The organism is Embleya sp. NPDC008237 (assembly GCF_042956465.1).
Taxonomy (GTDB): Bacteria; Actinomycetota; Actinomycetes; order Streptomycetales; family Streptomycetaceae; genus Embleya.
This window is the reverse complement of record NZ_JBIBGL010000001.1, coordinates 470,560-585,902: the sequence shown is the minus strand read 5'-3', so window position 1 is coordinate 585,902 and position 115,343 is coordinate 470,560. Positions and strand designations below refer to the sequence as shown.

The 115,343-nt window shown below is 72.1% G+C and carries 92 protein-coding genes (2 of these 92 only partly in view); 45 read left to right on the top strand and 47 right to left on the bottom strand.

Annotated features, from left to right (window positions below; genetic code table 11):
* Positions 1–452: the 5' portion of a TetR/AcrR family transcriptional regulator gene (locus ACFZBU_RS02390; RefSeq protein WP_391581570.1), read on the bottom strand. The gene continues 211 nt to the left of window position 1, outside the view; the window shows 452 of its 663 coding nt (coding positions 1–452); the start codon lies at positions 450–452; its stop codon lies off the left edge, out of view.
* Between the two features lie 149 nt (positions 453–601).
* Between ACFZBU_RS02390 and ACFZBU_RS02385 the strand changes: the two genes are divergently transcribed.
* From ACFZBU_RS02385 to ACFZBU_RS02365, 5 genes are all read left to right on the top strand, one after another.
* Complete coding sequence (locus ACFZBU_RS02385; protein WP_391581569.1) at positions 602–862, top strand: hypothetical protein; 261 nt, start codon at positions 602–604, stop codon at positions 860–862.
* Between the two features lie 125 nt (positions 863–987).
* Positions 988–1,881: an SDR family NAD(P)-dependent oxidoreductase gene (locus tag ACFZBU_RS02380; RefSeq protein ID WP_391581568.1), complete on the top strand. Its 894-nt coding sequence runs from the start codon at positions 988–990 to the stop codon at positions 1,879–1,881.
* Positions 1,882–1,968: 87 nt separating this feature from the next.
* Positions 1,969–2,949 carry an EamA family transporter RarD gene (rarD, locus tag ACFZBU_RS02375; protein WP_391581567.1) on the top strand — a complete coding sequence of 327 codons (981 nt, stop codon included), beginning with the start codon at positions 1,969–1,971 and terminating at the stop codon, positions 2,947–2,949.
* Positions 2,946–3,596, top strand: a complete 651-nt coding sequence (gene merB / locus ACFZBU_RS02370; RefSeq protein WP_391581566.1) for an organomercurial lyase — start codon at positions 2,946–2,948, stop codon at positions 3,594–3,596. The genes rarD and merB overlap by 4 nt, the downstream gene beginning before the upstream one ends.
* A 331-nt stretch (positions 3,597–3,927) precedes the next feature.
* On the top strand, positions 3,928–4,572 hold the full coding sequence (locus ACFZBU_RS02365; RefSeq protein WP_391581565.1) for a LysE family translocator: 645 nt from the start codon (positions 3,928–3,930) through the stop codon (positions 4,570–4,572).
* 34 nt (positions 4,573–4,606) lie between these two features.
* Here the strand turns inward: ACFZBU_RS02365 and ACFZBU_RS02360 are convergent, their stop codons facing one another.
* Positions 4,607–6,283: a long-chain-fatty-acid--CoA ligase gene (locus tag ACFZBU_RS02360; protein ID WP_391581564.1), complete on the bottom strand. Its 1,677-nt coding sequence runs from the start codon at positions 6,281–6,283 to the stop codon at positions 4,607–4,609.
* A 181-nt stretch (positions 6,284–6,464) separates the two neighbouring features.
* On the opposite strand from ACFZBU_RS02360, the gene ACFZBU_RS02355 reads away from it, so the two are divergent.
* Positions 6,465–7,760 carry an NYN domain-containing protein gene (locus ACFZBU_RS02355; protein ID WP_391581563.1) on the top strand — a complete coding sequence of 432 codons (1,296 nt, stop codon included), beginning with the start codon at positions 6,465–6,467 and terminating at the stop codon, positions 7,758–7,760.
* Positions 7,761–7,774: 14 nt separating this feature from the next.
* Entirely contained in the window at positions 7,775–7,918 is a 144-nt protein-coding gene (locus ACFZBU_RS02350; protein ID WP_391581562.1) for a hypothetical protein, read from the top strand.
* A 232-nt stretch (positions 7,919–8,150) separates the two neighbouring features.
* Here ACFZBU_RS02350 and ACFZBU_RS02345 read toward each other — a convergent pair whose 3' ends face one another.
* On the bottom strand, positions 8,151–9,353 hold the full coding sequence (locus tag ACFZBU_RS02345; protein WP_391581561.1) for a lipid-transfer protein: 1,203 nt from the start codon (positions 9,351–9,353) through the stop codon (positions 8,151–8,153).
* Positions 9,354–9,507: 154 nt separating this feature from the next.
* On the bottom strand, positions 9,508–11,712 hold the full coding sequence (locus ACFZBU_RS02340; protein WP_391581560.1) for an acyl-CoA dehydrogenase: 2,205 nt from the start codon (positions 11,710–11,712) through the stop codon (positions 9,508–9,510).
* A 281-nt stretch (positions 11,713–11,993) separates the two neighbouring features.
* On the opposite strand from ACFZBU_RS02340, the gene ACFZBU_RS02335 reads away from it, so the two are divergent.
* The 7 genes from ACFZBU_RS02335 (at position 11,994) to ACFZBU_RS02305 (ending at position 19,878) form a co-directional block, all read left to right on the top strand.
* Entirely contained in the window at positions 11,994–12,632 is a 639-nt protein-coding gene (locus tag ACFZBU_RS02335; protein WP_391581559.1) for a class I SAM-dependent methyltransferase, read from the top strand.
* A 198-nt stretch (positions 12,633–12,830) separates the two neighbouring features.
* The gene (locus tag ACFZBU_RS02330; protein WP_391581558.1) at positions 12,831–14,087 is read left to right on the top strand and encodes a hypothetical protein; all 1,257 of its coding nucleotides are present in this window, start codon (positions 12,831–12,833) and stop codon (positions 14,085–14,087) included.
* Positions 14,077–15,189 (top strand): N-acetylmuramoyl-L-alanine amidase, encoded by a 1,113-nt coding sequence (locus ACFZBU_RS02325; protein WP_391581557.1) that lies wholly within the window; start codon positions 14,077–14,079, stop codon positions 15,187–15,189. Before ACFZBU_RS02330 ends, ACFZBU_RS02325 begins: the two co-directional genes overlap by 11 nt.
* 243 nt (positions 15,190–15,432) lie before the next feature.
* Complete coding sequence (locus ACFZBU_RS02320) at positions 15,433–16,431, top strand: hypothetical protein (RefSeq protein WP_391581556.1); 999 nt, start codon at positions 15,433–15,435, stop codon at positions 16,429–16,431.
* Between the two features lie 111 nt (positions 16,432–16,542).
* On the top strand, positions 16,543–17,556 hold the full coding sequence (locus tag ACFZBU_RS02315; RefSeq protein WP_391581555.1) for a hypothetical protein: 1,014 nt from the start codon (positions 16,543–16,545) through the stop codon (positions 17,554–17,556).
* 180 nt (positions 17,557–17,736) lie between these two features.
* Positions 17,737–18,651 carry a hypothetical protein gene (locus ACFZBU_RS02310; RefSeq protein WP_391581554.1) on the top strand — a complete coding sequence of 305 codons (915 nt, stop codon included), beginning with the start codon at positions 17,737–17,739 and terminating at the stop codon, positions 18,649–18,651.
* Between the two features lie 213 nt (positions 18,652–18,864).
* Entirely contained in the window at positions 18,865–19,878 is a 1,014-nt protein-coding gene (locus ACFZBU_RS02305; RefSeq protein WP_391581553.1) for an LLM class F420-dependent oxidoreductase, read from the top strand.
* Between the two features lie 93 nt (positions 19,879–19,971).
* Here the strand turns inward: ACFZBU_RS02305 and ACFZBU_RS02300 are convergent, their stop codons facing one another.
* From ACFZBU_RS02300 to ACFZBU_RS02285, 4 genes are all read right to left on the bottom strand, one after another.
* Positions 19,972–21,825 (bottom strand): serine/threonine protein kinase, encoded by a 1,854-nt coding sequence (locus tag ACFZBU_RS02300; RefSeq protein ID WP_391581552.1) that lies wholly within the window; start codon positions 21,823–21,825, stop codon positions 19,972–19,974.
* A gap of 621 nt (positions 21,826–22,446) precedes the next feature.
* Positions 22,447–23,580 (bottom strand): prenyltransferase, encoded by a 1,134-nt coding sequence (locus ACFZBU_RS02295; protein WP_391581551.1) that lies wholly within the window; start codon positions 23,578–23,580, stop codon positions 22,447–22,449.
* Positions 23,577–24,353 carry a class I SAM-dependent methyltransferase gene (locus ACFZBU_RS02290; RefSeq protein ID WP_391581550.1) on the bottom strand — a complete coding sequence of 259 codons (777 nt, stop codon included), beginning with the start codon at positions 24,351–24,353 and terminating at the stop codon, positions 23,577–23,579. Before ACFZBU_RS02290 ends, ACFZBU_RS02295 begins: the two co-directional genes overlap by 4 nt.
* A gap of 65 nt (positions 24,354–24,418) precedes the next feature.
* A complete protein-coding gene (locus ACFZBU_RS02285; RefSeq protein ID WP_391581549.1) occupies positions 24,419–25,834 on the bottom strand; it encodes a glycosyltransferase family 4 protein in 1,416 nt (471 codons plus the stop codon).
* A gap of 197 nt (positions 25,835–26,031) precedes the next feature.
* Between ACFZBU_RS02285 and ACFZBU_RS02280 the strand changes: the two genes are divergently transcribed.
* Positions 26,032–26,637 (top strand): TetR family transcriptional regulator, encoded by a 606-nt coding sequence (locus tag ACFZBU_RS02280; protein WP_391581548.1) that lies wholly within the window; start codon positions 26,032–26,034, stop codon positions 26,635–26,637.
* A 108-nt stretch (positions 26,638–26,745) separates the two neighbouring features.
* On the opposite strand, the gene ACFZBU_RS02275 is transcribed toward ACFZBU_RS02280, so the two are convergent.
* Positions 26,746–26,976, bottom strand: coding sequence for a ferredoxin (locus ACFZBU_RS02275; RefSeq protein WP_391581547.1), 231 nt, complete (start codon positions 26,974–26,976; stop codon positions 26,746–26,748).
* A 79-nt stretch (positions 26,977–27,055) separates the two neighbouring features.
* Positions 27,056–28,519: an aldehyde dehydrogenase gene (locus tag ACFZBU_RS02270; protein WP_391581546.1), complete on the bottom strand. Its 1,464-nt coding sequence runs from the start codon at positions 28,517–28,519 to the stop codon at positions 27,056–27,058.
* 322 nt (positions 28,520–28,841) lie between these two features.
* Here ACFZBU_RS02270 and ACFZBU_RS02265 point away from each other — a divergent pair, with 322 nt between their 5' ends.
* Both ACFZBU_RS02265 and ACFZBU_RS02260 read left to right on the top strand, forming a co-directional pair.
* Positions 28,842–29,885 carry an MBL fold metallo-hydrolase gene (locus tag ACFZBU_RS02265; protein WP_391581545.1) on the top strand — a complete coding sequence of 348 codons (1,044 nt, stop codon included), beginning with the start codon at positions 28,842–28,844 and terminating at the stop codon, positions 29,883–29,885.
* 115 nt (positions 29,886–30,000) lie between these two features.
* A complete protein-coding gene (locus tag ACFZBU_RS02260; protein WP_391581544.1) occupies positions 30,001–31,317 on the top strand; it encodes a prenyltransferase/squalene oxidase repeat-containing protein in 1,317 nt (438 codons plus the stop codon).
* An 84-nt stretch (positions 31,318–31,401) separates the two neighbouring features.
* Here ACFZBU_RS02260 and ACFZBU_RS02255 read toward each other — a convergent pair whose 3' ends face one another.
* Together ACFZBU_RS02255 and adh are read right to left on the bottom strand one after the other, a co-directional pair.
* Positions 31,402–31,839, bottom strand: a complete 438-nt coding sequence (locus ACFZBU_RS02255; protein WP_391581543.1) for a DUF779 domain-containing protein — start codon at positions 31,837–31,839, stop codon at positions 31,402–31,404.
* Entirely contained in the window at positions 31,839–33,356 is a 1,518-nt protein-coding gene (gene adh / locus ACFZBU_RS02250) for an aldehyde dehydrogenase (RefSeq protein ID WP_391581542.1), read from the bottom strand. Before adh ends, ACFZBU_RS02255 begins: the two co-directional genes overlap by 1 nt.
* 425 nt (positions 33,357–33,781) lie before the next feature.
* Between adh and ACFZBU_RS02245 the strand changes: the two genes are divergently transcribed.
* The 3 genes from ACFZBU_RS02245 to ACFZBU_RS02235 all read left to right on the top strand — a co-directional run bounded on the left by ACFZBU_RS02245 (position 33,782) and on the right by ACFZBU_RS02235 (position 36,720).
* Entirely contained in the window at positions 33,782–36,073 is a 2,292-nt protein-coding gene (locus tag ACFZBU_RS02245) for a collagenase (RefSeq protein ID WP_391581541.1), read from the top strand.
* An 89-nt stretch (positions 36,074–36,162) separates the two neighbouring features.
* Complete coding sequence (locus ACFZBU_RS02240) at positions 36,163–36,483, top strand: antibiotic biosynthesis monooxygenase family protein (protein ID WP_391581540.1); 321 nt, start codon at positions 36,163–36,165, stop codon at positions 36,481–36,483.
* Positions 36,484–36,504: 21 nt separating this feature from the next.
* Positions 36,505–36,720, top strand: coding sequence for a zinc ribbon domain-containing protein (locus ACFZBU_RS02235; RefSeq protein WP_391581539.1), 216 nt, complete (start codon positions 36,505–36,507; stop codon positions 36,718–36,720).
* A gap of 50 nt (positions 36,721–36,770) precedes the next feature.
* Here ACFZBU_RS02235 and ACFZBU_RS02230 read toward each other — a convergent pair whose 3' ends face one another.
* Complete coding sequence (locus ACFZBU_RS02230; RefSeq protein ID WP_391581538.1) at positions 36,771–37,427, bottom strand: restriction endonuclease; 657 nt, start codon at positions 37,425–37,427, stop codon at positions 36,771–36,773.
* A 216-nt stretch (positions 37,428–37,643) separates the two neighbouring features.
* Positions 37,644–38,465 carry an SDR family NAD(P)-dependent oxidoreductase gene (locus ACFZBU_RS02225; RefSeq protein ID WP_391581537.1) on the bottom strand — a complete coding sequence of 274 codons (822 nt, stop codon included), beginning with the start codon at positions 38,463–38,465 and terminating at the stop codon, positions 37,644–37,646.
* 220 nt (positions 38,466–38,685) lie between these two features.
* Here ACFZBU_RS02225 and ACFZBU_RS02220 point away from each other — a divergent pair, with 220 nt between their 5' ends.
* The 4 genes from ACFZBU_RS02220 (at position 38,686) to ACFZBU_RS02205 (ending at position 41,432) form a co-directional block, all read left to right on the top strand.
* Positions 38,686–38,991, top strand: a complete 306-nt coding sequence (locus tag ACFZBU_RS02220) for a GNAT family N-acetyltransferase (RefSeq protein ID WP_391581536.1) — start codon at positions 38,686–38,688, stop codon at positions 38,989–38,991.
* A gap of 95 nt (positions 38,992–39,086) precedes the next feature.
* Positions 39,087–39,620 (top strand): hypothetical protein, encoded by a 534-nt coding sequence (locus ACFZBU_RS02215; protein ID WP_391581535.1) that lies wholly within the window; start codon positions 39,087–39,089, stop codon positions 39,618–39,620.
* Between the two features lie 11 nt (positions 39,621–39,631).
* Positions 39,632–40,444: a serine hydrolase domain-containing protein gene (locus tag ACFZBU_RS02210; RefSeq protein WP_391581533.1), complete on the top strand. Its 813-nt coding sequence runs from the start codon at positions 39,632–39,634 to the stop codon at positions 40,442–40,444.
* A 124-nt stretch (positions 40,445–40,568) separates the two neighbouring features.
* Positions 40,569–41,432 (top strand): hypothetical protein, encoded by an 864-nt coding sequence (locus ACFZBU_RS02205; protein ID WP_391581531.1) that lies wholly within the window; start codon positions 40,569–40,571, stop codon positions 41,430–41,432.
* A 108-nt stretch (positions 41,433–41,540) separates the two neighbouring features.
* On the opposite strand, the gene ACFZBU_RS02200 is transcribed toward ACFZBU_RS02205, so the two are convergent.
* Entirely contained in the window at positions 41,541–41,801 is a 261-nt protein-coding gene (locus tag ACFZBU_RS02200) for a hypothetical protein (protein WP_020554669.1), read from the bottom strand.
* A gap of 252 nt (positions 41,802–42,053) precedes the next feature.
* On the opposite strand from ACFZBU_RS02200, the gene trxA reads away from it, so the two are divergent.
* Positions 42,054–42,425 (top strand): thioredoxin, encoded by a 372-nt coding sequence (trxA, locus tag ACFZBU_RS02195; protein WP_360310316.1) that lies wholly within the window; start codon positions 42,054–42,056, stop codon positions 42,423–42,425.
* Between the two features lie 527 nt (positions 42,426–42,952).
* Here trxA and ACFZBU_RS02190 read toward each other — a convergent pair.
* From ACFZBU_RS02190 to ACFZBU_RS02180, 3 genes are all read right to left on the bottom strand, one after another.
* Positions 42,953–44,122, bottom strand: a complete 1,170-nt coding sequence (locus ACFZBU_RS02190) for a PrsW family intramembrane metalloprotease (RefSeq protein WP_391581530.1) — start codon at positions 44,120–44,122, stop codon at positions 42,953–42,955.
* Positions 44,119–44,709 (bottom strand): hypothetical protein, encoded by a 591-nt coding sequence (locus tag ACFZBU_RS02185; RefSeq protein ID WP_391581529.1) that lies wholly within the window; start codon positions 44,707–44,709, stop codon positions 44,119–44,121. The genes ACFZBU_RS02190 and ACFZBU_RS02185 overlap by 4 nt, the downstream gene beginning before the upstream one ends.
* A gap of 127 nt (positions 44,710–44,836) precedes the next feature.
* The gene (locus ACFZBU_RS02180; protein ID WP_391581528.1) at positions 44,837–45,292 is read right to left on the bottom strand and encodes a tellurite resistance TerB family protein; all 456 of its coding nucleotides are present in this window, start codon (positions 45,290–45,292) and stop codon (positions 44,837–44,839) included.
* Between the two features lie 383 nt (positions 45,293–45,675).
* Here ACFZBU_RS02180 and ACFZBU_RS02175 point away from each other — a divergent pair, with 383 nt between their 5' ends.
* Together ACFZBU_RS02175 and ACFZBU_RS02170 are read left to right on the top strand one after the other, a co-directional pair.
* Entirely contained in the window at positions 45,676–46,218 is a 543-nt protein-coding gene (locus ACFZBU_RS02175) for an RNA polymerase sigma factor (protein ID WP_391581527.1), read from the top strand.
* On the top strand, positions 46,215–47,060 hold the full coding sequence (locus ACFZBU_RS02170) for a hypothetical protein (protein ID WP_391581525.1): 846 nt from the start codon (positions 46,215–46,217) through the stop codon (positions 47,058–47,060). The genes ACFZBU_RS02175 and ACFZBU_RS02170 overlap by 4 nt, the downstream gene beginning before the upstream one ends.
* 63 nt (positions 47,061–47,123) lie before the next feature.
* Here ACFZBU_RS02170 and ACFZBU_RS02165 read toward each other — a convergent pair whose 3' ends face one another.
* From ACFZBU_RS02165 to ACFZBU_RS02155, 3 genes are all read right to left on the bottom strand, one after another.
* Positions 47,124–48,365 carry an Ig-like domain-containing protein gene (locus ACFZBU_RS02165; protein ID WP_391581524.1) on the bottom strand — a complete coding sequence of 414 codons (1,242 nt, stop codon included), beginning with the start codon at positions 48,363–48,365 and terminating at the stop codon, positions 47,124–47,126.
* A 216-nt stretch (positions 48,366–48,581) separates the two neighbouring features.
* Complete coding sequence (locus ACFZBU_RS02160) at positions 48,582–50,150, bottom strand: DEAD/DEAH box helicase (RefSeq protein ID WP_391581523.1); 1,569 nt, start codon at positions 50,148–50,150, stop codon at positions 48,582–48,584.
* Positions 50,151–50,529: 379 nt separating this feature from the next.
* Entirely contained in the window at positions 50,530–50,733 is a 204-nt protein-coding gene (locus ACFZBU_RS02155; RefSeq protein ID WP_020554660.1) for a cold-shock protein, read from the bottom strand.
* 295 nt (positions 50,734–51,028) lie between these two features.
* Here ACFZBU_RS02155 and ACFZBU_RS02150 point away from each other — a divergent pair, with 295 nt between their 5' ends.
* Positions 51,029–51,505 carry a hypothetical protein gene (locus ACFZBU_RS02150; RefSeq protein WP_391581522.1) on the top strand — a complete coding sequence of 159 codons (477 nt, stop codon included), beginning with the start codon at positions 51,029–51,031 and terminating at the stop codon, positions 51,503–51,505.
* On the opposite strand, the gene ACFZBU_RS02145 is transcribed toward ACFZBU_RS02150, so the two are convergent.
* Positions 51,496–52,260 (bottom strand): rhomboid-like protein, encoded by a 765-nt coding sequence (locus ACFZBU_RS02145; RefSeq protein WP_391581521.1) that lies wholly within the window; start codon positions 52,258–52,260, stop codon positions 51,496–51,498. The two genes, ACFZBU_RS02150 and ACFZBU_RS02145, sit on opposite strands and share 10 nt — an antisense overlap.
* 218 nt (positions 52,261–52,478) lie before the next feature.
* On the opposite strand from ACFZBU_RS02145, the gene ACFZBU_RS02140 reads away from it, so the two are divergent.
* Positions 52,479–53,462 (top strand): DMT family transporter, encoded by a 984-nt coding sequence (locus ACFZBU_RS02140; RefSeq protein ID WP_391581520.1) that lies wholly within the window; start codon positions 52,479–52,481, stop codon positions 53,460–53,462.
* Entirely contained in the window at positions 53,459–55,135 is a 1,677-nt protein-coding gene (locus ACFZBU_RS02135; protein ID WP_391581519.1) for a tetratricopeptide repeat protein, read from the top strand. Before ACFZBU_RS02140 ends, ACFZBU_RS02135 begins: the two co-directional genes overlap by 4 nt.
* Before the next feature lie 157 nt (positions 55,136–55,292).
* Here ACFZBU_RS02135 and ACFZBU_RS02130 read toward each other — a convergent pair whose 3' ends face one another.
* Positions 55,293–55,802, bottom strand: a complete 510-nt coding sequence (locus tag ACFZBU_RS02130) for a hypothetical protein (protein ID WP_391581518.1) — start codon at positions 55,800–55,802, stop codon at positions 55,293–55,295.
* Positions 55,803–56,013: 211 nt separating this feature from the next.
* On the opposite strand from ACFZBU_RS02130, the gene ACFZBU_RS02125 reads away from it, so the two are divergent.
* Positions 56,014–57,240 (top strand): hypothetical protein, encoded by a 1,227-nt coding sequence (locus ACFZBU_RS02125; RefSeq protein ID WP_391581517.1) that lies wholly within the window; start codon positions 56,014–56,016, stop codon positions 57,238–57,240.
* Positions 57,241–57,315: 75 nt separating this feature from the next.
* Here ACFZBU_RS02125 and ACFZBU_RS02120 read toward each other — a convergent pair whose 3' ends face one another.
* The 4 genes from ACFZBU_RS02120 to ACFZBU_RS02105 all read right to left on the bottom strand — a co-directional run bounded on the left by ACFZBU_RS02120 (position 57,316) and on the right by ACFZBU_RS02105 (position 61,553).
* Positions 57,316–58,134, bottom strand: coding sequence for an AraC family transcriptional regulator (locus ACFZBU_RS02120; RefSeq protein ID WP_391581516.1), 819 nt, complete (start codon positions 58,132–58,134; stop codon positions 57,316–57,318).
* A gap of 46 nt (positions 58,135–58,180) precedes the next feature.
* On the bottom strand, positions 58,181–59,095 hold the full coding sequence (locus tag ACFZBU_RS02115; RefSeq protein WP_391581515.1) for a carbohydrate ABC transporter permease: 915 nt from the start codon (positions 59,093–59,095) through the stop codon (positions 58,181–58,183).
* Entirely contained in the window at positions 59,092–59,958 is an 867-nt protein-coding gene (locus ACFZBU_RS02110; RefSeq protein ID WP_391581785.1) for a carbohydrate ABC transporter permease, read from the bottom strand. The genes ACFZBU_RS02115 and ACFZBU_RS02110 overlap by 4 nt, the downstream gene beginning before the upstream one ends.
* 209 nt (positions 59,959–60,167) lie before the next feature.
* Complete coding sequence (locus tag ACFZBU_RS02105) at positions 60,168–61,553, bottom strand: ABC transporter substrate-binding protein (protein ID WP_391581514.1); 1,386 nt, start codon at positions 61,551–61,553, stop codon at positions 60,168–60,170.
* A 350-nt stretch (positions 61,554–61,903) separates the two neighbouring features.
* On the opposite strand from ACFZBU_RS02105, the gene ACFZBU_RS02100 reads away from it, so the two are divergent.
* Positions 61,904–63,691 (top strand): beta-galactosidase, encoded by a 1,788-nt coding sequence (locus ACFZBU_RS02100; RefSeq protein WP_391581513.1) that lies wholly within the window; start codon positions 61,904–61,906, stop codon positions 63,689–63,691.
* Positions 63,692–63,953: 262 nt separating this feature from the next.
* Here ACFZBU_RS02100 and ACFZBU_RS02095 read toward each other — a convergent pair whose 3' ends face one another.
* Positions 63,954–64,841, bottom strand: a complete 888-nt coding sequence (locus ACFZBU_RS02095; RefSeq protein ID WP_391581512.1) for a LysR family transcriptional regulator — start codon at positions 64,839–64,841, stop codon at positions 63,954–63,956.
* Positions 64,842–65,306: 465 nt separating this feature from the next.
* On the opposite strand from ACFZBU_RS02095, the gene ACFZBU_RS02090 reads away from it, so the two are divergent.
* The 7 genes from ACFZBU_RS02090 to ACFZBU_RS02060 are packed head-to-tail and all read left to right on the top strand — an operon-like array spanning position 65,307 to position 82,436.
* Positions 65,307–72,506: an SDR family NAD(P)-dependent oxidoreductase gene (locus tag ACFZBU_RS02090; protein ID WP_391581511.1), complete on the top strand. Its 7,200-nt coding sequence runs from the start codon at positions 65,307–65,309 to the stop codon at positions 72,504–72,506.
* Complete coding sequence (locus ACFZBU_RS02085; protein ID WP_391581510.1) at positions 72,503–77,347, top strand: beta-ketoacyl synthase N-terminal-like domain-containing protein; 4,845 nt, start codon at positions 72,503–72,505, stop codon at positions 77,345–77,347. The genes ACFZBU_RS02090 and ACFZBU_RS02085 overlap by 4 nt, the downstream gene beginning before the upstream one ends.
* Positions 77,344–77,655 carry an acyl carrier protein gene (locus ACFZBU_RS02080; protein ID WP_391581509.1) on the top strand — a complete coding sequence of 104 codons (312 nt, stop codon included), beginning with the start codon at positions 77,344–77,346 and terminating at the stop codon, positions 77,653–77,655. The genes ACFZBU_RS02085 and ACFZBU_RS02080 overlap by 4 nt, the downstream gene beginning before the upstream one ends.
* A complete protein-coding gene (locus tag ACFZBU_RS02075; RefSeq protein WP_391581508.1) occupies positions 77,652–78,497 on the top strand; it encodes an alpha/beta fold hydrolase in 846 nt (281 codons plus the stop codon). The genes ACFZBU_RS02080 and ACFZBU_RS02075 overlap by 4 nt, the downstream gene beginning before the upstream one ends.
* A 5-nt stretch (positions 78,498–78,502) precedes the next feature.
* Entirely contained in the window at positions 78,503–79,657 is a 1,155-nt protein-coding gene (locus ACFZBU_RS02070; protein WP_391581507.1) for a glycosyltransferase, read from the top strand.
* On the top strand, positions 79,651–81,525 hold the full coding sequence (locus ACFZBU_RS02065) for a methyltransferase domain-containing protein (protein WP_391581506.1): 1,875 nt from the start codon (positions 79,651–79,653) through the stop codon (positions 81,523–81,525). The genes ACFZBU_RS02070 and ACFZBU_RS02065 overlap by 7 nt, the downstream gene beginning before the upstream one ends.
* Complete coding sequence (locus ACFZBU_RS02060) at positions 81,522–82,436, top strand: hypothetical protein (RefSeq protein WP_391581505.1); 915 nt, start codon at positions 81,522–81,524, stop codon at positions 82,434–82,436. The genes ACFZBU_RS02065 and ACFZBU_RS02060 overlap by 4 nt, the downstream gene beginning before the upstream one ends.
* Before the next feature lie 47 nt (positions 82,437–82,483).
* On the opposite strand, the gene ACFZBU_RS02055 is transcribed toward ACFZBU_RS02060, so the two are convergent.
* The gene (locus tag ACFZBU_RS02055) at positions 82,484–83,368 is read right to left on the bottom strand and encodes a LysR family transcriptional regulator (RefSeq protein ID WP_391581504.1); all 885 of its coding nucleotides are present in this window, start codon (positions 83,366–83,368) and stop codon (positions 82,484–82,486) included.
* A 1,025-nt stretch (positions 83,369–84,393) separates the two neighbouring features.
* Between ACFZBU_RS02055 and ACFZBU_RS02050 the strand changes: the two genes are divergently transcribed.
* The 3 genes from ACFZBU_RS02050 (at position 84,394) to ACFZBU_RS02040 (ending at position 88,332) form a co-directional block, all read left to right on the top strand.
* On the top strand, positions 84,394–85,887 hold the full coding sequence (locus ACFZBU_RS02050; protein ID WP_391581502.1) for an alkaline phosphatase family protein: 1,494 nt from the start codon (positions 84,394–84,396) through the stop codon (positions 85,885–85,887).
* Positions 85,888–86,005: 118 nt separating this feature from the next.
* Positions 86,006–87,340, top strand: a complete 1,335-nt coding sequence (locus ACFZBU_RS02045) for an MFS transporter (protein ID WP_391581501.1) — start codon at positions 86,006–86,008, stop codon at positions 87,338–87,340.
* Positions 87,337–88,332: a TolB family protein gene (locus ACFZBU_RS02040; protein WP_391581500.1), complete on the top strand. Its 996-nt coding sequence runs from the start codon at positions 87,337–87,339 to the stop codon at positions 88,330–88,332. The genes ACFZBU_RS02045 and ACFZBU_RS02040 overlap by 4 nt, the downstream gene beginning before the upstream one ends.
* A gap of 222 nt (positions 88,333–88,554) precedes the next feature.
* On the opposite strand, the gene ACFZBU_RS02035 is transcribed toward ACFZBU_RS02040, so the two are convergent.
* A complete protein-coding gene (locus ACFZBU_RS02035; RefSeq protein WP_391581499.1) occupies positions 88,555–89,325 on the bottom strand; it encodes an SDR family NAD(P)-dependent oxidoreductase in 771 nt (256 codons plus the stop codon).
* Between the two features lie 248 nt (positions 89,326–89,573).
* Positions 89,574–91,091, bottom strand: a complete 1,518-nt coding sequence (locus tag ACFZBU_RS02030) for a carboxylesterase/lipase family protein (protein ID WP_391581498.1) — start codon at positions 91,089–91,091, stop codon at positions 89,574–89,576.
* Positions 91,092–91,373: 282 nt separating this feature from the next.
* Here ACFZBU_RS02030 and ACFZBU_RS02025 point away from each other — a divergent pair, with 282 nt between their 5' ends.
* Complete coding sequence (locus ACFZBU_RS02025; RefSeq protein ID WP_391581496.1) at positions 91,374–92,720, top strand: salicylate synthase; 1,347 nt, start codon at positions 91,374–91,376, stop codon at positions 92,718–92,720.
* Positions 92,721–92,795: 75 nt separating this feature from the next.
* On the opposite strand, the gene ACFZBU_RS02020 is transcribed toward ACFZBU_RS02025, so the two are convergent.
* The 10 genes from ACFZBU_RS02020 to ACFZBU_RS01975 all read right to left on the bottom strand — a co-directional run bounded on the left by ACFZBU_RS02020 (position 92,796) and on the right by ACFZBU_RS01975 (position 102,794).
* Positions 92,796–93,857, bottom strand: a complete 1,062-nt coding sequence (locus tag ACFZBU_RS02020; RefSeq protein WP_391581495.1) for a methyltransferase — start codon at positions 93,855–93,857, stop codon at positions 92,796–92,798.
* 52 nt (positions 93,858–93,909) lie between these two features.
* Positions 93,910–94,770, bottom strand: coding sequence for a tryptophan 2,3-dioxygenase (locus ACFZBU_RS02015; protein WP_391581494.1), 861 nt, complete (start codon positions 94,768–94,770; stop codon positions 93,910–93,912).
* On the bottom strand, positions 94,767–96,323 hold the full coding sequence (locus tag ACFZBU_RS02010; protein WP_391581493.1) for an amidohydrolase family protein: 1,557 nt from the start codon (positions 96,321–96,323) through the stop codon (positions 94,767–94,769). Before ACFZBU_RS02010 ends, ACFZBU_RS02015 begins: the two co-directional genes overlap by 4 nt.
* Positions 96,320–96,628 (bottom strand): phosphopantetheine-binding protein, encoded by a 309-nt coding sequence (locus ACFZBU_RS02005; protein WP_391581492.1) that lies wholly within the window; start codon positions 96,626–96,628, stop codon positions 96,320–96,322. Before ACFZBU_RS02005 ends, ACFZBU_RS02010 begins: the two co-directional genes overlap by 4 nt.
* Positions 96,629–96,712: 84 nt before the next feature.
* Entirely contained in the window at positions 96,713–98,299 is a 1,587-nt protein-coding gene (locus tag ACFZBU_RS02000) for a (2,3-dihydroxybenzoyl)adenylate synthase (RefSeq protein ID WP_391581491.1), read from the bottom strand.
* Entirely contained in the window at positions 98,299–99,336 is a 1,038-nt protein-coding gene (locus tag ACFZBU_RS01995; RefSeq protein WP_391581490.1) for a ketoacyl-ACP synthase III family protein, read from the bottom strand. Before ACFZBU_RS01995 ends, ACFZBU_RS02000 begins: the two co-directional genes overlap by 1 nt.
* A gap of 22 nt (positions 99,337–99,358) precedes the next feature.
* Entirely contained in the window at positions 99,359–100,024 is a 666-nt protein-coding gene (locus ACFZBU_RS01990) for a DUF6875 domain-containing protein (RefSeq protein WP_391581489.1), read from the bottom strand.
* On the bottom strand, positions 100,021–100,614 hold the full coding sequence (locus ACFZBU_RS01985; protein ID WP_391581488.1) for a hypothetical protein: 594 nt from the start codon (positions 100,612–100,614) through the stop codon (positions 100,021–100,023). Before ACFZBU_RS01985 ends, ACFZBU_RS01990 begins: the two co-directional genes overlap by 4 nt.
* A gap of 1 nt (position 100,615) precedes the next feature.
* Entirely contained in the window at positions 100,616–101,677 is a 1,062-nt protein-coding gene (aroF, locus tag ACFZBU_RS01980) for a 3-deoxy-7-phosphoheptulonate synthase (protein WP_391581487.1), read from the bottom strand.
* Positions 101,678–101,906: 229 nt separating this feature from the next.
* Positions 101,907–102,794, bottom strand: a complete 888-nt coding sequence (locus ACFZBU_RS01975; RefSeq protein WP_391581486.1) for an SAM-dependent methyltransferase — start codon at positions 102,792–102,794, stop codon at positions 101,907–101,909.
* Positions 102,795–102,955: 161 nt separating this feature from the next.
* On the opposite strand from ACFZBU_RS01975, the gene ACFZBU_RS01970 reads away from it, so the two are divergent.
* A complete protein-coding gene (locus ACFZBU_RS01970) occupies positions 102,956–103,966 on the top strand; it encodes an Lrp/AsnC family transcriptional regulator (protein WP_391581485.1) in 1,011 nt (336 codons plus the stop codon).
* A 327-nt stretch (positions 103,967–104,293) separates the two neighbouring features.
* Entirely contained in the window at positions 104,294–105,832 is a 1,539-nt protein-coding gene (locus ACFZBU_RS01965) for an MFS transporter (RefSeq protein ID WP_391581484.1), read from the top strand.
* A 138-nt stretch (positions 105,833–105,970) separates the two neighbouring features.
* Here the strand turns inward: ACFZBU_RS01965 and ACFZBU_RS01960 are convergent, their stop codons facing one another.
* The 6 genes from ACFZBU_RS01960 to ACFZBU_RS01935 all read right to left on the bottom strand — a co-directional run.
* A complete protein-coding gene (locus ACFZBU_RS01960; protein WP_391581483.1) occupies positions 105,971–106,834 on the bottom strand; it encodes an alpha/beta hydrolase in 864 nt (287 codons plus the stop codon).
* Between the two features lie 141 nt (positions 106,835–106,975).
* Positions 106,976–110,362: a BTAD domain-containing putative transcriptional regulator gene (locus ACFZBU_RS01955; RefSeq protein ID WP_391581482.1), complete on the bottom strand. Its 3,387-nt coding sequence runs from the start codon at positions 110,360–110,362 to the stop codon at positions 106,976–106,978.
* Between the two features lie 84 nt (positions 110,363–110,446).
* Entirely contained in the window at positions 110,447–111,979 is a 1,533-nt protein-coding gene (locus tag ACFZBU_RS01950) for a tryptophan halogenase family protein (protein WP_391581481.1), read from the bottom strand.
* A complete protein-coding gene (locus ACFZBU_RS01945) occupies positions 111,897–113,480 on the bottom strand; it encodes a cation:proton antiporter (protein WP_391581480.1) in 1,584 nt (527 codons plus the stop codon). The genes ACFZBU_RS01950 and ACFZBU_RS01945 overlap by 83 nt, the downstream gene beginning before the upstream one ends.
* A 94-nt stretch (positions 113,481–113,574) precedes the next feature.
* Positions 113,575–114,126, bottom strand: coding sequence for a flavin reductase family protein (locus ACFZBU_RS01940; protein ID WP_391581479.1), 552 nt, complete (start codon positions 114,124–114,126; stop codon positions 113,575–113,577).
* A 31-nt stretch (positions 114,127–114,157) separates the two neighbouring features.
* Positions 114,158–115,343, bottom strand: partial view of a tryptophan halogenase family protein gene (locus ACFZBU_RS01935; RefSeq protein ID WP_391581784.1) — the 3' portion only. It continues 350 nt past the right edge of the window; 1,186 of the gene's 1,536 nt are visible here — the last part of the coding sequence; its start codon lies beyond the right edge, outside the window; it ends in the stop codon at positions 114,158–114,160.

The window sequence follows — 115,343 nt, the reverse complement described above, 5'->3', positions numbered from 1 at the left end:
TCGTGGTAGAGCCTGGCGAGCTTGGGGTCGTTGATGATCTCGGCGTTGAGTGCGCGGATCGGACCCTCGAACGCGGGGTCGGCGAACTCGGCGACGGTCTCGCGCATCAGGAAGCGCAGATCCGTCTCGACGTCGCCCGTGTCGGGGAGCACGATGCCCTCCCCCGGGTCGCTCAGCGCCAGGAACGCCTCGAAGACGACCTCACCCTTGGAGCCCCACCACCGGTAGATGGTCTGCTTGCCGACACCCGCGCGCGCCGCGATGGCCTCGATCGTGAGCTTCGCGAAGCCCAACTCGGCAACCAACTCGCGGGCGGCGGTGAGAATCGCGCGGCGGGACTGCTCGCTGCGTCGGGACGGATTCGGCTTGGCGGCGGCACGGCCGGTGGCGGCCTCGGCGCCCGGACCCGAGCGGCGCGGCTCGGCACCGCCGTCCGTGTTGTCGATGGTCATGGTCACATCCTAGCCGACCCGCGAGACGAACCGTCTCGTATTGACATCGGCATCCGGGAGGTGCATGCTGGATCTCGAAGCGAGACGAACCGTCTCGTCTCGCGGATGTCACCGTTTCTTGCCCCCCGACTTCCGAGGAGTTGTCGCTCATGTTCCGCACCCCGGCCGCAGCCGCACCGATCACCGACCGCATCACCGACACGTTCTCCGTCCTCGACACCCGCCCCGCGACGCAAACCGGCCTGCGGATCACCGCCGACGCCGCCGACGCTGCGGCTGCCATCCGGCGCGCCGCTTCGCCCCCCGAGCCGCCCCGGCCACGTCACCGCCGCGAGGCGCGAATCGCCACCCCTCGCCCCGCGCGGACCGATCACCGCGCGGCGACCTCGTCCGGCTATCGGCCGAGGTAGGCCCCCTCCCCAAGCGCCCCTCCCGAGAACGCCGCGAACCGCCCCACCCAGACCTGCCCCGAACCCTCCGCACCCCGAATCAGCCGACCTCTTCCGGCACCGCCGAAACAAAGGAGCCCACTCCCATGACCACCGCCACCGCTGCCGCTGCCGCTGCCGCCGACACCGCGACCGAAACGACCACCGCCCGCAACCCCACCGACCGCAACCCCCGCGTCTGGTTCATCACCGGTGCCTCGCGAGGCTTGGGGCGAGCCTTCACCGAGGCCGCACTCGCGGCGGGTGATCGGGTCGTCGGCGCCGCGCGGGATGTCGGGCCGCTCGCCGCCCTCGCCGCCGAGCACGGCGGCCGCTTCGTCCCCCTGCCCCTCGACGTCACCGATCGCGACGCGGTGTTCCGCTCCGTGGCCCGCGCCGTCACCGCCTTCGGCCGGCTCGACATCGTCGTCAACAACGCGGGCGCCAGTCTGATCGGCATGATCGAGGAGGCGACCGAGGAACAGGCCCGAGCGCACTTCGACGTCAACTTCTTCGGCGCACTGTGGGTGACCCAGGCCGTGCTCCCCTACCTGCGCGAGCAGGGCTCGGGGCACATCCTCCAGATCGGTTCGATGGGCTCCGCCGTCGGCTTCGCGTCCACGGGTCTGTACAGCGCGACCAAGGCCGCCCTCGACAGCGTGACCGGTGCCCTGGCGATGGAGGTGGCCGCCTTCGGGGTGCACGTGACCCTGGTCCAGCCCGGTGGCTACGAGACGGCGCTGTTCACCCGCGGCCTGACCATGACCACCGAGAACGAGGTGTACGCCCCGCTGCGCGCCGAACTGGCCGAGATGTGGGGCGAGTCGAAGGACGCCGACCCGGCCAAGGCGGCGGCCGTGCTGCTCGAGGTCGTCGATCTGCCCGACCCACCCCGCCGGATCATCCTGGGCGGCCTGGCCTTCGACATGGTCGCCGAACTCGACCGGGCACGCCGGGAGGAGTACACCCGATGGGAGGCCTTGAGCCGCGAGGGCGACTGAGGACCGGGCACATGCCGCGACGCAACGGATCCACCCGTCCGAAATTGGCTCCTGACGGCAGGCCACTTCGCCAGTACCGTCGGCGGCATGGGTTCAGAACGACGCGGTTTGCTCCTGGGTACGGCGGCCTATGTCATGTGGGGTCTCTTCCCGCTCTACTGGCCGCACGTCAAGCCGGCCGGCGCCGTCGAGATCCTCGCCCACCGGATGACCTGGTCACTGCTGTGCATGGTCGTCCTGCTCGCCGCGCTCCGGCAGTGGTCCTGGATCCGCGAGATCGTGCGCACGCCCGCCAGGTTGGCCACGGTCACGCTGGCCGCGGTGATGATCTCGATCAACTGGGGCGCCTACATCTACGGCGTGAACCACGACCAGGTCGTGGAGACCTCGTTGGGCTACTTCATCACGCCGTTGGTGCTCATCGGCATCGGTGTCGTGGTGCTCGGGGAGCGGTTGCGGGCGGTCCAGTGGACCGCCGTGGGGATGGGCGTCACGGCGGTGGTGGTGCTGATCGTCGCCTACGGCCGAGTCCCGTGGATCGCGCTGACCCTGGCCTCGTCGTTCGCGACGTACGGTTACATCAAGAAGCGGATGAACCTGCCCGCCACCCACTCGATGACGATCGAGACGGCCGTGATGTTCCTGCCCGCTCTGGGCTACCTGACCTGGTTGGCCTGGTCCGGCGAGGGCACGTTCGGGCACGAGGGCACGCCGCAGGCGCTGATGCTGATGACGGCGGGCCTGATCACGGTGGTCCCCATGCTGTGCTTCGCGGTGGCCGCGAACACGGTGCCGCTGAGCACGATCGGCATGCTTCAATACCTGGCCCCGATCATCCAGTTCGGGATCGGCGTCGCGGTCTATCACGAGCCGATGCCGGCCGCGCGGTGGGCGGGCTTCGCCCTGGTGTGGGCGGCGCTCGCGGTGCTCACCTACGACGCGATCCGCCAGTCCCGGCGCAATCGGGCCGCCGCGATACCGGCCGCGCGGGTGCCCGGGGCCGCGGTCACCGAGCCGGACTGCGAGATTCCCGGCACGGTCGTGCCCGAGCGGGAGGTGACCTCGTGAGCGTCGAACAGTTGCGCCTGGCGATCTACCGCGGCTTCGCCGAGACCGGGCGGGCGCTCTCCGACCCGGAGTTGGCCGCGACCCTGGGGGTCTCGGAGGCGACGGTGCGGGCGGGCTTGTGGGCCCTGCACGAGCGGCGGCACATCGTGCTGCGCGACGGCGCGATCGTGATGGCACACCCGTTCAGCGCGGTTCCACTGGGCTTCTCGGTGATGGGCCCACGCACGCTGTGGTGGGGCGGCTGCGCGTGGGACTCCTTCGCGATACCGCACCTGGTGGGCGAGGAGGTCCTGGTCGCGACCCGCTGCCCGGGCTGCGAGCAGCCCCTCGCCTGGAACGTGGGCACCGAACAACCGCCCAAGGGCGACGAGGTGGCGCACTTCCTGGTCCCGATCACCACACTGTGGGACGACGTGGTGCACGCGTGCGGGAATCAGCGGCTGTTCTGCGACGAGGGCTGTGTGGACGGCTGGCTCGCCCGCACGGGCCAGACCCGCGGTTGCGTCCTGGACCTCACGAAGTTGTGGCGCCTGGCCGAACACTGGTACGAGGGCCGCCTGAACCGCGGCTACGAACGTCGCGACCCGGCCTCGGCGGCGGCCTACTTCGCAGCGGTGGGCCTCGAAGGCCGCTTCTGGGGCCTGTAGAACACGCACGGTCGACGCCCCACCCCCACCACAGCACCACGCCAACGCCGCGCACCCCCACCGCACCCCACCCACCCGAGCCGATCGGCACCGTGTCGGGGCCGAGCGGGACGACACCGAGCGACATGGGTTCGGGGTCGGGTGAGACAGGGTGGAGCGGCCGCGACTTCGCCCAACTCCCCGGCCTGGAACCCATCGTGACGACGTGTCAGCACATCGCCGGGCGGTCGGCGGCCGGCGCGCGGTAGCCCGCGCGCCGAAACGCCCTCCCCCGCGGGCGCCCAAACGCCCGCCGTCCGGGTCCTTGCGGGGGGCCGGCAGCATGGCCCGTATGGACGCGCTGACCCACCTCGCCTCGTTCGCCCTGGTCGCCGGGCTGCTGACGATAATGCCCGGCCCGGATACCGCGATCGTGCTGCGGGCGGCGCTCGCGCGCGGGCCTCGGCACGGGTTCGCCACCGCGTTCGGCATAGGCTCCGGGACCCTGGTCTGGGGTGCCGCCGCGGCGGCCGGCGTCTCGGCCGTGCTGACCACTTCCCGGGTCGCCTATACGAGCCTGCGGATCGTCGGCGCCTGCTACCTGCTCTGGCTCGCCTACGGACTCCTGCGTGCCGCGTGGGTGAACCGGTACACCGACGTCGAGACCGCCCCGGTGGCCGGCGCGAAGGCCGCTCCGGGGTTGTGGTCCGCGTGGGGGCGCGGCGTGCTCACGTCGCTGACCAACCCCAAGGTGGGCGTCTTCTACATGGCGATGATCCCGCAGTTCATGCCCTCCGGCGCACCGCACCTCGCCTTCGGGATACTGCTCGCGCTGGTCCACGACATCGAGGGCATGGTGTGGTTCACGGCGATCATCCTCGGCGCGAACAGCCTGCGCGCGAAGCTCCGCCGCCCCCGCTTCCGCCGCACCCTCGACGCCACGACCGGCACCGTCATCGGCGCCTTCGGCATCGGCCTCGCCGCAACCGACGGCTGAGGCCGCACCGGGATCGACCCCGACCGCCCCCGACTCACCGGTCCAGCAGCGCCAGCACGTGTGCCCGGCCGCGGTCGGCGAAGGCCTTCTCCAGGGTTCTGCGGTCGGCCTCGGTGAACCGTCGGTACGGGCCGTCCTTGCCGTCGCGCCACCACAGTTCGTCGGTGCCGGTGTACCAGGCCTGGCGGACCAGGACTCGGGTCAGGATCTTGTTCGTGCTGGTCTGCGGGAGCGCCGCGGCGATCCGGATGTAGCGCGGGTGCCAGGCCCGGGACAGGTCCGACTGCGCCGCCAACCAGGCGGCGAACGCGGCCGGTTCGAAGCTCCCGCCCTCGCGCAGGACGAGGGCCGCCATCGCCTGGTCGCCCGCCGCCTCGTCGGGCACGCCGTACACCGCGGCCACCGCGACGTCCGGGTGTCGGGACAGGATCCGGGTGACCGGCGCCGCGCCGAAGTTCTCCCCGGCCACGCGCAGCCATTCGCCGCTGCGGCCGGCGAAGAAGACCAGGCCGTCCTCGGTGCGGTAGGCCAGGTCGCCGCTCCAATACCAGCCCTCGCGCATGCGCTGCGCGGTCGCCGCCGCGTTGTTGTAGTAACCCTCGAAGGCGCCCGCGCCGCCGATGTTGACCAGCTCGCCGACCGCGTCCTCGAGGTTGGTCATCCGGCCCTCGGCGTCGAAGGCCGCCGGCGGGCACTCCTCGCGGGTGTCCTGGTTCAGGATCCGGATGTCGCCGTTGGGCCGGCCCAACGCGCCCGGCGGCATGTCCGGGACCGGCACGAAGGACAGGCCGCCCTCGGTCGAGCCGAATCCGTCCCGCACCGTGCAGCCGAACCGCCGGGCGAAGCGCTCGACGTCCTGCGGCCCGCCCTCGTTGCCGAACACCCGGGTGAGCGGGTTGTCCGCGTCGTCGGGGCGCTCGGGTGTGGCCAGGATGTACGACAGCGGCTTGCCCACGTAGTTCGCGTAGGTGACCCCGAACCGCCGCACGTCGGGCAGGAAGCCGGACGCGGAGAACCGCGGTCGCAACACCAGTTCGGCCCCCGCGGCGACCGCCGGCGCCCAGCACGTGATGATCGCGTTGGAGTGGAAGAGCGGCATCGCGCAGTAGGCGACGTCCGCACCGGTGAGCCGTTCCATCGCCACCACGCTGGCCCCCTGCGAGGCGACCTTGCCCTGCGAGCAGATCACCGCCTTGGGGTGTCCGGTGGTCCCGGAGGTGAGGATCAGCATGAAGGTGTCGTCGGCGCTCGGCCGGTCGGCCGGCAGCTCGGCTCCCGCGTACGGCTCCAGTGCCGCCGCCCAGGACGCGTCGTCCACGCACAACAGCCGGTCCGCCGGGAAGTCCGGCGCCGCGGTGCGCAGCTGCTCCAGGTGCGCCGCGTCGGTGATCACGAGCGAGCAGTCCGTGTGATCGATGTCGCGGGCCAGTTCGGTGCCGACCCGGGTCGGGTTGAGCCCGACGATCACCGCACCGGACAGCGCCGCGGCGCCCAGGAGCAGCGGAAACTCCGGGACGTTCTCCAGCATCACCCCGATGTGCCACGGCCTGCCCTCGACCCGCAGGGCGCGCAGCAGGGCCGCCCGCCGCGCCGACTCGGCGACCACCTCGGCCCAGGACCAGGCCCGGTCCTCGTGGCGGAGCCCGGGTGCGGCATCCGCGGCCCGCTCTCGCAGCAGTACGTCCAGGGTGGCGCTCCAACGTCCCGACACGGCACGACTCCTGACGGACAGACACACCTACATGGCACGATCAAGCTTTCGCTTCGCAACCTAACCCGGGTGCGCGCGGATCGGAAGACGGCCAAGATCACAAGCGGACCGTGAGTGGCCTCGCTTGCCCACACGTGACGCGTCGGACAGATTGAAGCCGTACGCATCGGGGGAGGCAGGCATGGACATGAGTATGGATTCGGGCATACCAGGCAGAATTCGCAGCGCGCTTTTTCTTGATTTTGACAACATTTACAGCGGGCTGCGCGAGACGGATCGGGCTTCGGCGGAAATTTTCGCCCGGAAGCCGTCCCAGTGGTTGGAGTGGTTGGAGAACGAGGCGATCGAGCGTGGCCTGCGCCGATCGCTGCTCGTACGCAACTGTTACCTCAACCCGGTCATGCACGACCGTTACCGGGCCTTCTTCACGCGGTCGGCCTTTCGCGTGATCGACTGCCCGCCGCTGACGGGCCGGGGCAAGAACAGTGCGGACATCCACATGGTGATGGACGTACTGGACACGCTCCAGCACTCGACCCGGTTCGACGAGGTCATCATCATGAGCGCGGACGCGGATTTCACGCCCGTGCTGCTGCGTCTGCGCAGCCACGACCGGCGCACCATGGTGATCGCCAGCGGTCCGGCCGCCCAGGCGTACGTCGCCGCGGGCGACGTGGTGATCAGCGACCAGGAGTTCATCGAACGGGCGCTGCGCGACGAGATCGACGTCGCGCCGGCCGACGAGGGCGTGCGCGAGCAGGTGATGGCGCACGTGCGCGCGCAACTCGGCGGATCCGACGAGCCGATCGTGCTCGCGACGCTGGCCCACTCGGTGCTCCAGCAGGTCGGCCGGGAGCAGGTCACCCGCACCCGCTGGGGCGGCGCGACCACCTTCTCGTCCCTGCTCGAACTGATGCTGGAGCAGGGCGCCGACGAGAAGCTGCTGATCAGCCGGGTCCCGCCGGGTTACATCTACGACCGCACCCGACATCAGCCGCCCTCGGCCCGACCCAACGGCCAGGGTCGGATGGACCACGTGCGCGAACCGGTCCGCGACCTGATCGACCGGGTGGCCACGGTCACCGGAGCGCCTCGGCTCTCCCCCGAGGAGTACCAGGTGCTCTTCGAGGAACTGCACGCCGAGGTCAGCGAGAACGGCTTCCAGGGCAACCAGACCTCGGGCGCGGTCCGCGACCGGTGCGCCGAACGTATGCAGACGATCGCCCGCAAGGCCATCGCGTTCGTGACCACCGGGCTGGTCTACTCCGGCTACTGGTCCTCCACCGCCCACCCGGTCGCCTCCGCCGACGACCTCGCCGACGCCTTCCTCCGCAACGTCGAAACGCTGTGCGCCAACGCCCGCCTGTACCTCAACGACACCGAACGCACCCTCCTGGCCGAATGGCTGCACGGCACGCCCGCCCCGAACCGGACCACCTCCGACCTCACCGTCGTCCCGGGCCCCAACGGCGCATGACGAGACCGTGACGGGTGCGACCCACGCGCCGTACCCGTCACGAGGACGGCACCGCCGCCCGCGGCTCGGTGCAGCACGGCGAGCTCACCTCGATCACGATCGCATCGCACGCCGGCCGCTCCGCCGTACCGGTCCGCGAGTACAGCCGCAGTGCGTAGCGGCCTTCGGATCGCTCGCGATCAGGACCGCGAACTGCCCCGGCTCGCCCGCCCCGTCGAACGAGATCTCGAACCCACGCCCGCGCATGCCACCGCGCACCCTCTCGTACGCGTCCGGATGCAGGGCGCCCGCCGGCGGCACCGCGAAAACACCCCCGGCCCCGCATGAGCCCGCGTACTCATCGTGCGCCGGGCGGCCCTGGGTGACCGCCCGGTGCACGTCCGACCGGGCCTAGAACTGGCCGCGGCGGTACAGGCCGACCACGGCTGCGCCGCCGAGGCCGATGTTGTGGGTCAGGCCGACCTTGGCGTCGGCGACCTGGCGGGCGTCGGCCAGACCGCGCAGTTGCCAGCTGATCTCCGCGGCCTGGGCCAGGCCGGTGGCGCCGAGCGGGTGGCCCTTGGAGATCAGGCCGCCGGAGGGGTTGACCACCCAGCGACCGCCGTAGGTGGTGGCGCCCTCGGCGACCAGCTTGCCGCCCTCGCCCTCGCCGCACATGCCCAGCGCCTCGTAGGTGAGGATCTCGTTGATCGAGAAGCAGTCGTGCAGCTCGATCACGTCGACGTCCTCGATGCCCAGGCCGGACTCCTCGAAGACCTGCCGACCGGCGGCGGCCGACATCGGCTTGCCGACCACGTCGATGCACGTCTTCGAGGCGAAGCTCTCCTCGGTGTCGGTGGTCATCGACTGCGCCACGATCTCGATCGCCTGATCCTGGAGGCCGTGTTCGCGCACGAAGCGCTCGCTGACCACGAGCGCCGCGGCGGCGCCGTCCGAGGTGGGCGAGCACTGGAGCCGGGTGAGCGGCGCGTGGATCTCCTTGGCGCCGAGCACCTCTTCGAGCGAGTACTCGACCTGGAACTGTGCGTACGGGTTGTTCACCGAGTGCCGGTGGTTCTTCACGCCCACGTGTGCGATCTGCTCGGCGGTGGTGCCGTAGCGGGCCATGTGCTCGCGGGCCGCGTTGCCGAAGATCTGCGCGGTCGGCGGCGCGGTCATCGAGAACCCGTGCGCGTCGCCCATGATCTTGTAGTGCGCGGCGACCGGCGACGTGGAGAAGTCGCCCTCGCCGCCCCCGCCCAGCGAACCGCGCTTCATCTTCTCGAAGCCGATCGCGAGCACGCAGTCGTTCAGCCCGCCCGCGACGAACTGGCGGGCCATCATCAGCGCGGACGAGCCGGTCGCGCAGTTGTTGTTGACGTTGTAGACCGGGATCCCGGTCAGGCCCAGCTCGTACACCGCGCGCTGGCCGGCGGTGGACGCCTGGAAGCAGTAGCCGACCGGCGCCTGCTCGACCAGGTCGTAGCCGACGCCCGCGTCCGCCAGGGCCTTGTCGCCGGCCTCCTTGACCATGTCCCAGTACTGCCAGTCGCGGCTCTCCGGCTTCTCGAACTTGGTCATGCCCACGCCGACGATGAACGCCTTTTGTGCCATGTCGCGAACTCCCACTGAACAGATGAGGAAAGGAACCGAACGAACCAAGGAACCGAACGAACGGATTGAAACGAACGAAACGAGCGAACCGAACGAACCGAACCGAGCGAACGAAGGAAACGAACGAAGGAAACGAACCGAGCGAGGGAACGGACTACTTCTCCGTGGGCTGCGGGTCCCGCGGCAGCCCGAGGATGCGTTCGCCGACCACGTTGAGCTGGACCTGCGTGGTGCCGCCGGCGATGGTCAGGCAGCGGCTCATCAGGAACCCGAACGCGGCCTTTTGCCCCACCCCCTCGTCCACCGCGCCCAGCGGGCCGAGCAGTTCGAGGGACAGTTCGGACTCGCGCTGCTGATGCGGAGTGCCGACCAGCTTGCGCACCGAGGCACCGGCGCCGGGCTCCAGACCGGACAACCGGGCCAGCGTGGTGCGCAGTTCGATCAGGGCGAGCGAGGACGCTTCGGCCACCAGCGCGCCCAGCCGCTCGCGGAAGCCGCCGTCCACGAACTCGCCCGCCGGGCCGTTCACCGCCGCGACCAGGTTCGCGATGCCGGCGCCGAACGAGCTGCCCGCGCCCATGTGCACGCGCTCGTTGCCGAGCGTGTTGCGGGCCACCTGCCAGCCCTCGTCGACCTTGCCGACCACCATCTCGTCCGGCACGAAGAGGTCTTCGAGGAAGATCTCGTTGAACATCGCCAGGCCGCTGATCTCCTTGAGCGGCCGGATGTCCAGGCCCGCGGCGGCCATGTCCACGATGAAGTAGGTCAGCCCCTCGTGCTTGGGCTTGTCCGGCGAGGTGCGCGCAAGCAGGATGCCCCACTGCGACTCGCGGGCCCGCGAGGTCCACACCTTCTGGCCGTTGATCAGCCAGCCGCCCTCGGTCTTGGTCGCGCGGGTACTGATCGCCGCCAGGTCCGAGCCCGCGCCCGGCTCGGAGAACAGCTGGCACCACTGGATCTCGCCGCGCAGCGTCGGCGGCGCGAACCGCTCCTGCTGGGCCGCGGTGCCGTACGCGATCAGCGACGGGATCACCCAGTTGCCCATGGTGATGTCCGGCAGCCGCACGCCGAGCGACTTCATCTCCTGCTGGATCACCAGCTGCTCGACCGGCCCGGCGCCGATGCCGTACGGCTTGGGCAGGTACGGCGCGGCATAGCCCAGCGGGGCCAGCCGGGCCCGCTGCTCGGCGCCGGACTCGCCGGCCACCTCGGTCAGGATCGCCCGCGCGGTGTCGCGCAGGTTCTCCGCCTCCGGGGGCAGGTCCAGGACCAGCTCGCGGCGCGCCCCGGCGCTCGCCAGCTCGGTCACCCGCAACCGCCAGAACGCGGCGGGCCCGGCGTACTGCCGCAGGGTCAGCCCCCGGCGCAGGTAGATGTGCGCGTCGTGCTCCCAGGTGAAGCCGATCCCGCCGAGGATCTGCACGCAGTCCTTGGTGGTGGTGAAGGCCGCCTCGATCGCGTAGGTCGCCGCGATCGCCGCGGTCAGCGACCGGGTCGGCGCGTCCGAGCCCGCGTCGATCGCGCGCGCCGCGTCCCAGGTGACCGCGCGCGACTGCTCGACCCGCACCAGCATGTCCGCACACAGGTGCTTGATCGCCTGGAACTGACCGATCGGCCGGCCGAACTGCTCGCGCACCTTGGCGTATTCGGTCGCCGTGGTGAGCGCCCAGGCGGCCACTCCGCACGCCTCGGCGGACAGCAGTACGGCCGCGAGGTCGCGCGCCAGGTCCTCGTCCACGCCGCCGAGCACGCGCCCGGCCGGGACCACGGTGTCCACCGTGACCTCGGCGCTGCGCCGGGTCGGGTCCACGCTCTTGAGCGCCCGGACGCTCACCTGCGCGGCGTCCACGACCACGTACGCGGGCGTGCCGTCGGCCCGGCGTGCGGCCAGCACCAGCACGTCGGCGAGCGCGCCGCCCAGGATCGGCGTGGCCACCCCGCTCACCCGCAGGCCGCCCGCCTCCTCGGCCGCCACCACGGTGCCCGGGTTCGGCGCGACGGCGCCGATCAGGGTGCCGTCCGCCAGGCCCGGCAGCAGTTCCTTGGCCGCGTCGCCCCCGTCGGCCTGGATCAGTGCCGAGGCCAGCACGGTGGGCAGGAACGGGCCGGGCAGCATGCCCTGACCGGCCTGCTCCAGCGCCACGGCACTTTCCACCAGGCCGTAGCCCGCACCGCCGAACTCCTCCGCGACGTGCATGCCGAGCAGGCCCTGTTCGGCCAGGCCGGCCCAGTGGCCGGGCCGTTCCTCGGCCTCCGCCTCCAGCACCCGGCGCACCTCTCCGATGGGTGCGACACGTTGCACCCATCCGCGTACCGATTCCGCCAGGGAGCGGTGCTCCTCCGTGATGCCGATGGCCATATCGCGCCTTCCATGACTTCCGTGACTCGGTCCAGTACTTGCGATAGTAGAACCCGTTTCAATTAATCGGGAGACCGAAGTCGGTTCCGGGGCCCCGATGTGGCCCCCGACACGGTGCCGCGAAGCCGGCTGCGGCAGCATGGCGGCCCACGGTCGCACCGACCCGGTGCGACCGGCCCGGTCCGGCGGATGCTTGGTGGCCCCACGAGGACCGGATGCCGGTGGCCCACGAGCATTCGCCGAACGGACCGAGCGCGGCCTCGATCAAGGAGAACCCCAGGATGAGCACCATCGACCCCGCCGTGCGGGCCGCGTTCGAGGCCGCCACCGGATTCATGCCCGCGAACGAGGGCGACGCGCTGTACGCGGCGGCGACCGAGGCCGCCGAGGTCGGCCCGCTGGTCGAACTCGGCACCTACTGCGGGCGCTCGACGATCCTGCTCGCCGCGGCCGCCCGCGACGCGGGCACCGTGGTGGTCACCCTCGACCACCACCGGGGCTCCGAGGAGCAGCAGCCCGGCTGGGAGTACCACGATCCGACCCTGGTCGACCCCGAGGTCGGCGTGATGGACACGCTGCCGCGCTTTCGGCGCACGCTGTACCGCAGCGGCCTGGAGCCGTACGTGGTGGCCCTTGTCGGGCACAGCCGGGTGATCGCGCCGCTGTGGAACACGCCTGTGGGCCTGGTGTTCATCGACGGCGGGCACACCGACGAGCACGCCCAGGGCGACTACGAGGGCTGGGCACCGTACGTGGCGGTCGGTGGACTGCTGTTGATCCACGACGTGTTCCCGGATCCGGCCGACGGCGGCCAGGCGCCGTACCGGGTCTACCTGCGCGCGCTGGCGTCGGGCGCCTTCGAGGAACTGCCCGGCGACGGGTCGCTGCGGGTGCTGCGGCGGATCGCGCCGGGCATCTGAGCGGTGCGGCGGCCGAGCGGCGCCCGGGTCCGGGCCGAGCGGCCCGGCGGTCGCGCCGCCGTGTCCGTCACGCGGTGGCACATCCGGTCAAGAGTGATTCGAGCCTGATTCGATTCCCGAAAGCAATCGGATCCGGTCCCGCGCGGGTCCCATTTGCTGGGACAATGCCGATCCGGGGAAGGACGCGGGGGGATCTTGATGTCCGATCGACACGAGCACAACGACCGGCCCGGTGAACCCGCGGCGGACGGTGAACGGTTCGAGACCGTCTGGGACAGGGCGGCCAACGGCGGCGTGGGCGGCTGGGTGCGCCGCCGGGTCACCGCGGCGCCGACCGCGGTGAATCCGGACGTACCGCCGCGCCCGCACCACCAGCCGACCGCCCACCTTCCGGCCGCCGGCCCGCCGCGGCCGCCCGGGCAGCCCCGGCCGCCCGAGGACCAGGACACGGTGGACAATCCGGCCGCCCGCGGCGCGCCGGCCGGCCCGCCGCCACCGGCGTGGCCGGTTCCCGCTCCGCCGCCGACGCCCCGCCCGGACGTGCCGCCGAACGCATCGACGCCGCCCGCCGACTGGTTCCAGCACGAGCGCGGGCCCTCGCCGCTGCCCTCGGGCGGCACCTTCGCCGACGCGGCGCACACGCCCGTGCACGGTTACGGCATGCCGCCGGCACGCGACGTGCCCGCCGCGCCGGATTGGTACCGCGGCGCCACCCCGCCGCCGCCCGGACCGCTGTCGCCGGCCCCGCCCGGTCCCTCGTTCGAGCGCACGCTGCTGTTCATCGTGGTCGCCGTGGTGTTCGTCGCCGCGCTGGGCACGCTGTTCGCGTTGCGACCGTGGGAGGACGACAAGAAGACGCCGGCCGCGCACGGTTCGGAGAGCGCCGGGCAGTCCTCGACCGGCACGCCCGCGCCCTCCGGGACCGGCCCGGGCGAGCAGTCGGGCCTGCCCCCGGCCACGCCCCCGTCGCAGGGCTCGGCGGTGACCACCCCGCCGCCGACCACCGCCGCGCCGGACGCCCGCGCGCAGGCCGCCGCGCTGGACTCGCTGCTCTCGCGCAGCGGTTCGTCCCGGCAGTCGGTGATCGACGCGGTGAACAACGTCGGCTCCTGCTCGGCGCTGGCCGCGTCCCGTTCCGCGCTGCTCGACGCCGCCGCGCAACGCGATCAACTGGTCACCCAACTGGACGCGATGCGCTTCGACGGCGTTCCCGAACTGCAATCCGCCGCACCGACGTTGCGCACCGCGTGGACCGCGTCGGCCCGCGCCGACCGGGCCTTCGCCGCGTGGGCGCAGTCGGCCGCCGACTCGGGCTGTCCGGGCACCCGGTCGTTGTACGACGACGGCGCCACGATCAGCGCCGAGGCGTCCAGCGCGAAGAAGTCGTTCGTCGACACCTGGAACACCGTCGCGTCGCGCTACGGCCTCACGTCCAGGAGTGAACTTGACCTCTGACCGCCGCGACGACCGCGGCCGTCCCGACGACTCCGGCGACGCGTACTCCCGCTCCGGAGCCGGCTTCTTCGGCCACTCCGCCTCGCACGAGGAGCGGTTGGAGGCCGCGCGCGAGCGATTGCGCCGGCGCCGCCGGGTCACCCTGACCGTGCTCGCCCTCGCGCTCGCCGCAGCCGGGATCACCACGATCGCGGTGGCCTGGCCGAACGGACACGACACCGGCCGCACGGCCGCGGCGCATCCGCCGGCGAGCCCGACGACCACCGCCGCGCCGGAGGCCACACCCGATCCCGCGGCGGCCGGCGGCGTGCCGGCCCCGGCGTCGAGCACCCCACCGGATGGACAACAGCCGTCCACCGCACCGTCGATCGCCGCACCCGTCACCTCGCCCGGCCCGCCCGCGCCGCGCGCCGGGACCACCGGGCTTCCGCTGTCCGGTCGGGTGGTGATGATCGATCCGGGCCACAATCCGGGCAACGGCGGCCACTCTCGCGAGATCAACAAGCAGGTGTACGCGGGCGGGCTGACCAAGGAGTGCGACACCACCGGGACCGAGACCGACAAGGGCTACACCGAGGCCGAGTTCACCCTCGACGTGGCGCACCGGGCCAAACGCCTCCTGGAGGCCCAGGGCGCGACGGTGCTCTACACATGGGAGACCGAGGCGTGGGGTCCGTGCGTGAACGAGCGGGCGGCCCGCGGCAACACGGCCCGGGCGGACGCCATCGTGTCCATCCACGCGGACGGCGGACCGGCGAGCGGGCGCGGATTCCACGTCATCCTGCCCGCGTCGGTCAAGGACGCGAACATCGACACCACCCCGATCCTGGCCCCCTCGCGCGCGCTGGGCAGCACCCTGGCCGCCGCCTTCCGGGCGGCCACCGGCGCGAGCCCCGCAACCTACCTCGGCACCCAGGACGGCCTGGTCACCCGCACCGACCTCGGCGGGTTGAACCTGTCCACCCGACCCAAGGTGTTCATCGAATGCGGCAACATGCGCAACGCCACGGACGCCGCGCAGTTCACCGACCCGAACTGGCGCGAACGCGCCGCGTCCGGGATCGCGACGGGGATCACGGCCTATCTCCTGAAGGGGACGTGAGCCGCGGGTCGGCTGTCCCCTAGGGTCTTTCCGACCGTCCTCGTCGCGCACGCGCCGGTGACGGTCCCCGGTTCGCGGCGTCCACGCGCGCCATGCACCACCGGACGGTTCCCGGTCGGGCCACCGACCGCCGTGAGCCGCACGATCGGGCCCGGCGCGAGCCGTCCACGCACCGCACGTCGTCCGGCGCGCCCCGCGCCGTCGTCGACGTCACGTCCCCTCCGTACCTGTTAAGGAGAAACGTTGAACCGGAAAGGGATCACGAGGGGCGACGCGATCGTCATTCTCGCGATCGTCCTGATCTTCATCTTCTCGTTCTTCGATTACTACGAAGTCAGCGAATCGCTGCGCGGCAGCAGCGACGACGACAGCCTGTTCGACAGCGGCGGGCGCAGTCGAAGCCAGGGCTGGAACGCCTGGACGGTCAACTTCTATCCGCTGATGCCGGCCGTGGTGCTGGTGCCGCTGCTGGCCGCGCTGCTCCTGGTGATCGGCCGCTTCGTGGCCCAGCCGGACAGGCAGGCGCTCGGTCTGGCCCCGCGCCAGTGGGCGATCGCGTTCGGCGTCACCGGCGCGATCAGCGGCTTCTTCGCCCCGTTCGGGGCGGGCGGCGTGATCGGCGACATCGTCAAGGGTTCGGACTCGATCGACGCCGGACCCACCATCTTCGCCTGGCTGATGATGGTGGCCGGGCTCGTCGCGGCGCTCTTCCTGATCATCGGGGATCGCATCCCCAGCCTGGCCGCGCCGCTGTTCAGCCCGGTCCCGCAGCAGCCGTGGGGCTACCCGCCGCCGGGCGGCACCGGGGGTTACCCGGCCCCGGTCGACCCGAACACCGGCTACCCGCCGCCGAACGCCACCGGCGCCTACCCGCCGCCCGCCTACCCGGTTCCGGGCACGGGCACTGGCACGGGCGCGCCGATGGCCGGGGTGCCGGCCCACATGCCGCCCCCGGACGTCACCGGCGCGGGCACCGGCACCGGCACCGGCGGCGCATCGGTCGCCGGCGCGCAGCCGGCCGCGCCGGTTCGGGACGCGCAGGAGTTCGCGCAGTTCTGGTTCGCCGTTCCGGAGGCCCGGCCGCTGGCACCCGCCGAGGGCCTGTCCAAGGAGCCGGTGGCCACGCTGCAGACCGGCCAGTGGTACCTCGCGGTCGCCCCGCACCCGGGCGGCGTCCTGGTCGAGGCGGACGGCGTTCGAGGGGTCCTGAGCGACGTCTCCGGGATCCAGCGCGGAGAATGACGGTACGTCAGGCTCCGGTGCCGGTGCGGGCGACCGCACCGGCACCGGGCCGGGCCCAGCAGACGCACGGCAATTCCGAGCAGTACGAAAGCCCCGTCAGGGAGGAGCACGATGCCACGCAAAGGCGTCACCCGAGGTGATCTGATCGTCGCGGCGGCGGCGATCGGAGTTCTGGTCTTCTCGTTTCTCCCCTGGTACACGGTGACCGCCAAGGGCAAACAGATCACCGAGGGAAGCAAGGACTATTCGGCGTGGATCGGCGACTTCTCGCCGCTGGCCCCCGCCGTCGTCCTGCTGTCCTCGATCTCGCTGGTGCTGCTGCTGATCGGCCGGTTCACCTTCCGGCCCGGCTCGCCGCAGCCGACCGAGATCCAGTTCTGCGGACTCGCCTTTCGGCAGTGGGGCGTCGCGCTGGGCATCGCGGCGGCGTGGAGCGCGGTGTGGGCCCTGTTCGGCGCGGACGGCGGCTACGAGAAGTTGGCGCGCTTCGCGGAGAACTACGCCCGCACCAACGGCGACACGCAGGCGACCGTGGAGGCCGGACACGGCTGGGGCGCATGGGGGTTGGCGGGCTTCGCCGTGCTCCAGGCGCTGCTGCTGTTGACGGTCGACCGGATCGGCGGGCTGAACGCCCCGCTGGTGCGCCCGCGCGAGAACAATTGGCAGGGCTACCCCGGCGGTGGCTTCCCCGGCGCTCCCGGCGGGTACCCGCCCGGCCCTCCCGGCACCGGTGGTTTCCCGATCCCGCCGCCCGTCGCGCCGCCGGTCTACGGGCCGTCGGGCAACACTCCCCCGCCGCAGACGCCGCCGATGCAGCCGCCCGCGGTACAGCCGCCGGTGCTGCTGTTCAAGCAGGACGACGCCCCGGAACCGGCCGCACCCGTCGGGGAGCAGGCACCCGCCGCGCCGGAGTCCGGCGATCCGGGCACGTTCGAGCAGTACTGGCTGGCCGTGCCCGAACCGAGGCCGCTGCACCCGCTGGACCACGCCGGTGACGCGGTGGCCACCCTGCACCCCGGTGTGTGGTATCTCGCAGTGGGCGTGCGAGACGGCGGCATCGTCATCGATATCGACGGTCTACAGGGCGTGTTGACCGATCTGACGGGTATTCAGCGGGGCGAATAGACATCTTCGAAAAAATGCCCCCATACGGCGCGTCGCGTGGGGTCGGGGTACAGATCGTTCCCCCGTCTGGCACAGTGTCCCCGGACCAATGCACCGGGGACGCGCGGGGGCGACGTCGGTGGCACGACTTGGGTCGCCCCCGTACGCTGTCGGCGCCCATCCCCCTCGGGAGGAGTATTAGTGGACGTCAGAAAGCTTTCGCGTGGCGACGCGGTCATCGGGGTCGCCGCCGTGCTCATCTTCATCTTCTCGTTCTTCGACTACATCGGCGTCAAGGGCGATGTGCCTCGGGGCTTCGACGGCAGCTGGAGCGCGTGGTCGGGCACCATGGCACCGGTCATCTTCGCGGTCGTGCTGACCCCGATCATCGCCGCCGCGCTGTTCATCCTCGGCGGGCTGCTGCCGCAACTGCGCGACCGGCAGATCCTCGGTCTGACCGCTCGCCAGTGGGCGCTGCCGCTCGCGGTGGTCTCGCCGATCAACGCCCTGTGGTCGATCGGCCGCGCCTCCGACGGCCTGGAGATGAAGGCCGGCGGCATCCTCATCGTCCTGCTGGTCCTCGTGCTCAGCGGTGCCCTGATCGCCACCTCGCTGGTGCCCGCCCTCCAGGCGCCGCTGCTCGGCGCCGGTGGTCCGAGCGCGGCCCCGCAGGGGCAGTACGGCGGCCCGCAGGGTCAGCAGCAGTTCGGCGGCGCGCCCTACGGCGGCCCGCAGGGTCCGCAGGCCGGCCAGGGTCCGCAGTCGTACGGCGGCGCCCCGCAGCCGGGCGGCTTCGGCGGCCCGGCTCCGCAGGGTCCGCAGGGTCCGCAGGGTGGCTTCGGCGGTCCCGGCCCGCAGGGTCCGCAGGGTCCCGGCGGCATGCAGCAGCCCGCCCCGGGCGGTGCGCCCGGTGGCGCCCGCGCGCCGTTCCAGCCCTTCTGGTTCTCGGTGCCGGACTCGCGCCCGATGCTGGACGAGCACACCAACCAGGAGAAGGGCGTCCTGAACACGGGCGTCTGGTACCTGGCGGTGGCCGAGCACCCCAACGGCCTGCTGGTCGAGGTCGACAACGTGCGCGGCGTGCTTCAGAACACGATCGGTATCCAGCGCTCGTGACACCGGTGCTCCCGAGGAACCGGTAGTACCGAGACACCGCGACTCGGCAACACGACAGGGCGTCGTCCACCCGGACGGCGCCCTTTCGCGTGCCCGGAAAGCGGTTCGAGCCGGCGCCACGGCCGGGTCCCGGGGGAGTCGGCCTCCCAAGAAAGTAAAACGTGTTCTAGTCTGCGGAGGCGATTCGCCGTGCTACTCCGTGGAGGTAACGCCATGAGGCTGGGTCTGACGTTCGGGTACTGGGGCCGAGGCCCGTCCGCCGACTTCGTCGAGTTGGCGCAAAAGGCCGAGCAGCTCGGGTTCGACGCGGTGTGGACCGCCGAGTCCTGGGGGTCGGACGCCTTCACGCCGCTGACCTGGATCGCCGCCCACACCTCGCGGATCAAGCTGGGCACCGCGGTGACCCAGATGACCGCGCGCACACCCACCGCGACCGCGATGCACGCGCTGACCCTGGACCACCTCTCCGCGGGCCGGATGATCCTGGGCCTGGGGCTCTCCGGCCCGCAGGTGGTCGAGGGCTGGTACGGGCGGCCGTTCCCGAAGAGCCCGCTGACCTTCACCCGCGAATACGTGGACGTCATCCGCCAGGTGTTGCGCCGCGAGGGACCGGTGGTCGCCGAGGGCCGATACGCCCGACACCCGTACACGGGCGAGGACGGCAGCGGACTGGGCAAGCCGCTCAAGTCGATCACCCACCCGCTGCGCGCCGACCTGCCGATCTTCCTCGGCGCGGAGGGGCCCAAGAACGTACACCTGACCACGCGGATCGCGGACGGATGGTTGCCGCTGCACTGGGCCCCGACCCGGCCCGAGGTGTACGCGGACGCGCTGCGCGACAAGCCGGCCGGCTTCCGGATCGCGCCGATGGTGCAGGTGGCCCTCGGCGACGACGTGGAGCAGGCGATGTACCCGATCAAGGCGGCGATGGGCTTCTACGTCGGCGGGATGGGCGCGAAGAACAAGAACTTCCACGCGGACCTGATGCGCCGGTTCGGCTACGCGGACGAGGCAAACCGGATCCAGGAGTTGTTCATGGCCGGCAAGCGGGACGAGGCGATCGCCGCCGTCCCGAGCGCCTTCGTCGACGAGATCGCCCTGGTCGGGCCGGCCGCGCGCATCCGCGAGCGGTTCGCCGTCTGGGCCGCCGACCCGCACGTCACCGACATGATCGTCACCACCCGCAACCACGCCGCCCTCGAACTGCTCGCCGAACTCGCGAGTTGACGTCGACCGGCGACCCGGCCGGCACCGACCGGGTCGCCGGCCGGGCGCCGGCCCCGCCGGTTCGTCGTGGCGGGTCCGGCCGCGCGGGCGGTGCTACGGCAGCGGGGCCATGCACAGTTCCTGATTGCGGGAGGGCAGCGGGTAGTAGACCGGGGACCGGCCGGGGCAACTGGTGGCGTTCGCGGCGGCCAACGGGTGCACCTCGTCGATCCGCAGGCGGGCCGGGCGATCCTGCGGCAGCGGGCCCTCGCACGGCACCAGCGAGGCCAGGAAGGCCCATTGCCGGCCGTCGCGCGTCTCCGCGGGCACACACTCGCCCGGCCGGAAGATCCGTTCCAGACACAGCGCGGCCACGCCGGGGGTCGCCGGCCAGCGACTGCGCCCGTCGGTGTTCATGCAGTCCGTCGTACCGCCTCCGGCCGAGGTGCGCGCCAACACCCGCTGCCGGGCCGCCGGATCCTCACAGGGCAGCGTGCGGAGCGCGGCGGGCCGCCACCCGGGCGTGCCGTCGCTCGCGAAGTCCACGCAGCCGCCCACCTGTGTGCTCGCCACGAAGGCCGCGGTCGGGTCGGCGGGCGAGCCGGACGCACGGGTGTCGTCGGCCGCGCCCGCCTTGCCCCGATCCCGGTCCCCGCGCCCGCGTTCGTAGGCGACGCCCCCGAACAGGCCGCCCACCAGAGCGATCACCACGAGCGCGGCGACCAGCAGCCAACCGGCCCCGCCGGCCTCGTGCGGCTCGCGCGGGACGGGGAGGTCGTACCTGTCCGGCCGATCGTCGCTGTCGTCGATGCGCGGCACCATCGCCTCGACGATCCGGGCCAGTTGCATCGTCTCGGCGGCGGCCGACGGCTCCGCGGCGGCGGAGCCGGCCGCGTCGGTCCGGTTCGGCCCGGGCTTCGCCGGCTCGGCCGGGTGCGCCTCGGCCCTCGCAGGTCCGGCCGGGTCCGGCCGGCGGGTCGCATCCGCCGCCGGCTCGATCGCCGCCGCGGGTCCGGTCGGCTTCACCGGGCCGACCTTGTCACCGAGCGAACCACCGTGCGCGGAGCCGCCCTTCGCGGAGCCGCCGCCGGCCGGATCGCCGAATCGATCGGCGAGCGGCACGGTGGGCGGGTCACCGACCAGGCGCCCACGCCGGTGGTACGCGTCGATCAGCTCCATCGCGGGCGCCGGCAGCCAGGCGGCGGCGCCGTACGCCCCTCGGCGATCGGCCGAGTCCGCGGCCACCTCGTCGAGCAGCGCACGCGGCGTCGGCCGATCCTCCGGTTCCCGAGTCAGACAGGAGCGGATCAGCTCGATCAACTCGTCCGGCACATCCGTCAGTTCCGGCTCACCCGCGGCCACGCTGCGCCGGGTCTCCGCCTCGCCCGTACCGGAGTGCGGCGGCCGTCCGGTCGCCGCGAAGCACAGCAGCGCGCCGAGCGCGTAGACATCGGACGCCGGCCCCGGCTCCTCGCCGCGGGCCTGCTCCGGGGCGAGGTATCCGGGCGCGGCGAGCGGGTTGCCCGCGCCCTCGATCCCGAATCCGGTCACCCGCGGGCCGTCCGAGGCCACCACGATCTGGGCCGGGCGCAGATCGCCGTGCACGAGCGAGGCCTGATGAATCGTCACCAGCCCCTCGGCGATCCCGCCGGCGAGCCACCGCACCGCATCCGGGGGCAGCGGACCGCACGAGATCACCAGGTCCGCGAGCGACGGCGCGGGCACATACACCGAGGCCACCCACGGATTGCGGGTCGCGCCACCGGCGGAGATCACCTCGACCACGCCCGGCCCGCGCACCTTCTGCGCGCGCTTGATGCCGCGCTGCTCGCCGTACAACATCCGCACGGCCATCGGCCGCCCGGCACCGGTGCGCGCGAGATACACCCAACCGGGGCTGCCGGCGCCCAGCAATCCCACCACCGTATAGGGACCTATCCGATCCCCCGGCTCCAACCCAGCCGCCATGCCCACCCTCGTCACGCGAGTCGCCCAGCCCCCACGCGAACCCTATTGCCGCCACAACCACCACCGACAACCGAGTACACGACCCCCGATCACCAGCCCAACCGACCCCACCCACACCTACCCGACAATCCCGAATCAACCCCCTACCCCACCCACACCAAGCCCCTCACCCCACCCAGAGCGAATTCCCAACCCACCAGGCCGACTCCCCCGGCCCGCCCAGCCAAACTCCCCGGCCCGCCAGACAAACTCCCCAGCCCACCCGACCCAAGTTCTTCAGCCCGCCCAGGCCAAATCCTTCAACCCGCCCAGGCCAACTCCCCCAGCCCGTCCGGCGCTTGAGAACAAGCAGGAAATCCGACCCAACACACCCAAGGCACTCGAAACCTCAGCCCGTCCGGCGCTTGAGGACACCCGGCGAGGCCGCCCCCAGCCGGGCCCGGCCCAAGGCAACACCGCAACGCCCCCACCCGGGCAACCCAATTCAGCCCGTCCGGCGCTTGAGGACAACCCTCTCAGCCCACCCGGCACGTGAGACCCGCGCTTGAGGACAGCCCGCCCAGCCCGTCCCCCGATTGAGGACAACCCCTACAGCTCGTCCGGCGACTGAGGACCCCAGGCTCAAACCCCGTCCACACACAGCTCCGAACCACACCGCACCTGCGCCGGATCCAGCCCGACCGGCAACCCGTCACCCTCGAACGCCGAGACCGCACCGCCGAACACCGCCGTCGTGGCCGGCTCCCCACCCAGCACGGCGGTGGCCAGGATCATCGCGCCCGCCGTCCACGCGGTTCGCTCCACCGGCCAGATCGCATCGTCCTCGAACACGTACCCGGTCCAGTACAGACCGTCCTCGTGCCGCAGCCGCTGGATCCACGAGACGATCTCGACCGCCCGGTCGCTCTGCCCCAACGCCCACAACGCGATGGCCAGTTCGCAGCTCTCCGCACCGGTCACCCAGGGCCGGTCCGAGACGCACCGCACGCCCAGGTCCGGCACCACGAAGGTGTCCCAGCCGTCCTTGATCCGCTCGTCCGCCGCCGGCCCCCGCAGCGCGGTGCCCAGGACCGGGTAGTACCAGTCCATCGAGTAGCGGTTCTTGTCCAGGAACCGCTCGGGGTGCGACAACACCGCATGGCCCAACCGGCCCGCGGCCAACTCCCAGTCCGGCTGCGGCTCGCCGAGGTGCTCGGCGATCGCCAGCGCACAGCGCAGCGCCTGGTACATGCTCGCCGACCCGGTGAGCAGCGCGTCCGGCACCGCCACCCCACGCTCGTCGCGCTTCCAGCGGATCTCCCCGCCGGGCGCCTGCAGGTCCAGGATGAAGCCCATCGCCGCGCGCAGCTGCGGCCACATCCGGACCAGGAACTCCTCGTCCCCGGTGAGCAGATGGTGGTGCCACAGGCCGACCGCGAGGTAGGCCGTGAAGTTGGCCTCCTTGTTGCGGTCGGTCACCGCACCGTCCACGTAGGCGGCGTACCACGAGCCGTCCGGCTCCTGGCGACTCGCCAGCCAGCGATACGCCCGCTCGGCCTCGTCGTGCCGGCCGGCCACGTCGAGCGCCATCGCGGCCTCGGTGTGGTCCCACGGGTCCAGGTGTCCGCCGACGAACCACGGGATCGACCCGTCCGGCCGCTGCACGGCGGCGATCCCGTCGATCGTCTCGGCCACCTGATCGAGCGTCAACACGCCTTCCAGGGCCAGCAGTTCGAGCGCGGGCTCGGAGCCGCGCCGGCGGCCCGCGAGGCTCATGCGCTCGCCCCGGCGAGGTCCGTGTCCGCGCCGTCGGCACCGGCCGCGGTCTCCCCGGTCGGCCGGGGCTTGGTCGCGTAGACCACCAGGCTCTTCCCGATCAGCGGGTCCAGCGCCTTCTCGGCGAGGCGGGTGGCCAGCGGGCGCTTCATGATGTCCCACACCAGGAGCTTGTGCCAGGCCCGGACCGGGAGCGCCTTGTCGTTGTCCACGCCCACCGCGCACTTGATCCACCAGTACGGCGAGTGCAGCGCGTGCGTGTGGTGGGTCCCGTACGGCCGGAGCCCGGCCTCGCGGATCCGGGCCTCGAACTCGTCGCCCTTGTAGATCCGGATGTGTCCGCCCTCGACCTCGTGGTACGCGTCCGACAGCGCCCAGCAGATCTTCTCCGGCCCGTAGCGCGGCACGGTCATCGCGGCCAGGCCGCCGGGCTTGAGCACCCGGAACAGCTCGTTCAGCACACCCTTGTCGTCCGGGATGTGTTCGAGCACCTCGGAGATGATCACCCGGTCGAAGCTGTCGTCCGGGAACGGCAGCGCGAGCGCGTCCCCGACCAGCGCCTCGGCCCGCGCGCCCTCGGGCACCTCGCCGGCGGCCAGCATCGAGGCGAACATCGCGTCCACCTCGGCGATGTCCTTGGCGTTCCGGTCGAGCGCGACCACGTCGGCGCCGCGCCGGTATGCCTCGAAGGCGTGCCGGCCGCCACCACAACCCATGTCCAGGACCCGATCCCCCGGGGCCAGGGGAAAGCGGGAGAAATCCACGGTGAGCAAGTCGGCGACTCCGTCTCGTATTGCGCGAACCGGTTGCGGGGGCGGCCGGCGAGGGTGGGCTGGGGTCAGCGGGTTCCGGGTCCGCCGCCGTGCGAGGCGGGCGGCGGCAACCGGCGGCCGAACGGCGAGCGGCCCAGCAGGACGTCGCTCGCGCGCTCGGTGACCCCGCGTCTGCCGGCGCCGGCCGTGGTCGGCGCGGTGGGACCGGCCGCGAGTGCGGCCCGGTAGCGCTCCACGGTGCGTACCGCGGTGTTGCGCCAGGTGAACCGCTCCAGCACCCGGGCGCGGCCCGCCTCGGCCAGGCGGGCGCGCAGTTCGGGATCTTCCAGCAGTCGGGTGAGCGCGGCGCGCAGGGCCTCCGGGTCGCCCGGCGGCACCGCGAGACAGGTCTCCCCGTCCGGGCCGGCGACCTCCGGGATCGCACCGCCCGTGGTCGCCACGAGCGCGGTCCCGCAGGCCATCGCCTCGGCGGCGGGCAGCGAGAAGCCCTCGTAGAGCGAGGGCACACAGGCGATCTCGGCGCTGCGGATCAGGTCGACCAGTTCGTCGTCGCTGAGTCCGGACACGAACCGGATCGCCGAGGTCAGGCCCAGCCGGTCGATCGCGCGCAGCACCGGCCCGTCGCCCTTGGGCCGGCCGACCACCACGAGTTCGACGTGGTCGTGGTCGGCACGCAGCTTGGCGAGCGCCTCGACCAGGTGGATCAGGCCCTTGAGCGGCACGTCCGCGCTCGCGGTGGTGACGATCCGGCCGGGCACCTTCGCCACCGAGGGATCCGGCGCGAACCGGTCGGTGTCGGCGCCCACCGGGACCACGGTGACCCGGCTCGGCGAGACGCCGAGGTGGTCGATGATCTGGGCCTTGGACGAGCCGGACACGGTCAGCACGTCGCTCAGCCGCGCGGACACCCGCTTCTGCATGGTGGTGAACCCGTACCAGCGGTGCAGTGTCGCCTTGCGCCGCAGCGTGGTGGCCTCGCCGATCTCCAGCGCGCGGTCGACCGTGATCGGGTGGTGGATCGTGGTCACCAGCGGAAACCCGAGTCGGGGCAGCGCGAGTTGGCCGTAGCCCAGTGTCTGGTTGTCGTGCACGATGTCGAACTCGCCGCGCCGGGCCGCCAGGTGCCGCCACGCGCGCAGCGAGAAGGTGAGCGGCTCGGGGAAGCCCGCGGTCAGCATGCCGCCGACCTCCAGGACGTCGATCCAGTCCCGGTATTCCTTCAGCCGGGGCAGCCGGAACGGGTCCGGGTCGCGGTACAGGTCCAGGCTGGGCAGTGTGGTGAGCTTCACGCCCTCGTCCACGACCGCGTACGGCGGGCCGGAGATCACCTCGACCTCGTGGCCGAGCCGGGTGAGTTCGCGGGACAGGTGGCGGACGTAGACTCCCTGTCCGCCGCAGTACGGGTCGCCGCGATACGCCAACAGGGCGATGCGCAAGGGTCGCTCCGGGGAGGTCCGCGCCGGGCCCACCTGGGTATCCACAGCGGTTGCGGTCTCCCGTATCACGAATGGCCCCCTATCGCTGCCCTCGTCGGAGCATAGTAGTCGCGTAATCTAGAACAAGTTTCAGTATCTGCTCGTCGGAGAGCAGCCAAGATACCGCCGGGTACCCACTGCGACGAGCACCGCGTGACCCGTAACACACCGGCCGGCGAACCGCCGCGCACCGAGAGGCTGACATGACGACGTATACGAAGGCCGACCGGGCGCCGCTGACCGAGCGGCAGGAGGCGCGCCGCCGGCGGATCCTGCGCGCGACCACCCAACTGGCCGCCCGCGGCGGCTACGAATCGGTCCAGATGCGCGAGGTCGCCGAGCTGTCCGAGGTCGCACTGGGCACGCTGTACCGCTACTTCCCGTCCAAGGTGCACCTGCTCGTGGCGACCATGTACGACCAGCTGGATCAGCTGCACGCGCAGCTGCGCCGGCGCCCCCCGCGGAGCGCGGGCTCGCGCGAGCGGGTGGTGGACACGCTGCTGCGCGCGTTCAAGGGCATGCAGCGCGAGCCGCACCTGACCGAGGCGATGATGCGCGCGCTCCAGTTCGCGGACCGCTCGGTCGGCGCGGAGGTGGACACGGTCAGCCGGGAGACCACCACGATGATCCTGGAGGCGATCAGCGGCGACGAGCCGACCGGCGAGCCGACCGCCGAGGACCTCGCGGTGATCCGGGTGATCACCCACACGTGGCACTCGTCGCTGATCGCGTGGCTGAACGGCCGAGCCTCCATCGCCCAGGTCCGCACCGACATCGAAACGGTCTGCCGGCTGATCCCGGAGGACTGAGCCGCACCCGCCGCGCCGCGGTCACCGCACGAACCGGTCCGGCGGGGCGGCGGCCCGACCGGGCGTCGGCGCCGCCTCGACACCACGCCGCCGCCCGCCGGACACGGGCTAGTCCGGCGGGAACACCGGCTTGCCCGAGGCGATCTCGACGATCGAGATCGCCTCGACCGGGCAGCTCTCGGCCGCCTCCAGGATCGCGTCCGAGGCGTCCATCTCCTCGGCCCTGGGGTGCGACTGCCGACCCGCGTCCAGCTTGAAATCGGTCGGGGCGCTGCCGATGCACATGCCCGAACCGATGCAGACGCCCCTGTCGACCTCGACGCGCCAGCGATCACCCATCAGAACACCTCTTCTTCGCTCGGCCTCGCGGGGCCTGGAGCCGCCGACCCGCCCGCGCGGAGCGGGCCGGCGGCTGCGGTCAGATCTGCGCGTCGTAGCCCGCGGGCAACGCGATCGACTTGGCCTCGGTGTACGCGCCCAGGCCCTCGATCCCGAACTCGCGGCCGATGCCCGAGTTCTTGAAGCCGCCGAACGGGCCGAAGAAGTCCAGGCCGAACGTGTTCACCGAGTAGGTGCCCGTGCGGATCCGCCGGGCGACGTCGATGCCCTTCTCGATGTCGTTGGTCCACACGCTGCCGGACAACCCGAAGTCCGAGTCGTTGGCCAGCGCGATCGCCTGCTCCTCGTCGTCGTAGGGGATCAGCGCCACGACCGGGCCGAAGATCTCCTCCTGCGCGATCCGCATCGCGTTGTCCACGTCGCCGAACAGCGTGGGCTCGACGTACCAGCCCTTCTCCAGCGCCTCGGGACGGCCGCCGCCGGCGAGCAGCTTGGCGCCCTCCTCCTGGCCGATCCGGATGTAGTCGAAGGAGCGCTGCTGCTGCCGCTTGGCCACCAGCGGGCCGACCTGGGTGTCGGCCGCCATCGGGTCGCCGACCTTGAGCTCGCCGACCCACGCGGTGAACCGCTCGGCGATCTCGTCGTAGCGGCTGCGCGGCGCCAGGATCCGGGTCTGCGCCACGCACGCCTGGCCGTTGTTCATGTACGAGTTGGGCAGCAGCGTCGTGGCGGTGTGCTCCAGGTCGGCGTCGGGCAGGATGATCGCCGCCGACTTGCCGCCCAGTTCCAGGGTGACCCGGGTGAGGTTGCGCGCGGCGACCTCCATGATGCGCTTGCCCGCGCCGACCGAGCCGGTGAAGGCGACCTTGTCGATGCCGGGGTGGGCCACCAGGTATTCGCTGACCTCGCGGTCGGCGGCGACGATGCTCAGCACGCCGTCGGGCAGGCCCGCCTCACGACAGATCTCGGCCAGGATGTACGAGTCGAGCGGGGTCTCCGGGGACGGCTTGAGCACGATCGTGCAGCCGGCCGCGATCGCCGGCGCCAGCTTGGCGGCGGTGACGAACTGCGGGACGTTCCAGGGCACCACGGCGGCCACCACGCCGACCGCCTCGCGGCGGATCAGCAGCGGGTTGAGCAGGCCGGTCCGCTTCTCCTCCCACTGGTAGTCGCGGGCGATCTTGGCCACCGTGTCGTAGATCATCCCGGCGCCGATGGCCTGCGCGAACAGGCCCCAGCCGACCGGCGAGCCGTTCTGCGAGGCGACCACCTCGGCGATCTCCTGCGAACGCGTCATGAAGCCGTCGCGGATCTTCTCCAGGATGGCGATCCGCTCGTCCAACGACATCCGCGGCCACGGGCCCTCTTCGAATGCCTTGCGCGCGGCGGCGACCGCGGCGTCCACGTCCGCGGTCGAGGCGTGCGGAACGCGCGCGATGACCTCTTCGGTGTGGGGCGAGACGACCTCGATCGTGTCCTTGCCAATCGGGTCCACCAGCTGTCCGCCGATGACCAGTTGGCTGTGCTCCACGATATCCGTCATCACGGTCCTCCTCGGTGCGGGCGTGCACACACGCTGCGCGATACAGGGGCTTGCGGGCTATGAGCAGAACTCTGACTGAACACTGACTAGAACAGATATCAGTTTGCCGCCGAGGGAACAACGCATTCCGGGCTCGAATGAGACTGGAGTCTCATCGGCTGACAGGTAAGGATCGTACGTGCCGGATCTCGATCTGACGACCCCTCAAGTCACCGGCTCGGTGGTGTATGAGAGAACGTGTTCTATGGTGATCACCGAAGCCGGGCGGGCATCCGGCGTTCGACTGGCGCCACTTCGAGAACCGTCGAGAAGGAGGCCGCCCGTGACCACCGCACCCGACCGCCCCACCCCACCCGCTCCCCGTGTCGCCGATCTGGGCAACGGCGTGTGGACCGTCCCGGTTCCGATCCCGAACAATCCGCTCGGTTGCACCCTCGTCTACGTACTCGAAACCGACGCGGGGCCGGTCCTGGTCGACTCGGGCTGGGACGACCCGATCTCCTACCGGGCCCTGGTCGACGGCCTGGTCGAGGTCGGCACCTCGATCGAGGACGTGCACGGCGTCCTGGTCACCCACGCACACCCCGACCACCACGGACTGTCCGAGAAGGTGCGCGAGGTCTCCGGCGCGTGGATCGCGCTGCATGCGGCGGACGCCGAACAGGTCGAGCAGATCAACAGCGCGCCGCGCGCCGCGTGGTTGCGGCACCACTTGGAGGTGCTCACTCTCGCGGGCGCCCCGCAGGAGGCCCTGGACGCGCTCACCGGCCTGCGCACCGCCGCGGCCGGGAGCAGCCGACCGCGCCTGCGCTACGCGGTGCCCGACCGCGAGTTGGTGCACGGCGAACTCGCCCCCGCGCCGGGTCGCACCGTACGCACGGTGTGGACGCCCGGCCACACACCCGGCCATGTCTGCCTGCACCTGGAGGGCGACGACGGTCGGCTGCTCTCCGGCGACCACCTGTTGCCCTCGATCACGCCGCACATCGGGCTGTACGACGAGGCCGAGGAGGCCGACCCGCTGGGCGACTTCCTGGCCTCCCTGACACGTGTCGCACGGTTGCCGATCACCGGCGTGCTGCCCGCGCACGAGCACGCCTTCACGGACGCGGCGGGCCGGGCCGCGGAGGTGGCCGGGCTGCACGAGGTGCGGCTCGCGGCGCTGCACACCCGGCTGCGCGCGGCATCGCTGACCCTGTGGCAGATCGCCGAGGGCATGGACTGGAACCGGCCGTGGGCGCAGCTGGGCGCGCAGAATCGGCAACTGGCCCTGAGCGAGGCCGCCGCTCACCTGCGCCACCTGGTCAAGCGCGGACGGGCGGCGGCGGAGTCCGGCGGCGACCCGGTGCGCTATACGGCCCTGTGACGCTCGGGGCTCGGGGGGCACCCGGGTAGGGTGACGAGAACTCTCGACAGTGGCCCCCACAGTCCGATCCGTGCAGCGCGGTCCGATCCGCACAGCGTTCAGCGAAAGGCCATGCATGCCCTCCCCCCGACGCCGCGGACGCGCCGCGGCGGCCTCCGTGCTCACGACGGCGCTGTTGTGCTCGGTCTGGACGGGGGGCGCGGCCGGCGCCGCACCGACGCCGCCGCCTCCCGGCGGTGTGCTCGGCGCGGCCGTGGGCACGGCGACACCGCGCACGACCGTCCCCGTGTCGGTGGTCGCACGCGTCTCCGCCGGCGGAAAGGCGCAGAGCGCCCCGGTGCCGCCCGCGCTGTACGGGAAGAGCGATCCGAGCGCGGACGGGGTGTACCGGCAGTCGCTGGCGATCCTGGCCTTGGCCTCGACCGACAGCACGCCGGCTCCGACCGCGATCGAGTGGCTGCTCGGGCAGCAGTGCGCGGACGGCGGCTTCACCGCGTACCGCGCCGATCCCGCGACGCCGTGCGACGCCGACCGTGAGGACACCGTCGCCACGGCGACCGCGATCGAGGCGCTGCGGGCGCTGCGTACGTACGACACGCGGGTCGCCCGCGGGGTCGACTGGCTCCGGTCCAAGCAACTCGCGGACGGCTCGTTCGCGGCCGTACCCGGCCCGAACGCGATCGGCGACCCGACCGCGACGGCGGCCGCGATCAGCGCGATCGTCACGTCCGGCAGCTCGCCGGAACTGCTCAGGTCACCGCAGGGCCGTACCCCGACCGACGCGCTCGCGGCGGCCCAGTTGCGCTGCGCGGTGCCGGAGCCGGACCGGGGCGCGTTCGCGGCCGGCCCGGGCGCGCCGGTCGACCCGCTGCTGACCGCGCGCTCGGTGCTCGCGCTCGGATACGGCACCCAACCGGCCGTCCCGGCGCCCTCCATCGCGGTCACGCCCATCGTCTGCCCCGGCGCCGAGCCGAACCGGCAGGCGGCTGCGCAGGGCGGTGCGGCGTGGTTGATCGCCAAGCTGAAGGCCGGTGGCAACCATCTCGGCGGGCCGACCGACTTCGATGCCACCGCGGCCGCGGTCCAGGCGCTGTCGGCGACCGGACACCCGGCCGAGGCGGGCGCGGCGGTCGACTGGCTGGCCGCGGGCGCCAAGACCATGGCGGGCAACGACCCGGTGCGGCTCGCGTCGTTGATTCTGGCGGCCGTGGCGACGAACCGCACGGTCACCACGTTCGGCGGCCTGGACCTGCCCAACCTGCTCGCGGCCACCGGCCCGGCGACGACGCCGACCGCGGACATGACCAACCAGAGCAACCTGATCGACGGCCCGGAGGACCACACGCTGCGGGACACGGTGAGCGCGGTGATCGCGGTGTTGCTGGCCGCCACGCTGATCCTGGGCATGCGGCACAGCCGCCGCGAGGACTGAGCACCCGGCCGGCCGCGGGCGGGCGCCGGACGGGTTCGAACCCCTCCGGCGCCCGCCCGTTTCGGCTTCCGGTGCCCGGCCCGCTCAGTGCCGGCGGCCCGGCGGCACCTCGTGCGTCTCCAGCCGGCGTGCCTCCTCGTCGGTGAACACCCGGGAGCGGATCAGGAATCGTTTGCCGGTGGGCGCCTCGACCGAGAACCCGCCGCCGCGGCCGGGCACCACGTCCACGGTCAGGTGGGTGTGCCGCCAGTACTCGTACTGCGCGGCGGACATGTAGAACGGCTGGTCCGCGACCCAGCCGAGCAACACGTCCGCGTCGCCGACCAGGAACTCTCCGCGCGGGTAGCACATCGGTGACGACCCGTCGCAACAACCACCCGACTGGTGGAACAGCAACAGCCCGTGCTCGGCCGCGAGTTCGGCCACGAGGTCGGCGGCGGCCGCGGTGATCGCGACCTTCTCGACCTCGACCGGGGTGCCCGGCCCGGCAGGTCCGCCCGGCGTTGGGGCCGGCTCGTCCATCAGAAGAATCCGAGCTTCTTCGCCGAGTAACTGACCAGCATGTTCTTGGTGTTCTGGTAGTGGCCGAGCATCATCCGGTGGTTCTCCCGGCCCATGCCGGAGGCCTTGTAGCCGCCGAAGGCCGCGTGCGCGGGATAGGCGTGGTAGCAGTTGGTCCACACCCGGCCGGCCTTGATCTCCCGGCCGAACCGGTACGCCCGCGTCGCATCCCGGGTCCACACGCCCGCGCCCAGGCCGTACAGCGTGTCGTTGGCGATCCGCAGCGCCTCGGCGTCGTCGCGGAAGGTGGTCACCGAGACCACCGGGCCGAAGATCTCCTCCTGGAAGATCCGCATGTCGTTGGTGCCCTTGAAGATGGTCGGCTCGACGTAGTAACCGTCCTCGAAGCCCTCGACCACCTTGCGCGCGCCGCCGATCAGGACCTCGGCGCCCTCCTGCCGGCCGATGTCCAGGTAGGACAGGATCTTCTCCAACTGGTCGTTGGAGGCCTGCGCGCCGACCATGGTCGCCGGATCGAGCGGGTTGCCCTGCACGATCGCCCGGGTGCGCGCCAACGCGCGCTCCATGAAGCGGTCGTGGATCGACTCGTGAATCAGTGCCCGGGACGGACACGTACAGACCTCACCCTGGTTGAGGGCGAACATCACGAAGCCCTCGACCGCCTTGTCGAAGAAGTCGTCGTCCTCGTCGGCCACGTCGGCGAAGAAGATGTTCGGGCTCTTGCCGCCGAGTTCGACGGTCACCGGGATGATGTTCGCCGACGCGTACTGGAGGATCAGCCGACCGGTGGTGGTCTCGCCGGTGAAGGCGACCTTGGCCACCCGGCTGCTGCTCGCGAGCGGCTTGCCGGCCTCGAAGCCGAAGCCGTTGACCACGTTGACCACGCCGGGCGGAAGCAGGTCGGCGATCAGTTCGATCAGCACCAGGATGCTCACCGGCGTCTGCTCGGCGGGCTTGAGCACGACGCAGTTCCCGGCCGCGAGCGCCGGCGCGAGCTTCCACGTGGCCATCAGCAGCGGGAAGTTCCACGGAATGATCTGCGCGACCACGCCGAGCGGCTCGTGGAAGTGGTAGGCGACGGTGTCCTCGTCGAGCTGCGAGATGGAGCCTTCCTGGGCCCGGATCACGCCGGCGAAGTAGCGGAAGTGGTCCACGGCGAGCGGCAGATCGGCGGCCAGGGTCTCGCGGACCGGCTTGCCGTTCTCCCACGTCTCGGTGACCGCGAGGCGTTCGAGGTTCTGCTCGATGCGATCGGCGATCCGCAGCAGGATCAGCGATCGCTCGGTGACGCTGGTCCGTCCCCATGCGTCGGCCGCGGCGTGTGCGGCGTCCAGTGCGAGTTCGACATCCTCGGCGGTGGAGCGGGCCACCTCACAGAACGGCTGTCCGGTCACGGGGGTGATGTCCTCGAAGTACCGGCCCTGCACGGGCGGTACCCACTTGCCCCCGATGTAGTTGTCGTACCGGGGTTCGAAGTTGACGATGCTGTCCGGTTGGCCGGGCTGACTGTAGACCACGCGAGCCTCCGCTTCCCTTGCCGTGCGCTGGGCATGACGGACCATCGGCGGCACCCGCCCGGGCCGTGCCGCGGCTCGGGGCGCCTGCGGCCGACGCTAGTCGCTCGGGCGGCGATGGTCACGGGTTCGCCGGCGGGAGATGCCCGTCCGCGGCCTTCGCCACGAGCCGCGTGCCCGTCGTCTGCCGGCCGTCGCTCACGGGGTCCGCGGCTTCGCCGAGGCTTTCCGGCAATGCCCCCGACCGGCGCGGGAGTTGGTCGCCGATTCGGCGCGAATCCATCTGGATGTCACGTGTGACATGTGCAATTGTACTCGGCGTCGTGTTCTCACCGTGGACCGCCGATCGTGGTCCACCCGTGCCCGAAGGGCCGTACATGAGTGCTCACGTACGCCGTAGGAAGTGGTTTGCCACAAGCGTTCCCCTCTTGGCACTGGCCGTTGGAGTACTGCCGATCGCAGTGGCTCCGCCGGCCTCGGCCGGCCCGGTCCCGAGTACGAACTCGCAGGTCGGGCAAGCGAACACGGCGACGGCGGCCGATCCGGGCGACGAGGTCGACCGGATCGGCTCGCCGCTCTCGCCCGACCCCGACCGCGGTCCGGGTCCGGTCGACGGGAGCAACGCGAAGGCACCCGGGCGGGGTCCGTCCCCGTCCGACCTCCCACTCGGGCTTCCCGCGCAACCGCGGGCCGCGGCCGCCCCGGTGCCCGGCTGCACCCTTGCCGAGTTCTCCGCGCTGTCGCCGCAGGCGCTGGCCGACTTCCTCACCCGTGCCGACGTCGGGCCCGACTGCCTGCGCGGCTTCCTGTGGACCTACACCCCCGAGCTGGGCCGGGTGCTGACGCCGGCTCACCTCCAGGCGGTGCTGGCCCGGATCACCGCCCTGGCCCCCGGCTACGACGGCACCAACGCGTCGCACATGTACGAACTCTGGTACTTCACGCATGCCGCGCTCTACCTCGACTGGGACAACCCGGCGATCGACCTGCGCGGACCGGCCACGGTGGCCGCGATCAGCGCCGCCGCCGACGCGTTCCGCACCGGGCCGCACGCGTTCGACCTCACCCCCACCTCGGGCGCGCTGCTGCGCGAAGTGCTGATCAGCGTCGACGTCGACGGCGTGCGCCAACACCAACTTCCTCTGCTGACACGGATGTTCCGTGACCTGGACGGCAGCACTACGGCGTGGCAGAACGCGGCCCGACGGGAGGCGGTGCTCTCCGCGCAGACCCTGGCCTATCACGGCATCTACAACGGCGACGCGGGCTTCATCGCCGCCGTACAGGCCGATCCCGCCTACCGCGCCGGGCTCGAGGCGTTCGTCGGCTACCGACACCTGAACACGCCGAGCACCTCCGGGCTGTTGCGCAACGGCGTGTACGAGTACGGCCGGCTGGGCCGGATCCCGAGCCTGACCGCCGAGACGGTGACCGGACTCGGCACCATGCTCACCGCCACCGAGGGCTGGTACGGCCGCTTCTCGGTGCCGTGGAGCGAGGTCGCCCACTGGCTGGAGACCTACGGTCGATGTCACGCGGCGGGGGTGTGTCGGGCCGACGTCGAGGCCACGGTCTTCCCCGACACATACACCTTCGACCAGGGCGACATCGAGGTGCACACGTCCCTCGACCGCGCCACCGTCGAGCAGTTGTACTACGCGTCCAAGCAGGTCAAGGAGCAGTTCTTCCGCACGGTGGGGGTCGATCAGCCGCTCGCGGGCGACCCGAACCACAAGCTGACCGTCCGGCTCTACGCGAGCATGGCCGACTACCACACCTACCAGCCGTTCCTGTACGGCTACGCGACCAACAACGGCGGGTTGTACATCGAGGAGGGCGCGACCTTCTACACGTACCAGCGCGTCGTGCCGCGCGATTCCCTGCTCCGATTGGAGGAGTTGTTCCGGCACGAGTACACCCACTACCTCAACGGCCGCTATGCGGTGCCCGGTTCGTTCGGCCAGGGACCGTGGTACGCGGAGAACCGGACGACGGCCTTCGACGAGGGCATGGCCGAGTACCTGGCGGGCGCCACCCGCGATCAGGGGGTGAAGCTGCGCAAGTCGCTGGTCACCAAGGTGATCTCGGACGTGCAGAAGTACGGCAGCCGCCCGTCGGTCCGCGAGACGCTGCACTTCAAGTACGACGACGACGGCTACTTCTTCCGCTACTACGCCTACGCCGGATCGTTCTTCTCGATGCTCGGCCGGGACCACCCGGACCTGCTCGCCGAGATGTACACGCATCTGCGCACCAATGACGTGGCCGGCTACGACGCCTTCCTGAACCGGGTGAGCGGGCCGACCTTCCAGGCGGAGTTCGACGCCTATCTCGACCGGCAGATCGCCGACGTGAACAACCTGATCGTGCCGGTGGCGACCTACACCCCGACCGGGCAGCTCTCGGCGACCGGACCGGACTACGTGCGCCAGGTCTTCCGCCGGGCCACCGCCAACGACCCGACGTCGTGCACCGCGACCCGCGAAGCGCTGCCGCGCTTCACCTGCAAGGGCTCGATCACCGCGAACATCGGCTCGACCGACCCCGGCCGGATGCACACCGACATGGCGGCCACGGTCGACTACTTCATCCTCACCCGCGCCGGCGCGGCGCTCGACAACCTCGCCGACATGAACTGCCACTTCGCCCCGCCCGTGCCCTGGTCCAACGGCCGCGCCGCCACCTCCACCTACTCCTGCGAGGGCCCCCTCCGCCCCTGACCCCCCGAACGACGGCCCCCGAGCGCTGCCCACCCCGCGCCCGGGGGCCGTCCAGATGCCCCGCCCGGACCGTCGGGCACACTGGTCCCATGTCTGTGGTGAAGATCAACGCGCTGACCGTGCCCGCCGAGATGCGGGAGACCCTGGAGCAGCGATTCGCGTCGCGCGGCGGGATGGTGGACTCGCAGGACGGCTTCGAGTGGTTCGAGCTGCTGCGCCCGGTGGCAGGGACCGATCAGTACCTCGTGTACACCCGCTGGCGCAGCGAGGCCGACTTCCAGGCGTGGATGGACGGAAACATGAGGGCCGCCCACGCACAGGGCGACGGCGCCGAGCGGCCGAAGCCGGCGTCCACCGACTCGGCCCTGTGGTCCTTCGAGGTCGTGCAGAGCACCGGCCCGAAGCCGTGACGTCCGACTAACCTGAGCACCATGCCTCGCTACGACTACCGCTGCCGCGCCTGCGGACTCACCTTCGAACTCAACCGCCCGATGTCCGCGGCAAACGACCCGGCCACCTGCCCCCAGGGCCACGCCGACACCACAAAGCTGCTCTCCACAGTCGCGGTAACCGGCGCCGCCACCACCCCCCGCCCCTCCACCGCCGGCGGAGGCGGGGGCTGCTGCGGCGGCGGCTGCTGCAACTGACCCCACAAACCAAAGCCACCCAACCCGGCCGGCGCATGAGGCCAAGCCCGCTACGCGGCCAGGGGCGCCGGCACCTCCTTGTCGCACTCCCAGTGCGCGAGCGCCGACCGGTCCAACAACACCACCCCGGCGGAAGCCGCAAGCGCCGCCGCCTTGGCCGAAAAGCACCCGGCCGTCGTCGCGAGCAACAACGCCCCCGACCGACCCGCGTCCGCGTCCGCATCCGTGGCAACGGCGACCGCGCTCACGAAGTCCTCGACCACGCCGCCCGCCACCGGCCCGGGCCCCTCCGCGCTGCGACACCGCAGCACCGCCGGCGTCCCGTCGCCACGCCGGGCGTGGATGTCCACGGCGTACGCGTCCTCGACGACCCGCACCGTCTCCACCTCGGCCAGCCCGTCCCGCTCGCACAGGTCCGCCAGGTGCTCGGCCAGCCGGGCCGGGTCCATCCGGTCCAGCCGCGCCTTCGCGTCCCGCAGCGCGGTGTCGTCGCAGTGTTCGGTCCACTCGTCGACCCGCGGCCGGTATCCGACCAGCCAGATCGCCGAGGCCAGCGCCGCCGCGGCGCAGATGTAGACGACCATCAAGTTGTCGGACTGGTTCACCCGGATGCCCTCCAGGACGAACCAGATGCCGACGGCGAGGAGTTCGAGCCCGGCGACCAGGATGGCCAGATTGAGGTAGGCCCTCATCGTCGTACGTGCCATGTCCGTCGTCCCCCCGGTGACGCGTTGGCCGGTCGTACACGTGATCGTTCTCATGGTCGTGCTCGTGGTCGTACTGGTGTCGTTCACGCCGTCCCGATCCGATCGGCGCGACCGACTCGGCCGGCCACACATCGTTCCCCTATTGCTGTCCCGACGTTCGGGACACCTGCCCGGTTCCCGACTCCAACAACAACCGGACACCCTACGAAATGCCGCTCACGCACCATCCGGCAGGTTGGTCCAACCGCGACCGTCCGCCTTGCCGTACCAACCGCTCGCGGCGGTCGTACCGCCGTCCACCGGAATCAATTGGCCCGTCACATATGACGATGCGGCACTCGCCAGGAAGAGCACAACCTTCGCGTAGTCCTCGGGTTCGCCGAATCGCGCCATCGGCACCCACGAACCGATCAGCGCGGGGTCACGATCACGCAATTTGGCCTCGTATGTCGTCTGCGGCGTGTTCGCCATGTCCGGTGCGATCGCGTTGACCCGGACCCCCTTGCGCGCCACGTCCACCGCGAGACTCCTGGTGAACGCGATGATCGCCGCATTGTAGGCGGAGTAGACGGGGCAGCCCGGGATGCCACGCAGCGCCTCGACGGTGGACACGTTCACGATGCTGCCGGAGCCGCGCTCGACCATCTGCGGCAACACCGCGTGCGTGACACGCAACACATGCTCGAAGTTGATCGCGTGCAGCGCCTGCCACTCCTCCTCCGTGCTGCGCAGGAAGGTGGTCGAGGGCCGATAGTCGCCGACGTTGTTCACGAGTACGTCCGCGCCGCCCGCCGCGAGCGCGGCGTCGCGCAGCCCGGCCACGGTGGCCGACTCGCGGATGTCGCCGAGCACCACCTCCACCCGCCCGCCGGCCGCCTCGATGTCCACCCGGGCCTGCTCGGCCCAGTCCGCGTCGATGTCGTTCAGCAGTACCAGCGCGCCCGCGCGGGCCAGCAGCCGGGAGACCCCGCCGCCGATGCCCGCGCCGCCTCCGGTGACGACCGCGACCTGACCGGCGAGGGGTTCGGGATCGAGCATGGGTGGTGCCTCCTCGGCGAATGTGACGATGCGTCAGATCTGCGCATGCTCCCCCAGCTCGCTCGCGAGGTCAACGGCGGAACGGGGAATGAACGATCATCCGGGTCGAGCCGCGGGCGGCGCCGCCCCGGATCGCGACCCACCCCGTGATGCGTTCGAATGGATACGAGAGAGTGTCCGGTCGGCATCGGCCGACCTCACACCGATTCGAGGGGATCACATGGACATCGCGGTCGAGGACGTTCCCGCACAGAACCGCTTCGAGGCCCGGGTCGACGGCGACCTGGCCGGCTTCGCCGAGTACATGCTCACCGACACCCTGATCGTGTTCACCCACACCGAGGTGGACACGAGGTTCGAGGGCAAGGGCGTCGGCGGTGCGCTCGTCCGCGGAGCGCTCGACCGGGTGCGCGCCGGCGAGCGCAAGGTCCTGCCGCTGTGCCCGTTCGTCAAGGCGTGGATCGGCAAGCACCCCGACTACTTCGACCTCGTCTACGACGCCCCGCCGAGCAAGGTCACGGACTGACCCTGCGAACGGCCCCGGCCCGACCGCACACGCGCCCCGCGGAACCGGCACCGCCCCGGAGTCGGCCCGCCCGAGGCCGGGGCCATGATGTCCGGATGACCTCGCTTTTGTTCGTGTGCACCGGCAACGCCACCCGCTCGGTGATCGCGGGCGAGCTGACCCGGGCCGCCCGGCCCGAGTGGTCCGTGGCCACCGCCGGCACCTTCGTGGTCGAGGGCCTGCCGATCAGTTGGCGCACCCGCAGCGCTCTGACCGAGCTCGGCCTCCGGGCGCCCGGACACCGCAGCACCCAGCTCACCGACGCACACGTGGCCGCCGCCGACCTGGTGGTCGTCCAGGAGTACCAGCACGTCCGGTACATCCGCCGACACCACCCGCACGGCGCGGCCCGCACCGCGACGCTCAAACGCCTCGTCCGCGACCTGCCCGCCGCCGGCCCGACCGACGAACCCCTGGCCCGCCGGCTCGCCGGGCTCGATCTCGGATCGGTCGAACTCGAACCGGACTGGGAGGACGTGGTCGACCCCGGCGGCGGCGAGGTCGCCGATTTCGTCGCGTGTGCGCACGAACTGGCCGCGCTGATGCACGATCTGCTCCCTCGGTTGGGCGCCCGCGTGGCCTCACCGTAGGCTCGACTCCCGTGAACAGCCTGCGCATGATCGACACCTGGCCCGTCGGGAAGGCCGCCGCCGCCGTGATCACCCGGGACGGGGTGATCAAGGGCGAGCACGGCCCGGTGGACGAGCCGTTCCGACTCGCCTCGGTGACCAAGTTGCTCACCGCGTACGCGGCGCTCGCCGCGATCGAGGAGGGCGCGATCGAACCCGGGGACGCGGCGGGACCGCCCGGATCCACGATCCGCCATCTCCAGGCGCACACCTCGGGTCTGGCCTTCGACGAGGACCGCGTACTCGCCGCGCCCGGTCGCAAGCGGATCTACTCGAACACCGGCTTCAACCTGCTCGGGGCCACCATCGAGAAGGCGTGCGACATCCCCTTCGGCGAGTACGTCCGCCAGGCGGTCTTCGCGCCGCTGGGCATGACCGAGACCACCATCGGCGACTCCCCCGCGGCCGGCGGCGTGTCCACCGTGCGCGACCTGAGCCGATTCGCGGCCGAGCTGCTCGCACCGCGCCTGCTCGCACCGGAGACCGTGGCCGAGGCCACCGGCGTGGTCTTCCCCGGCCTGGACGGCGTGCTCCCGGGCTACGGCACCCGGCGGCCCAACGACTGGGGTCTGGGCTTCGAGATCCGCGGCAGCAAGTCGCCGCACTGGACCGGGACCACCAACTCGCCCGCGACATACGGCCACTTCGGCGCGTGCGGCACGTTCCTGTGGGTGGACCCGGAGCTGGACGCGGCCTGCGTGTGCCTGACCGACCGCGAGTTCGGCCCATGGGCCGCCGAGGTGTGGCCGGTGCTGAACGACGCGGTGGTCGCCGAACTGCGCTGATCCGCGGATTCGGCCAATCGGGCGGCGCGGAGCGGCAGTTCGTTCCGGGCGCCGCGCGCCGAGTCACCCCTTCGCCCCGCCGGTCCTGCGCCGCCGCGGCGTCGGCGGCGCATACCGTCGAACCGTGTTGTTCTCCGTGCTCGCGGCACTGGCCGCCGCGCTCTGTTACGGCGTCGCGACCGTGCTCCAGGCCCTGGGCGCGCGGCGCACCGCGAGCGCGAGCGGGCTCGACCCCAGGGTCTTGGTCCGGGCCCTGGGCCAGTGGCCCTTCGTGCTCGGCACCGGACTGGATCTGGCCGGGTACGTCTGCCAGTTCGTCGCGCTGCGCGAGCTGCCGATCTTCGCCGTCGAGGCCGCCCAGTCGGCCAACCTCGCGGTCACCGCGGTGCTGGCCGTCCCGGTCCTGGGCGCCCGGCTGCACGGCCGCGAGTGGGGCGCGGTCGCCGCCGTCTGCGCGGGCCTGGCCCTGCTCGGCGTCTCCGCGGGGCACGAGGGACCCGTCCACACCCACGCCGCGTTCCGCTGGTCGCTCCTGGGCTGCGTGGCGCTGCTCGGCCTGGCCGGCCGGCGCTGTGCGGGTACGCGCGAGCCTTGGCGCTCCCGCCTGCTCGGCCTGCTCTCCGGACTCGGATTCGGCCTGATCGCCCTGGCCACGCGCGTGCTCACCGACCTGTCCCCGTCCGCGCTGATCCGCGACCCGGCCGCCTACGCACTGCTCCTGGGCGCCGCGCTGACCTTCCTGCTGTACACGGTCGCGCTCCAGGGCGGTGTGGTCACCTCGGTGGCCGCCGCGCTGGTGGTCGGCGAGACCGTACTGCCCGCCGCCGTCGGCCTGGTCTTCCTCGGCGACCACAGCAGGCCCGGCCCGTACGGCCCGCTCGCGCTGATCGGCTTCGTACTGGCCGTGGCCGGCGCGATCGCCCTCTCCCGGTTCGCCGAGGGCGAGACCGAGAGCGAGACCGAGGGTGCCCGAGAGCATGCCCGCTGAGCGGATTCGGGCGCGGGCCCATCCATGCCGACGGCTCCCGCCGACCGTGCGACGGGAGCCGATGCACCACGACCGACCGCGACCGGACGGCACTCGGTCGCGGCCCGATCACTCCTCGGGTTCGATGATCTGGTAGTCCAGCTCACCGATCGAATGCGCCAGTTCGGCCGGCGTGTACACGGCACCGTCGTACACGAACGCGGGCTCGATCGCGGTCTCGGTCAACCCCTCGGCGCTGGTGTCGAGCACGACGATGGCCCAGCCGATGACGGGGCACAAAACGGCCTCTTCGCCGGCCTTGGTCACCTCGACGTCCCAGCCGGGCTCGGCCGGGGCGAGACTGACGACGCTGCGGCGGGTGTAGCGCATGGCGGGACTCCTCGGCTGCACGGTAACCGGCGTTCGGCACCGGTCCGAACAAGCCTATGGTGCGGGTGTGACTGTTGGGATCACGGGGCGTACACAGTCGAATCGCCGGCGGCCCCGGACCACCCGGGCCTCGACTCGTGCCGCGGTCCGGGAGTCGCTCGAACGGGCCGGGGAAGGAGTCCAGGAATGCCCGCGACCCCGCACCTGTTGTCAGGCACGTAGACACGGACAGACAGCACGGGGCACGAACGTTTGGGAGGACGCATGGCCACGGTCGCACTGACCAAGGAGAACTTCGAAGAGGTCGTATCCGGCGACGGGCTGACCGTGCTCGACTTCTGGGCATCGTGGTGCGGACCCTGCCGGTCCTTCGCGCCGACCTTCGAAAAGGTCTCGGAGGCGACCCCCGACGTGGTGTTCGCCAAGGTGGACACCGAGGCGGAAACCGATCTCGCGCAGGCGTTCTCGATCCAGTCCATCCCGACCGTGATGCTGGTCCGGGACGGCGTCGTGGTGTTCTCGCAGCCGGGCGCGCTCCCGGAGGCGGCGCTCGTCGACCTGATCAAGCAGGCGCAGGGGCTGGACATGGACGAGGTCAAGCGCAAGATCGCCGCCCAGGGCTGAGCACTTGCGCTCCGCGCGGGCCTGAGCACGTGGGGCCCGGGTGGGCCCGAACGAACTGCCCGGAAGCCCGTCGCAGGCGAGCTCGTCGCAAAGCCCGGAAGCCCGTCGGACCGAGGTCCGACGGGCTTCCGTGTCGCCTGCTCCAGGTAACCGGGTTGCCGAACCGGGTTACCGAACCGCCTTGCCGCGCAACCGCGATGAGGCGGTCGAGAGGGGCCCATCCACTTCTCGTGGATCCTGATTGCGCGGTGCACGGCCCGACCTCGACCGCTCCTCCGCGTCTATCCGTTGTGGACCCCTCTCGTTCCTTCAAGTAGAACTCCACTGCCGCAAACTTGCAAAATTGCCGGATACCGGCCGATGGCCGCGAACCGGACGAGCACATCGGGCACGGCGCCGCCGGTGGGGCCACACGCACCACGGACACCTCCCGCAACCGCCGCCACGCCACGCGGCAACCGGTCCGCCGACCCGACACCGCGCCGGCGCCCCGGCCCGCTCCGGCTGCGCGACGGACGGGCGACCGGTCACCACCTCGGCGCCGGCGGCCCTCCCGGATCGGCTGCCGATCGGCCCGGGGATGCGACTCGGCCTCCGCGCAGATGTGCCCGCAGTGTGGCGATCTCCTCCCGCAGGCGCTCGGCCGATGTCCGGGACCGCGGGTCGGCGCGTGGGATTCGGGCGGCCACGAGGGCGAGTTGGGCATCCTCGATCTCCCGGATCAGCACCCGTGCCGGTCGCGGACGCGGGCCGCCGCGAGCCTGTCGGCGGCCGTGTCGGCGCGGCAACAACGCGGCTTCCTCCGGCCGGATCGCACCGGTTGCCGCCTCCTCCGCGGCCACCTCCCGGAACCGGGCCAGGTAGTGCCGACGCGCGGTTCGGTAGACCAACAGGGCGATCGCGAGGTTCACCGCGACCTTCACGATGCCGCGCCACCCGGGTAGGAACGGCGCGTTGAAGAACCAGTGCATCCCCATCGCCGTCACCCAGCAACCGAGCGCGACCGCCACCCGTCGAGCCGGCGGCCGACCGTCGCGGGCGACCAGGTAACCGACACCGGTGCCGGCCACCGCACTCATCGCCCAGTGCGAACCCCACCCGGTGATCCCCACCCGGGCCGCGAACGACGCGTCCACCGACGCACCGGGATCGGTCGCGCCGTCCAGCAGGATGGTGTTCAGCGCGTACAGCAGGTTCTCCACCGCCTGGAAGCCCAGGCCGACCAGGGCTCCGTACACCCAGCCGTCGATCGGCGCGCGGATCGCGCGCGAGGCGATCAGCGCGAGTATGAGCACACCGCACACCTTGAGCGTCTCCTCGTTGAACGGCGCGGTCGACGCGGCGCCCCACCTGTCGGCGAAGTCCACGCCCCGGGTCTTCGCCCAGATCCCGCCGAGCCCGCTGTTGGCCAGGATCGCGCAGCCGGTCGCGGCGGTCATCCCCCAGCCGACACACATCAGCGAGGTCGCGTGCGCGGGCGCCACGACCGGGCGGATCCGGCGGGGCAGCAGGTAGCCGACGCCGAGGGTGAGCAGGAGCAGAAAGCCCGCGAGCGCGGCCGCCGCCGGGAACACCCGGACCACGTCCCGGTATTCGTAGGCGATTACACCGAGGCCGAACAGGCACGCGAGCAGTGCCACCGTCGCGGCGACCGGTGCGAGGCGCTCGCCGGCCGGCCGGACCCCGACAGCGCTCACGCCGCCGCCTCGGTGAACGTCAGCGACCGCATCACGTCCCGTACCGGCAGCCATTCCGGATCGGTGCTGTCCGGCGGCGCGAGCGCGATCAGCCGGATCGCGAACGCGTCGTCGGGGCCCGGATAGATCACCGCCCGTCCGGTGTCACCGCCCCGGGTCAGCGTGCCGGCCATGCCCTGCGCGCCGGCGTCGGCGACCACCGGCCCCGGCGGGCCGAGCCGGGCGTGCCGGTCGGCGACCCGGACCGTCTCGCGCAGCCCGCTCCACAACGCGGCCGCGTCGTCGCTCCGAGGCAGCGAGATGTACGCGATCGACAGGTCGACGTCGCCGTGCCGCAGCACGAACACCCGCGAGGGGGTGGTCGCCGCCTGGTCCAGCGTCCACCCGGAGCCGACCCGGAACCAGGCGCGATGGTGCTCGTCCGGCCCGACCCGGAACACCGTGCCCGCCGTGACCCGCTCGTCGCCGGCGATCCACGACCCGATCAGCGGCCACCCGCCGGCGAGCAGCACCAAGACGGCGGCAACCGCAAGCGGCCCCCACCAACGAGCCCGCCGCGGCCCGGAGCGGATGCGGGCGTCGGTCATGTCTCCAACGTCCGACGAACCCCGGGATTCCGCCCGACGAACATCGGCCGTCGGGCGGAATCGGTCCCTCGAAAGGGTTGGCCGAACCGCCGGGGTGGTTACGCCCTGCCGTCGAACCCGACCGGGGTCAGAGGCCGAACTCGACCGGCGCGAGGTCGAGTGCGAAGCACGCGTCCCGCACGACGGCCTGCTCGGTCTTGTCGAAGTGGCCGTCGGCGCCGCCGATGACGATGCCGATCTGGATCACCGCGCGCGCCTCGGTCGGCTTCTTCTTGACCTTGCCGATGTCCTGGAGCAGGGACACCTTGCCCAGCTCGAAGTCGGCGGTGAGCTTGGCCAGGTAGGCCTCGAAGCGCTGCTCCAGGTCGCTCGCGGCGAAGTTGCGCAGCACGTCGTTGGTGGTGATCAGCGCGGTGACGCGCTGCCGCTCGGCCGGGTCGATCGAGCCGTCGGCCGCGGCCACCAGCGCGCAGATCGCCATGCTCGCGTCCCGGAAGCCGCCGCTCTTCAGCTCGTTCTTCTTCGCCTCCAACTGTCCCTGCATCGTCTGGGCCGACTGCTTGAACTTGTCCCACAGAGCCATCGAGGTCCCCTGTCCCGCGCACACGCACGCACGCTTCGAGCCGTTTATCTACAGACCCGTAGAAGATACCTCTCCCCGACAACACCTGCAGAATCCATTCGGCAATCACCGGCGCCTCGGGTCCGATCGGTCGCACCCGGTCGGACCGGTGCTCCGTTCACACACCGCGCGTTGTCGTGGCGTACGGGGACTCATCGGCCGGTACGCCCGCCCGTTCTCCCGCCCCGAACAATACGATCACCCGAAATCCCCGCTGTTGCCCGGCTTCCGAGACCGCCGTCGAAAAGAATTCGGCCGCCCCTGTAACACCCGTCCTCGCCCGGGCGTGTTTGTGCCGAACCGACGAACACGAGGCGCGACGAGAACGGAGGCATCCGAAGGACATGCCGAGAACCGACAGCACGGCGGATGCCGAGCGAAGAGCCGAGTTCGACGCCTTCTATCTGGCCACCGCACAACGTATGACCGGCGTGGTCTACGCCCTGACCGGCAATCTCGCGGACGCGGAGGACGCCGTCCAGGAGGCCTACTCCCGAGCCTGGACGCGCTGGGCCACACTCACCGCCTCCGGGGATCCGACCGGCTGGATCCGCGTCGTCGCCCGGCGGATCGCGGTCGGGAACTGGCGGCGCGCGCGCAACCGTATGCGTGCGCACTTCCGGCACGGCGAAGCGTCACCCGCGCCGGCGATCTCGGCGGATCACGTCGCGCTGGTCGCGGCGCTGCGCCGGCTGTCATCCGGCCGGCGCGAGGCGATCGTGCTGTTCCACCTGTGCGACCTCACCGGTGCCGAGGTGGCGGCCGAGCTGGGGATCAGCGAGGGCGCGCTGCGCACGCGGTTGACCCGCGCCCGTGCGGACCTGCAACACCACCTGGTCGAGACGACCGGGGCGGACTCGATGACGAGGGAGACGGCGAAGGCATGAGCGAGCACAAGCACGAGGACATCCTGATCGACCGGTTGCGCGAGTTGGCGGGCGGCGCCGAGACGGCGGCTACCCTGGCCGCGCCGGAACGCGTCCGCACGCGCGGCACGCGCCGGCGCAACCGGATCCGGATCACGGGGGCCGGCGCGCTGACCGCGTGTGTGGTCGCCGGAGGGGTCTGGGTGAGTCAGCCGGACGAGGCGCGGCAGGAGCGGATGGGGACGGCGGCCGGAATGCCGTCCGGGGTACCGTCCGGCGTGACGGCACCGCCCGACGGGACCGAGCGGATCGGTCTGATGAACGCGTCGTACCTGCCCACCGCGGCCGGCGTGGAGTGGTCGACCCGGACCGGGATGCCGCTGATGCAGTCCCTCGACACCCAGGCCAAGCTCTTCGGTCCGTGTGCGTCCACCTCGCTGCAATACGCCGGCGGCGCGACGCTGAGCCAACACGCCACTGCGGCCGGCAGTCACGTCAAGACTTTGGTGACCAGCACGTACTTCTCGAATGTGAGTCCGCGAACCACCGAGGCCAACGCGCAGCAGATCTACGCCTCATGGCAGGTCGCGGCGGCATCGTGCCTGACCCACGTACCGAGCAACGTGCCCGGCACGGATGTCTGGTCCTGGACCGGTGACGGCAAGCGCGGAACGGTGGTGACCACCATTCGCGGCCATGTGCTGGGGTGGATCGCCACCGAGATGGTCGCGGCCGATCCGGAATACCCGCTGACCGCCGAGGTCGGCCCGGCCCTGATGGACGAGGCGATCCTGACCGAAGACCCTTTCCCGTCCGGGACCACCCCGCTGCCCGAGGCCACCGGCCGGACATCCGAAAAGTAGAACCCCGCCCCGGTGGGGCTGTGCCCGGGGCCGGTCGGTACGGCCGGCCCCGGTGTGCGCGGCTCAGCTCGTCAGGGCGCTCTTTGCCTTCCACTGGGCGTAGCTCAGTTGCCAGTTGCCGAAGCCGTTGCCGGGTTCGGTGGCCTCGGTGTTCGTCGAGCCCTTGACCACGACCGGGTCACCGACCTGGACCCGGTTGTAGAACCACTCGGCGTCCGCGACGGTCATCCCGACGCAGCCGTGGCTGGTGTTCGCGACGCCGATGTTGGCGGTGTTCCACGCGGCCGAGTGGAAGAAGGTGCCGGAGGAGGTGAAGTGCACCACCCACGGGACGTCCGGGAGGTTGTAGCTGTCCCCGAGGCCGACCGTGGTCGAGTCGAGGGTTTCCTTGGCGTTCTTGTTCAGGATCACGTGTGTGCCGCCGCGGGTGGGGAACTCGCTCGAACCGGCCGACATCTTGATCGTCTTGACCGCCACGCCGTCCTCGATCACGGTCAGCCGGTGCTTGGGGACGTCCACCTCGACGACCCGGTTCGTGCCGACCGTGAAGGTGCTCTCGTAGTCGCGGGTGAAGTACGCGCCCGGGGCGCCGGCCACCCCCGCCAGGTTCGCGTTCAGGGTGATCCTGGTGCCGCTCGGCCAGAACTCGCGGGGCCGCCAGTCGACCCGGTCCTTGCCGGACTGGTCCTTGGTCCAGCCCCACGAGCCCTCGACGTTCGGGGTCGTGGTGACCTTGAGGTTGCGCTCGACCTCGGCCTTGTCCTTGACCGCGTGGTCGAACATGATCGACACCGGCTGGCCGACGCCGAAGGTGCCGCCGTTGGCCGGCCGCAGCGTGACCTTGTTCACGATGTCGGCCTTGAGCGTGCCGAACCTGCTGGTGGCCGAGGCGGTCTCCACACCCTTCTTGTCACGCGTGGTCACGGTCACCGTGTAGGCCGCGCCCGGCACGGTCCGCGTGGTCGAGGTCCAGGTACGCCCGTCCGGCGCCACCGTGCCCTCGATCGCCCGGTTCTGCGCGTCCACGACCCGCACCGATCCCAGCGTTCCGGAGTCCGCGGTCACCGTGATCGGCTTGCCCGGCACGACCCCCTGGGTGCCGTCCACCGGATCCACGCTCACCCGCGCCGGTGTGTCCTTCGCCTCATTTTCGCCCGAGCCCGGCTTCGCCTGCGCCGCATCCGACTTCGTCGCCTTGTCGGACCCTCCCGAGCCGCACCCCGTGAGCAGTACGGCAGCCGCGGCAAGCGGCAGCGCGACCACGCGAATTCCCTTGCGGGAGCCGGATATCAGGGGCTTTCGCACGTGCGGACCTCACGAACTTGGACGACCGGGGATCGTTCAACAGTAACAATGCGGATCAATTCCCCATGCCCGTGGGCGATGTGACGGTGTCGACACCGCTGCGACGCAACCGATCCCCCGACACGACACGAAGCCGCGCCCGGGAAATTCCCGGACGCGGCTTCGGAGTTGCCGATCGTGCGCAGGCCGGCCCGCCGATCGACCGGCGGGTGCCGGCTACGCGGCGGCGGTACGCCGGCGCGGGGCGCCGCCGCCGGCGGCGGAACCACCGGTACGGGCCGAGGAGGCACCGGCCGCGGTGGACGGACGACGTCCGGTACCGCTGCCGCCACCCTGACCGGGACGACGACCGCGACCACGGCCACCGGCCGAGCCACCGCGACGCGGGGTCTCGGAGACCGGCGAGGAGATCACGACCGGGATGCCCGAGGGCACCTGCGCACCGGTGACGCGGGTGAGCTCCTCGTCGCCCGAGCGGACCTGGATGGTCGACGCCTCGATGCCGGCGATCATCATCAGGCGGGCCATCTCCCGGCGCTGGTTCGGCGTGACCAGCGTCACGACGCTGCCCGACTCGCCGGCGCGGGCGGTACGACCGCCGCGGTGCAGGTAGTCCTTGTGGTCGGTCGGCGGGTCGATGTTGACGACCAGGTCCAGACCGTCCACGTGGATCCCGCGCGCGGCGACGTTGGTCGCGATCAGCGCGGTGACGTGCCCGCTCTTGAACTGCTCCAGAGTGCGGGTGCGCTGCGGCTGGGACTTGCCGCCGTGCAGCGCCGCGGCGCGGACGCCGCTCTGCAACATCTGGCGGGTGAGCCGGTCCACCGCGTGCTTGGTGTCCATGAACATGATCACCCGGCCCTCACGCGCCGCGATGTGCGTCGCGGCGGTGTGCTTGTCGGCCTCGGTCACGTGCAGCACGTGGTGCTCCATCGTGGTGACCGCGCCCTGCGAGGGGTCGACCGAGTGCACGACCGGGTCGGACAGGAAGCGCTTGACCAGGCGGTCGACGTTGCGGTCGAGCGTGGCCGAGAACAACATCCGCTGGCCGTCCGGCTGCACCTGGTCGAGCAGCGCGGTGACCTGCGGCATGAAGCCCATGTCGGCCATCTGGTCGGCCTCGTCGAGCACCGTGATGCCGACCGCGTCCAGTCGCGCGTCGCCGCGGTCGATCAGGTCCTTGAGGCGGCCCGGGGTGGCCACCACGACCTCGGCGCCGTTGCGCAGCGAGCTGGCCTGACGGCCGATCGACATGCCGCCGACGACCGTGGTCATCCGCAGCTGGACCGAGTTGGCGTACGGCATCAGCGCGTCGGTGACCTGCTGTGCGAGTTCGCGGGTGGGCACCAGGACCAGGGCGAGCGGCTGCTTGCTCTCGGCCCGCCGACCGGCGATCCGGGCGAGCAGCGCGAGGCCGAACGCGAGCGTCTTGCCCGAGCCGGTCCGACCGCGACCGAGCACGTCCCGGCCGACCAGCGCGTTGGGCAGCGTGGCCGCCTGGATCGGGAACGGCTCGGTGACACCCTGACGGGTGAGCGCGGACAGCAGCGGCTTGGGCATGTCCAGCTCGGCGAACGCGTCCACCGCGGGCAGCGACGGCGTGGTGCTGACCGGCAGCGCGAACTCGGCCACGGGACCCGCGGTCATCGGCTTGCGACGGTTGCCCGACGGGGCGCCGCCACGGCCGCGGCCGCCGCCGGAGCCACCGCCGTAGCCGCCACCGCGGCCGGAGGCGCTGCCGCCGGTGCGGCTGTATCGGTCGTTGGAACGGGGGGTGCGATTCATGGAGAACCTTCCTCGATGCGGCGCGTATCGAGGACGTCTCCGCGGCATGACGCCGCACAAGGAGTCGCAAGAACGAGCCGGACTAGCTGAAAAAGAACCGACGTGGTGACTCGGGTCACTCGCGTCGAGATAGTGCGCAACGGTCGGGCGCCTGCCGAAGAGCGGCGGCCGATGTGCCGGACCGTGCGAGGCCGCGCGACGAGGTCGCGTCGGGCAGGGTCCTGATCGGCGGACATGGAGCGTCCGCCGGGGGTGGTGCACCGTGGCCTTCCCGGTCGGAAGGACCGCCGCCCCGGAGGGGGCCGCCGGCCACGGGAAGGGCCCGCACCTTGCGGCGCGGGCCCTCGCTGCGCGGCCGAGGCCACGCCCATGAGACAGGTCAGACGATGTTGATGTTCTCCGCCTGCGGGCCCTTCTGGCCCTGCGTGACGTCGAAGGAGACCTTCTGGCCCTCCTGCAGCTCACGGAAGCCCTGAGCGTTGATGTTCGAGTAGTGGGCGAAGACGTCGGGGCCGCCACCGTCCTGCTCGATGAAGCCGAAGCCCTTTTCGCCGTTGAACCACTTCACGGTGCCAGTAGCCACGTATCTTCCCCTTCGGGGCAGTACCGGGATCTCGCACCCTGCGAAACCCGAATCGTTGCTGATTACCCCGCCCGGAGTTGGACACCGGAAAAACAAAAGTGCACCTGTTGGCTACAACCAGCAGGCGCACAGAAAATTCCATGGGAACCACAGCAGCAATTAACGTTAGCACGCCGGACGACCCGGCCGGCGGGATCCTCTCGATCTTGTGCCGGCCGCATGCCCGGACACCGGGTGCGACCATGGACGCTGCGCCGGTCCCCCGGCCGATCTCCCAGCCTCCCGAAGGGTTCGCGTGTCCTCCTCCGACTTCCCCGCGTCCGACGACTCGGCCCAGCCGATCTCCCTCTCCACCATCGGCAACCCCCTCACCCTGGAGGACGTCAGCGCCGGCGGCGGCTGCGGCGACGGGTGCGGGTGCTCCGGCGGCGGCATCGACATCGACGCCGATCTGCTCGACGCGTTCGTCACCGAGCAGGTGCTGGTCCGCCTGGAGTCCGAACCGGCCTTCGTCGCCCGGTCCATCGCGGCGCTGGCCGCCGGTGACGACCTCGATGCCGAACTGGCCGAGGAGATCGAAGAGTTGGAGTCCGACCCGGTCCTGCTCCTGGACGTGCTCGGGGCCACCCGGGAGACCCTGCCGGACATGGAGTCCGACGCCGTGGTGCTGCTCTTCCGCTACGTCATCGACCACGTGGCACTCGGCCCGGAGGAACTGCCGCTGGAGGAGCGCGTGCAGATCGAGTGGCGGGTGCCGCCGGTTCAGGTCTGACCCGAACGCGCCCCGCCCGGCTGCGCCGGTCCGTTCCCGGCGACCTCCGGGAGCGGGTCCGCGGTCGGCGGGAGCGCGGCATCGGCCGGCGCCGCGTCCGGCGCCGCCGGCCGCAGCCGTCCCGAGAACAGGTAGCCGGACCCGAGGCCGATCAGCGCCGCCGAGACGTGCCCGATCGTGGTGAAGTCCGGCAGATCGCCGTACCACCGCACGGACGAGAACGGGTAGAGCAGGCACCCGAGGGCCCACCAGGGCCGCAGCCGCCCGGGCAGCAGCGGCGTGATCGCCGCTATGGCCGCCATCGAGGCGTAGCTCACCCCGTAGTCGAGCGTGTACCGGGTTTCCGGTGGGTAGGTCCCGGCGTCGATCGCCACGATCAGCACCACCGCTGTGACGAGCGTCGCACCCACGTGTCCGAGCACGGTGACGCCGACCGCCCGCAGTGTGCCGACCCGCTGCTCCAGATACGCCATGCACACGCCGAGCCCGAACCCGATCGTCAGCACGTTGCCGGACAGGGTGCCGTGCACGTCCGCGACCATCAGGCTGCCCGCCATCGCGCGCAACGGGTGATGGTGCAGGTTGTCGAGGTTCGTGCTGATGTCGTCCAGGAGCCGATCGGCGTCGGTCTCGGACATGAGCCGTCCGACCACGACGCCGGTGATCGCGAGCAGGACCAGGACGGCGAACGTCGCCGGGCTGCGTCGCGGGTATCCGACCAGATCGCGCAGATGGCTCGTGGGATTCCGACTCACGGTGCGACTCTCCTTGGGCCGGCGCGGGGACGCGGCACGAAACCACCATGCTGCATCACGGACCGGGTCGCCGCGGCTCGGCCCCGGGCCGGGGCGGCGGACAATTCGGTGGGCACCGAAAGGACCGGCCCCTACCGTCGTGCTCGCAAGCGCGTCCGCCACCGGCGAACGCTTCGGCAGCGGCCGAGTTGGGCCGCCGGCACAGGGGGGTCCGCACGATGTCGGATACACGTCTTCACCCGGCGACCGGCGGCAACCGGCGCGCCGTGGCGGCCGCCGCCGCCACGGTCGTGTTCTGGGCGTCCGCGTTCGTGTCCATCCGCAGCGCGGGCGCGCACTTCGCGCCGGGCGCGCTGGCCCTGGGCCGGATGCTCGCCGGTTCGCTGGTGCTCGGCGCGATCCTGCTGATCCGCCGCGAGGGTCTCCCGCCGCGCGCCGCGTGGCCCGGCATCCTGCTCTCCGGGGTGTTGTGGTTCGGCCTGTACATGGCGGTGCTGAACTGGGGCGAGCGCGAGGTGGACGCGGGCACCGCGGCGATGGTGGTCAACATCGGCCCGATCGCGATCGCGCTGCTCGGCGGCTGGTTGCTGGAGGAGGGCTTCGCGCCGCGCCTGCTGGCCGGCATCGGCGTCTCCTTCGCGGGCGCGGTCGTGGTGGGCGTCTCGATGTCCGACGGCGGCGGAGCCCCGCTGCTGGGCGTGGGCCTGTGCGTGCTCGCCGCGTTGTCGTACGCGGCCGGCGTGGTCGCCCAAAAGCCCGCGCTGCGGCACACCTCCGCGCTCCGGGTCACCGCGTACGGCTGCTTCGTCGGCACGGTGTGCTGCCTGCCGTTCGCCGGCCAACTGGTCGAGCAGACCGCCGACGCGCCGCTCTCGGCCACGCTCAACGTGATCTACCTGGGCGTCTTTCCCACCGCGCTGGGCTTCACCACGTGGGCGTACGCATTGGCCCGCACCACTGCGGGCCGGATGGGCAGTACGACGTACGCGGTGCCGGCCATCGTGGTGCTGCTCGCCTGGGTGTTCCTGAGCGAGGTGCCCGGCCCGCTGACCTTCGTCGGCGGCGCGTTGTGCCTGGCCGGCGTCGCGGTCTCGCGGGGCGGCGCTCGGCGGCCGGCCGACGGGCCCGACCCGAAGGCCGCCGATCGGCCGCCGGTGCGGCAGGATCTCCCCGACGGTGACCGGACGAGGGAGATGTCGTGACAGCGGTGGGTCGGGTCCTGGTGGACCGGTACGAGCTCCTGGAGCAGCGCGGTCGCGGTGGCCTCGGTCGGGTGTGGGCAGCGCGCGACCTCACCGAATCCCGCGACGTCGCGGTCAAGCTGCTGCACGGCCCGCCCGACGAGGAGGCCGCGGCGCTGTTCGTGCGCGAGGCGCGCGCCGCGGCGGCGCCGGCGCATCCGGGCCTGGTCGCCGTCCTCGACGTCGGGCAGGACACCGACGGCACCCCGTTCCTGGTCACCGAGTTGCTCGCCGGTCGCGACCTGCGGGCGACGCTGCGCGCGGGCCTGCCGGAGCCGGCGACCGTGGCGGCGTGGGCGACGCAGGTGTGTGCCGCGCTCGGGCACGCGCACCGGGCCGGTCTGGTGCACGGCGACCTCAAGCCCGCCGATCTGTTCGTGGGCGAGGACGGCCGGGTGCGGGTGCTCGACCTCGGCCTGGCCGGGCACCTCGCGGCGGTCGCCGCGACCGGCACGCGCCTGCTGGGCACACTCGCCTACACCGCACCGGAGCGGCTGCGCGGGCATCCCGCAGAGCCGCGCTCGGACCTGTACGCCCTGGGCTGCGTGCTCTACGAACTGCTCACCGGGACACCTCCGTTCGGCACCGCCGACGTCGCCGCCACGGTGTACGCCCAGCTCGACGCGATTCCGGAACCGCCCGAGCGGCGCCGCGCGGACGTGCCGGGGCAGTTGAGCCGGCTGGTCCTGGACCTGCTGGCGAAGGACCCCGCGCGGCGCCCGGCCGACGCGGCCGCGGTCGCCGCGCGGCTGGCCGAAACGCCCCCGGCGGCCCCGGCGGACCGGCCGCGGCCACCCGTCGCACCACCGCTGATGCCGGCTCCGCCGGTACCGCCCCCGGCCGCCCCGCCGCAGCCCCCGCTCGGCCCGCCCCCGGCGGCTCCGTTCCCGGCCCCCGTCGCGGCGCCGTTCCCGACCCCCCTGGCGGCCTCCGGCGAGGACGAGGAGCCGCGGCTGCGTCGGGCGGCGGCGGCCGGCGATCCGGACGCCGCCGTGCAACTGGCCTACCACCTCGCGGACACCGGCCGCGAGACCGAGGCCGAGGCGCTGTACCGGGAGGCGCTGGCCCGCGACCACCCGGAGGCCGCCAACGACCTCGCCGACCTGCTCGCGGCCCACGACCGAGCCGGCGAGGCCGAGGAGTTGTATCGCCGTGCGTTGGCACAGGGCCACCCGGACGCCGCGAACAATCTGGGCCGCCTGCTGGTGCGGCTCGGCCGGGCACCGGAGGCCGAGATGCTCTTCCGGCACGCGTCCGCACACGGCCACGACGACGCGGCGAACAACCTCGGCCTGCTCCTCGCCGGCTCCGGCCGCCCGGACGAGGCCGAGCAGTTGTTCCGGCACGTCTATGCGCAGGGCCATCCGGACGCCGCGGTCAACCTGGCCGGGTTGCTGGGTGCACGCGGCCGGTTGAAGGAGGCGGAGAAGCTCTACCGCCGCGCCTGCACCGAGGGCCACCCGGACGCCGCGCTCGGCCTCGCCGTCCTGCTGGAGCGGCGCGGGCGCACCCGCGAGGCGGAGGAGATGTACCGCCGCGCCCTGGCCGAGGGGCACCCGGCGGCGGCCGGTCGGCTCGCCCGCTTCCTCGACGCCCACGGGCGCGGGCAGGAAGCGATGTGGCTGCGCTCGTAGCACCGACGTGTGGCGGCGGGCCGGACCGTGCCCGTCCGGCCCGCGGGTGCTCGTGTTGCCGCCGGATGCGCCCGCCGCGGCGCCGACCGCCGAGTGCGAAAATCCGCCACGCACGAGACCCCGGTCGGGTCCGTGCGTGGCGGATGGCGTGCTTGCGCTATGTCGTCGGGTCGTCGCGTTCGGCGCCGGGGCGCGAGGCGCCGGTGCCCATGCCGGTGCGGCGGCGTTCGTCCCGGGCTCGCCATTCGGAGACCGTCTCGTCCCGGTCGTAGCCCTGGGCCGCGTCCCAGCGCACGGTCAGTGCGAACAGGACGACCAGGTCGAGCGCGATCACGATGCTGGACCAGGCCGGGTGCGCGGCCAGGAAGCCGATCTCGCCGATGATGTTCAACATCACCAGGAACGTACCGACCACACGGGCCCAGGTCGCTCCGGTGAGCAGCCCTCCACCCACGAGCAGTTGCAACCCGCCGAAGATCAGCAGGATGACGCCCCACGTGTTGTAGTTCCACACCAGGAGTTCACCGGAACGGGTGACGAAGTACCCGTCCGAGAACAGTGCCGTGAACCCCTGGAAGAGGTTGAGGACACCCAGGACGAGCAGGGTGCATCCGGCGAAAGCCACCCACCCGGACCAAGCGCTCGACCTGCGGGTTGTGCTGTTCATGGCCTACTCCCAACCCCGGCCGGGCGGCCGGGAAGGTTTTGCCTCGTACCGATTGCCGGCCGTCGCGGGGACCCGCGACCTTGCAAGTCGGCCTTCTCGCACCTTGGCACGGCTTGACCTGCTTTGCACCTTTTGCCGAGTGAGAGTAGATATCGGGATTTGATGGAACCCGCCCCGGGACACCTGGTCACGAGCGGGGAGGACGACACCGATGTCCGAGTCAGCGCCCGAGTCGGGCAAGCGAACCGGGGGCCGGCACCGGTGGCGGGTCGCCGTGGCTTCCGTACTGGTGGCCCTGGCCTGCATCCTCACCCCGGTCGCGGTGACGGCCGCATGGGCGGACGACGAGGTCGGCGACACCGATCGTTTCGTGGCCACACTGGGGCCGCTGTCCTCGGACCCGGCCGTCCAGGCCGAGGGCGCGGATCGGGTGGCCGCAGCCGTCGTGCAGGCGGTGGACGTGGGCAGCCTGACCGACGCGCTGCGCCAGGCACTCGGGCTTGACCTCGACGGGTCGGGGCCGTTCTCCGGATCGTTGCAGAGCCTGCTCAGGGGCGTGACCGATCAGGCCACACGCGCGTTCGTCACGACCGACGCGTTCGACCTCGTGTGGCGTGACGCGCTCCGGATCGCACACGCCTCCGCGCTGCGCGCACTGGAGGGCAAGGACGACGCCACGGTGACCACGTCCGGCGGCGAGGTGGTCCTGGACCTGGGTCCGATGGTGGACCGGGTCCGGCAGAGCCTGGTGGATCGGGGCTTCTCGATCGCGACGAACATCCCGAGCACCGAGCAGCGGTTCGTCCTGCTGCACCGCGACGGGCTGCGCAAGGGTCAGGACGCGTTCCGGTTCCTGGAAACCGCGGGCACCTGGCTGCCGATCCTGGTGGTGGTGCTGTTCGTCGTGGGCGTCTGCGTCGCACCGCGTCGCCGCCCGGTGCTCATGTGGGCGGGGCTGGGCACCCTGCTCGCCCTGCTCGTGCTCGCCATCGGGCTCGTCGTCGCCCGCCGGTACTACCTCGACGAGTTGCCCCGGGAGGTCTCCCGGGACGCGGCGGCGGCGGTCTTCGACGCACTGGTGCGCTTCCTGCGCGAGACCACCCGCACCCTCGCGGTGATCGCCGCGGCGATCGCGGTCGCCGCCTTCCTGGTCGGCCCCGCGCGGCCCGCCCCGGGCATCCGACGCACCCTGGCCGCCGGCCCCGACGCGGCGGGCGGCGCACTGGCTCGGACCGGCCTGGGCACCGGATCGGTGGGCCGCTTCGTGGCCGCGCGGCGGGGCCCGGTCTACGCCGTGGTGGGCTTGCTGGGCGCGGTCTGGCTGGCCCTGTGGAACCACCCGACGTGGTCCTCGGTGCTCCTGATCGTGGTGGTCGTCCTGGCCGTCGTGGCGCTTTTGGAGGTGGTCGCGGCGGCCGGGAGCGGCAGGCCGGCCTGAGACCTTGTCCGGCTGCGCGGCGGTGGTCTTCGCGCGGGCCGGGCGCACCCCAGGCGCCGCGGCACATCGACCGCCTCAGGTCTGACCCGACGTCTGTCCGGTGCGCCGGAATTCCGACGGCGACTGCTGGACCCGGCGGGAGAACAGCCGGGCGAAGTAGGCCGGGTCGTCGTAGCCGACGTTGCGGGCCACCTCGTGGATGGACTGGTCGGTGGCCAGGAGCAGGCGCTTGGCCCGGGACAACCGGGTGCGCACGATGTACTCCTTGGGCGTGGTGCCGGTCGCGCGCTGCATCTCGCTGCGCAGGCCCGCCTCGTCCAGGCCCAGCCGCCGGGCGTGCTCGCCGACGGTGAGCGGCTCGGTGGCGTGCTCGTCGAAGTAGCGGACCACCCGCGAGCCGTCCTCGTCGACCCGGATCGTCTTCAGGTCGATGATCAACTGGTGCACGATCGCGGAGGTGACCACCTCGCGGTTGGGCGCCCCCGGCTCCACCGCGGTCAGCAGCCGATCGAAGCCCTGGCGCAGCGGCCGTACCCCGCCCAGCGACATCACCGGCTCGGCCCGGTCCAGAAAACCCAGGTCCTCGTACGCCGCGGCGGTCGGACCTTCGAACAGCACCCAGTGCTCGCGCCACCCGGTCGGGTCGGGGCTGTAGGCGTGGTACTCGCCGGGGAAGAGCAGGAAGGCCGCCGGCGCCTGGACCGGGATGCGCGGCGCGTGCCGGTTGCCGGAGCGGAACCAGCCCGACCCGCCGGTGATCAGGGTGAGTTGGTAGCAGCCCAGCACCCGGCCCTCGAACTGCATCGCGGTGACCTGCTGCCAGCCCACACCCAGGCACACCAGGCCGAGCCGCTGGTGCTCCTTGGCGGGCGTGAGGTAGCGCGCGAAGATCATGGTGCGCCGATCGTACGGCGGCGGGCGCCGGCCGCGAAGGGGTTGTTCACGCCTTCACCCCGCCCGCGACCAGATCGGTGCGCCAGAACCGCTGGAGCGACCAGAATGCGGCGACCAGCGGGATCACCGACACCAGGGCGCCGACCACGACCAGGTTGGCGTGCGGCTGGTTGGGGTCGCTGTTCCAGGCGTTCAGGCCCAGCGTGACCGGCCACAGGTGCTGGTTGTTGAGAGTGATCAGCGGCAGGAAGAAGTTGTTCCAGACCGCGACCAGTTGGAACAGGAAGATGGTCACCAGCGCGGGCGACATGATCCGCAGCCCGATGGTGTAGAAGATCCGGAACTCGCTCGCGCCGTCCAGCCGGGCGGCCTCGATCAGTTCGTCCGGCACCGACGCCTCGGCGTAGGTCTTGGCCAGGAAGACGCCGAACGGGCTGACCGCCGCGGGCAGCAGTACCGCCCAGATCGTGTCGACCAGGTGCACCTTGGAGAGCATCAGGTAGATCGGCAGCGCCAGCATCGGGGTCGGGATCAGCACCGCGCCCAGAATCACCGAGAAGATCGCACCCCGGCCGCGGAAGCGGTACTTGGCCAGCGCGTAACCGGCCATCGCGGCCAGGAAGGTGGCCACCACGCCGCCGCCGACCGCGTACAGCACCGAGTTGAACACCCAGCGCAGGAAGATGCCGCCGTCCTCGGCGAAGAGTTGGCGCAGGTTGCCGCCCAGGTTCCAGTCGGCGAACCAGAAGCCGTTGCTGCCGAACAGGTCGCTGGAGGACTTGGTCGAGGAGACCAGCAGCCACCAGACCGGCATCAGGAAGTAGGTCGCCACCAGGAACAGGAACGAGGTGGTCAACACCTGCGAACGCATCGGCGTACTGCGGCCCTTGCCCACCTTCGGGGCGGGCTGCGGCGCCCGATCGCGGACCGGGCTCGCGGGCGGGGTGGTCAGCGTCGTCACAGCGAGGACCTGCCGTTCGTGAGCCGGGCGGAGAGCTTGAGGACCGCGAAGGACAACACGCACGTGCCCAGGGCGAGCAGCACCGAGACCGCGGCGCCCTGGCCGTAGTCGTTGTTCTCGACCGCCTTGTGGTAGGCGGACATGATCGGGGTGTAGTCCGCGTCCAGGGACGAGGTCAGCGGTCGCAACACGCGCGGTTCGGTGTAGAGCTGGAGTGTGCCGATCACCGAGAACACGGTGGTCAGCGCGATCGCCGGGGCCACCAGCGGCACCTTGATCCGCCACGCGGTGCGCCACGGGCCGCACCCGTCCAACTCGGCCGCCTCGTACAGCTCTTGCGGGATGGCCTGGAGCGCGGAGTAGATGACGAGCATGTTGTAGCCGGTCCAGGTCCAGGTGACCACGTTGGCGATCGACCACAACACCGCGTCCTCGCCGAGGAAGTCGGACGGCAGGCCGACCGCGTCGAGCATGCTCACCACCGGGCTGGAGCGCGGCATGTACAGGAAGGCCCACAGGATGGTGGCCACCACGCCGGGGATCGCGTAGGGCAGGAAGTAGGCGGTGCGGAAGAAGCTCTTGAGCCGGGCCGACTTCGCGTCCAGGAGCAGCGCGAGCACCAGCGCGAGGCCCAGCATCACCGGCACCTGGACCACGCCGAACAGCAGCACCCGGCCCACGCCGTGCCACAGCGCGTCGTCGTGCAGCGCCTTGGTGTAGTTCTCGAATCCCGCGTACACCCGCTTCGGCGGGGTCAGGCCCAGGCCGGAGCGCTGCATCTTGTGCAGGCTCTCCACGATCGCGTAGCCGACCGGGACCGCGTACATCGCGGCGAACAACACGCCGAACGGCGCGAGGAACATCAGGGGTGCGGACCGCCGGCGCTTGCGCCGCGGGATCGGTGCGCTCAAGGGCGGGCTCCCGGTGGATGGCTCGGGTGGAACGGGGGTGGGGTGGTACGGGGTGAGTGGTACGAGGCCGACGGAGGCATGCCCCGCCGTCGCGCGCGGGTGACGCGCGGACGGCGGGACACGGGCGAACTGCCTGCGACGTCGGGGGTGGTGACGGCGGGTCAGCCCGCGGCGGCCTTCAGGCCCTTGTCCTGGATGGCCTTGATCGTGGTGCCCTGGACGCCGGTCAGCGCGTCGGCGAGTTTGCCGTTGCCGGCGCCGGCCTTGCCCACCCGGTCGGTCAGATCGGCGGAGACCTGGGTCATCGTGGGACCCCACTGCCAGCCGGCCGGGGCTTGGGCGGCGGATTCCTTGACGATGTCGTAGATCTTCGTGTTGCCGAAGTACGCGGACGGCTGCTGCATCGCGTCCAGGCTCGCGCCGGACGTGGCGGCCGGGTAGATGCCCGCGTCCTTGACCAGGGTGGTCAGGCTCGCGGTGTCGCTGCTCATCCAGTCCGCGAAGGCGACCGCGGCCTTGGTGTTCTTGCAGCCCTTGAGCACGGCCGTGCCGGAGCCGCCGATGTTGCCGGTGGCCTTGCCGTTCGCGTCCCACTGCGGCATCGGCGCGACCGCCCACTTGCCCGCCGCGTCCTTGGCGTTCTCCTCCAGCAGCGCGGTGAACCACACCGGGCCGACGTAGCTGGCCACGCTGCCGTCGCCGAACCGCTTGTACCAGTCGGGGGTGAAGGTCGGGTCGGACGAGACGACCTTCTTGTCCAGCAACTGCTGCCAGTAACGGGTGACCTGCTGCGTGCCCGGCTCGGTCAGCGAGACCTTCCAGGTGTCGCCCTCGGGCTTGAACCAGCTGCCGCCGTTCTGCCAGGCCATGCCCGCGTACCACCACGGGTCGTTGCCGCCGAAGGCCGAGTAGGCCACCGCGGGGTCGGCCGTGTGCACCTTGTCGGCCTGCTGCGCGAACTCGTCCCAGGTCTTGGGCGGGGTCAGGCCGTTCTTGGCGAACACGTCGGTGCGGTAGAACATCGCCACCGGGCCGGTGTCCACCGGGATCCCGTAGGTCTTGCCCGCCACGCTCATCTGCGACCAGGCGCCGGCCGAGTACTTGGACTTGACCGCCGCGGCATCCTTGTCCACGTCCTGGAGCGCGCCCTCGACCAGGAAGCTGGGCAGCGTCTCGTAGCCCATCTGCGCCAGGCACGGCGCGTTGTTCGCCTTCACCGCGGCGAGCATCTTGGCGTAGCCGCCCTTGGAGCCCGGCTCGACCTTGTTGTAGTTGACGTGGATGTCGGGGTGTGCGGCGTTGAACGCGGTCACGGCCTTCTCGTAGGCCGGGTTCCAGCCCCAGAAGTCGAGCTGGGCGGTGCCGCTGCCCTGGCCCCCGGGTGCCTTGTCGCCCTGTGCCGCCTTGTCGGTCCTGGCATCGGAGTCCGAGTCGGAACCGCAGGCGGTGAGCGCGGTCAGGGCCGCGATGGTGACCGCGACGGCGGCGCGGCGCGCCGTCCGGTGGCCTCGGCGCGAGGAGCGCGAAGCGCGGGAGCTACCCCACATGAGGTGGCCGTCCCTTCGGGAAATGGGCAGGGCTCGACGGAGCCCGGCGCGTGGTCGGAGGCAGTGGAGGCTGTCTGGCCGCCGATCATGTGCCCTGCCCGACAACGCGTCAACGGGTTGCCGTCGGACTCCTGCTTTTGTCGAGATGATCCGCAAGAAAAGTCCAAGTGCGTGGTCACCGGATGGCAAGGTGCGTGAACCAGAGAGTATCCATCCAGGTGAGAGCCCCAATACGACGGGTCGGCGCTCGCGGAAAAGTCCACGATGCCGCTCAGAAGAGTGCAGGTTCGGGCCGCGCGCCTCGTGCACGATGATCCGGACCCACCGCACGGATCTGCCCGAGGAGCGTCTTGACCACCCCCAGCCTCGTCCCGAGTCGAGACGGCTTCACCCTCGACGGCAGACCGTTTCGCATGCTCTCCGGCGCCCTGCACTACTTCCGTGTCCACCCCGAGCAGTGGGACGACCGGCTCGCCCGACTGCGCGGCATGGGCCTGAACACGGTCGAGACCTACGTCGCCTGGAACGTGCACGAACCCACCCCCGGGCACTTCGACTTCGACGGCGGCAAGGACCTGGTCGCCTTCCTGCGCGCGGCCGAGCGGCAGGGCCTGAAGGCGATCGTTCGACCCGGTCCCTACATCTGCGCCGAGTGGGAGTTCGGCGGCCTGCCGGCGTGGCTGCTCAAGGATCCGGGGATGCGGTTGCGCTGCGCCCATCCGCCCTACCTGGCCGCCGTGGACCGCTATCTGGACGCGGTGATGCCACTGGTCGAGCCGCTGCTCGCGGAGAACGGCGGGCCGGTGATCGCGCTCCAGGTGGAGAACGAGTACGGCAGCTACGGCAACGACGTCGCCTACCTGCGGCACCTCGTCGAGGGGCTGCGTCGGCGCGGCGCGAACGGATTGTTGTTCACCTCCGACGGGCCCACCGAGCCGATGCTCCAGGGCGGCACCGTGGCCGGGGTGTTGCCGACGGTGAACTTCGGCTCGCGTGCGGACGAGGCGTTCGCGACGCTGCGCCGCTGGTCGCCGGACGGCCCGCCGGTGTGCATGGAGTTCTGGAACGGCTGGTTCGACCACTGGCGCGATCCCCATCACGTGCGGGACGCGGCCGATGCGGCGGGCGTCCTGGACGACATGCTCGCGGCCGGCGGGTCGGTCAACCTGTACATGGCGCACGGCGGCACCAACTTCGGGCTGATGAACGGCGCCAACGAGCACGAAGGCGTCTATCAGCCGACGATCACCAGCTACGACTACGACGCGGCGATCGGCGAGGCGGGCGAGCTCACCGAGAAGTACTGGGCCTTCCGCGAGGTGATCGGGCGCTACGCGCCGTTGCCGGCCGAGCCGCCGCCGGCGCTGCCGCCGCGGATCAAGCTCGGCGAGGTCGCGCTGCCCTCGGCGGCGGCGCTGCTCGCGCACGTCGAGGACCTGTCCGCGCCGGTGTACTCGCCCGGCACGCTCACCATGGAGGAACTCGACCAGGCGTACGGCTTCGTGCTGTACCGCACCTGGGTCAGCGGCCCGCGCGAGGCGGCGCCGCTGCACGTGGACGGGCTGGCCGACCGGGCGCAGGTGTTCCTGGACGGGGTGCCGGTCGCGGTGCTCGACCGGAGCGAGGGCGGCTCGCGCACGTGCGAGTTGGCCATTCCCGCGGGCGGCGCGCGGCTGGATCTGCTGGTGGAGAACTGCGGGCGGATCAACTACGGCCCCGAGCTGCACGACCGCAAGGGCATCACCAGAGGTGTCCGGTTGGAGCGGCAGAACCTGTTCGGCTGGCAGATGTACCCGCTGCCGCTGGACGCGCCGGGCGGGCCGGTGCTGCCGGATGCCTCCGGGCCGATTCCGGCGGGCGTACCGGTGCTGCGCTCGGGCACCTTCGAGGTGGAGGCGGTCGGGGACACGTTCGTCCGGCTGGACGGGTGGACCAAGGGTCTGGTCTGGATCAACGGCTTCCTGCTCGGTCGCTACTGGTCGGCGGGGCCGCAGCGCACGCTGTACGTCCCGGCTCCGGTGTTGCGGGTGGGGGCGAACACGGTGACCGTGCTGGAACTGCATGGCCCCGGCGGGGCGCAGGTCTCGTTTGTGGACACGCCCGATCTGGGCGAGCCTGCGGCTGCGCCGATCGCGTAGCGACGGGTCCGCACGGGCCGGACTGGCTGGGCGGGTCGGCGCGAGTCGGCTCGGCCGGTGGGTTCGTCGACCCGACGAACGCTGGGGCGGCCTGCGGCCCGCTTGTCCTCAAACACCGGACGGGCTGGAGGGATTGGCTCGGCGGGCTGCGAGGAGGTTGGCTCGGCGGGCCGAAGAGGGTCGCTCGACAGGCCGAGAAGGGTCGGCTGAGCGGGCCGAAGAGGTTGGTTCGGTGGGCCGGCTCGTTGGGGTGGTGCTTTGGTCAGTCTGCGTCGGGTTCGCTGACGCCGCCTCGGCGGGCCAGGTCGATGAAGAGGCGGGCCGAGCGTTCGCGGGCGTCTTCTCGGCAGACCAGCATGATGCCGCGGCGCAGCGGTGGGTCGAGGGAGCGAACGGCGGCCGAGTCGCCGAAGACGTCCTCGGCGACGTCCCGGTACCACAGCAGCGAGCCCTCGCCGTTGAGCACGCCGGCGACCCAGTTGACCCGGTCGTTGTGCTCGCAGGCGGCGATCGGTCGCACGCCCATCTCGGCGAACATCGCCTCGAACTGGGAGCGCCGCTCGCTGCCGCGCCCCGGCAGCACCATCGGCAGGCCGTCCAACAGGCGCCACGGCACCGGGTCGGGCAACCGGGTGCCCGGCAGCGAGACGAGCACCACCTCCGCCTCGGCAAGCCGGTAGGTGCGCAGGTCGCCGGGTCCGGGTGCGTCGGCCACCCCGATCGCGGCGGTGCCCGCGCGGACCGCGCCCAGCACCCCCTCGCGCCCGTCGTACCGGGTCACCTCGATCGGCGCCTCCGGGTGCTCGGCGGCGAACGCCGACACCAGGCGGGCAACATGGCCGATCGCGAGGGTGGAGGTGGTGGCCACGGTCAGGGTGGGCTCGGACTCCGGGCCCGCCACTCGACCGATGTCCTCGATCGCGGTGACGGTGTCGAGCACGGTTCGGGCGAGCCGGACCACTCGGGAGCCCTCGGCGGTCAGTCCCACCGTCCGCCCCTCGCGCACGAACAGTTCGGCGCCCAGCTCGTGTTCGAGCGCCTTGAGCGCGCGGGACAGGGCGGACTGGGCGACGTAGAGGGCTTCCGCGGCCGCGGTCATGGTGCCGAAATTCGCGACGGCGACGAGGTAGCGCAGCTGCTGGAGGGTCACGCGCCGCACCATAACGGTCACGCCACCCGTACCGGCAGGGTAGGAAACGGGCAATTCGCATGCGAAGCCCGGCCGTTGTGCCGGTTCGGACGGATCATCCGGGCATCGGTGTATGCCGTACGGGCAAGTTTCGGCGCCGACCGCCCCCGGACCGGACCGGTCCGGCGGGCCGATCCGGCCGTGTGCCGACTGGGCGAAGCGGGCTCCTGGGGCAGTCGCCGGAGCCGTCGCGGGCCGTGCTCGGCGGATCGGTTCGCCGTTGACACCTCGATGTCCGAAACCGACGATACGGCCCAGTGATTCGGCTGCGGCCGATATTTCGATTCCGTACCACTTTCGGCTGTCGGATGCGTCCCGGCATCGGCACCGATGCGGCGATTCACCGTGCCCGGAAACGAATTCGCGCGCCCATTCCCACCGCACCGTTCGCCCGTCGCACGGTTCCCCGGATGGAGGCACTCCCCCATGACGTCGCAGTCCCCGCGTCGCGATCAGATCCTCGCAGTGAGCCCCCTGGGTCGTCCCAACGCCCGCATCGTGATCGCCGCGCACCGGGCCGGCGCGCTCGGGGTGCTCGATCTCGGCCGGGAGCGCGATCCGGCACTCGACGCGCTGGCCGAGGCGTCCGCGGTCCCGTGCTTCGGTGTTCGGGTGCCGGTGGGTTGTCCGTTGGACCCGCACGAGTTGCCCGAAGGGGTGGACGTCGTGCTCCTGGCGCCGGACGCACCGTGGTCGCTCGCGGACGTCGGCCCCGGGCGGCGGGTCCTGGTCGAGGTCACGTGCGCCGAGGCGGCTCACGCGGCGGTGGCGGCCGGGGCTGCGGGGGTGGTCGCGCGCGGCGCCGAAAGCGGCGGGCGGTGCGGCGAGTTGACCACGTTCGTCCTGCTCCAGCAGTTGCTCGCGGACGATCGGGTCTCGGTTCCGGTCTGGGCGGCCGGCGGAATCGGTCCGCACACCGCCGCCGCGGCGGTCGCCGGTGGTGCCGCCGGCGTGCTGCTGGACACCCAGCTGGCCCTGGTGGCGGAGAGCACGCTGCCGGCGGACGTCGCGGCGGCGGTGCGTGCGATGGACGGCAGCGAGACGGTCGTGATCCGCGGCCATCGGGTCTACCGGCGTCCGGACCTGCCGATCGCGCGGCTGGCCGAGCAGGCCGCCGACCTCGGCGCCGCACTGGGTACGGGCGGGCTGCACCGCGAGTTGTTGCCGGTCGGGCAGGACGGCGCGTCGGCCGCCCGGCTCGCGGACCGCCACGGTACGGCCGGTCGGGTGCTGCGCGCGGTGCGCGAGGCGATCGTGGATCACGTGGCCTCGGCGGCCCGGCACGGGGTGGGGCCGCGGCCGGTGCAGGGGCCGATGACGCGGGTGAGCGACCGGGCCGCGTTCGCGCAGGCGGTGGCCCGGGAGGGCGGGCTGCCCTTCCTGGCGTTGTCCCTGCTGCGCGGCCCGCAGGTGGGCGCGCTCCTCACCGAGACCGCCGCGCTGCTCGACGACCTGCCGTGGGGGGTGGGCCTGCTCGGCTTCGCGCCGCCGGAGCTGCGTGAGGAGCAACTTGCCGCGGTGCTTGCCGCCCGCCCGCCGTACGCACTGATCGCCGGCGGTCGGCCGGATCGCGCCGCGCCGTTGGAGGCCGCCGGGATTCGCACCTATCTGCATGTGCCGTCCCCCGGATTGTTGACGCAGTTCCTGCGGGAGGGCGCCCGTCGGTTCGTCTTCGAGGGCACCGAGTGCGGTGGGCATGTCGGGCCGCGCGCCAGTTTCCCGCTGTGGGAGGCGCAGTTGCACGAACTGCTCTCGTTCGCCGAACGGCACGGCGGTGCGGCGGAGTTGGATCTGCTGTTCGCGGGCGGGATCCACGACGCGCGCTCGGCCGCGATGGTGGCCGCGGCGGCGGCGCCCCTGGTCGAGCGCGGGGCCTCGATCGGCGTGCTGATGGGCACCGCGTACCTGTTCACCCGCGAGGCGGTGGACAGCGGCGCGATCGTGCCCGGGTTCCAGGCCGCGGCGGTCGAGTGCGCGTCGACCGCGCTGGTGCAGACCGCGCCCGGGCATGCCACCCGCTGTGCGGGCACGCCCTTCGTGGCCGCGTTCGAGGCCGCCCGGCGCGATCTGGAGGCGCGCGGCGTGCCGTCCCGGCAGGTCTGGGCCGAGTTGGAGCAGCTCAATCTGGGTCGGTTGCGGATCGCCGGCAAGGGACTGCGGCGCGAGGCGGGCGCGTTGGTCGCGGTGGACGCGGACACCCAGCGCCGGGACGGAATGTTCATGCTGGGGCAGGCCGCGGTGTTGCGGTCCGCGCCGACCGACGTCGCCACGCTGCACCGCGAGGTCACCACCGGGTCGGCCGCGTGGCTGGCCCGCCGGGTGCGCGAGTTGGGCGGACCCACCCGGCCGGCGGCGCCTCGACCGCAGGACGTCGCGATCGTGGGCATGGCCTGCGTGCTGCCGGGCGCACCGGACCTGGCGAGCTACTGGCGCAACATCCTGGCCGGCGCCGACGCGGTGACCGAGGTGCCCCGCGAACGCTGGGACGTGGAGCGCTACTTCGCGGCCGGTGCCGAATCGGGCAGCACCGTGCGCGGCACGGTCCGCGGCGCGGCCCCCGGAGCGGTCCCGCCCGGGCGGACCCCGTCCAAGTGGGGCGGGTTCGTGCCCGCGATCGGGTTCGACGCGACCGGATACGGGATCCCGCCCGCCTCGCTGGCCGCCATCGAGCCGGCCCAACTGCTCGCACTGCACGTCGCGTCGGGAGCGCTGGCGGACGCCGGCTACGGACCCGGACGGGCCTTCGCCCGCGAGCGAACGTCGGTGATCTTCGGCGCCGAGGCGGGCGCCGACCTGGCCGGCGCCTACGGGTTCCGTGCGCTGTTCCCGGGATACTACGGCGCGTTGCCCGCCGACCTGGACGGCCAACTCCCCTCCCCCACCGAGGACTCCTTTCCCGGCGTACTGGCCAATGTGATCGCCGGCCGGATCGCCAACCGGCTCGACCTGGGCGGCGTCAACTACACCGTGGACGCCGCGTGTGCGGCCTCGTTGGCGGCGCTGGACCTGGCCTGCAAGGAGCTGAACACCGGCTCCAGCGACCTGGTGTTGTGTGGCGGGGTGGACACCCACAACGGGATCAACGACTTCCTGATGTTCTCCTCGGTGCGCGCGCTGTCGCCGACCGGGCGCTGTGCCACGTTCGACGCGGACGCGGACGGGATCGCGCTGGGCGAGGGCGCGGTCTGCGTGCTGCTCAAGCGGCTCGCGGACGCCGAACGCGACGGCGACCGGGTGTATGCGGTGGTCAAGGGCGTCGGCGGGTCCAGCGACGGCCGCTCGCTCGGCTTGACCGCGCCGCGTCCCGAGGGCCAGCGGCGGGCGCTGGAACGTGCCTATCGGGCGGCGGGCGTCTCGCCGGCCCGGGTCGGCCTGGTCGAGGCGCACGGCACCGGCACCGTGGTCGGCGACCGGGCCGAACTGGACGCCCTCACCGAGGTGTTCACCGAGCACGGCGCCACCCCCGGGGGCTGCGCGGTGGGCTCGGTGAAGTCCCAGATCGGGCACACCAAGTGTGCGGCGGGCCTGGCCGGTCTGGCCAAGGCCGCGCTGGCGGTGCACTTCGGGGTGCGCCCGCCGACCCTGCACCTGCGCCGGCCGCCGGATTCGGGGCCGTTCGTGTTCGACGGCCGGGCCCGCCCATGGACCGCACCGGTCACCGAACGCATCGCGGGGGTGAGCGCGTTCGGCTTCGGCGGCACCAACTTTCATGCCGTGCTGGCCGGTTCGGAGCTGACCGGCTCGGGCGGGCCGGGCGGAGCGGACGCCGCGTGGCCGGCCGAACTGTTCTGCTTCCGCGGCGCGGATCGCGCGGCGGCCCGGGCGGCGCTGGATCGGCTCGCCGCGCGGCTGGACACGGACGAGGACCTTCCGCTGCGGGGGCTGGCGGCGCTTGCCGATGAAGACTCCGGTGGTGGTGGTACCGGTGGCGGTACCGGCGCTGGTGCCGGCGTCGAAGTCCCGGTACAGGTCGCGTTCGTCGCGACCGATCACGCCGATCTGCGGGTCAAACTGACGCTGGCCCGCGCGGGTGCGGTCGATCCCGCCGGCGAGATCTTCCACCGGGAGGAGACCGGCACCGGGTCGGGCACCGGGTCCCATGGAGCGAGCGACGCCGGGTCGAACGGCGTAGCGGACACCATATGGGCCGCCGGGTCGAGTGCCGCGATGGGCGCCGAGTCGGACACCGGATCGGGTGCCGTGGCGGGCACCGCGATGGTTGCCGAGGCGGGCGCCGACGCCGACGCGGTCGGGCAGGTGGCGTTTCTGTACCCCGGACAGGGGAGTCAGCGGCCCGGGATGCTCGCGGATCTGTTCGCCCGCTTCCCCGAACTGTGCGACGGGCTGCGGGACATCGACCCGGAGTGCGTAGGGGCCATGTTCCCGCCCGCCGCGTTCGGCGCCGAGGCACGGGCCGAACAGTCGGCCCGGATCACCGACACCCGGCGTGCGCAGCCCGCGCTCGGGGTGGCGGCGGTCGCGCTGACCCGGCTGCTCGACCGGTTCGGGGTGTGGCCGGACCAGGTCGCCGGACACAGCTACGGCGAGGTGGCCGCGCTGTGGTCGGCGGGCGTGTTGTCCACCCGGGATCTGGGCCGGCTGGGCGAGGTGCGCGCGGCGGCCGTGCTGGCCGCCGCCGGGGCGGAGCCCGGTGCGATGGCGGCCGTCTCGGCCGACGCGGACCGCGTGGCCGAGGTGCTGGCCGGGGTCGACGGCGTCGTGCTCGCCAATCGCAACACCCCGACCCAGACCGTCGTGTCCGGCCCGGAGGCGGACCTGACCACGGCGATCGCCGCGCTGGAGGGGGCCGGGCTGTCCGCACGTCGGCTGCCCGTGGCGTGCGCGTTCCACAGCCCCGTGGTCGCGGCGGCGGCCGACACCCTCACGGCCGCCGTCGCGGGCCTGGACGTACGCACGCCCAGGATCCCGGTGTGGTCCAACTGCACCGCCGCGCGCTATCCGGACGCGCCTGCCGAGGTACGCGCGCTGATTGCCCGTCAGGTGGCCGAACCGGTGCGCTTCGCCGAGCAGATCGAGGCGATGTACGCGGCGGGCGTGCGGATCTTCGTCGAGGCCGGGCCGGGCCGGGCGCTGACCGGCATGGTCCGCACGATCCTGGGCGACCGGCCGCACACCGCGGTGGCCTGCGACGTACCCGGCGAGGACGGCCTGCGCCGACTGCTCACCGCTCTGGCCGAACTCGCGGTCGCCGGCGTGCCGGTGCGGGTCGCGGGCGGCTTGGCGGGCCGGGTGCGGCCGGTGGACGTCGAGCCCGGCCCCCGCCCGGCCTGGACCGTCGACGGCCACCTGGTGCGCACCGCCGACGGTCGGCCGGTACCCGGTGGGCTGCTCCCGGCGACCCCGGTGGCCCCGCTGCCCGCCGAGCCGGCAGCCGGCCCGGGTGTGTCGGCGGGGTCCGCGCGGGACGCGGTGCTGCTCGAATACCTGGCCGGCGCGCGGGCCGCGGTCGCCGCCCAGCGTGAGGTGCTGCTCGGCTACCTGGGCGTCCCGGGCGGGGTACCCGAGGCGCCGCCCGCCGCTGCCGGGCCGGTGCCGGCCACCCTGCCGCGACCCGAGCCCGAGCCCGTCGCGGTGGTTGCCCCGGCCGAGGAGCCGGGCGGACCGCTCACCCGCGAGCACGTACTGGCCGTGGTCCTCGACATCGTGGGCACCCGGACCGGCTATCCCCGGGACATGCTCGACCCGGCGCTGGACCTGGAGGCGGATCTGTCCGTCGACTCGATCAAGCGCACCGAGATCATCGGCGAACTGGCCCTGCGGCTGCGACTGCCCGGCGCGGTCGCCGGAACGGGCACCGGAACAGGCGGCGCGCCGGGCCCGGCCGACGAGGCGGTGATCGAGCGGCTGGCCAAGGTCAAGACGATCGACGCGATCGTGGCCGGCGTACTGGCGGTCGACGCCGGGGCGGATCCGCGGGCGGGGTCGTTGCCGGCATCGGGGTCGGGGCCGGGTGAATGGGCGTCGCCGGTGCCGCCGACCGAGCCCGCCGAACCGGTCGGGGCGGGCCGGGAGGAGCCCGCTCCGCCCGGCGCCGACCGGCCCACCCGACACCTGGTCGAGTGTGTGCCGATCGAGGACCCACCGCCCACGAGCGAGGCGGGCCCGCCCATCGGCGACGCGCTGCGCGGTCGCCGGGTGGTCCTGGTCGAGGACGGCGGCGGGATCGCCTGGGCCCTGGCCGACCTGCTCGCGGCGCACGGCGTCGTGGTGGAGTCGCGCGCCCGGGATCGGGCCGGACCGGCGGACGACGATCGGCCGGACCCGGCGTGGTCGGAGGTCGACACGCTGGTGCACCTGGCCGCGCTCGCCGACGGCCCGGACCCGATCCTCCCGGATGCCTTCGCGCTGCTGCGGGCCGCGCTGGTGGGCGGCGTACGGCAGGTGTTCCTCGGCACGGCCGGCGGCGGCCACTTCGGTCGGGCCCGGGCCGCCGCCGGCCCCGATCCGGTGCCGGGCGCGGGCCTGGCCGGGTTCGCCCGGTCCGCCGCGCTGGAGTATCCGGACCGGGTGCTGCGGGTGCTGGATCTGGACCCCAAGGAGGAACCGGCCCGGATCGCCCGCCGACTCCTGGCCGAACTGGGCCGCACGCCGGGCCGGCCCGAGCCGGGCGACCCCGTGCTGCTCGGCCTGTCCGGCGACCGTCGGCTGACCCTGCGCACCCGGCCGGCACCGCTGCCCGACCTGTCGCCCGCCGACCGGGACGAGCTGCTGCGCGAGCGGCTCGGGCCGGACTCGGTGGTGCTGCTGACCGGTGGCGCACGTGGTATCACCGCTCGGACGGCCGTCGGCCTGGCCCGGGCCACCGGGTGTCATGTCGAGGTGCTCGGTCGCACCGGTGACGACGGAGCCCCGGAGCCCGCCGCGCTCGCCGACGCGGCGGACGCCCCCGCGCTGCGGGCCGCGTTGATCGCGACCGGGGTGCGCGAGCCGGCCCGGATCGAGGCCGAGCTGACCCGGGTGCTGAACCGTCGCCAGGTCCGCGCGACGCTCGCCGAGCTGGGCGAACACGCGGCATCGGTACGGCTGCACGTGGCCGACGTCACCGACGCCGACGCGGTCCGCCGGATCCTGACCGGGATCGCCGAGCGGCACGGTCGGCTCGACGGAATCGTGCACGGCGCCGGTGTGCTGGCCGATCGGCTGCTCGTGGACAAGACCGCGGAGTCCTGTCGGCAGGTGTTCGCCACGAAGGTGGCCGGGGCGCGGGCCCTGGTCACGGCACTGCGCACGCTGCGGCCCACGTTGGCGCCACCGGCGTTCCTGGCCATGTTCGGCAGCGTCGCGGGGGTGTACGGAAATCGGGGCCAGACCGACTATGCCGCCGCCAACGACGCGCTGGCCACCCTCGCCCGGCACTGGTCCGCCGAATCCGAGGACACGCTCGCGCCGGTCGCGGAGCGTGTGGTGACCATCGACTGGGGTCCGTGGGCGGCGACCGGCGGCGGCATGGTGACGCCGGAGTTGGCCCGCGAGTATGCCCGGCGCGGCGTCCCGTTGATCGATCCCGAGCACGGTGTGCGGGCGCTGCTCACCGAACTGGCCTCGGGCCGGGGCCCACAGGCCGTGTACGTATGCCTCCCGGCGCCCGGGTCGGTGTCCGGATGAGCGTCGGGATCGGCGCGCGCGGCCCGCGGCCCGACGACGCGGCGATCGTCGGGATCGGCGCGATCTTCCCGGGGGCGGCCGACCCGGCCGGCTTCTGGCGGCTGATCGAGTCCGGCGGCGATGCGATCACCGACGTGCCGCCGAATCGCTGGGATCCGGCGCTCTACTACGCGCCGGGCACGGCCGGCGAGCCCGCCCGCAGCGACCGGTTCTACTGCCGGCGCGGCGGCTTCGTGGACGACCTGGCCACGTTCGATCCGGTGCACTTCGGCATCATGCCCGCGGTGGTCGCCGGTGCCGAGCCGGACCAGCTGTTCGCGCTGCGGGCCGGCGCCGAGGCGATCGCCGACGCGGGCGGCGAGGCCCGATTGCCGGACCGGTCCCGGATCGGCGTGGTCTTCGGCCGCGGCGGCTACATGGGCGTGGCCACCGCCCGGCTCGATCAGCGGGTCCGCACCGCCCACCAACTCACGAGCCTGCTGGGCGAGTTGGCCCCCGAGCTGGGGCGGGACCGGTTGACCGCGATCCGGGCGGCGTTTTGTACCTCGCTCGGTCCCGAGCAGCCCGAGGCGTCGATCGGCCTGGTGCCCAGTTTCACCGCGTCCCGGATCGCCAACCGGCTCGACCTGGGCGGGCCCGCCTACACGCTGGACGCGGCCTGCGCGACCTCGCTGCTCGCGCTGGACCAGGCCGCCGCCGAGTTGCGCTCCGGGCGCTGTGACGCGGTGCTCGCGGGCGCCGTGCATCACTGCCACATCGCGACGTTGTGGAGCGTGTTCACCCAGTTGCGCGCACTCAGTGCGAGCGAGCGGATCCGGCCGTTCGACCGGGCGGCGGACGGCACACTGATCTCCGAGGGCACCGGCGCGGTGCTGCTCAAACGGTTCGCGGACGCCGAACGTGACGGTGACCGGGTGTACGCGGTGATCCGCGGCGTCGGCGTCTCCAGCGACGGCCGGGCGGCGAGTCTGCTGAGTCCGCTGGTCGACGGGCAGGTCCGGGCGCTGGAGCAGGCCTGGCGGGCGGCCGGGCTGGATCCGACCGAACCCGGTCTGCTCGGTCTGCTCGAAGCCCACGGCACCGGAACCCCGGTCGGCGACGAGGCGGAACTGACCACACTGGGCAAGGTCTTCGGGCCGCGCTCGGGCAACGGCCCGGCCGACGTCGCCCTGGGCACGGTCAAGTCCAACATCGGCCACGCGATGCAGGCGTCCGGGATGGCGGGCCTGATCAAGGCCGCGCTCGCGCTGCATCACCGCACGCTCCCACCGACCCTGCACGTCCGGGACCCGCATCCGGCCTTCGCCGGCACCCGGATGCGCCCGCAGACCCACGCCGAGGCGTGGCCGGCCAACCCGGCGGGCAGCCGACTCGCGGCGGTCGACGCCTTCGGCTTCGGCGGCGTCAACGCGCACGCGGTCCTCGAACAACCGCCGACGGGACCGCCGGTCGCCCTGCCCAGCGCAGGCGGATCGGCGGTCCCGCGGGAGACTCGGCGCACCGGGCGCGGGCCGGTGGCGCCGGACGCGCAGCCCGCCGGGGCGGTGCGGGGCACGCCGGACGCACCGCCCGCTCGGGCCGGCCGGATCGTGGCCCCGGATGTGCCGCCCGGACCGGGCGACCCGATGACCGCACCCCACGTGTTGACCCTGGCCGCCGATGCGCCGGCCGAACTGGCCCGGCTGCTGGCCGAGATCGCCGCGGGGCGACCGGCGCCGACCCGGGCCGCCGGGCCGGCCGGGCCGTGTCGGCTTGCGGTCGCGAATCCGACCCCGAAGCGGCTCGCGCTGGCCGCCCGGGTGGTCGACCGCGGCGTGCCGTGGCGCGGCCGGGCCGAGATCTGGTTCACACCGCGCCCGTTGCTCGGCCCGGAAGCGCCGAATCCGGGCCGGGTCGCGTTCCTGTTTCCCGGTCTGGAGCCGGAGGTGTCGCCGCGTCTGGACGACCTGGCCGACGCGTACGGTCGGCCCCGGCCCGAGTTGACCGGCGCCGAGGATCTGGTCGGCCGGGCCGTGGACGCGTTGACCGCGGGCCGTTTCCTGGCGGCCGAGTTGGAACGGGCGGGCCTGGTCCCGGATCTGCTGGCCGGGCACAGCATGGGCGAGTGGACCGCGATGGTGGCGGCCGGGATGTACCCGCGCACCGCCGTGGACGGCTTCCTCGCCTCGTTGCGGCCGGACTCGCTGGCCGTTCCGGACCTGGTCTATGCGGCGGTGGGCTGCGGAGCGGCGGTCGCCGCGCGATTCACGGGTACCACCGGCCCGGTGGTCGTCTCGCACGACAACTGCCCGAATCAGAGCGTGTTGTGCGGTCCCGGTGACGCGGTCGCCGAGGTGCTGGGCAGGTTGCGCCGGGAGGGCATCGTGGGCGGCGAACTGCCGTTCCGGTCCGGGTTCCACACCCCGATGTGGGCGCCCTACCTCGGGCAGGTGGCCGACGCGTTCGAGCGACTCCCGCTGCGGGCCCCGCGGGTGCCGGTGTGGTCGGCGACCGGGATCGCGCCGTACCCGGCGGACGCGACCGCGGTTCGTGAACTGACCGTGCGGCACCTCCTGGAGCCGGTCCGGTTCCGGGAGTTGATCGAGGAGCTGTACGCGGGCGGCGTGCGAGTGTTCGTCCAGCCGGGCGCGGGCAGCCTGGTCGGCTTCGTGCACGACACGCTGCGCGGATGCGATGTGCTGGCCGTCGCGGCGCACTCGACACTGCGCCCGGGCCTGGCGGGCTTCCGTCGCGCCACGGCGGCGCTGTGGGTGGAGGGCGCGGCAATCGACCGGGCCGAACCGGCCCGCGCACCCGCCCCCGCCTCCGCACCTGTGCCCGTACCGGGCCGCACGCCCGCCCCGGCGCCCATGCTCGCACCCGGCCTCGGTCGCGCGCCCGCCCCGGCATCCGCGTCCGCACCCGACCTCGCACCCACCCCGCCCCCCACGCCCGCCCCGGCCGGCGCACCGGACCGCGGCCTCGGCCCCGTGTCCGCCCCGGCGTCCCCGCCCGCCGGTCCGATCATCCGGCTCGACCTCGGGTCGCCGTTGGTCACCTTGGGGCCCGCCGCGGGCCCATTGCGGCTCACCGGCGCTCCGCGCTCGACCATCGACCATCCGGTGCTCGCCGCCTTTCACGCGGTGTTGGCCGAAGCCGATCGTTCGGTGACCGAGGTCGCCGAGTCGAGCCGTATCCCGTCGGCGGTCGCCCCGTCGGCGGCCTCCCCGCCGTCGGTCGGCGCCGAGCAGCGCCGGGCGTACCGGTTCTCCCTGGCCGAGCACCCGTACGTCCGCGACCACTGCGTCTACGAGCAGCCCCACTGGTGGCCGGACCCCGCGGACCGGTTCCCGGTGTTGCCGATGACCACGCTGATCCGGCTGGCCGGCCGGGAGGCATGCGCGGCGGCCGGCCCCGGCCGGGTGGTCGCCGGGTATCGGGACGTGCGCGCGCTGCGCTGGCTGCCGGTGGCCCCGCCGACGGACACCGAGGTGGTCCGCACGCCCCTGGCCGCGGACCGGATCCGGGTCGGCTTCGGCCACCACATGTCCACCGAGGTGCTGCTCGCCGACGCGCATGCCGCCCGCCCCGCACCGGCGGCCGATCGCACGCCGCTGACCGGCGAGGGGCCCGCGCCGGTGAGCGCGCAGGACCTCTACCGGGATCGCTGGATGTTCCACGGGCCCGGTTTCGCCGGGATCGACCAGGTGCTGACCGTCGCCGACGACGGCATCCGCGGCATCGTGCGCGCACTGCCCGCACCCGGTGCGCTGCTCGACGCGGCCGGGCAACTCCTGGGCCACTGGATGCAGTTGCGCCTGACCACGGATCGCCTGGTGTTCCCGATGTCGGTGGCGGCGATCGACGGGTACGGGCCGCCGGTCGAACCGGGCGCGCGGCTGCTGGCCACCGCGCGAATCCGGGAGGTCCGGGCGACCACCGTGCGCGGCGACGTCGAGCTGGTGGACCTGGACACCGGCGCGGTGCGGATCCGGGTGCACGACTGGGTCTACCGCCGGTTCGCCGCCGACGAACGGGTGTGGCCGATGAAGTTCACCCCGCACACCACCGGAATCGCCGAGCCGCAGCCCGAGGGTTGGTGTCTGGTGCGTACCCGCTGGCCCGACCCGGCGGCGCAGGATCTGGTGACGCGCCGCTACCTGGACACCGCCGAGCGGGCCGAGTTCGACGCCGCGGCGCCCCGGGAGCGCCGGGGTCGGCTGCTCGGGCGGGTCGCGGTCAAGGACGCGGTCCGGCAGTACCTGTGGGCGCGCGGGCACGGCCCGCTGTATCCCGCACAGGTCCGGATCGGCTCCGACGAGACCGGCCGCCCGCTCGCGCGCGTGGTCGTGGAGCCCGGCGGCAGCGCCCCGGAGCCGCCGCACGTGTCCGTCGCGCACAGCCATCGATTGGGCGTCGCCGCCGCGGGCACCGTGCCGATCGGCATCGACGTCGCACTCCTCGACCCCGCCGCCGATGTCTCGACCCTGGAACACGACGCGCTGACCGCCGAGGAGCGCCGACTGCTGGACACACTCGCGGGCGCCGAACCGACCTCGCGAAACCTGTGGGTGCTGCGTTTTCGGTGTGCCAAGGAGGCGGTCTGCCGGGCGCGGGGCACGGACCCGGGCGGCCGGCGGGCGGATCCGGTGGTCGCCTCGGCCCGGGCCACCGGCCCGCACGAGGCCGAGTTGTCCGTGGGCGCGGGCCCGCCCGACCGCGCCGGACACCTCGTCCGTACCCGGGACGTGGCCGATCCCGACGGCTCGCGGATCGACCGCTACGTGGTCGCGTGGACGAGCACGCCGCCCGACGAACACCGCAACGGTTTCCCCACCACCTCACATGGGAGCACCCGATGAGCGCGGACCCGCATGCCGACCGGATCCTGGCCGAGGTCGCCGGGATGCTCGCCGAGATCGTCGGCGAGGAACTGCTGATCGCCGCCGAGATCACCCCGGACAGCGGCTTCGACGACGATCTGGCCCTGGAGAGCATCGAGTTCGTCGCCCTGGCCGGACGGCTCCAGGAGCGCTACGGCGACCGGGTCGACTTCATCGCCTTCCTCGCGGACCTGGAGATCGAGGAGATCATGGCGATGACCGTCGGCCGGCTCGTGGAGCACATCGCGACGTGCACGCGCTCCGAGGCCGTCGGCGGTGGCCGATGAGCGAGGTGCATGCGAACGGGCTGCGCTTTCACGTCCAGCGGCTGGGGGCGCCCGCCGACCGGCCCGCACTGCGCACGCCGGTGGTCTTCCTGCACGGCCTGGTCCTGGACAACCTCTCCAGCTTCTACTACACGCTGGCCGCGCCGATCGCCCGCGCGGGCTCCGAGGTCGTGCTCTACGACCAGCGCGGACACGGCCGCACCGAGCGACCTCGGACCGGATACGACCCGGACACCGCGGTCGCCGACCTGGCCGCCCTCGTGAAGGCGTGCGACGTGGCGACCCCGGTGCACCTGGTCGGCAACAGCTTCGGCGGCCTGATCGCACTGCACGCCGCCCGGACCCGGCCCGACCTGGTCGCGAGCCTGGTGCTGATCGAGGGACAGTGCCTGGACCTCCCGGCCGGCAGCGAACCGTACGCCGGCGGCTGGGTCGAGGAGTTGGCCAACACGCTCAACCTGGCCGCGCTGGGCCTGGAGTCGCATCCCGGCCCGGATCGGCTGCCCACCGGGCCGGCCCGCAAGGCGGCTCGGCTGCGAGCCGGCGCCGACGCGCTCCTGAACGGCACCACCCTGATCGAGGACGTCACCCTGCTGCGCGCACCGACCCCGGACGAACTGTCCGACCTGGCCTGCCCGGTCCTGGCGCTGTACGGCGAGCTGTCCGAACTCACGCCCCCGGCACGGCGGTTGGCCGAGCTGCTGCCCGACTGCACACTCACCGTGCTGCCCGGCGTCGCGCACACCGTGCTGCGCGAGGCCACCGCGCCCGTGCTGAGCGCACTGCTCGACTGGTTGCCGCAGCACGATTCGGTTCACGGCCGGGCCGGGGCCGGCCGATGAGATTCATGTTCGTGGTTCCGCCGTTCACCGGCCACGTCAATCCCACGGTCGCGGTCGCCGCCGCGCTCGTCGAACGCGGGCACGAGGCGGTGTGGTGCGGACCACCCGACATCCTGGAGCTGCTCCCGCTCGGCGCCCGGCTGTTCACCACCGGCAACTCGCCGGATCGGGCCGGCGGTTACGCCGCACTGCACGCGAACTGGCAACGGCTGCGCGGAGTGGCCGCACTGCGCTTCCTGGTCGAGGAGACGCTGGTACCGCTCGCGCACGCGATGTTGCCCGGCGTGACCGCGGCCGTGGCCGGCTACCGACCGGACGTGGTCATCGCCGACCAGCAGACCTTCGCCGGGGCATTCGCCGCGGTCCGGGCCGGCGTGCCGTGGGCCACCTCGGCCACCACCTCGGCCGAGTTCACCCGGCCGCTGGTGGGCTTCCCGAAGGTCGCCGACTGGGTGCGGGCCCGGATCGCCGAGGCCGCGGTCGCGGCCGGCGTACCCGCCGACTGCGATCCGCGCTTCTCCGCCCGGCTCGTGCTGGTCTTCTCCACCCCGGAGCTGGTCGGCCTGACCGAGCCGGTCCCGGCGCACCACTGCTACGTGGGCCCCGCGTTCGGTCCCAGGCCGGTGGCGGTGGACTTCCCGTGGGATCGGCTCGACCCGCGACGACGCCGGGTCCTGGTCTCGCTCGGCACCCTCAACCGTGAGGCCGGCGACCGGTTCTATCCGGCCGTGGTGGCCGCCACCCGCCCGCTCGCCGACCGGCTCCAGCTGATCGTGGCCGCACCCGAACGGCTGGTCGGCGAACCCGCCGAGCACGTCCTGGTCCGCGAGTACGTCCCGCAACTCGCCCTGCTCCCGCACCTGGACGCGGTGGTCACGCACGGCGGCCACAACACCGTGTGCGAGGCGCTCGCGTTCGGCCTGCCGCTGGTGCTCGCGCCGATCCGCGACGACCAGCCGATCGTGGCCCGTCAGGTGGTGGCCGCGGGCGCCGGGGTCCGGGTGCGCTTCGGCCGCGCGCATGTGCCGGAACTGCGCGCGGCCGTCACCGACGCGCTGGATCGTCCCGAACTGCGCGCGGGCGCCTGCCGAGTGCGCGCCTCGTTCGCCGCGGCCGGCGGCGCCCGCGCCGCCGCCGACCGTTTGGAGAAGTTGTGCTGAACCCCGTCGCCGGACCGTTCCCGTGGCTCGCCCTGCTGATCGCTCTCGGCCTGCTGGGCGGCACCCGTACGCTGCGCCGCCGGCTGCGCGCGCTGCCCTCGTTGCGCACCGCCCCCACCGACGACCGGCCGATCGACGCCTGGACCTGCGTCACCGCGATCGGGGCCCGCCCGGACCGGGCCACCGTGCGCGCCGCCGTCGCCCACGCGGAGCGGCACGGGTTGCTGCTGCTCGACCTGGTCCCCGGCGACCTGCCCGCCGACGAACTGCTCACCCTGCTGGGGCGGTTGGACCCGGACCGGATCCGCCGCGACCCGCTCGCCCGCGGTCGGGGCGCGGGCCACGCCCTGCTCGTGCACGAGGACGTGCTGCGCCGCGCCGCCGTCCCGGCCGCCGACCTGGTCGACCCCGACGCCCCCGAGCTGATCGAGCTCACCGCCCGACTTCGCCCGTTCGCCGCCCTGGGCACCGGCCACGCGGTCGCGCCCGAGCTGACCGCGACCCGACCGGACCCGACGCTGCGCAAGCGTCGGCTGCGGGCGGCCGGCGTGCCGGTGTGGCCCACCCTGGTCGGCAACCTGGGTGAGGCCGCCGCCTACACCGGTGCGTGCGTGGCCACCCCGTTCTGGGGCGCACTGGCCTTCCTGGCCATGTGGGTCCAGCCGTACGCGGTGGTCGCCGGCCGCTCGCCCGTGCGCCCGCGCGATCTGGGTCGGGCCTGTGCGCTGCGGCCCGTCCTGGCCGTCGGGCGCTGGGTGCGCGCGGTGTCCGGGCCCCGCCCGACCCGGGCCGCCGCGCCGGCGACGGATCCGGCGGCCCTGCGCCCGGAGTACGCCCGCAGCGTCGCCGACGGCCTGGACGCGTTCTTCGAGGAGCGCCGGGAGACCTGCCCGTGGTGCGGCTCGACCCGGCTCGCGGTGCGCAGCCGGATCGGCGACCATCTCCAGGGCAAACCGGGCCGGTTCACCCTGGAGCGCTGCCGGGACTGCGCACACGTCTTCCAGAACCCCCGACTGTCCCTCGCCGGACTGGAGTACTACTACCGCGACTTCTACGACGGCCTCGGCGGTCCGGGCGCCGAGGCGCTGTTCGGCACCATGTCGCGCACCTACCGGGCGCGCGCCGAACTGGTGCGCCGAAACCTGCCGGCGGACACCGCCCCGCGCGCCTGGCTGGACGTGGGGACCGGGCACGCGCACATGTGCCTGGTCGGTCGAACCGTGCTGCCGGACACCGTCTTCGACGGTCTCGACCTGGGCGACGGCGTCGCGCAGGCCGAGCGGCGCGGCTGGATCCGGACCGCATATCGCGGCCAGTTCCCGGAGTCGGCCGACGACCTGGCGGGCGGCTACGACATGGTCGGCATGCACCACTACCTGGAACACACCCGCGATCCCTTCGCCGAACTGGACGCCGCCGCGAAGGTCCTGGTGCCCGGCGGCCGGCTGCTGATCGAACTGCCCGACCCGCACTGCTGGTACGGCCGACTGCTGCGCGGCCTGTGGCTCCCGCTGTTCCAGCCCCAGCACCAGCACCTGATGCCCTGGCGCAACCTGGAGGCCGCGCTCAACGCCCGCGGGTTCACCGTCGTCGCGCGCGAGCACGGCCGGGCGCACCAGGGCAACGACTTCACCGGGGCGGTGTCCCAGGCGCTCACCGTGCTCGCACCGAATCCGGCCATGCCGTGGATCGTCGGCGGCCCGACCCCGCTGCGCCGGGCCCGCCGCATCGCGCTGGTCGCCCTGTCCGTGCCGTGCTTCCTGGCCGCCGTACTGCTCGATGCGGTCGGCCTGCTGCTCGCCCGCGTCGCCGGCGAGCGCGGCGGCAGCAACGCCTACCGCCTCCTCGCCCGAAAGGACCCGGGATGATCCGCCCGCACAGCGGCCCACCGCCCACCTCACCGGCGGCGGCGTTGCCCGGCGTACGCGGCGCGGCGCCCGTGCTGCGCCTGGTGCCGTTCGCCTTCGCCCGGGCCTTCGGTCGCGCACCGGCCGGGGTCTGGTCCGCGCCGTACGTGCTGCGCCTGTCCGGCTCGCCGGCCGGGCCGGGCACCGCCGTGGCGCTGTCCTGGCGGGTGGTGATCGCCGCCGCGCCGCGCGCCGACGGCATGCTCCGGGTGGGCTCGATCGACCGGCCGGACGAGGGCGCCGAGTTCGACCCGGCGGGCGACGTCGGGCCGGTCCCGGACTGGATCCGCCCGGTGCTCGCGGGCACCACCGGCGCGGGCGGGCTGGACCTGCTGGTGCACACCGACCTGCCGGACAGCACCGGCCTGTCCGCGTCCGTCCCGCTGTCCTGCACGGCCGCGTTGATCGAGGCGGCCTTTCACGACCGCGCGGCGGGCACCGGGCGCAGGGCCCGGCTCACCGATCCGCCGCTGGGCACGGTCGCGCTGTCCGGCCGGCCCGGCCACGTGCTGGTGATCGAGGACGCCGCGGGCGAACCGGCCCACGTGCCGTTCGACCCGGATCGGCTCGGCCTGCGGTTCGTGCTGGCGGTGCCCCGATGGGCCGACGGGGACGCCGCATCCGTCGATACGGCCGAACACCCGGCCGCCGACCCACCTGCGCGGACGTCCCCGCCGGCGCGCAATGCGCTGGCCGCAGGCGCGATCGAGGCCCGGCCGCTGGGTGCGGGCGGGTCCACGATCGCGGTGGTGCCGGGTGCCGCGCTGGCCGACGTGCGCCGGGCGTTGGTGGACACCTACACCCGCGCCGGCGAACCGGCGCCACGTGTGCTCAGCGCCTCGGTCGGGTCCGCCTGTACGCGGGTGGCGTAGGACGGACCCGGCGGATCCTCACCCGCGGGCGACGCCGGGGCCGATGCTCATACGTACTCCATCTCCTGGACGCCCTGGCGCCGGGTGTAGTCGAGCAGTGCGCGCACCTCGCGGCTGATCGGACCGCGCCCGCGCACCAAGCCGACCGTCCTGATCAGCCGCGGGCTCATCGACCGCACGGCCACACTCGACGCGAACGGCTGGGCCAGGTCGGCGTACCACAACACCGATCCGTGTCCGGCCACCACGCACGGGATCCACGCCCCACGGTCGTCGGTCTCCATCGCGACCGTCGGCCGCACGCCGGCCGTGGCGAACAACATCTCGAAGTCGGCCCGCCGCGCGCTGCTGCGGGGCGGCAGGATCATCGGCAGCCCCTCCAGGTCCGTCCAGGAGACCGGATCCGACAGCCGGGTGTGCTTCGGCGAGACCAGCACCACCTCGTACGAGCGCAGCGGCAGCACCTCGAAGCCGCCGGGGGCGGGCAGGTCCACCAGCGCGATGTCCGTCTCGCCGGCGCGCAGCGAGGCGAACAGCGCCTCGCGGCTGTCCTGTCGGTCCACCACGATGTGCAACTCGGGGTGCAGCTTGGCCAGACCGGGCAGCAGGCCGCTGGTGCACTCGATCGCCAGCGTCGCGGTCGCGGCCAGGTGCACGGTGTCGCTGTGCGTCGGGTCCTCCACCTGTACGACGTCCTTGATCGCCTGCACGCCTCGAAGCACCTTGCGCGCGAGGTTGACCACCTGCACCCCGGCCGCCGTCGGCACCAGGCCGCGGCCGACCCTGGTGAACAGGATCACGTTCAGCTCGCGTTCGAGGCTCTGCAACGATCGGGACAGGGCCGGCTGGACCACGAAGAGTTCCTGTGCGGCACCGGTCATGCTGCCGTGTTCGGCGACGGCGATGAGGTAGCGCAACTGTTGGAGGGTCACGGGGTATCGATACCTCCGCCCGCGACCGGGCCGGCGACGACCCGTTCGTGCGCTCGGGTCCGGGTTTGCGCTCGACGTACCGCACGTTGGCTGTCGACCATGGTGTTCCTCCAGGGTGTGCCGTGTGCCGGGGACGAGTGGAAAGGTGACGCGGATCGGCCGCGCGGGCCGGCGCCGCGCTCGAGGCGACTGCCCCGAGCACCGCGTCGACCCGCCCGGTGGTGGTGCACTTTTCGACCGGCTTCGATCGGCTTCGAGCTGCTTCGATCCGATTGCTGCGACTGTCGGCTGCGACCGGCGGGGGCGACCGGTTCGCTTGGATCGGTTCGCTTGGATCGGTTCGCTCGAATCCGTTCGTTTCGACTGTGGGTCAGAACCAGCTCACGGTCCAGCGGACGGAGGTGCCGGCTTTCGCACCCGTGGAGTCGGTCGCGGTCACCTCCACGGCGAACGTGCCCACCCCCCACGCCCGACCGGGGATCGCCTCGGGGGCGGCGGGACCACCCGGAGCGGGCTGTTCACGCCCTCGGATCCGACGTACAGCGACTTGCCGTCGGGGGCGTACATCAGCGACTCGCCCTGGGTCGTACGGACGGCGCGGGCGGCGCGCGCGCCACCGGCGGCGCGTCCGCGATCGAGCCGTCCGCGGACGCCGATCGGGGGACGAATCCCCGGAGGGGTTTCGGAACGTGATCTGTTCATGTTTCCAGGAGATGAGGCCGATCTCATCCACGTCCAATACCGGTCCGGCATGCATCCATGACGGACCGACATGTGTGCGCCGACACCGCACCGCTTGGGCATGGGTGCATGAGCGCAGGTTCTGAATGCGACCGGGCGCTCTCGCGCCACCCGGCCGGTTCGCCGCCCCGCGCGACCAGTTCAGGCCCGGGAGCAGACCCGATGGTCGGCTCCGCTGCCCGGTTCCGACGTCGATTCCGGTCCGAGCGGGCGTCGTTGCTTCCGCAGGTCGGCGAACCCACGCTGCCATTCCGCTTCGTCCACGTCCAAGGAGGCGCCAGGTCATGTCCGACTCCGGATCCGGGTCACGACCCCGGTCGACGGCCCGGGCCAAGCCCCGATCGGCCAAACTCGTCGCGCTGTCCGTCGGATTCGCGCTCGGCGCGATCGCCGGCCTCACCGCTCCCGCCTCGGCCGGCGCTCCCGACCGGGCGCCCGCGGCCACCGCCGCGGCGGCGATCCCGCGCTACGACCACGTGGTGGTCGTGGTGCACGAGAACACCAACTACGAGGAGATCATCGGCAATTCGCAGGCACCGTACCTCAACCAGCTGGCCGCCGGCGGGGCCTCCCTGACCGACTTCCACGGCGAGACACATCCCAGCCAACCCAACTACATGGCGATGTTCTCCGGCTCCACGCAGGGCGTCACCGGCGACGAGTGCCCGCCGCCCGGGGCGCCGTACAGTGCGGACAACCTCGGTCGGCAGCTGATCGACGCGGGTGTCACGTGGGGCAGCTACAACGAGGACTGGTCGGCGGCGAACCCGGGTGCGTGCACGAGTGGTTCGTATGCCCGCAAGCACAACCCCTGGTTGTCGTTCTCGAACGTGCCCGCGGCCACCACGTATCCGGCCACCGCGTTCCCGACCGACTACACCACGTTGCCGACCGTCTCCTACGTGGTGCCCAACCAGTGCAACGACATGCACGACCGCCTGTTCGACCCGGCCTGCGGGATCTCCACCGGGGACACCTGGACCAGGAACAAGCTGAGCGGCTACGCGGAGTGGGCCAAGACGCACAACAGCCTGCTCGTGGTCACCTGGGACGAGGACAACTTCCGCAGCGAGAACCGGATCGCGACCATCCTGTACGGCGCGCACGTCAAGCCCGGACAGTATCCGGGCCGCAAGGACCACTACAGCCTGCTGCGCACCCTCGAGGACATGTACGGCACCCGGCGCTCCGGCCAGGCCGCGACCGCGACACCGATCACCGAGATCTGGCAGGACGGTGGTCCGTCGTCGGTGTCGGTGGTGAGTCCGGGTGCGCAGGTGGGTGTGGTCGGTGTGCCGGTGTCGTTGGCGGTGCAGGTGTCGGGTGGGACGCCTCCGTACACGTGTGTGTTTCAGGGGTTGCCTGCCGGGTTGGCGGCGTCCGGTGGCGGGTGTGTGGTGACGGGTTCGCCGTCCGCTCCGGGGAGTTCGCAGGTGTCGGTGACGGCGAGGGATGCCGTGGGTGCGGTGTCGCCTCCGGTGTCGTTCGGGTGGACGGTCTCCTCGACGCCTTCGGGTGGGGTGTCGGTGGCGGATCCGGGGGCGCAGGCGTCGAAGTTCGATCAGCGGGTGAATCTGGTGCTGGGGGTCTCGGGTGGGACCGGGCCGTATTCGTGTGCGGGGCGGGGTCTTCCGGCGGGGTTGTTCCTGAATCCGCTCACGTGTGTGATCACCGGTCGGGCGTGGGGGGTGGGCACGTTCGCCGTGGAGGTGACCGCGACCGACTCCACGGGTGCGAAAGCCGGCACCTCCTTCCGCTGGACCGTGAGCTGGTTCTGATCGCTCGCCGCACCGTCGTGTGCGATCACCCGGCCGTCGGGGGTGTCGTGGGCCCGAACCGGCCCTCGGCCCCCCGGCTCCCGCCCTTCCCGTGTCGACCCGCAGCCGGAGGCCCAGGATGTACCTGTCGTCCAGCCGTTCCGCCGACCTCGCGTCCGGTGCGCGCGACCCGCGTGCGCAGGCACCGCCGCCGACCCGGCCCGGCGGCCGACGGGTCGCGCCCGTCGTGCTCGTCCTCGGCGTGGTCTCGCTGGTGACCGACGTGTCGGCCGAGATGGTGACCGCGGTGCTCCCGGTCTACCTCGTGCTCGGACTCGGCCTCTCCCCCATGGCGTTCGGCATGCTGGACGGGCTGTACAACGGCGCCACCGCCGTGTCCCGGCTGCTCGGCGGCCATGTCGCGGACCGGTTCCGTCGGCACCGGACGGTCGCCGCGGTCGGCTACGCGATCTCCGCCGGGTGCAAGCTGCTGCTGCCCGCGGCCGGCGGGGTCTCGGCGATCGGCGGGGTGCTCGCGGCCGATCGTGCGGGCAAGGGGCTGCGTACCGCACCGCGCGATGCGTTGATCTCGATGGCCGCGTCGCCGGCCGAGCAGGGTCGGGCGTTCGGCGTGCATCGGGCGATGGACACGGCGGGCGCGTTGTTCGGACCGCCGGTCGCGCTCGCGGTGTTGTGGGTGACCGCGGACGCGTACGACGCGGTGTTCGTGCTGAGCTTCTGCTTCGCCGCGTTCGGGCTGCTGGTGCTGCTGCTGTTCGTCCGCGACCCGACGCCCGACGCCGTCGCCGCCGGCGCGGGCCCGCCGGCGGTCCACGCCTCGGTCCGGCTGCGCGACGCGGCGGCGGTGCTGCGGGTGCCGGGCTTCGCCCGGGTGTGTCTGGCCGCGCTAATGCTCGGCGCGGCGACCGTCGGCGACGCGATGCTCTACCTGCTCCTGCAACGGCACACCGACCTGTCGCCGCACCTGTTCCCGCTGTTGCCGCTGGGCACCGCGCTGGTCTTCCTGCTGCTCGCGGTCCCGGCCGGCGTCGCCGGGGACCGGTACGGACGCGGCCGGGTCTTCCTGGTCGGCCATGTCGCCCTGCTCGCCGGCTACCTCGTACTGCTCGCGCCGCTGCCCGACCGGGTGATGATCGTCGCGATCCCGACTCTGCTCGGCCTGTTCTACGCGGGCACCGACGGCGTCCTGATGGCGCTCGCGGCCCCGGCCGCACCCGCGGAACTGCGCGGCGGGGCGCTGGCCCTGGTACAGACCGGGCAGGCCGGCGGGCGAGCCCTGGGCGCGGCCGGATTCGGCACGGCCTGGACGCTGTACGGCCCGCACACCGCCGGTGTCCTGGCCGTCGCAGCCCTGGCCCTGGCCTTGCTCGCCGCCGCCGCGGCGCTGCCGGCAGGCGGCGGCCTCCCCCCGGGTGACAACCGCCCGACCGGCCCGAGAGGGGCAGCCCGATGACCCGCACCACACGCCTGACCGTGCTCACCGTGGTCACCGCGCTGCTCGTCGGCCTCGCGGTGGTGTACACACTGCGCGCCGCGGGCGACGCGGACGCCGGCCGGGACGGCGACTACGCGACGCTGAGCCTGGATCGCCCCGGCCGGATCCTGTTCCGCAGCACCGCCGCCGACACCGGCCGGGACCACGTCGCGGCGGTCGACGCGGCCCGGCCCGGCGAGCGCGCGGTGGCCGCGCGCAGTTGCCTGGTCTTCCACGCCGCGCACGGCACCGGGGTGTGTCTGCGACCGGCCGGGCTCGCGCTGGGCACCTACGACGCGGTGCTCCTGGACGCGAACCTGCGGGAGAAGGGCCGGCATGCGCTGGCCGGCACCCCCTCGCGCGCCCGGGTCTCGCCGAGCGGCCGGCTGGTCGCGTGGACGTCGTTCGTGAACGGCGAGTCGTACGCGGGCCTGAACTTCGCCACCCGGACCGCGATCCTGGACACCCGGACCGGCCGGCTCGACGACAACCTGGAGTCGTACGCGCTGCACCGCGGCGACGAGTCGATCCACGCTCCCGACGTCAACGTCTGGGGCGTGACCTTCGCCGCCGACGACAACACCTTCTACGCGACGGTGGCCACCGGAGGACACACCTGGCTGGCCCGGGGCGACGTGGCCGCCCGCTCGCTGCGCACGGTCCGCGAGAACGCGGAGTGCCCGTCGTTGTCCCCCGACGGCACGCGCGTCGTGTACAAGAAGCGGGTCCCCGGCGCGGACGCCGACCGACCCTGGCACCTGTTCGTCCTGGTCCTGGCCACCGGCGCGGAGAGCGCGCTCGCCGAGACCCGGACCCTGGACGACCAGGCCGAATGGCTCGACGACGAACGCGTCGCCTACAGCCTCCCCGGCGACCTCCGCGGCGACATCTGGTCCACCCGCATCGACGGAACGACCCACCCGACCCTACTCATCCCCCACGCCCTCTCCCCCGCCGTACTACGCAACTGACCGACAACCCGACACAACCCACCCGAACAGCCCGTCCGGCGCTTGAGAACACCCCAACCCATGTCAATCCAGCCGAACCGGACAGCCCCATTCAGCCCGTCCGGCGTTCGAGGACAACCCGGCACAGGCCAACCCACCCGAACCGAGCGACCCCATTCAGCCCGTCCGGCGTCCGAGGACAACCCGGCGCCGGCCGAATCCCGTGCGCCGGCCCCCGCGCGATCAGCGCCGATGCACCACGCGCGCCGACGTCTGGTCCCGCGCCAGCACCATCATCGAGTCGATGTTCACGTGCGGGGGCCGCGTCGCCACCCACCCCACGCACTCCGCGATGTCCTGACCGACCAGCGGCGTCATCCCCGCGTACACCGCCGACGCGCTCTCCGCATCGCCGCCGAGCCGGTTGAGGGTGAACTCGGTCTCGACCATGCCCGGGTCGATCTGGCACACCCGCACCGGCTGCCCGCGCAGCTCCAGTCGCAACACCCGGGTCATCGCCGTCACCGCGTGCTTGGCCGCGTTGTACCCCGCCCCGCCCTCGTACGGCTCACGCCCGGCCACCGAGCCGATGGTGATCACCTGGCCGTCACCGGACGCGATCAGCAGCGGCAGGAACGCCTTGGTCACCCGCAGTGTCCCGAGCACATTGGTCTCGTACATCGCGGTCCACGCCGCCTCGTCGGCCTCGGCGACCGACTCGGTGCCGCGCGCGAAGCCCGCGTTGTTGACCAGTACATCGCACCGCTCCACCGCGGCGGCGAACGCGGCGACCGAGTCCGGATCGGCCACGTCCAGCGGCAGCGCCCGGCCCCGCCCGGCACACCGCGCGACCACCTCGTCCAGCCGGTCCTTGCGACGCGCGCCGAGCACGACGTCGTAGCCCAGACTCGCCAGATGCACGGCCGTCGCCGCGCCGATCCCGCTGCTGGCGCCGGTGACCACAGCGCAGCCTCGGGACGGGGCAGCGGGAATCGTGTTGTCGCCCTGGGTCATCACGGGTTCCTCTCGTCGTGTGGCGGTTGCCGGAAAACCGCCCTCGCGGGTGTGCGGCACCACGTTGCCGGCCTCCCGGCACCGTATGCCGCACCCGGACGAGGTCGTGTCGGGGCCCCTGCGGACCCGCCCGCCCCAGGCCCCGCACGAGCCGGCGACAGGGCCGCCCCGCGCCACCGGCCGATCCGGGTGGGCGTCGCGCCGATTCCGGGCGCGGCGCCCCCGCCCCGGGGCGGTCGAGGTCGGGCTCACTCGAAGAACATCGTCTCCGCGTCGTTCGGGCCGTGCGGCTTCCAGGTCTCCAGGCCGGCCCCGTTCGGCGATCCGGTCGCCACGAACGCGGCCAACGCCCCGCCGAACGCGGCGAACAGTTCACCGGCGGCGACCCGGTCCGCGCCACGCACCAGCACACTGTCCGCGAAGGCGTCGAACGTGCCGAACAAGTAGGGCAGTTCGGCACAGTGCGGCGCGCCGAGGCCGAGTTCCGCGGCGGGGATCGGCCGGTCGAAGCGATACAGGTAGGCCGGGTGCCCCTGCCAGGCGCGGGCCCGGGCCACGTCGCGCGTGCCGTCGTGAAAGACCCGGTCGCTCATCACGTCGGCGAACACCTGGCCCGGGGTGGCCTCCGGACGGCGCCCCGCATACCGGTCGTAGACGCGCCCGCCTTCGTCCCGCAGCATCCGCAACACCTCCCCCCGACCGGCCTCGCGCACCGAGGGTTTGAACCCGAAGAATGCCGCGGCCTCCTCCCGCGTGGTCCCGATCAGCACGTCCTTGTCGGCCAACGCGCCCTCCCGCACCGCCTCGCGCAGCCCCCGGCGCACGCCGAAGCCGCCGAGTACCGGATACATCGGCGGGGCCACGCTCGCGGTCACCGCCGTGTCCCGGACCAATCCCGCGTACGTCCGCACCAGTTGCTCCACCGGAAGCGCGCGCAACCCGGCGGCGAGGTCGTCGTCGGGCATCGGCCCGAGCGCGCCGGAGTACTTCGCGGCCGCGGCACGAGCGGCATCCGGGCTCTGCTCCGGCAGGCCCAGGGGCGCGCTCTGCGCCAGCACCCGGCGAATCAGTGGCCCGGTCTCCGGGTCGACCGCGAGCAACAGCGAGGTCCACGCCCCCGCCGACTGGCCGCCCACCGTGATCGTGTGCGGGTCGCCGCCGAAGGCCGCGACGTTGTCGTACACCCATCTCAGCACCGCGCCCTGGTCCCGCAGGCCGAGGTTGTCCGCCCCCATCTCGGGCCGGTACAAAAAGCCCAGCGGCCCGAGCCGGTAGTTGGCGGTGACCACCACGATGTCGCCGAGTGCGGCGAGCCGGGCGCCGTCGTACCAGTCCCAGCCGCCGCATCCGCTGGTGAAGCCGCCGCCGTGGAACCACACGAGCACCGGTCGCGAGGCGCCGCTCGCGCACGGGGTCCACACGTTGAGGGTGAGGCAGTCCGCCTCGGACCAGTCGGGCGTGCGCGGGCCGACCACGAGTTCGAGCCGTGAGGGGCCCTGCGGTACCGAAGGACCGGAGCACACCGTGTCCCGGATACCCGCCCAATAGGCATGCGGCCGGGGCGGCGCGAAGCGCAGATCGCCCACCGGCGAGGCGGCGTACGGGATGCCGCGGAAGGATCGCACCGGACCCTCGTCCACACCCCTGATCCGCCCGCGATCCGTGGTCACCACGGTCGACCGAGGGAGCGGCGTACCGGGCTCGGCACAGTCGGTGGGCCGGTGGTGCCCCCGGCGGTCGTTGTCGTCGTTCCACTCGTTGCTCATCGACATTCCCCCTGGAAGCGGCTCGGGAAAAGGTGCGCGCACGGATGGCTCATGCATGCCGGCCGTTCTACGACCCGTGCACGCGACTCACCAGTCAGCGGGCGCGAACTGCCGGAAGACCACACCGGGGGGCGGTGGATTGCCGATCTGCGTCACCGCCGGGATCGACGCAATAACCGAGAAAGCGCGGCGCAAGGCACGGCTGCGAGGGTGACCCGCTGGTACCGAAACGGCCGAATCCTCCGGTGCCGACAGGCCCGATTCCCGATCGAAAGGGAAGCCATGGCACAGCGTCAGTATCCGCACGAGCTGAGAATCCACACCGCTGTCGACCCGCCCGCCGCCGCCGCGTGCCTGGCCCGCTCGGCCACGTTCGGCAGCTTCGTCGTCTACGAACGGCACGGGGTGTGGACGTTCGCCGGCGGCGCCGCCGGCGAGGTGATCCTGGATCGGGCCGGCTTTCGGGTGCGCTGGGGCGCCCACGAGCGGCGGTTGCCGGTAAGCCACGATCCCAGCCGCGACCTGGCGAGGATCATGGCCGACGCCCCGGTGGAGGACTGGAGTCTCTACGGTTGGGCCGGCTTCGAGTACGCCTACGCGCAGGCGGGCATGCGCGACCTGCTCGACGACGGGACGCTGCTGCACATGGTGGTGCCCCAGGTCGAGATCAAGATGTCGGCGAACCACGTGGTGCTGCGGGGCAGCGATCACCGACTGCTGCAGATCCTCGCCGACGTGGTGCAGAACGCGCCCGCCGACCCGTACCCCGAACCCTCACCGGTATCGGTCGACGAGATCGGTGCCGACGCCTACCGCGACGCGGTCGCCGCCGTGGTCCGCGACATCGACAACGGCAAGCTGCGCAAGGCGATCGTCTCGCGCGCGGTGCCCGTCGCGTTCGATGTCGACCTGGTCGCGACCTATCTCGTGGGCCGCCGGCACAACACCCCCTCGCGCTCGTTCCTGCTGCGGCTGGGCGACCTGACCGCGGCCGGGTTCAGCCCGGAAACCGTGGTCGAGGTGGACCCGGACGGGTCGGTGCGCAGCCACCCGCTGGCCGGTACCCGCGCGTTCTTCCCCCTCGATCGGGCCCGCACCGCCCGGCTCAGGGCAGACCTGCTGGGAGACCCCAAGGAGGTGTTCGAACACGCGATCTCGGTCCAACTCGCCTGCGAGGAGTTGGCCCGGATCTGCGCGCCGGACTCGGTGCGGGTCGAGGAGTTCATGAACGTCCTCGAACGCGGCTCGGTCCAGCACCTGGCCTCGGCCGTGAGCGGTCGCCTGGCGGTCGGCATGGACTCCTGGGACGCCTTCGCCGCGCTGTTCCCGGCGGTGACCGCCTCCGGGATCCCCAAGCGCGCGGCGTTCGAGGCGATCCACCGGTACGAACCCGGCCCGCGGGGCCTGTACAGCGGGGCGGTGCTGACCGCGGACGCGCAGGGCGGCCTGGACGCGGCACTCGTGTTGCGCACGGTCTTCCGGCGTGCTGACCGTACCTGGCTTCAGGCGGGCGCGGGCATCGTCGCCGGCTCCACGCCCGAGCGCGAACTGGAGGAGACCTGCGAGAAGATGCGCAGCGTCGCACAGTTCCTGGTGCCCGAGTCGGCCACCGCGATGGCGGCCGGCTGAAGCCCACCCGGCATGCACGAAGTCCCCCACGTCCGAGGCGTGGGGGACTTCGCGTGTGGGGGGCCGCCCGAAGGGTCAGCCGGATGCGGGGACGGCGGTGGGACGGGCCTCGACGACTCCGTGCGGGGTCCAACCGCCGACGGTGATCCGGCGGTGCGCGGCGTAGCCGCACTCGTCCAGCCAGCCCTCGTAGGCCTGCCAGGGGTAGATCGTGCTGCTTTCGAACGGGAGCGTGGTGAAGTACACCCCGTCCAGGCCGGTGTACAGCGGCCCGGCGCCGTCGTCGTCGGAGAACGCGTTGAAGATCAACACCCGACCGGCGGGGTCGACCGCGCGCAGCGCCTTGGCCAGCAATGCCCGGTTCTGCGGGGGCGACCAGATCACCAGCTGGTGCGCGAACAGTACGCAGTCGTAGCCGCCGGGGTACTCGTCGTCGAAGATGTCCGCCGGGTGCGTGTCGATGCGATCCGCCAGACCGCTTTCGCGGATGTTGTGTTCGGCCACCTCCAGGGCCCCCGGGCGGTCCAGCACCGTGACCCGCAGGTGCGGGTGTGCGGTGACCAGCGCGATGGCGTTCAGCCCGCCACCGCCGCCGATGTCCAGGATCCGGCGGACGCCGCTGTAGTCGACGCCGTCGATCAGGACCGGATTGGAGATGCGCGACCAGGAGTTCATCCCCTTGTAGAACAGTTCCTCCAGGCCGGGAGTACCCGCCAGCCGGCTGTACAGATCGCGGGTTTCGCCGGGGAAGTGCCGCAGCCCCAGGTTCTCCCCCGCACGCAGCGACGCGGTGTACTCGGCCGCGGGCGCGTAGGCGATCCGTGCCTGGAACTCGACGATGTCGCGCAGGTTGGTCCAGGTTCCGTCGTCGAAGGCGGCCTCGACGATCGAGGCGTTGGTGTACCCGTCGCCCCGCTTGACGGTCAGCCGCAGCGACGTGGTGCCCAGCAGGAGCACGGCCGCCGAGCGGTCCGGCAGTTCCAACTCCTTGGCGATCTCGTCCCGGGTGCTGCCGGGTCGTTCGTGCAGGAATTCGGGGAGTCGCAGCTCGCAGGCCGCGTTCAGTTGTTGGAAGGCGGCGTGGCCGAAGAGCAGCGGTACCAGGTCGGCCATGGTCAGCTGCGGGGTCGCGGTCATGGAGTACCTCCGGTCGACGGTGGATGAAGCCCGGTGGAGCCGGTCGCACGCGTCACAGCAGCGTGCGCGTCGACCACAATTCGGGGAAGAACCGGTGCTCGTTGATCGTGCGCAGCCAGGCCAGGCCGGTGGTGCCCCCGGTCCCCGACTTGCTGCCGAGCATGCGTTCCACCACCAGAAGGTGAGTGGAACGCCAGACCGAGAAGCGGAACGAGACGTCGCTCAACGCCTCGGCGAGGCGGTGGTCCAAGGGTCGGCCCGCCGGGTCGCGGTAGACCTCCAGCCACGCCTGCTCCACCAGCGGGTGTGGTTCATGACGGCGCGTCACGTCCCGCTCCAGAAGGTCCGCGGGCAACTTCGCGCCCTGTCGGGCCAGGTATCGGATCGCCTCGTCGTAGATGCTCGGCGCCGCCAACTCGGCCCGGAGCATCGGGTATCGCTCCATGTCGGCCTTCCAGGCCCGAACCGTGTCCGGGTCCTTGTTGCCCATCGCGAATTCGAGCACGCGGTACATGAACGACTGGGTACCGGACGCCTCGCCCAGAATCTCGCGAAACTCCAGGAACTCGTCGGGAGCCATCGCACTGAGCACCTCCCAGGACGCCAGCAGCGCCTGCTGGGACCGGGTCGCCCGCTCCAGGTGACCGCACGCGACGGAGATCCGGTCCTGCCGGATCGCGGTCCGGGCCTGGTCCAGCTCCACGTGGATGGCGCGGAACAGGATCTCCTTGACGTGGCTGATCAGGATGAAGGTCAGCTCGCGCGGCGAATCGGTACGCGGGCGGGCCAGTTCGTGCAGCTCGTCCATCCGCGCGTAGGACACGTACGGGGCGGCCCCGTCGCGTTCGGTATCGCCCCCGAACGGGCAGCGCGCGGGGGCCGGGGTGGAGGCGGCGGCCGGGTGTTCCCTCATCGGAGCTTCCTCGTGGGGTGTGCGCCACGTGCGCGACGCAGTCGGGGGTTGTCGTCCAGGAGTCGGCGCAACACCTTCTCGTCGATGCCCAACCGGCGGGCGGAGAACGAGTGCAACGCGTCCAGGTAGTCCTCCAGGAGTTGCCGCTCGTCCAGCAGCACGGCCTGTCCGGCGCGAACCAGCAGGCGGCCGGCCACGATCACGGTGTCGACGTCGACGGAGCCGCCCAGGTGCAGGAACGCCTCCAGGGGGCGCGGGTTGAGCACGTAGCGCCAGTCGTCGGTGGACACCAGCACCAGGTCGGCTCGCTTGCCCGCCTCCAGGCTGCCGATCTCGTCGTCCCAGCGCAGTCCGCGCGCGGGCAGCCGGGTGGCCATGGCCAGCACGTCGGTGGGCCGCACGAAGGTCTGGTCGGCCGACAGCTCGTTGTGCGCCTGCCAGGCCGCGCGCATGTTCTCCGCCATGCCGCCGAGCGGATAGACCACACCGTCGGTGGAAACCGACACGTCCAGACCGGCTCCGATCAGCTCGGTGATCAGCCGGGTCTCGGTCAGCGCGGATTCGCCGGTGCTGCCGTACTTGGCGGGCGAGTGGCTGATGTGCACGCGGTTGTCGATCAGCAGGGATCGTTCGTACTCGTCCGCGAACGCGCAGTGCACCGCCATCAACCGGTGGTCGAGCAGCCCGAGTTCGTGCAGGCGACGCAGCGGCGTGGTGTCGAAGCACGCACGCGTCGCATCGCTCTCGTGCCGCAGCGCCCCCACGTGGGTGGCGAAGGTGGTGTCGTACCGGGCGACCAACTCGGCCAATCCACGCCCGAGTTCGTCGGACATGTTGCCCGGGTACACCGCCGTGGGCCGGCCGCGCAGCAGGCCGCTGTCGTCCTGGGCGCAGCGGCGCAGCACGTCCTCCAGCGGACCCAGCACGACTTCCGGCTCACGGGTACGCCGAAACGCGCCCTCCCCGGGTACCGCGACACCGTCGGTGGCCCAGGTGCCGAGCACGCAGCGCAGCCCGATCCGCAACGCGGCGTCCGCGAGCGAGTGCGGCAGCGTGAACGAGCCGACGTCGGCGATGGTGGTGGTACCGGATCGTAATTGGGTCCACAGCGAGTACGCGGCGATCGCCTCGGCCTCGTCGGGAGCGAGTTGCCCGGCGAGGTCGTGGAACGAGTCGAACATGGTGGCGATCCGGGCCATTTCCCCACCGCAGGCCATGAACCCGGCCTCGTCCTCGCGGTCGTCGGCCGACCGCAGCGCGCCCTTGAACGGGATTCGCATCGCGTACATCTCGTGCCAGTGCGCGTTGACGAAGCCGGGCAGCACCATCATCGACCGGGCGTCGACGGTGCGCAGACCGGCGCGCACCGCCGGGTCGCAGCCGGCGACCGCCTCGTCCACGTCGGCGCTGGGGCCGACCGCGACGATCGTGTCGCCGACGACGAGCACCGATCCCGGGTCGTGGACGCGCCCGTCGGCCGCGGCACTGTAGACCACGCCGTCCCGGATCAGCAGCCCGGTTTCCGCGGCGTCGCTCGCGCCGGTGCCGGTCATCGGCCGACCTCGCCGTCCGCGGCGTGGCTCGCGGATCGCTGCGCGGCGTCGATCCGCTGCCACCAGGCGTCCAGCGTGGGCTGAGCGGCCAGGTCCTGGAAGGGGATCCGCAGGCCCAGCCGTCGCCATTGGTTGACCAGACGCATCATCTCCAGCGATCCGAGCCCGAGCAGCACCAGGTTCTGGTCGCCCTGCAGGCTTTCGGGGTCGGCGCCGATGACGGCGGCGACGGCTTCCCGCAGTCGCGGTGCGGTCAGCGGGCCGGCCGCCGCGTCGGCGGTACCCGGGTCGATGCTCGGTTCCATCTCGGTTTCCTTCCTGCTGGTGCCCGGGACCGGCCCGGAGGGTTGTCGGGACGGTCCGGTCCCGGGCGTCCGTCGCCGGTGTGGTCAGGAGAATTCGGCGACCAGCGCCTTCTTGTCGACCTTGCCCAGTGGGGTGCGCGGCAGGGCGGTCACGATCTCCAGTCGATCCGGCAGCTTGTAGTCGGCCAGGCCCTCGTCGTGCAGCGCCCGGCGCAGGTCGAGCAGCTCGGGCGGCCGGCCCTGCACGACCACGCACGCGCAGGTTCGCTCACCGAGGACCCGGTCGGGGAGGCCGATCAGGGCGACCTGGTGCACACCGGGCAGGGCAAGCAGGTGCTCCTCGATCTCGGGCGCGGAGATCTTGTCGCCGCCGCGGATCACCACGTCCTTGATCCGGCCCTCGATCACCAGATGGCCGTCGGGGGTGCGTCTGACCACGTCACCGGTGCGGTAGAAGCCGTCCGCGGTGAAGGCCCGCTCGTTGTGTTCGGCGGCCCGGTAGTAGCCGCGCAGGGTGTACGGCCCGCGCACGAGCATCTCGCCCGCCTCGCCGGGGGCCACCGGATCGCCGTGCTCGTCGACGACCCGGACCTCGTCCGCGGGGGACAGCGGCAGGCCCTGGGTGGTGTACGCGGTCTCCGGATCGTCGTCCTCGCGGACGTAGGACAGCATGCCTTCGGCCATCCCGAAGACCTGTTGCAGCCGGCAGCCGAACGCGGGCGGGATCCGGCGGGCCACGTCGGCGGGCAGCTTGGCCCCGCCGACCTGGATGAAGCGCAGACTCGACAGGTCGTGCTCGCTCCACGCCACCTCCTCCAGCCACAGATGCGCGATGGCCGGCACCAGCGAGGTGAAGGTCACCCGCTCCCGGGCGATCAGCGCGAAGCACTCGTCCGCGCCGGCGTCCGCGGCCAGCACCACGGTGCCGCCGGCGGAGAGGGTGCCGAGCACTCCGGGGCATCCCCAGGGGAAGTTGAACTCCACCGGGAGCACCACGAGGTACACGTCCTGCCGGGTGAGTCGGCACAGTTCGCTGCCGGCACGCACCTGGTAGGCGTAGTCGTCGTGGGTGCGTGGGATCAACTTGGGCAGCGCGGTGGTCCCGCCGGACAGCAGGAAGAACGCGACCTCGCCCGGGTCCACGGGCACCGGCCCGAGATCACCGGCGGGTTCGGCCGCGGTGAAGTCGTCCGGGCCGCCCACGATCAGGATCGTGCGCAGGGTGGGCACGTCGGCCTGGATCTGCTTGGCCAGCGCCGGGTAGTCGAAGCCCACCCGGCCGTCGGGCACGACGTAGGCGACCGCCTCGGAGATGCGGCACAGGTGCCGGATCTCGTTGCCGCGGTGTGCGGCCAGTGCGAACACCGGGTGCGCGCCGAGGCGAAACAGCGCGAAGCACACCGCGACGAACTCGGGGATGTTGGGCAGGTGCACCACGACCCGGTCGCCCGCCGTGATTCCCTCGGCGCGCAGCCGGACGGCCACCCGGTCGGCCCACAGGTCGAGTTCGCGGTAGCTCAGCCGGCGTTCCTCGTGCACCAGCGCGATGCGGTCGGTGTATCGCAGCGCCCAGTCGTGCAGCAGGTCGCCCAGGGTGCGGCCCTGCCAGTACCCCGACTCGCGGTAGCGCTCCGCCCATTCGTCGGGCCACGGCGTGCACCCGGCGAGCATCACCGGCCTCCGTCCGCGTCCGCGGTGATCCGCACGATCGCGCAGGCCACCTCGAAGCCCGGGGTGCCACCGAGCAGGAGCACGTGGTCACCGGTGCGCACCGCGCCGGTCGTCCACAGGTGTTCCAGCCCGGCGACGTGGTCCGAGGGGCCGGCGTGACCGGTACGCCGGACGAACTCCCAGGTGCCGCGCGCCTCGTCGATCCCGATCGGATCCAGGAAGGTGTCCCGCAGCGCGCCCTGCGCGAAGCTGACGTGGGCGACGCGGGTGATGTCGTCCATGGTCAGCCCGGCCTCGGCCACCGTGTCGCGCACCACGTCGGCCACCAGGTCGCCCAGCGACCCCATCGGCGGCGGGCTGCCTGCGGCCCATTGGCCGGCCCAGTAGGCGCGCCGGCGCTCCAGGTCGAGCGGTTCGCCGCGGGTGATGCCCGGCGGGAACATCTGTTCGCCGCCGCGGTGCAGTTCCTCCATCCCCGGGATGGATCGGGCGCCCGTGGCCACCAGTCGGGCGAACCCGGGTCGGGTGGACAACACGATCGCACCGGCGCCGTCGGCGAGTACGAACAGCTTGGAGACCGTCCAGCGGTCGACCGCGGGGGTGTTGAAGTTGTCCCCGGTGGTCAGGAGCACCGCGATCCGGCTCGGATCGGCCAGCAGGTGGTTGGCGCCCAGCACCAACGATTCGATGATGCCCAGGCACCCGTGCCGGACCTCGATCGCCGAGATGGGCTGGTCGATGGTGTTGCGCACGATGTAGTGCGGCGCCGACCACACGTCCGGTCCCTGGTAGTGGACGGTGCTGTGGAACAGCTTGCAGATCTCGTTCGCCTCGTGATCGGCCCGCTTGAGCGCCTCGTTCGCGGCGCGGATCGCCATGTCGGGGGCGGGCAGGTCACCGGCGTCGCCGATGGAGAGCAACCCACTGCTCTCGCGTTCGGCGGCGGCGTACCGGCCGGCCGCGACCGCGTCCTCGGTGCTCACCCGGTCCGGAAGGTAGGTGCCGATACCGGCCAGGTGGATTCCGTCGAATCTCATTGTTGCTCTCCTCGGCGCCGGATTATCGGGACCGGTCGGCACGACCGGACAGGACGGGGACGGCGTGCTCGTCCGCCGCGCGGACGGCGGATGCGTACAGGCTCGCGAACCGCGGGTCGATCCGGGCCCCACCGTCGTAGTAACGGGAGTACCGGGCCCGGTAGTTGGAGAACCAACCCGGGTGATCGTGCAGGAAGAGGATGTCGTGGAAGGCCATGTTCCTGATCGCGATCATCGGCCAGGGGGCCCGGTTGACCGGGAACAGCGGGTTGCGCGCGGCCGGGGCACGGCAGTCCGGGTGGAACTGGCCGAGCATCAGGCCCTCGGCCACCGCCCGGTCCTTGGTCGCCCGATGGCCCTCGTCGATCAACCACCAGCCGTCCTCGGGCAGGTCGGTGACCAGGACCACGAGCGCGTGCAGCTGGGGGTTGCGCACCTTCCAGTCGATCGAACGGAACATCCGGGTGGCGTCCTCGATCATGCGCACCATGCGAGGCAGGTGCGGCGGACCCTCCCAGCGATGACCCACCGCGATCAGCGAATCGGCGCGCAGCGAGGGTTCGACGAAGGGGCAGACCGGGCCGTCCCGGCCGAGTTCGGCGTGTGGTCGGGCGATGTAGTCGCCGAGCCAGGCGTGCAACTCCCGGTCGCGCTCGGCGTCCAGGGTGACGAACGGATCTTTCCTCATCGGATGCCCTCGTCCCGGATCACGGAGCAGTTCGCGGCACGAAGCGGCCAGTGTGTACCGGGCGCGAAGCACTCCAGGGTGACGGTTTGGCTGAGCGGAATCGGGTCCGCGGTGTTGGCCGAGACCGTGCGACGGTTTTGCCAGGCGGGTCCGCCGGCGCGCATACCGGTCTCGCATGGGTTACGTGCGGGCGCCGCGGCCTCCTGAGGGGCGAGTTCGGCGGCGGCCGGGTCGACGCCCGCGTGCAGCCGGCCCTGCGGCTCAGCCCAGTGCCACGCCTGGGCGTCCAGCGCGGCCCAGGTGCGCACCCCCTCGGCGCCGAAACGGTGGCCGAGGTAACCCCGGATGAGCGCCAACGCGCGCAGACACACGCCCCGCCAGCCCTCGGTGTCGGTCTCGTCGGGCTCGGGCCGGCCGTCGTCCAGCCGGTCCAGGATCGCCGCCCACGCGTCGTATCCACCCGCGTCCAGTTGTTCGAGCGCGTTGGCCATGCTCACCTCGGCGGCGAAGAGCCGGTGCCGCCAGACCGTCGCGTCGTCGCCGTCGGCGTCGGGACCGCCGTTGCGGTGTCCCTCTCCGGGCACGGTCACATCAGACCCCTTCCGTCGCCAGCGCGCGCGGGCGGGCGGCCACCGAGCGAGGTGGCGGCACCGCCAGGACCCGACCGGTCGCCGTCAGCAACCGGGCCAGATCGGCGGTGAGTTCGGCCAGTTCCTTGGGGTGCAGGGCCTGCCCGGCGTCGCACAGCGCGGTGGCCGCCTCGGGGTGGATGTCGATCATGATGCCGTCGGCACCGACCGCCGCGGCGGCCAGCGCGAGCGGGCGCACCAGGTCGGTACGTCCGGCCGCGTGGCTGGGGTCGACGATCACCGGCAGGTGGCTCATCCGCCGCACCGCGGCGACGGCGGACAGGTCGAGGGTGAATCGGGTCGCCGGCTCGAACGTGCGGATGCCGCGTTCGCACAGCACCACGTCGGGGTTGCCCTCGGACAGGATGTACTCGGCCGCGAGCAGCCATTCCTCGATCGTGGCCGCCATCCCGCGCTTGAGCAGCACCGGCCGGCCGCTTCGTCCGATCGCACGCAACAGGGTGGCGTTGCACATGTTTCGGGTACCGACCTGGAGAATGTCCGCGACCTCCAGGATGTCGTCCAGATCCGCGACGTCGAGGACCTCGGTGATGATCGGCAACCCGGTGACCTCCCGCTGTTCGGCGAGCAGACGCAGACCGGCGCGTCCCAACCCCTGGAAGCTGTACGGCGAGGTCCGCGGCTTGTAGGCACCACCACGCAGGATGGCGCCGCCGGCCAGCGCGACGCCGTGCGCGGAGTCGCTCATCTGGGTCCGGTTCTCCACCGCGCACGGCCCCGCCACGACCACGAACGCCGGTCCACCGATCGCCACTCCGGCCACGTCCACGACGGTGTCGGCGGGTTGGTAGGCACGTCCGGTGAAGCGCAGTGCGTCCTCGGTGTCGACCACCGACTCCACCCCGGGCAACGGTCGGATGCGTTCGGCCAGGCCCCGTGGAGCGGTCTTGGTCGAGATCAGGTGGGCGCGGCCGTGGCATCGGCTGCGCAGCACCTGCATATCCTCCGCACGAAGCGCCGCGGCCACGTCGTCGGCGTGCTCCGGGGCGGAGGTCTGATCCATCACCACGATCATCGGCGAGTCCCCCAGCGTCCTGATTGCGCGACCCGAACCCCCGTCCAGGCCGAGTCGGACACTGACAGGCCGCACTTACACGCCTCTTTCGTGTCTCTTGCGTCTCGGCGGAGCAGGGGCGCGGGACCGCGGACGCGTCGATCGGGGCCGTCCGGCGGGTACGAGCCGGGCACCTCGGTGGGTCCGAATCGGCCCGCACCCGGCGCCCGGCGATCGTTCACCGTCGCGCCGAGACCAGCCACAGGCGTTGGGCCAGCCGCTGGTTGGCGGCGAGCACGGGCGGAACCGGCCGCCCCAGCGCGGCGGCGCAGGACTCGACGTCGACGAGGTCCGCGTGCCAGCCGAAGCCGGCCAGCCACCCGAGCGGGTCGTCGATCGAGGACCGCCAGGCCACTCCGATCCGGGCGAGCTCGTGCGCCATTCGGGCGAATTCCTCGGTCTGCATCATCGCCGCGTTGACGTGGTCCAGGACGAGCCTGCTGCCCGGTTGGGACAACGCGCCGATCCGCGCGATCAGTTGATCGCAGTCGGCCCGACCGAGGTAGAGCAGCAGGCTCTCGGCCACCCACGCGGTGGGCAGCGCGGGATCGAATCCCGCCGAACACAGCGCCGCCGCCCACTCCTTGCCGAGGTCGACCGCCACCGACACCCGGTGGCATCGCGGGAGCGCCCTCGCCCGCGCCAGCACGGCGGCCTTGTAGCGCAGGACATCCTCCCGGTCGAGCTCGAACACGCGCACCCCCGGCGGCCAGGGCAGTCGGAAGGCCCGGGTGTCCAACCCCGCCCCGAGCAACACCACTTGGCGCCCGCCCGCGTGAGTCGCGGCCAGCAGTTGGTCGTCGAACAGGCGAGTGCGCAGCCCGATGAACCCGTGTATCCCGGCCCAGCGTCCACCCAGTGACCGCCGGGGTGCGAACCCGGCCGGCAACGCCGCCCCGGCCGCATCCACGGGAGCCAGGAAAGCGGCCGCGAGGTGGTCGTCGAAGAGTCGATCGGGGCGACGGCTCTCCAGGTTGCGTTCGACGGCGATGGTCAGCGCGGTCAGACCGGCTCCCGACAGCGGGAAATCACGGTGGTCGCAGGGATCACGGCTCGGCTCGGTCATCACTTTCCTTTCCACACCGACAGCGGTGCCCTCACCCTGTCGAGCACCGTGTGTCGTCGGGCGATCACGGTTGGCAGTCGCCAGATTGCCGGGGGGCGAAACGGAAATACCAGCCAGTTGTCCCCTGGCGCCGGATATCGGCTTTCAAGTAGCGTCGTGGGGTGGATTCCACCAGGCTCGACCCGCTGGAACGGCAATTGGTGCACGCGCTCCAGATCGACGGGCGGGCGCATTTCAGCCGGGTGGCCGCGGTCCTGCAGGTATCCGATCAGACGGTGGCCCGCCGTTATCGCAAGCTGCACAACTCGGGCGCCATGCGGGTGCTGGGCCTGCCCGACGTCAGTCGTTTCGGTCAGGTCGAGTGGCTGGTCCGGATCCAGTGCAGTCCCGACGCGGCGGCCGGCATCGCCGCCGCCTTGGCCTGGCGCGACGACACCTCCTGGGTCAGCCTGACCGCCGGCGGCACCGAGATCGTCTGCGTCACCCGCAGCGGCCCGCGCAACGATCGTGATTCCCTGCTTCTGCAGAAGTTGCCGCGCACTCCGCGCGTGGTCGGCGTCACCGCCCACAACATCCTGCACGCGTTCTCCGGCGGCCCGACCGGCTGGCACGGCAAGGCCAACTCGCTGACCCCGGAACAGATCCGCGAACTCGACGCGGGGCTCGGCGATCCCCCCAAGCATCGGGAACGCCTGGAGTTGTTCGAGGGGGACAGCAAGCTCCTGGCCACGCTCGCCCTGGACGGTCGGGCCGGCTACGCCAAACTGGCCGAGGTGACCGGCTGGTCCGAATCGACCGCCAAGCGCCGGTTGGAGAGCCTGCGCCGGGCCCGGGCGCTGTTCTTCGACGTGGAGATCGATTCGGCGCTGCTCGGCTACGAGACCGAGATGATGTTGTGGCTCTCGGTGCCCCCCGCGGCCCTGGTCGCGGTCGGTGAGGCGCTGGCCGGACATCACGAGGTGGCCTTCGCCGCCGCCATCACCGGCTCCGCGAACCTGGTCGCGATGGTCGCCTGCCGAGACGCCGACGACTTCTACCACTACCTGACCACCCGGATCGCCGGCTTGGACCAGGTGGTGGCGATGGAAACGGCTCCGGTCATCCGCTCGGTCAAGCGCGCCGGCAGCGTGCCCAAGTCGGTCTCCACCGGATCGGGCCCCTCGCGGCGCTGACGCCCGCCGAGACCGGCAGCGGAACCCGACCCGCCGCGGCGCCCGCCCCCGACCGGGACCACGACGCGGACCGGGCCCGAGGCGCGGACCGAGCCCCGATCCACCACGACCGGCCCGAGCCGTCCGGCCCGCTGTCCCCTGCCCGCCGCCGAGCCGACCGCGGCTGATCCCGCCGGCACGGCCGGACGGTTTCCGCCCTCGACACCGGTCGCGATGTCGAAAACAAGCAATGTGTTCCCCCTGCGTGGCGCGTTCCGCCCGATCACCGCGAAGGTTCCGGTATCCGGGGTTTCTCGACATCAACCACCCTCCGCCGAGAGGAAACTCATGCGTAAGTGGCCGCCCCTTGTGGCGATCTGTCTCGGTACGTTCATGCTGCTCGTGGACGTGACCATCGTGACCGTGGCACTGCCGGACATGGCGACCGATCTGGACACCGAGTTGTCCGACCTGGAGTGGGTCGTCGACATCTACGCGTTGGCACTGGCCGCACTGCTGCTGGGCATCGGGTCGACGGCGGACGTACTCGGCCGCAAGGCCACCTACCTGGTCGGCCTGGTGGTCTTCGCGATCGCCTCGCTGGTGTGCGCGCTGGCGCCCGACGCGGGTGTGCTGATCGCGGCCCGAGGTGTGCAGGGCATCGGCGCGGCGGGCATGTTCGGCACCACCATCGCCCTGCTGGGCTCGCACTACCGGGGCAAGGATCGCGCCGTCGCGTTCGCCGTGTGGGGTGCCACCAACGCGGTGGCCGCGGCGGCGGGACCGGTGGTCGGCGGCCTTTTGACCGAATACCTGGACTGGCGCTGGATCTTCTACGTCAACCTCCCGGTGAGCGTGATCGCGGTCCTGATGAGCGTGCGCGTGCTGAAGGAGGAGCGCCCCGCCGAACGCCATCGGATCGACATCCCGGGAATCATCGCGTTCACCGTCGCCGCCGGATCGGTCACCTTCGCGCTGATCCGGGCCCATGTCGACGGCTGGACCTCGGTGAACACCCTGGGCATGCTCGGGCTCGGCCTGGTCGCGCTGATCGTGTTCATCGTGGTGGAGCGCCGGCACCCGTACCCGATCCTGGATCTCACGCTCTTCCGGAGCCGTTCGTTCGTCGGGATCATGTCGGCCGGGTTGTTGATGCAGGCCGCCGCGTTCGCCTACCTGCTGTTCACGTCCCTGTGGCTGCAGACCGTCCTGGGCTACGGGCCGATCAAGGCGGGCCTGTACATCCTGCCGCTGAGCATCTCGGCGTTCGTGCTCTCCGCCCTGGTGGGCCGACTGGGACCATGGGCCCCCAAACCCGCGATCGGCATCGGCATGCTCTTCATCGCGGCGGGCGCGGCGCTGCAGGCGTTCGTGAAGGCCGACTCGTCGGGCGGGGTGATCATCGCCGGCCTCCTGGTGGCCGGGGTGGGCGTCGGGCTGGTCACTCCGACCCTGTCCGGCGCCGCGTTGGCCTCGGTGCCGGCGGCTCGTGGCGGAATGGCGGGCGGTGCGGTGAACACCTTCCGTCAACTCGGCTTCGCCCTGGGCATCGCCGTGTTCGGCGTCATCTTCCAGGCCCGAGTCCAGGACGTGCTCACCGACAAGGGCCACCTGGCCAACGCCCACGACGTGGCCGGGGCGCTGACCGGCGGTCAGGCGCAAGGCGTGATCGCCCGCACTCCCGAACCCCAGCGGGACTCGATGGAGCATCTGGTCCGCGAGGCGTTCGCCTCGGGTCTCGACGTCACGCTCCTGGTCGCCGCAGCCGTCGCCGTCCTGGCCGCGATCCTGGTCTTCGCCCTGGTCGACGCGCCCGCGTCCCGGGAATCGACCGACGACGAGTCCGAACCGCTGTCGGAGACGACCTCGGCGGCGGGAAACGTCTGACCTCCTGCCCGGGCGGTCATCGCGGGCCCACGCCGCTCGGTGCCGTGTTCGGGCCACACGTGCACGCCCGCCGGATCCGGCGACTCGTACGCGCCGGTCGGACCGAACACTTCCGGTCCGACCGGCGTGCGCACGCGTTCAGGACCGGGCGGCGGGTCGCAGCAGGCCCATCTGGGCCAGCACCGCGTCACCGACCGAGGTCCCGACCCGACCGAGATCGAACGGCAGGTCGAAGTGGTTGCGCCCGACCACCACCAAGTCGCGGACCGGGTGCTCCCGGGCCCGCAGAGCCTCGACGAACTCCCGCTGCTGCCGGGCGTATTCGAAGGTCTCGGCGGCACCGCGGGCGACGATCACCGATTGCGCGGCAAGCGGCCCGCCACGCAGCGGGCTGTATCGCCGCGCGGTTTCCCGATCCAGCCCCAGCGCGTCGTTGACGTAGCTCGACCGGATCGGTTCGAGGTCGTACACCCCGCTGAGCAGGCACACTCCCGGCAGCCGCGGCCCCGCCTCGGGCCCGCTCAGCGCCGCCGCGACGAGGTGCGCACCCGCCGAACTCCCGCCCGCGTACACCGCGTCGCCCGAGTGTCCGAGCAACGCACCACGCTCGCACAACCAGCGCAGCCCGCGCCGCACGGACTCGACCATCGCGCCCAGCGAACAAAGCGGCGCCAGTCCGTACCCCAGCGCCGCGAAGGCGGCCCCGGCCTTCACGAACCGGGGTGCGGCGAAGGCCGATTCCTCCTTGCTGCACTGCTGCCAGTGGCCGCCGTGGACGAAGACGAACAGCGGTGCCCCGGGCCGGGTGGCCGGGAAGTAGTCGAGTCGTTCCGCCGGGCCCGGTCCGTATCGCACGTCCGGGCGGCATGCCAGGTCGGCGCGCGCCTGCCGGCTCCTGGCCGCGGCCTGGTCCAGTATCCGGAGAAAGTCGGGCGCGCGGGAACTCGGCGAATACTCGCGGTCGAGCGCGGCCCGATCGAACGCGCCGTACACGATCGTCATGGGTCCTCCACATTCGGTCGACGCCGCGGCACCGGCGTTCGGGGTTCGAGAGTTCGGCGGTTCGGGGCTCGGCGGTTCGGCGGTTTGGGCGGTTCGGCGGTTCGCGGGTTCGAGGCTTCGAGGCTTCGACGACAGACAGCCTCAGGCGCTGTCCTCCAGTGCCGCCCGCTCCCACACCTCGCGCCGGGTGACGTCCCGGCACGTTCGCCGCGTCCGTCCCGGTCCGGTCAACGCGGGCATCGGCGCCTCCTGTTGCCGAAACGCGGGCGGCGCCGGCAATCTGCGAGGCACGGCTGTCTCCGCCTTTTCCGCCGGAACCACGAACACGCGTGCACGTGAGCCTCCTTCGCTTCGGCGCGGCCGAGTGCCGCCGGTCCCGATCGATGCCGCCGAGACCATGTGCACGGTGTGGCAGGCGCGCGCGTAGACCAGGGGTCGGCCGGCCCGACCGGCGGTGCCGGCCGCTGCCCGGGCGTGCCGCGTCGCGAGCCGAATCCCGTCCGCGTCCCGGCCCTCGAGCAGCACCAGCACCAGGCCGGACCGGGCATCGCACTCACCCCGCGTGGAGCCGACCCGACGGGCCAGCCTCAGCGCGACCGTGTGATGCCGAAGCGCGAGGTCACGGTGCCCCTGCAGGCGGGCGATCTCACCGAGCACGTTCAACGCGTGTGCCCGAGACCGCACGTCGCCGCCGGCGCATGCCAACCGCAGCGCCTCGCCGCCGTGTCGGGCCGCGGTGCCCAGACCCCCGCGTTCGAGGTAGGTCCGCGCCAGCACGGCCTCGATCGCGGCCTGATCACGGGCCGTACCGCCGGATGCCAAGGCCTGGGCGAGATAGCTGACCGCCCGCTCGGCACGGCCCTGATCGTGCGAGACCAGGCCCAGCCGCCACAACGTTCGGGCCGTACCGGGTCCGGATCCGCCCGGCTCGGCGTGGCGGGCGTCGCGCAGCGCGGCCAGCAACTCCTCGCGGGCCTCGTCCAGCCGGCCCGCGCGGTGCAACTCGGCTGCCAGGTCGCGTCGGACGCATGCGGCCGCCCGCAGTCCGCCGAGCCGATCGGCCAGGTCGCGGGCCGTGGTCAACACGTCGATGGCTCTCGCGCCACACTGCTCGACGCCGATCGCGAGCCCGAGGCCACGCAGGGCGGCCAAGCGCTGCCAGGGCTCGTTCGCCGTGAGGTCGCGTTCGAGCGCCCGGGTGAAGTACAGCCGGGCTCGGGTCGATCGCCCCAGACCCAGATGGGCGAAGCCGAGTCCGATCAACGTGGCCGCGGTCCAGCCGCTCCCGCTACGCCGTTCGGCCGCCCGCGCGGCCAGGGCACAGCGCAGCGCCTGATCGTGGTGGCCGCCCTCGGCCAGGTAGGGACCGAGCAACGCGGCCGTCGCGATCACCGGGCAATCGGCGCCACCCGTCTCCACCAGGGCCACCAGGGCCGCCCGCTCGGCGTCCAGCCAGGCCGAGGCGGCACCCACGTCGGCGAATCGTGCCCGCTCCTCGCCCGGTCCGCAGACCTCGGCAAAGGTGCCCAGGCCGAGCCTGCGAACCGCCTCCCGCACACCCGCGAACAGCCACGCACTCACCCGCCGCGCCGCCCGCGTGCGCTCGGCGGGTGCGTCCGCGGCCTGCGACAACTCGGCGGCATACGCACGCGTCAGTCCCCGCAGCCGGAACCGGCCGGGGCCGCTGGGGGCGACCAGGTGGCCGGCCGCGAGCCGGTCCAGAATCTCCTTGGCCCGTTCGTCGTCGGCCAGGTCCGCCAGCACCCGGACGGTGGCGATGCCGAAATCCGGTCCGGGAGTCAATGGCAACAGCCGATACACCCGCGCGGCCTGGGGCGAGAGCAGCCCGACCGCCGCCCGGAAGGCGTCGCGCACACCGGCCCGAGGGCCGAGTCCCAGGGTGAGTCGACTCAGCGGGCCGGCCTCGCGCAACCGGGCCACGTAGTCCGCGACGCGGCACTCGGGATCGGCGGCGAGCGTCGCCGCGGCGATCCGCAGGGCCAGGGGCAGGCGATCGCACAACCGCGCCAGTTCCGCTGCGACCTCGCGCTCGGCGGCGAGCCGGGGCGCACCCACCACACCGTCGAGCAGCGCTGCGGATTCGGTCTCGGTCAGTTCGTCCGAAAGCGCGAACAACCGGGCGCCACAGGAGGCACTCAGTTCCGGCAGATCCACTCGACTGGTCACCAGTACCGCCGAGCCCGCGGTGCCGGGCAGCAGCAGCGTGACCTGCTCGGCGCGAGTGACGTCGTCGAGCACCAACAGCACCCTTCGGTCCGCCAGTTGGGCACGCAACGCCGCCGCGCGCGCCTCCAGGCCGGCCGGCACGCGGAACTGGCCCGATGCCGCAAGGAGTTCCGCCAACACCTCGGCCGGATCACGGGGGTCGCCGTCGGCGCCGCTCAGGCGCACGTACCACTGGCCGTCCGGAAACAACCGGCGCAACCGGTGCGCGGCCCGCAGCGCGGTCGCCGTCTTCCCCACCCCCGGCCCGCCCGAGAGCACCACGACCGGCGACGCGGGCAACCCGTGGTGCGGCGTGGCGGCCTCGGCGATACAACCGAGCACCGCCTCGCGTCCGACGAAATCGGGATCGTCGCGCGGGAGTTGATACAGCGGGGTCCACGAGCCTCGGGACTGCTCGGCGGCCGGTGCGCGGTGCTTGGCGGCGGACTCGGGTGCCAGGGTCTGCGCACCGCTGAGGATCGCCCGCTGCAACCGAACCAGTCGCTCGCCCGGGTCGATGCCCAACTCCTCGTTGAGCCTGTCCCGGACGTCGGCGTACGCGGCCAGCGCCTCCGCCTGCCGATCGCAGCGGTACAGCGTGAGGATGAGCTGATACCAGAACCGTTCGCGATAGGGATGGTCGGCGGTCATCTGACGCAGCGGGGCCAGAATCCGGTCCTGTCGGCCCAGGAACAGGCCGACGTCGAAGTAGCGCTCGGCCGCGCGCAACCGGCGTTCGGTCAGCACGGGCACCGCCTCCCGCTGCAGGGTCTCCGCGGGCACGTCGTCCAGTGCCGGGCCACGCCACAGGGCCAGGGCGGCGGCGAGCAGATCGGCCTCCTCGGCGGGCCGATCGGCCGCGCGCGCCACCTCGGCACGCTCGACCAGGTCGTCGAACCGGTTCAGGTCCAGCGCCGACGCGGCGATCGTGATCCGATACCCCTCGGGCATGGTGTGGATCAGCCGTTCTCCGCCGGCCTGCTCCAACGTCTGGCGCAGCCGGTTCATGTGCACGTGCAAGGCATTGCGGCCGCTGGCCGGAGGGTTTCCCTCCCACAGGTGGCCGAGCAGTTTCTCCACGCCCACCGTTTGCCCCGCGTGCAGCAACAGGCAGGCCAGCAGGCTGCGTTGCTTGGGCGCCCGCAGGGGGACCGAGCGATTGTCGACGATGACTTCGAGCGGTCCGAGGATCAGGAAGTCGGCACGATCCGGTAAGCCGCGGCCCGAACCGGGCGACGTCGCACCGTCTCCGCCCCCGCGGACCGCCGGTGAGCGGTGCACCGGAAAGGATGCTGTGGTCACTGGTTTCTCCAAGAACAGGGATACCGGCCGCCGATCGGCGACCGGTATCCGCGAATTCCGCCCCGGTCTTGCGCCCGGCCGAGATCAGCCGTGCATGCGGCTCAGGTACTCCCGGCAGCTGGGCAGTTCGCCGACCAGTCGCTCGGCCTGCCTGCGGATCGCCGCGAACTCGGCCATGGCACCGCTGGGGTCCAGACCGGCCAGGGCCGGCCGCGCCCGGGCGGGTGCCTTGCCGAGTCCGATCAACATCACCTTCCAGTTGTAGGCCTCGAAGCCGTGGAAGCGCGGGTAGATGGTGTCCGACTCGGGCAGCAGCGTGCGCCACGACTCCAGCCGCTCGGCCAGGCCCTCGGGCAGCGGGCGGGTCTTGGCCGCCTTCCAGTACGGGGTGTCCTCACGCCCTGCCGCGCAGTAGTGCAGGACCAGGAACTCCTTCACCCCGTCGATCACCTCGGCGATGCTGCGGTTGTAGCGCACCGCCAGCGCGGGGTCCCAGTCACGGTCGGGGAAGTAGTTCACCAACTGCTCGATGCCGTGCTGGATGAAGAAGATCCCGGTCGATTCGAGCGGCTCGACGAAGCCGCTGGACAGGCCGATGGCCACGCAGTTCTTCACCCAGGAGTTGCGGTTGCGACCGATCCGCATCCGGATGTGGTTCGCCTCCAGGTCGGGCCGATCGGGCGCGGCGAACCGGCGCAGCGTGCGCTCGGCCTCGGCCGGGTCGCAGAACTCGTCCGAGTACACGTACCCCGTGCCGATCCGCTCGTACAGCGGGATCGTCCAGATCCACCCGGCCTCGGCCGCGGTGGCGGAGGTGTACGGAGCCATCTCCCGCCCGGGGTCGGCGGGTACCCGCAGGGCCACCGCGCGGTTGTTGGGCAGCACGTCTTCGAAGGACTCGAACGGTTCCTCCAGCACCCCGTTGATCAGCAGCCCGCGGAAGCCGGTGCAGTCGATGAACAGTTCGCCGGGGATGTCGCCGTGCTCGGCGGTGACCAGATGACTGATCCACCCGCGCTCGTCCCGGCGCACCTCGACCACGTCGTCCACGACGTGCCCCACGCCGCGCTCGACCCCGAACGTGGTCAGGAACTTGGCCAGCAGGTCGGCGTCGAAGTGATAGGCGTACGGGAACTGCGTGCGCTGCTCGTTGGCGTTGCCGACCTCGCGATCGAGCAGCGTGGTGAACAGGTTGCCGTCGAGCAGACGCGGTGAACGGTTCGCCTCGCACAGCGCGGACAGCAACAGGCAGGACGTGTCGAAGTTCTCCACGTCGCCGTCCAGGTGCAACCACCAGTCGTCCAGGGTGAATCCGTCGAGCACGGGGAGCCGCTCGAAGGGGTGGTAGAAGTACGTGCCCACCTCGCGCCAGTTGGCGTACCGGATACCGAGCTTGTACGAGGCCGCACAGCTCGGCATCCAATCCCGCTCCTCCAGACCGAGGTAGGCGAAGAAGTGGCGGATGGTACTGAAGGTCGCCTCGCCGACGCCGACGGTGCCCACCCGCTCCGATTCCACGACGGTGACGGAGACCTCATCCCTGAACGTCTGCTTCAGGTAGGTGGCGGTCATCCAACCCGCCGTGCCGCCGCCCACGATCACCACGTTGCGGATCATTGTCGTCCTTTCGGTTGCGTCGAGAGTTCGCCAGGCGATCGATCAGCGTGAGGACCGGAGAGGTCATCACGGTGGAAACGAGCGCCATGGTCACGAACATCGTGAAGAGGGTGGGTGTGATCACCTTCAGATCCAGACCCACGTTGAGCACGATCAACTCGGTCAGACCGCGGCAGTTCATCAGCGTGCCCAGGGCCAGTGCCTCGGTACCGGGGATGCGCAGGCCGCGGGCGACCAGCACGGTGCTGCCCCACTTGCCGACCACGGCCACCGCGGTGATGGTCAGACACCAGCCCCACAGCCCTCGATCCGAGCCGAACAGGCCGAACTCGGTGCGCAGGCCCGAGTACACGAAGAACAGCGGCAGCAGCAGCGTGACGGTCAGATCGCGCATGCGCGCCGACGCGACCTCGACCGTGACCGAGCCGCGCGGGACGATCACGCCCAGCAGGAAGGCGCCGAAGATCGCGTGGATGCCGATGCGATCGGTGGCCAACGCGGTGAGCATGATCGCCGCGAGCAGTGCGGGCAGAACCGCCGCGTCCGACAACCGGCGCGGTTCCGACTCGCGCCCGGCACCTTCCAGGCGAGCCAGCGCGGGGCGAATCACGCCCCACATCAGCGCGCTGAACGCGCCGGTGCACAGCAGGGTTCGCACCACTCCGAAGCCGGAGGAATGGCCGGTGGCGGCCACCACGACCGTCAACAGACACCACGCGGTGACATCACCGATCGCGGCACAGGCCAGCGCCAGCGCGCCGAGCCGGGTGCGCTCCATGCGGCGGTCGATCAGAATGCGGGCCAGCACCGGGAAGGCGGTGATGCTCATGGACACCGCGAAGAACAATGCGAAGGGTACGAATCCCACGCCGTCCGGAGCCAGCGAGGAGTACCCGACCAGGGCGAGCAGCACGCCGCTGAGCATCGGCACCGCGATTCCCACGTGGCTGATCATCAACACGACTCGGCCGCGACCGCGCACCTGGCTCAGGTCCAGCTCGTAGCCGACCAGGAACATGAAGAAGATCAGGCCCAGTTGGGCCAGCACGTTGATCGACCCGTTGAGCGACTCCGGCAACAACCAGTGGTACCCGCCGGGCCACAGCAGGCCGAGCAGGGACGGTCCGAGCACGATGCCCAGGCAGATCTCGCCGATCACCCCGGGTTGCGCCATCCGGAGAAACAGTCGGGACATCAGGTGGCAGAGCACCAGCACGATCGCCAGCGCCAGGAGCAGGTGCGCGAAGGTGTCCGCGGCGGTCGTACGCACACCGCCGGCGGTGACGGCGTTGTGTCCGCCGTAATGGCGCACGCCCAACCACAGACCGGTCAGGACGAGCGCCGCCGGCAGCCCGACGATCAGCATGTAGAGCAGGACCTGCCGGCTTCGCGATACGGGCGGGTCCGGTAAGGGCGAGTCGAGTACCGGCGGGTGTTCGCGCTCGAAGGGCGGCCGCGGGTCGATACCGCTTCCCGCCGGGGAGTCTTCACGGATGGACATCGCGACTTCCTCTGCGCAAGGTGATCACGGCGATGGCTGGAAAACGCACACCGCGGCGCGCCGCCGACGGGGACGGTGGGCGCGCCGCGGTGACTCAGGGGCGCCCGGGCCAGGCGGCATAGCCACGCAGGCCGTACAGCAGCGGATCGGCCGACGCACGATGGGCCGTGCCCATCACCTCGCCGAAGATCACCGCGTGGTCGCCGACGACGTCGTCGCGGACCACCTTGCAGTCGGCGACCCCGTGTGCGGCCTCGGCCAGATGCGGGCCGCCGGCGCCGTCGGGCAGACACCAGGGAGTGAGCGCGAACCGGTCCGGGGCGCCGGAGGCGAACAGCTCGGCCGTGCTTTTGGCATGTCCGCTCAGCAGGTTGAGCGCGAAGGTCCCGCACGAGCGGACCGCCGCCAATGTCGGGCTGCCCTGGCGCAGGCAGACCAGCAGGGTGGGCGGGGACAGGGTCACGCAGCTGATCGACGTGCAGGTCATGCCCCAGGGGCGGTTTTGGGTGTCGAAGGTGGTGAACACTCCGACACCGGTGGGGAAGCCCGCCATGAAGGCGCGCAACCGGTCCGCACGGTCGGCCGGCTCCTCTTGGCGGTCGACCCGGGCGTCGTTGTGCACTTCGGCGCGGATGGAATGCGTCACGAATTACTCCAGGAGTGCCGGTCGAGCGACGTCATTTGCCGTGGAGTTGGCGCAGGAATTCGTACGTGGTGGGCAGCTCGGCCAGCAGGTGCCGGCGCCGGGAATCGACCTCGGCGAACAGGTTCTCGACGCTTTCGATGGATGCCGGCTTGTATTCCAGAGCGGGCAGCACGCGATCCGGGAGATGGCCGAGACCGGCGAAGATGCACCAGTAGTTCGTGTTGTTCCAGAAGTTCTTGTTGTCCACTTCGGAATTTCCGTAGTACACCCGCTCGCCGGCCTGCGAGGTGTTCACCGGGAATCCGGCCCGATACAGCGAGATCTTCTCCCGGACGTCGTCGCCGAGCGGAAGCTCCTTGTTGGCCCGCCAGAACTCCGTGTCCTCGCGCGGCGAGAAGTAGAAGTGCGTCTGGATGAAGTCGCGGGTGAAGTCGAACATGCTCTCCACCTCACGGTTGAAGTGGTCGACCAGGGTCGGGTCGAATCGCTTGTCCGGGAAGTGCTTGGCGAGCTGGTGCACTGCCGAGTAGATGAAGTAGATGCCGGTCGACTCGAGCGGTTCGACGAAGCACGAGGCGAGTCCGATGCTCACCACGTTGCGCACCCAGGCCCGGCGGTTGCGACCGACCCGGAAGCGTACGTGGTTGAACGGCGTGTGGTCGGGGTCCAGGCCCCACAGGTCGCAGAACTCGCGGGTGGCCTCGTCCTGACTGGTGAACTTGCCCGAATACACGTAGCCGGTGCCGAAGCGGGTCAGCATCGGGATCTTCCAGGTCCAGCCCGAGCTCATCGCGATCGCCGAGGTGAACGGCTCGACGCCGTTGGCGGCGTCGTCGTGCGGGATCGCGGTGGCCACGGCGCTGTCGCAGAGCAGCTGGTCGGACATGTCCAGGAACGGCTCTTCCATCGCCTGGTTGATCAACAGGCCGCGGAAGCCGGAGCAGTCCACGAACAGATCGCCTTCGAGAAGCCGACCCTCCTTCGTGCGCAGCGCCGTGATGTAGCCCCGCTCGTCGAAGAGGGGCTCGGTCATCTCGTCCTGAATGTGCCGCACACCCTGCTTCTCGGTGGCGAACCGGCGCAGGAAGTCCGCGACCAGGTTGGCGTCGAAGTGCCAGGCGTAGCCGGTGGCCTGGCTGCCGTCGCGGTAGCGCGGGCCCTTCTTGGCGTCGAGCACCTCGGCCTCGGCGAAACACGCGTAGTCGAAGGGGACGTCG

Excerpts from the sequence above, each read along its gene's own strand:
- ACFZBU_RS02335 (WP_391581559.1), top strand. The coding sequence starts at position 11,994 with ATGAGCACCATCGACCCCGCCGTGCGGGCCGCGTTCGAGGCCGCCACC.
- ACFZBU_RS02020 (WP_391581495.1), bottom strand. The coding sequence starts at position 93,857 with ATGACCGCGACCCCGCAGCTGACCATGGCCGACCTGGTACCGCTGCTC.
- ACFZBU_RS02365 (WP_391581565.1), top strand. The coding sequence starts at position 3,928 with ATGGACGCGCTGACCCACCTCGCCTCGTTCGCCCTGGTCGCCGGGCTG.
- ACFZBU_RS02270 (WP_391581546.1), bottom strand. The coding sequence starts at position 28,519 with ATGACGGATATCGTGGAGCACAGCCAACTGGTCATCGGCGGACAGCTG.
- ACFZBU_RS02180 (WP_391581528.1), bottom strand. The coding sequence starts at position 45,292 with ATGGCTCTGTGGGACAAGTTCAAGCAGTCGGCCCAGACGATGCAGGGA.
- ACFZBU_RS01975 (WP_391581486.1), bottom strand. The coding sequence starts at position 102,794 with ATGACCGAGCCGAGCCGTGATCCCTGCGACCACCGTGATTTCCCGCTG.
- ACFZBU_RS02175 (WP_391581527.1), top strand. The coding sequence starts at position 45,676 with ATGCCGAGAACCGACAGCACGGCGGATGCCGAGCGAAGAGCCGAGTTC.
- ACFZBU_RS02275 (WP_391581547.1), bottom strand. The coding sequence starts at position 26,976 with ATGGGTGATCGCTGGCGCGTCGAGGTCGACAGGGGCGTCTGCATCGGT.
- ACFZBU_RS02050 (WP_391581502.1), top strand. The coding sequence starts at position 84,394 with ATGTCCGACTCCGGATCCGGGTCACGACCCCGGTCGACGGCCCGGGCC.
- ACFZBU_RS02010 (WP_391581493.1), bottom strand. The coding sequence starts at position 96,323 with ATGACCGGCACCGGCGCGAGCGACGCCGCGGAAACCGGGCTGCTGATC.
- ACFZBU_RS02110 (WP_391581785.1), bottom strand. The coding sequence starts at position 59,958 with ATGTTCCTCGCGCCGTTCGGCGTGTTGTTCGCCGCGATGTACGCGGTC.
- ACFZBU_RS02315 (WP_391581555.1), top strand. The coding sequence starts at position 16,543 with ATGCCACGCAAAGGCGTCACCCGAGGTGATCTGATCGTCGCGGCGGCG.
- ACFZBU_RS01965 (WP_391581484.1), top strand. The coding sequence starts at position 104,294 with ATGCGTAAGTGGCCGCCCCTTGTGGCGATCTGTCTCGGTACGTTCATG.
- ACFZBU_RS02380 (WP_391581568.1), top strand. The coding sequence starts at position 988 with ATGACCACCGCCACCGCTGCCGCTGCCGCTGCCGCCGACACCGCGACC.
- ACFZBU_RS02090 (WP_391581511.1), top strand. The coding sequence starts at position 65,307 with ATGACGTCGCAGTCCCCGCGTCGCGATCAGATCCTCGCAGTGAGCCCC.
- ACFZBU_RS02025 (WP_391581496.1), top strand. The coding sequence starts at position 91,374 with ATGGCACAGCGTCAGTATCCGCACGAGCTGAGAATCCACACCGCTGTC.
- ACFZBU_RS02070 (WP_391581507.1), top strand. The coding sequence starts at position 78,503 with ATGTTCGTGGTTCCGCCGTTCACCGGCCACGTCAATCCCACGGTCGCG.
- ACFZBU_RS02030 (WP_391581498.1), bottom strand. The coding sequence starts at position 91,091 with ATGAGCAACGAGTGGAACGACGACAACGACCGCCGGGGGCACCACCGG.
- ACFZBU_RS02015 (WP_391581494.1), bottom strand. The coding sequence starts at position 94,770 with ATGAGGGAACACCCGGCCGCCGCCTCCACCCCGGCCCCCGCGCGCTGC.
- ACFZBU_RS01945 (WP_391581480.1), bottom strand. The coding sequence starts at position 113,480 with ATGTCCATCCGTGAAGACTCCCCGGCGGGAAGCGGTATCGACCCGCGG.
- ACFZBU_RS02385 (WP_391581569.1), top strand. The coding sequence starts at position 602 with ATGTTCCGCACCCCGGCCGCAGCCGCACCGATCACCGACCGCATCACC.
- ACFZBU_RS02085 (WP_391581510.1), top strand. The coding sequence starts at position 72,503 with ATGAGCGTCGGGATCGGCGCGCGCGGCCCGCGGCCCGACGACGCGGCG.
- aroF (WP_391581487.1), bottom strand. The coding sequence starts at position 101,677 with ATGGATCAGACCTCCGCCCCGGAGCACGCCGACGACGTGGCCGCGGCG.
- ACFZBU_RS02280 (WP_391581548.1), top strand. The coding sequence starts at position 26,032 with ATGACGACGTATACGAAGGCCGACCGGGCGCCGCTGACCGAGCGGCAG.
- ACFZBU_RS02225 (WP_391581537.1), bottom strand. The coding sequence starts at position 38,465 with ATGCTCGATCCCGAACCCCTCGCCGGTCAGGTCGCGGTCGTCACCGGA.
- ACFZBU_RS02140 (WP_391581520.1), top strand. The coding sequence starts at position 52,479 with ATGTCGGATACACGTCTTCACCCGGCGACCGGCGGCAACCGGCGCGCC.
- ACFZBU_RS02035 (WP_391581499.1), bottom strand. The coding sequence starts at position 89,325 with ATGACCCAGGGCGACAACACGATTCCCGCTGCCCCGTCCCGAGGCTGC.
- ACFZBU_RS02080 (WP_391581509.1), top strand. The coding sequence starts at position 77,344 with ATGAGCGCGGACCCGCATGCCGACCGGATCCTGGCCGAGGTCGCCGGG.
- ACFZBU_RS02105 (WP_391581514.1), bottom strand. The coding sequence starts at position 61,553 with ATGTGGGGTAGCTCCCGCGCTTCGCGCTCCTCGCGCCGAGGCCACCGG.
- ACFZBU_RS02240 (WP_391581540.1), top strand. The coding sequence starts at position 36,163 with ATGTCTGTGGTGAAGATCAACGCGCTGACCGTGCCCGCCGAGATGCGG.
- ACFZBU_RS02075 (WP_391581508.1), top strand. The coding sequence starts at position 77,652 with ATGAGCGAGGTGCATGCGAACGGGCTGCGCTTTCACGTCCAGCGGCTG.
- ACFZBU_RS02040 (WP_391581500.1), top strand. The coding sequence starts at position 87,337 with ATGACCCGCACCACACGCCTGACCGTGCTCACCGTGGTCACCGCGCTG.
- ACFZBU_RS01950 (WP_391581481.1), bottom strand. The coding sequence starts at position 111,979 with ATGATCCGCAACGTGGTGATCGTGGGCGGCGGCACGGCGGGTTGGATG.
- rarD (WP_391581567.1), top strand. The coding sequence starts at position 1,969 with ATGGGTTCAGAACGACGCGGTTTGCTCCTGGGTACGGCGGCCTATGTC.
- ACFZBU_RS01960 (WP_391581483.1), bottom strand. The coding sequence starts at position 106,834 with ATGACGATCGTGTACGGCGCGTTCGATCGGGCCGCGCTCGACCGCGAG.
- ACFZBU_RS02170 (WP_391581525.1), top strand. The coding sequence starts at position 46,215 with ATGAGCGAGCACAAGCACGAGGACATCCTGATCGACCGGTTGCGCGAG.
- ACFZBU_RS02230 (WP_391581538.1), bottom strand. The coding sequence starts at position 37,427 with ATGGCACGTACGACGATGAGGGCCTACCTCAATCTGGCCATCCTGGTC.
- ACFZBU_RS02060 (WP_391581505.1), top strand. The coding sequence starts at position 81,522 with ATGATCCGCCCGCACAGCGGCCCACCGCCCACCTCACCGGCGGCGGCG.
- ACFZBU_RS01990 (WP_391581489.1), bottom strand. The coding sequence starts at position 100,024 with ATGAGGAAAGATCCGTTCGTCACCCTGGACGCCGAGCGCGACCGGGAG.
- ACFZBU_RS02160 (WP_391581523.1), bottom strand. The coding sequence starts at position 50,150 with ATGAATCGCACCCCCCGTTCCAACGACCGATACAGCCGCACCGGCGGC.
- ACFZBU_RS02045 (WP_391581501.1), top strand. The coding sequence starts at position 86,006 with ATGTACCTGTCGTCCAGCCGTTCCGCCGACCTCGCGTCCGGTGCGCGC.
- ACFZBU_RS02295 (WP_391581551.1), bottom strand. The coding sequence starts at position 23,580 with ATGAGCCTCGCGGGCCGCCGGCGCGGCTCCGAGCCCGCGCTCGAACTG.
- ACFZBU_RS02000 (WP_391581491.1), bottom strand. The coding sequence starts at position 98,299 with ATGCTCGCCGGGTGCACGCCGTGGCCCGACGAATGGGCGGAGCGCTAC.
- ACFZBU_RS02220 (WP_391581536.1), top strand. The coding sequence starts at position 38,686 with ATGGACATCGCGGTCGAGGACGTTCCCGCACAGAACCGCTTCGAGGCC.
- ACFZBU_RS02130 (WP_391581518.1), bottom strand. The coding sequence starts at position 55,802 with ATGAACAGCACAACCCGCAGGTCGAGCGCTTGGTCCGGGTGGGTGGCT.
- ACFZBU_RS01995 (WP_391581490.1), bottom strand. The coding sequence starts at position 99,336 with ATGAGATTCGACGGAATCCACCTGGCCGGTATCGGCACCTACCTTCCG.
- ACFZBU_RS02005 (WP_391581492.1), bottom strand. The coding sequence starts at position 96,628 with ATGGAACCGAGCATCGACCCGGGTACCGCCGACGCGGCGGCCGGCCCG.
- ACFZBU_RS02125 (WP_391581517.1), top strand. The coding sequence starts at position 56,014 with ATGTCCGAGTCAGCGCCCGAGTCGGGCAAGCGAACCGGGGGCCGGCAC.
- ACFZBU_RS02255 (WP_391581543.1), bottom strand. The coding sequence starts at position 31,839 with ATGGACGAGCCGGCCCCAACGCCGGGCGGACCTGCCGGGCCGGGCACC.
- ACFZBU_RS02300 (WP_391581552.1), bottom strand. The coding sequence starts at position 21,825 with ATGGCGGCTGGGTTGGAGCCGGGGGATCGGATAGGTCCCTATACGGTG.
- ACFZBU_RS02120 (WP_391581516.1), bottom strand. The coding sequence starts at position 58,134 with ATGATCTTCGCGCGCTACCTCACGCCCGCCAAGGAGCACCAGCGGCTC.
- ACFZBU_RS02215 (WP_391581535.1), top strand. The coding sequence starts at position 39,087 with ATGACCTCGCTTTTGTTCGTGTGCACCGGCAACGCCACCCGCTCGGTG.
- ACFZBU_RS02355 (WP_391581563.1), top strand. The coding sequence starts at position 6,465 with ATGGACATGAGTATGGATTCGGGCATACCAGGCAGAATTCGCAGCGCG.
- ACFZBU_RS02345 (WP_391581561.1), bottom strand. The coding sequence starts at position 9,353 with ATGGCACAAAAGGCGTTCATCGTCGGCGTGGGCATGACCAAGTTCGAG.
- ACFZBU_RS02305 (WP_391581553.1), top strand. The coding sequence starts at position 18,865 with ATGAGGCTGGGTCTGACGTTCGGGTACTGGGGCCGAGGCCCGTCCGCC.
- ACFZBU_RS02260 (WP_391581544.1), top strand. The coding sequence starts at position 30,001 with ATGCCCTCCCCCCGACGCCGCGGACGCGCCGCGGCGGCCTCCGTGCTC.
- ACFZBU_RS02330 (WP_391581558.1), top strand. The coding sequence starts at position 12,831 with ATGTCCGATCGACACGAGCACAACGACCGGCCCGGTGAACCCGCGGCG.
- ACFZBU_RS02235 (WP_391581539.1), top strand. The coding sequence starts at position 36,505 with ATGCCTCGCTACGACTACCGCTGCCGCGCCTGCGGACTCACCTTCGAA.
- ACFZBU_RS02340 (WP_391581560.1), bottom strand. The coding sequence starts at position 11,712 with ATGGCCATCGGCATCACGGAGGAGCACCGCTCCCTGGCGGAATCGGTA.
- ACFZBU_RS02185 (WP_391581529.1), bottom strand. The coding sequence starts at position 44,709 with ATGACCGACGCCCGCATCCGCTCCGGGCCGCGGCGGGCTCGTTGGTGG.
- ACFZBU_RS02200 (WP_020554669.1), bottom strand. The coding sequence starts at position 41,801 with ATGCGCTACACCCGCCGCAGCGTCGTCAGTCTCGCCCCGGCCGAGCCC.